Annotated in this window: 101 protein-coding genes and 1 tRNA gene (1 of these 102 only partly in view); 60 read left to right on the top strand and 42 right to left on the bottom strand. The window is 71.6% G+C overall.

Annotated elements, in window-relative coordinates; genetic code table 11:
• From ACLQ2R_RS02190 to fbaA, 4 genes are all read right to left on the bottom strand, one after another.
• A protein-coding gene (locus ACLQ2R_RS02190; protein ID WP_425957551.1) for a glycerophosphodiester phosphodiesterase family protein crosses the window boundary here: on the bottom strand, window positions 1-151 show its 5' end (the start). Its footprint begins 776 nt before the window's first position; the window shows 151 of its 927 coding nt (coding positions 1-151); its start codon is at window positions 149-151; its stop codon lies off the left edge, out of view.
• A gap of 85 nt (window positions 152-236) precedes the next feature.
• Entirely contained in the window at window positions 237-1,520 is a 1,284-nt protein-coding gene (locus ACLQ2R_RS02185) for an adenylosuccinate synthase (RefSeq protein ID WP_425957550.1), read from the bottom strand.
• Window positions 1,521-1,771: 251 nt separating this feature from the next.
• Complete coding sequence (locus ACLQ2R_RS02180) at window positions 1,772-2,191, bottom strand: DUF3151 domain-containing protein (protein ID WP_425957549.1); 420 nt, start codon at window positions 2,189-2,191, stop codon at window positions 1,772-1,774.
• Between the two features lie 192 nt (window positions 2,192-2,383).
• On the bottom strand, window positions 2,384-3,406 hold the full coding sequence (gene fbaA / locus ACLQ2R_RS02175; protein ID WP_425957548.1) for a class II fructose-bisphosphate aldolase: 1,023 nt from the start codon (window positions 3,404-3,406) through the stop codon (window positions 2,384-2,386).
• 282 nt (window positions 3,407-3,688) lie between these two features.
• On the opposite strand from fbaA, the gene ACLQ2R_RS02170 reads away from it, so the two are divergent.
• Complete coding sequence (locus ACLQ2R_RS02170; protein ID WP_425957547.1) at window positions 3,689-4,102, top strand: hypothetical protein; 414 nt, start codon at window positions 3,689-3,691, stop codon at window positions 4,100-4,102.
• Window positions 4,103-4,163: 61 nt separating this feature from the next.
• On the opposite strand, the gene pyrE is transcribed toward ACLQ2R_RS02170, so the two are convergent.
• Window positions 4,164-4,700, bottom strand: a complete 537-nt coding sequence (gene pyrE, locus ACLQ2R_RS02165; RefSeq protein ID WP_425957546.1) for an orotate phosphoribosyltransferase — start codon at window positions 4,698-4,700, stop codon at window positions 4,164-4,166.
• A gap of 215 nt (window positions 4,701-4,915) precedes the next feature.
• Here pyrE and ACLQ2R_RS02160 point away from each other — a divergent pair, with 215 nt between their 5' ends.
• Window positions 4,916-7,594 carry a sigma factor gene (locus ACLQ2R_RS02160; protein WP_425957545.1) on the top strand — a complete coding sequence of 893 codons (2,679 nt, stop codon included), beginning with the start codon at window positions 4,916-4,918 and terminating at the stop codon, window positions 7,592-7,594.
• 276 nt (window positions 7,595-7,870) lie between these two features.
• Entirely contained in the window at window positions 7,871-9,214 is a 1,344-nt protein-coding gene (locus ACLQ2R_RS02155) for an NYN domain-containing protein (RefSeq protein WP_425957544.1), read from the top strand.
• Window positions 9,215-9,397: 183 nt separating this feature from the next.
• On the opposite strand, the gene ACLQ2R_RS02150 is transcribed toward ACLQ2R_RS02155, so the two are convergent.
• A complete protein-coding gene (locus tag ACLQ2R_RS02150) occupies window positions 9,398-10,156 on the bottom strand; it encodes an SDR family NAD(P)-dependent oxidoreductase (RefSeq protein ID WP_425957543.1) in 759 nt (252 codons plus the stop codon).
• A 92-nt stretch (window positions 10,157-10,248) separates the two neighbouring features.
• On the opposite strand from ACLQ2R_RS02150, the gene ACLQ2R_RS02145 reads away from it, so the two are divergent.
• Window positions 10,249-10,710: a MarR family winged helix-turn-helix transcriptional regulator gene (locus ACLQ2R_RS02145; protein WP_425957542.1), complete on the top strand. Its 462-nt coding sequence runs from the start codon at window positions 10,249-10,251 to the stop codon at window positions 10,708-10,710.
• Window positions 10,711-10,844: 134 nt separating this feature from the next.
• Here ACLQ2R_RS02145 and ACLQ2R_RS02140 read toward each other — a convergent pair whose 3' ends face one another.
• On the bottom strand, window positions 10,845-11,477 hold the full coding sequence (locus ACLQ2R_RS02140; RefSeq protein ID WP_425957541.1) for a response regulator: 633 nt from the start codon (window positions 11,475-11,477) through the stop codon (window positions 10,845-10,847).
• Between the two features lies 1 nt (window position 11,478).
• Window positions 11,479-15,654 carry a HAMP domain-containing protein gene (locus ACLQ2R_RS02135; RefSeq protein WP_425957540.1) on the bottom strand — a complete coding sequence of 1,392 codons (4,176 nt, stop codon included), beginning with the start codon at window positions 15,652-15,654 and terminating at the stop codon, window positions 11,479-11,481.
• A gap of 122 nt (window positions 15,655-15,776) precedes the next feature.
• Between ACLQ2R_RS02135 and ACLQ2R_RS02130 the strand changes: the two genes are divergently transcribed.
• Window positions 15,777-17,315: a PP2C family protein-serine/threonine phosphatase gene (locus ACLQ2R_RS02130; protein WP_425957539.1), complete on the top strand. Its 1,539-nt coding sequence runs from the start codon at window positions 15,777-15,779 to the stop codon at window positions 17,313-17,315.
• 19 nt (window positions 17,316-17,334) lie between these two features.
• Here the strand turns inward: ACLQ2R_RS02130 and ACLQ2R_RS02125 are convergent, their stop codons facing one another.
• From ACLQ2R_RS02125 to ACLQ2R_RS02105, 5 genes are all read right to left on the bottom strand, one after another.
• Window positions 17,335-19,101 (bottom strand): S9 family peptidase, encoded by a 1,767-nt coding sequence (locus ACLQ2R_RS02125; RefSeq protein WP_425957538.1) that lies wholly within the window; start codon window positions 19,099-19,101, stop codon window positions 17,335-17,337.
• Between the two features lie 176 nt (window positions 19,102-19,277).
• On the bottom strand, window positions 19,278-20,108 hold the full coding sequence (locus ACLQ2R_RS02120; protein ID WP_425957537.1) for a putative RNA methyltransferase: 831 nt from the start codon (window positions 20,106-20,108) through the stop codon (window positions 19,278-19,280).
• 354 nt (window positions 20,109-20,462) lie between these two features.
• Window positions 20,463-21,761, bottom strand: coding sequence for a transcription termination factor Rho (gene rho, locus ACLQ2R_RS02115; protein ID WP_425957536.1), 1,299 nt, complete (start codon window positions 21,759-21,761; stop codon window positions 20,463-20,465).
• A 453-nt stretch (window positions 21,762-22,214) separates the two neighbouring features.
• Window positions 22,215-23,435, bottom strand: coding sequence for an MFS transporter (locus tag ACLQ2R_RS02110; protein ID WP_425957535.1), 1,221 nt, complete (start codon window positions 23,433-23,435; stop codon window positions 22,215-22,217).
• 123 nt (window positions 23,436-23,558) lie between these two features.
• Window positions 23,559-24,146 carry a helix-turn-helix domain-containing protein gene (locus ACLQ2R_RS02105; protein WP_425957534.1) on the bottom strand — a complete coding sequence of 196 codons (588 nt, stop codon included), beginning with the start codon at window positions 24,144-24,146 and terminating at the stop codon, window positions 23,559-23,561.
• Window positions 24,147-24,216: 70 nt separating this feature from the next.
• On the opposite strand from ACLQ2R_RS02105, the gene ACLQ2R_RS02100 reads away from it, so the two are divergent.
• A complete protein-coding gene (locus tag ACLQ2R_RS02100) occupies window positions 24,217-25,572 on the top strand; it encodes a benzoate/H(+) symporter BenE family transporter (protein WP_425957533.1) in 1,356 nt (451 codons plus the stop codon).
• Here the strand turns inward: ACLQ2R_RS02100 and ACLQ2R_RS02095 are convergent.
• A complete protein-coding gene (locus tag ACLQ2R_RS02095; RefSeq protein ID WP_425957532.1) occupies window positions 25,569-26,057 on the bottom strand; it encodes a hypothetical protein in 489 nt (162 codons plus the stop codon). The two genes, ACLQ2R_RS02100 and ACLQ2R_RS02095, sit on opposite strands and share 4 nt — an antisense overlap.
• 166 nt (window positions 26,058-26,223) lie before the next feature.
• Here ACLQ2R_RS02095 and ACLQ2R_RS02090 point away from each other — a divergent pair, with 166 nt between their 5' ends.
• From ACLQ2R_RS02090 to ACLQ2R_RS02080, 3 genes are all read left to right on the top strand, one after another.
• Complete coding sequence (locus ACLQ2R_RS02090) at window positions 26,224-27,192, top strand: magnesium transporter CorA family protein (protein WP_425957531.1); 969 nt, start codon at window positions 26,224-26,226, stop codon at window positions 27,190-27,192.
• Window positions 27,193-27,463: 271 nt separating this feature from the next.
• Window positions 27,464-28,186 (top strand): HNH endonuclease family protein, encoded by a 723-nt coding sequence (locus tag ACLQ2R_RS02085; protein WP_425957530.1) that lies wholly within the window; start codon window positions 27,464-27,466, stop codon window positions 28,184-28,186.
• Window positions 28,187-28,454: 268 nt separating this feature from the next.
• Complete coding sequence (locus ACLQ2R_RS02080; protein WP_425957529.1) at window positions 28,455-29,747, top strand: aminotransferase; 1,293 nt, start codon at window positions 28,455-28,457, stop codon at window positions 29,745-29,747.
• Window positions 29,748-29,905: 158 nt separating this feature from the next.
• On the opposite strand, the gene ACLQ2R_RS02075 is transcribed toward ACLQ2R_RS02080, so the two are convergent.
• Window positions 29,906-30,721, bottom strand: coding sequence for an ankyrin repeat domain-containing protein (locus ACLQ2R_RS02075; RefSeq protein WP_425957528.1), 816 nt, complete (start codon window positions 30,719-30,721; stop codon window positions 29,906-29,908).
• A 51-nt stretch (window positions 30,722-30,772) separates the two neighbouring features.
• On the bottom strand, window positions 30,773-31,723 hold the full coding sequence (locus ACLQ2R_RS02070; RefSeq protein ID WP_425957527.1) for a saccharopine dehydrogenase: 951 nt from the start codon (window positions 31,721-31,723) through the stop codon (window positions 30,773-30,775).
• A gap of 198 nt (window positions 31,724-31,921) precedes the next feature.
• Here ACLQ2R_RS02070 and ACLQ2R_RS02065 point away from each other — a divergent pair, with 198 nt between their 5' ends.
• Window positions 31,922-32,437, top strand: a complete 516-nt coding sequence (locus ACLQ2R_RS02065; protein WP_425957526.1) for a MarR family winged helix-turn-helix transcriptional regulator — start codon at window positions 31,922-31,924, stop codon at window positions 32,435-32,437.
• Here the strand turns inward: ACLQ2R_RS02065 and ACLQ2R_RS02060 are convergent.
• Complete coding sequence (locus ACLQ2R_RS02060; protein ID WP_425957525.1) at window positions 32,373-33,368, bottom strand: LacI family DNA-binding transcriptional regulator; 996 nt, start codon at window positions 33,366-33,368, stop codon at window positions 32,373-32,375. The two genes, ACLQ2R_RS02065 and ACLQ2R_RS02060, sit on opposite strands and share 65 nt — an antisense overlap.
• A gap of 417 nt (window positions 33,369-33,785) precedes the next feature.
• On the opposite strand from ACLQ2R_RS02060, the gene ACLQ2R_RS02055 reads away from it, so the two are divergent.
• From ACLQ2R_RS02055 to dhbC, 4 genes are all read left to right on the top strand, one after another.
• Entirely contained in the window at window positions 33,786-35,498 is a 1,713-nt protein-coding gene (locus ACLQ2R_RS02055; protein ID WP_425957524.1) for a discoidin domain-containing protein, read from the top strand.
• Between the two features lie 69 nt (window positions 35,499-35,567).
• Window positions 35,568-36,545, top strand: a complete 978-nt coding sequence (locus ACLQ2R_RS02050; protein WP_425957523.1) for a DUF1996 domain-containing protein — start codon at window positions 35,568-35,570, stop codon at window positions 36,543-36,545.
• Between the two features lie 293 nt (window positions 36,546-36,838).
• Window positions 36,839-37,618, top strand: a complete 780-nt coding sequence (locus ACLQ2R_RS02045; protein WP_425957522.1) for a 2,3-dihydro-2,3-dihydroxybenzoate dehydrogenase — start codon at window positions 36,839-36,841, stop codon at window positions 37,616-37,618.
• Window positions 37,619-37,689: 71 nt separating this feature from the next.
• Window positions 37,690-38,892, top strand: a complete 1,203-nt coding sequence (dhbC, locus tag ACLQ2R_RS02040; RefSeq protein ID WP_425957521.1) for an isochorismate synthase DhbC — start codon at window positions 37,690-37,692, stop codon at window positions 38,890-38,892.
• A gap of 102 nt (window positions 38,893-38,994) precedes the next feature.
• Here dhbC and ACLQ2R_RS02035 read toward each other — a convergent pair whose 3' ends face one another.
• From ACLQ2R_RS02035 to ACLQ2R_RS02025, 3 genes are all read right to left on the bottom strand, one after another.
• Entirely contained in the window at window positions 38,995-39,480 is a 486-nt protein-coding gene (locus ACLQ2R_RS02035) for a hypothetical protein (RefSeq protein ID WP_425957520.1), read from the bottom strand.
• A gap of 171 nt (window positions 39,481-39,651) precedes the next feature.
• A tRNA-Pro gene (locus tag ACLQ2R_RS02030) sits at window positions 39,652-39,725 on the bottom strand.
• A gap of 35 nt (window positions 39,726-39,760) precedes the next feature.
• Window positions 39,761-40,684: a metallophosphoesterase gene (locus ACLQ2R_RS02025; protein WP_386239985.1), complete on the bottom strand. Its 924-nt coding sequence runs from the start codon at window positions 40,682-40,684 to the stop codon at window positions 39,761-39,763.
• Between the two features lie 91 nt (window positions 40,685-40,775).
• On the opposite strand from ACLQ2R_RS02025, the gene ACLQ2R_RS02020 reads away from it, so the two are divergent.
• A complete protein-coding gene (locus ACLQ2R_RS02020; RefSeq protein ID WP_425957519.1) occupies window positions 40,776-41,234 on the top strand; it encodes a GatB/YqeY domain-containing protein in 459 nt (152 codons plus the stop codon).
• 162 nt (window positions 41,235-41,396) lie between these two features.
• On the opposite strand, the gene ACLQ2R_RS02015 is transcribed toward ACLQ2R_RS02020, so the two are convergent.
• A complete protein-coding gene (locus ACLQ2R_RS02015) occupies window positions 41,397-43,664 on the bottom strand; it encodes a transglycosylase domain-containing protein (protein WP_425957518.1) in 2,268 nt (755 codons plus the stop codon).
• Window positions 43,665-43,928: 264 nt separating this feature from the next.
• On the opposite strand from ACLQ2R_RS02015, the gene ACLQ2R_RS02010 reads away from it, so the two are divergent.
• Window positions 43,929-44,225: a WhiB family transcriptional regulator gene (locus tag ACLQ2R_RS02010; RefSeq protein WP_012887233.1), complete on the top strand. Its 297-nt coding sequence runs from the start codon at window positions 43,929-43,931 to the stop codon at window positions 44,223-44,225.
• A gap of 203 nt (window positions 44,226-44,428) precedes the next feature.
• Here ACLQ2R_RS02010 and ACLQ2R_RS02005 read toward each other — a convergent pair whose 3' ends face one another.
• Both ACLQ2R_RS02005 and ACLQ2R_RS02000 read right to left on the bottom strand, forming a co-directional pair.
• Entirely contained in the window at window positions 44,429-45,556 is a 1,128-nt protein-coding gene (locus tag ACLQ2R_RS02005; RefSeq protein WP_425957517.1) for an ArsA family ATPase, read from the bottom strand.
• Window positions 45,553-46,557 carry an ArsA-related P-loop ATPase gene (locus ACLQ2R_RS02000; protein ID WP_425957516.1) on the bottom strand — a complete coding sequence of 335 codons (1,005 nt, stop codon included), beginning with the start codon at window positions 46,555-46,557 and terminating at the stop codon, window positions 45,553-45,555. The genes ACLQ2R_RS02005 and ACLQ2R_RS02000 overlap by 4 nt, the downstream gene beginning before the upstream one ends.
• Window positions 46,558-46,966: 409 nt before the next feature.
• Here ACLQ2R_RS02000 and ACLQ2R_RS01995 point away from each other — a divergent pair, with 409 nt between their 5' ends.
• The 4 genes from ACLQ2R_RS01995 (at window position 46,967) to ACLQ2R_RS01980 (ending at window position 49,408) form a co-directional block, all read left to right on the top strand.
• Window positions 46,967-47,122, top strand: coding sequence for a DUF4177 domain-containing protein (locus tag ACLQ2R_RS01995; RefSeq protein WP_012887236.1), 156 nt, complete (start codon window positions 46,967-46,969; stop codon window positions 47,120-47,122).
• Window positions 47,119-47,577 carry a RidA family protein gene (locus tag ACLQ2R_RS01990; protein ID WP_386239980.1) on the top strand — a complete coding sequence of 153 codons (459 nt, stop codon included), beginning with the start codon at window positions 47,119-47,121 and terminating at the stop codon, window positions 47,575-47,577. The genes ACLQ2R_RS01995 and ACLQ2R_RS01990 overlap by 4 nt, the downstream gene beginning before the upstream one ends.
• Window positions 47,578-47,780: 203 nt before the next feature.
• Window positions 47,781-48,623, top strand: a complete 843-nt coding sequence (locus ACLQ2R_RS01985) for an NUDIX hydrolase (RefSeq protein ID WP_425957515.1) — start codon at window positions 47,781-47,783, stop codon at window positions 48,621-48,623.
• On the top strand, window positions 48,620-49,408 hold the full coding sequence (locus ACLQ2R_RS01980) for an MBL fold metallo-hydrolase (protein ID WP_425957514.1): 789 nt from the start codon (window positions 48,620-48,622) through the stop codon (window positions 49,406-49,408). The genes ACLQ2R_RS01985 and ACLQ2R_RS01980 overlap by 4 nt, the downstream gene beginning before the upstream one ends.
• Window positions 49,409-49,719: 311 nt before the next feature.
• On the opposite strand, the gene ACLQ2R_RS01975 is transcribed toward ACLQ2R_RS01980, so the two are convergent.
• Window positions 49,720-50,442 (bottom strand): Crp/Fnr family transcriptional regulator, encoded by a 723-nt coding sequence (locus tag ACLQ2R_RS01975; protein ID WP_362815613.1) that lies wholly within the window; start codon window positions 50,440-50,442, stop codon window positions 49,720-49,722.
• A gap of 45 nt (window positions 50,443-50,487) precedes the next feature.
• Here ACLQ2R_RS01975 and nth point away from each other — a divergent pair, with 45 nt between their 5' ends.
• The 3 genes from nth to ACLQ2R_RS01960 all read left to right on the top strand — a co-directional run bounded on the left by nth (window position 50,488) and on the right by ACLQ2R_RS01960 (window position 53,374).
• Window positions 50,488-51,207, top strand: coding sequence for an endonuclease III (nth, locus tag ACLQ2R_RS01970; protein ID WP_425957513.1), 720 nt, complete (start codon window positions 50,488-50,490; stop codon window positions 51,205-51,207).
• A gap of 229 nt (window positions 51,208-51,436) precedes the next feature.
• Window positions 51,437-52,030 carry an NUDIX hydrolase gene (locus ACLQ2R_RS01965; protein WP_425958153.1) on the top strand — a complete coding sequence of 198 codons (594 nt, stop codon included), beginning with the start codon at window positions 51,437-51,439 and terminating at the stop codon, window positions 52,028-52,030.
• Between the two features lie 144 nt (window positions 52,031-52,174).
• Window positions 52,175-53,374, top strand: a complete 1,200-nt coding sequence (locus ACLQ2R_RS01960) for a MarP family serine protease (RefSeq protein WP_425957512.1) — start codon at window positions 52,175-52,177, stop codon at window positions 53,372-53,374.
• A gap of 150 nt (window positions 53,375-53,524) precedes the next feature.
• Here the strand turns inward: ACLQ2R_RS01960 and ACLQ2R_RS01955 are convergent, their stop codons facing one another.
• The 4 genes from ACLQ2R_RS01955 to acs all read right to left on the bottom strand — a co-directional run bounded on the left by ACLQ2R_RS01955 (window position 53,525) and on the right by acs (window position 57,927).
• Window positions 53,525-53,965, bottom strand: coding sequence for a DUF309 domain-containing protein (locus ACLQ2R_RS01955; protein WP_425957511.1), 441 nt, complete (start codon window positions 53,963-53,965; stop codon window positions 53,525-53,527).
• On the bottom strand, window positions 53,962-54,885 hold the full coding sequence (locus ACLQ2R_RS01950) for an alpha/beta fold hydrolase (RefSeq protein WP_425957510.1): 924 nt from the start codon (window positions 54,883-54,885) through the stop codon (window positions 53,962-53,964). The genes ACLQ2R_RS01955 and ACLQ2R_RS01950 overlap by 4 nt, the downstream gene beginning before the upstream one ends.
• Window positions 54,882-55,355, bottom strand: coding sequence for a phage holin family protein (locus ACLQ2R_RS01945; RefSeq protein WP_425957509.1), 474 nt, complete (start codon window positions 55,353-55,355; stop codon window positions 54,882-54,884). Before ACLQ2R_RS01945 ends, ACLQ2R_RS01950 begins: the two co-directional genes overlap by 4 nt.
• Before the next feature lie 586 nt (window positions 55,356-55,941).
• Entirely contained in the window at window positions 55,942-57,927 is a 1,986-nt protein-coding gene (acs, locus tag ACLQ2R_RS01940) for an acetate--CoA ligase (RefSeq protein WP_425957508.1), read from the bottom strand.
• 471 nt (window positions 57,928-58,398) lie between these two features.
• Between acs and ACLQ2R_RS01935 the strand changes: the two genes are divergently transcribed.
• From ACLQ2R_RS01935 to ACLQ2R_RS01895, 9 genes are all read left to right on the top strand, one after another.
• Window positions 58,399-59,172 carry an oxidoreductase gene (locus ACLQ2R_RS01935; protein WP_425957507.1) on the top strand — a complete coding sequence of 258 codons (774 nt, stop codon included), beginning with the start codon at window positions 58,399-58,401 and terminating at the stop codon, window positions 59,170-59,172.
• A gap of 1,503 nt (window positions 59,173-60,675) precedes the next feature.
• Complete coding sequence (gene ssd / locus ACLQ2R_RS01930) at window positions 60,676-61,722, top strand: septum site-determining protein Ssd (RefSeq protein ID WP_386239970.1); 1,047 nt, start codon at window positions 60,676-60,678, stop codon at window positions 61,720-61,722.
• Between the two features lie 131 nt (window positions 61,723-61,853).
• Entirely contained in the window at window positions 61,854-63,173 is a 1,320-nt protein-coding gene (locus ACLQ2R_RS01925; protein WP_425958151.1) for a TadA family conjugal transfer-associated ATPase, read from the top strand.
• Entirely contained in the window at window positions 63,170-63,874 is a 705-nt protein-coding gene (locus ACLQ2R_RS01920; protein ID WP_425957506.1) for a type II secretion system F family protein, read from the top strand. The genes ACLQ2R_RS01925 and ACLQ2R_RS01920 overlap by 4 nt, the downstream gene beginning before the upstream one ends.
• A gap of 369 nt (window positions 63,875-64,243) precedes the next feature.
• The gene (locus ACLQ2R_RS01915) at window positions 64,244-64,810 is read left to right on the top strand and encodes a type II secretion system F family protein (RefSeq protein ID WP_425957505.1); all 567 of its coding nucleotides are present in this window, start codon (window positions 64,244-64,246) and stop codon (window positions 64,808-64,810) included.
• Window positions 64,811-65,435: 625 nt separating this feature from the next.
• Complete coding sequence (locus tag ACLQ2R_RS01910; protein ID WP_425957504.1) at window positions 65,436-65,981, top strand: GNAT family N-acetyltransferase; 546 nt, start codon at window positions 65,436-65,438, stop codon at window positions 65,979-65,981.
• A gap of 384 nt (window positions 65,982-66,365) precedes the next feature.
• Complete coding sequence (locus ACLQ2R_RS01905; protein WP_425957503.1) at window positions 66,366-66,602, top strand: DUF4244 domain-containing protein; 237 nt, start codon at window positions 66,366-66,368, stop codon at window positions 66,600-66,602.
• A 50-nt stretch (window positions 66,603-66,652) separates the two neighbouring features.
• Window positions 66,653-66,997 carry a TadE family type IV pilus minor pilin gene (locus tag ACLQ2R_RS01900; RefSeq protein ID WP_425957502.1) on the top strand — a complete coding sequence of 115 codons (345 nt, stop codon included), beginning with the start codon at window positions 66,653-66,655 and terminating at the stop codon, window positions 66,995-66,997.
• Window positions 66,998-67,059: 62 nt separating this feature from the next.
• A complete protein-coding gene (locus ACLQ2R_RS01895; RefSeq protein WP_425957501.1) occupies window positions 67,060-67,560 on the top strand; it encodes an Rv3654c family TadE-like protein in 501 nt (166 codons plus the stop codon).
• Between the two features lie 1,667 nt (window positions 67,561-69,227).
• Here the strand turns inward: ACLQ2R_RS01895 and ACLQ2R_RS01890 are convergent.
• Both ACLQ2R_RS01890 and ACLQ2R_RS01885 read right to left on the bottom strand, forming a co-directional pair.
• Window positions 69,228-69,599 (bottom strand): hypothetical protein, encoded by a 372-nt coding sequence (locus ACLQ2R_RS01890; protein WP_425957500.1) that lies wholly within the window; start codon window positions 69,597-69,599, stop codon window positions 69,228-69,230.
• 1,654 nt (window positions 69,600-71,253) lie between these two features.
• The gene (locus ACLQ2R_RS01885) at window positions 71,254-73,539 is read right to left on the bottom strand and encodes a DEAD/DEAH box helicase (RefSeq protein WP_425958150.1); all 2,286 of its coding nucleotides are present in this window, start codon (window positions 73,537-73,539) and stop codon (window positions 71,254-71,256) included.
• Between the two features lie 253 nt (window positions 73,540-73,792).
• On the opposite strand from ACLQ2R_RS01885, the gene ACLQ2R_RS01880 reads away from it, so the two are divergent.
• The 4 genes from ACLQ2R_RS01880 to ACLQ2R_RS01865 all read left to right on the top strand — a co-directional run bounded on the left by ACLQ2R_RS01880 (window position 73,793) and on the right by ACLQ2R_RS01865 (window position 78,178).
• Window positions 73,793-74,143, top strand: coding sequence for an STAS domain-containing protein (locus tag ACLQ2R_RS01880; protein ID WP_012887265.1), 351 nt, complete (start codon window positions 73,793-73,795; stop codon window positions 74,141-74,143).
• 2 nt (window positions 74,144-74,145) lie between these two features.
• The gene (locus tag ACLQ2R_RS01875; protein ID WP_362800247.1) at window positions 74,146-74,592 is read left to right on the top strand and encodes an ATP-binding protein; all 447 of its coding nucleotides are present in this window, start codon (window positions 74,146-74,148) and stop codon (window positions 74,590-74,592) included.
• 425 nt (window positions 74,593-75,017) lie between these two features.
• Entirely contained in the window at window positions 75,018-77,351 is a 2,334-nt protein-coding gene (locus ACLQ2R_RS01870) for a sodium-translocating pyrophosphatase (protein WP_425957499.1), read from the top strand.
• Between the two features lie 353 nt (window positions 77,352-77,704).
• Entirely contained in the window at window positions 77,705-78,178 is a 474-nt protein-coding gene (locus ACLQ2R_RS01865; RefSeq protein WP_425957498.1) for a SixA phosphatase family protein, read from the top strand.
• A gap of 206 nt (window positions 78,179-78,384) precedes the next feature.
• Here ACLQ2R_RS01865 and serB read toward each other — a convergent pair whose 3' ends face one another.
• From serB to ACLQ2R_RS01850, 3 genes are all read right to left on the bottom strand, one after another.
• Complete coding sequence (gene serB / locus ACLQ2R_RS01860) at window positions 78,385-79,608, bottom strand: phosphoserine phosphatase SerB (protein WP_425957497.1); 1,224 nt, start codon at window positions 79,606-79,608, stop codon at window positions 78,385-78,387.
• 77 nt (window positions 79,609-79,685) lie between these two features.
• Window positions 79,686-80,477: an IclR family transcriptional regulator gene (locus ACLQ2R_RS01855; RefSeq protein WP_425957496.1), complete on the bottom strand. Its 792-nt coding sequence runs from the start codon at window positions 80,475-80,477 to the stop codon at window positions 79,686-79,688.
• 107 nt (window positions 80,478-80,584) lie between these two features.
• On the bottom strand, window positions 80,585-81,865 hold the full coding sequence (locus ACLQ2R_RS01850) for a hypothetical protein (protein ID WP_425957495.1): 1,281 nt from the start codon (window positions 81,863-81,865) through the stop codon (window positions 80,585-80,587).
• Between the two features lie 98 nt (window positions 81,866-81,963).
• Here ACLQ2R_RS01850 and fdxA point away from each other — a divergent pair, with 98 nt between their 5' ends.
• The 7 genes from fdxA to ACLQ2R_RS01815 all read left to right on the top strand — a co-directional run bounded on the left by fdxA (window position 81,964) and on the right by ACLQ2R_RS01815 (window position 88,370).
• Entirely contained in the window at window positions 81,964-82,281 is a 318-nt protein-coding gene (gene fdxA / locus ACLQ2R_RS01845; RefSeq protein WP_386239957.1) for a ferredoxin, read from the top strand.
• Entirely contained in the window at window positions 82,278-83,291 is a 1,014-nt protein-coding gene (locus ACLQ2R_RS01840) for an NAD(P)/FAD-dependent oxidoreductase (protein WP_425957494.1), read from the top strand. The genes fdxA and ACLQ2R_RS01840 overlap by 4 nt, the downstream gene beginning before the upstream one ends.
• Before the next feature lie 54 nt (window positions 83,292-83,345).
• The gene (locus tag ACLQ2R_RS01835; protein WP_425957493.1) at window positions 83,346-84,257 is read left to right on the top strand and encodes an IclR family transcriptional regulator; all 912 of its coding nucleotides are present in this window, start codon (window positions 83,346-83,348) and stop codon (window positions 84,255-84,257) included.
• 679 nt (window positions 84,258-84,936) lie between these two features.
• Window positions 84,937-85,749: a fumarylacetoacetate hydrolase family protein gene (locus ACLQ2R_RS01830; protein WP_425957492.1), complete on the top strand. Its 813-nt coding sequence runs from the start codon at window positions 84,937-84,939 to the stop codon at window positions 85,747-85,749.
• Between the two features lie 217 nt (window positions 85,750-85,966).
• The gene (locus ACLQ2R_RS01825; RefSeq protein WP_425957491.1) at window positions 85,967-87,124 is read left to right on the top strand and encodes an amidohydrolase family protein; all 1,158 of its coding nucleotides are present in this window, start codon (window positions 85,967-85,969) and stop codon (window positions 87,122-87,124) included.
• The gene (locus ACLQ2R_RS01820; RefSeq protein ID WP_425957490.1) at window positions 87,121-87,996 is read left to right on the top strand and encodes an aldolase/citrate lyase family protein; all 876 of its coding nucleotides are present in this window, start codon (window positions 87,121-87,123) and stop codon (window positions 87,994-87,996) included. Before ACLQ2R_RS01825 ends, ACLQ2R_RS01820 begins: the two co-directional genes overlap by 4 nt.
• On the top strand, window positions 87,978-88,370 hold the full coding sequence (locus ACLQ2R_RS01815) for a cupin domain-containing protein (RefSeq protein WP_425957489.1): 393 nt from the start codon (window positions 87,978-87,980) through the stop codon (window positions 88,368-88,370). The genes ACLQ2R_RS01820 and ACLQ2R_RS01815 overlap by 19 nt, the downstream gene beginning before the upstream one ends.
• 69 nt (window positions 88,371-88,439) lie before the next feature.
• On the opposite strand, the gene ACLQ2R_RS01810 is transcribed toward ACLQ2R_RS01815, so the two are convergent.
• On the bottom strand, window positions 88,440-89,543 hold the full coding sequence (locus tag ACLQ2R_RS01810) for an acetamidase/formamidase family protein (protein ID WP_425957488.1): 1,104 nt from the start codon (window positions 89,541-89,543) through the stop codon (window positions 88,440-88,442).
• 197 nt (window positions 89,544-89,740) lie between these two features.
• Here ACLQ2R_RS01810 and ACLQ2R_RS01805 point away from each other — a divergent pair, with 197 nt between their 5' ends.
• From ACLQ2R_RS01805 to ACLQ2R_RS01790, 4 genes are all read left to right on the top strand, one after another.
• Window positions 89,741-91,036 (top strand): aromatic ring-hydroxylating oxygenase subunit alpha, encoded by a 1,296-nt coding sequence (locus ACLQ2R_RS01805; RefSeq protein WP_425957487.1) that lies wholly within the window; start codon window positions 89,741-89,743, stop codon window positions 91,034-91,036.
• 4 nt (window positions 91,037-91,040) lie between these two features.
• Entirely contained in the window at window positions 91,041-91,622 is a 582-nt protein-coding gene (locus ACLQ2R_RS01800; protein WP_425957486.1) for an aromatic-ring-hydroxylating dioxygenase subunit beta, read from the top strand.
• The gene (locus tag ACLQ2R_RS01795) at window positions 91,622-91,915 is read left to right on the top strand and encodes a Dabb family protein (RefSeq protein ID WP_425957485.1); all 294 of its coding nucleotides are present in this window, start codon (window positions 91,622-91,624) and stop codon (window positions 91,913-91,915) included. Before ACLQ2R_RS01800 ends, ACLQ2R_RS01795 begins: the two co-directional genes overlap by 1 nt.
• Window positions 91,916-92,043: 128 nt before the next feature.
• Window positions 92,044-92,931 (top strand): VOC family protein, encoded by an 888-nt coding sequence (locus tag ACLQ2R_RS01790; RefSeq protein ID WP_425957484.1) that lies wholly within the window; start codon window positions 92,044-92,046, stop codon window positions 92,929-92,931.
• A 200-nt stretch (window positions 92,932-93,131) separates the two neighbouring features.
• Here the strand turns inward: ACLQ2R_RS01790 and ACLQ2R_RS01785 are convergent, their stop codons facing one another.
• Together ACLQ2R_RS01785 and ACLQ2R_RS01780 are read right to left on the bottom strand one after the other, a co-directional pair.
• A complete protein-coding gene (locus ACLQ2R_RS01785; protein ID WP_425958149.1) occupies window positions 93,132-94,325 on the bottom strand; it encodes an S-adenosylmethionine:tRNA ribosyltransferase-isomerase in 1,194 nt (397 codons plus the stop codon).
• Between the two features lie 32 nt (window positions 94,326-94,357).
• On the bottom strand, window positions 94,358-95,023 hold the full coding sequence (locus ACLQ2R_RS01780; RefSeq protein WP_425957483.1) for an SDR family NAD(P)-dependent oxidoreductase: 666 nt from the start codon (window positions 95,021-95,023) through the stop codon (window positions 94,358-94,360).
• A 248-nt stretch (window positions 95,024-95,271) separates the two neighbouring features.
• Here ACLQ2R_RS01780 and ACLQ2R_RS01775 point away from each other — a divergent pair, with 248 nt between their 5' ends.
• Together ACLQ2R_RS01775 and ACLQ2R_RS01770 are read left to right on the top strand one after the other, a co-directional pair.
• The gene (locus tag ACLQ2R_RS01775; protein WP_425957482.1) at window positions 95,272-96,534 is read left to right on the top strand and encodes a GAF domain-containing sensor histidine kinase; all 1,263 of its coding nucleotides are present in this window, start codon (window positions 95,272-95,274) and stop codon (window positions 96,532-96,534) included.
• A gap of 94 nt (window positions 96,535-96,628) precedes the next feature.
• Window positions 96,629-97,297, top strand: a complete 669-nt coding sequence (locus tag ACLQ2R_RS01770; RefSeq protein ID WP_425957481.1) for a response regulator — start codon at window positions 96,629-96,631, stop codon at window positions 97,295-97,297.
• Between the two features lie 86 nt (window positions 97,298-97,383).
• Here ACLQ2R_RS01770 and ACLQ2R_RS01765 read toward each other — a convergent pair whose 3' ends face one another.
• The gene (locus ACLQ2R_RS01765) at window positions 97,384-98,103 is read right to left on the bottom strand and encodes a hypothetical protein (protein ID WP_425957480.1); all 720 of its coding nucleotides are present in this window, start codon (window positions 98,101-98,103) and stop codon (window positions 97,384-97,386) included.
• Window positions 98,104-98,169: 66 nt separating this feature from the next.
• Here ACLQ2R_RS01765 and ACLQ2R_RS01760 point away from each other — a divergent pair, with 66 nt between their 5' ends.
• The 4 genes from ACLQ2R_RS01760 (at window position 98,170) to ACLQ2R_RS01745 (ending at window position 101,125) form a co-directional block, all read left to right on the top strand.
• A complete protein-coding gene (locus ACLQ2R_RS01760; protein ID WP_425957479.1) occupies window positions 98,170-98,964 on the top strand; it encodes an ABC transporter ATP-binding protein in 795 nt (264 codons plus the stop codon).
• Window positions 98,965-99,054: 90 nt separating this feature from the next.
• On the top strand, window positions 99,055-99,963 hold the full coding sequence (locus ACLQ2R_RS01755; RefSeq protein WP_425957478.1) for an SPFH domain-containing protein: 909 nt from the start codon (window positions 99,055-99,057) through the stop codon (window positions 99,961-99,963).
• A 149-nt stretch (window positions 99,964-100,112) separates the two neighbouring features.
• Window positions 100,113-100,868 carry a sulfite exporter TauE/SafE family protein gene (locus ACLQ2R_RS01750; protein WP_425957477.1) on the top strand — a complete coding sequence of 252 codons (756 nt, stop codon included), beginning with the start codon at window positions 100,113-100,115 and terminating at the stop codon, window positions 100,866-100,868.
• A gap of 29 nt (window positions 100,869-100,897) precedes the next feature.
• The gene (locus ACLQ2R_RS01745; protein ID WP_329088968.1) at window positions 100,898-101,125 is read left to right on the top strand and encodes a hypothetical protein; all 228 of its coding nucleotides are present in this window, start codon (window positions 100,898-100,900) and stop codon (window positions 101,123-101,125) included.
• A 59-nt stretch (window positions 101,126-101,184) separates the two neighbouring features.
• Here ACLQ2R_RS01745 and ACLQ2R_RS01740 read toward each other — a convergent pair whose 3' ends face one another.
• The 4 genes from ACLQ2R_RS01740 to ACLQ2R_RS01725 form a co-directional block, all read right to left on the bottom strand.
• A complete protein-coding gene (locus ACLQ2R_RS01740; protein ID WP_425957476.1) occupies window positions 101,185-102,099 on the bottom strand; it encodes a Rieske 2Fe-2S domain-containing protein in 915 nt (304 codons plus the stop codon).
• 41 nt (window positions 102,100-102,140) lie between these two features.
• Window positions 102,141-102,695, bottom strand: coding sequence for an HD domain-containing protein (locus tag ACLQ2R_RS01735; RefSeq protein ID WP_386240179.1), 555 nt, complete (start codon window positions 102,693-102,695; stop codon window positions 102,141-102,143).
• A gap of 101 nt (window positions 102,696-102,796) precedes the next feature.
• Window positions 102,797-104,962 (bottom strand): molybdopterin-dependent oxidoreductase, encoded by a 2,166-nt coding sequence (locus tag ACLQ2R_RS01730; protein WP_425957475.1) that lies wholly within the window; start codon window positions 104,960-104,962, stop codon window positions 102,797-102,799.
• 313 nt (window positions 104,963-105,275) lie between these two features.
• Entirely contained in the window at window positions 105,276-105,539 is a 264-nt protein-coding gene (locus ACLQ2R_RS01725) for a hypothetical protein (protein WP_425957474.1), read from the bottom strand.
• 466 nt (window positions 105,540-106,005) lie between these two features.
• On the opposite strand from ACLQ2R_RS01725, the gene ACLQ2R_RS01720 reads away from it, so the two are divergent.
• The 6 genes from ACLQ2R_RS01720 (at window position 106,006) to ACLQ2R_RS01695 (ending at window position 111,524) form a co-directional block, all read left to right on the top strand.
• Window positions 106,006-106,866 carry a helix-turn-helix domain-containing protein gene (locus ACLQ2R_RS01720; RefSeq protein WP_425957473.1) on the top strand — a complete coding sequence of 287 codons (861 nt, stop codon included), beginning with the start codon at window positions 106,006-106,008 and terminating at the stop codon, window positions 106,864-106,866.
• Window positions 106,867-106,934: 68 nt separating this feature from the next.
• Complete coding sequence (locus tag ACLQ2R_RS01715) at window positions 106,935-107,117, top strand: DUF397 domain-containing protein (RefSeq protein WP_386239932.1); 183 nt, start codon at window positions 106,935-106,937, stop codon at window positions 107,115-107,117.
• Window positions 107,118-107,399: 282 nt separating this feature from the next.
• Window positions 107,400-107,582: a DUF397 domain-containing protein gene (locus tag ACLQ2R_RS01710; protein WP_425957472.1), complete on the top strand. Its 183-nt coding sequence runs from the start codon at window positions 107,400-107,402 to the stop codon at window positions 107,580-107,582.
• 232 nt (window positions 107,583-107,814) lie between these two features.
• Window positions 107,815-108,924, top strand: coding sequence for a CapA family protein (locus tag ACLQ2R_RS01705; protein WP_425957471.1), 1,110 nt, complete (start codon window positions 107,815-107,817; stop codon window positions 108,922-108,924).
• Window positions 108,925-109,090: 166 nt separating this feature from the next.
• Entirely contained in the window at window positions 109,091-110,845 is a 1,755-nt protein-coding gene (locus tag ACLQ2R_RS01700; protein WP_425957470.1) for an SDR family oxidoreductase, read from the top strand.
• 31 nt (window positions 110,846-110,876) lie between these two features.
• Window positions 110,877-111,524: a TetR/AcrR family transcriptional regulator gene (locus tag ACLQ2R_RS01695; protein WP_425957469.1), complete on the top strand. Its 648-nt coding sequence runs from the start codon at window positions 110,877-110,879 to the stop codon at window positions 111,522-111,524.
• Here the strand turns inward: ACLQ2R_RS01695 and ACLQ2R_RS01690 are convergent.
• The gene (locus ACLQ2R_RS01690; RefSeq protein ID WP_425957468.1) at window positions 111,512-111,946 is read right to left on the bottom strand and encodes a hypothetical protein; all 435 of its coding nucleotides are present in this window, start codon (window positions 111,944-111,946) and stop codon (window positions 111,512-111,514) included. The two genes, ACLQ2R_RS01695 and ACLQ2R_RS01690, sit on opposite strands and share 13 nt — an antisense overlap.
• 751 nt (window positions 111,947-112,697) lie before the next feature.
• Between ACLQ2R_RS01690 and ACLQ2R_RS01685 the strand changes: the two genes are divergently transcribed.
• Window positions 112,698-113,237, top strand: a complete 540-nt coding sequence (locus ACLQ2R_RS01685; RefSeq protein WP_425957467.1) for a tetratricopeptide repeat protein — start codon at window positions 112,698-112,700, stop codon at window positions 113,235-113,237.
• The last annotated feature ends 337 nt before the right edge of the window (window positions 113,238-113,574 follow it).

Genomic DNA, 113,574 nt, shown 5'->3' with positions numbered 1-113,574 from the left:
CGTGCGTGAGCACCGCCCGCCGGTCCGCCGTCAGCGCGACGTCGAGCTCCAGCGCGTCGACGCCCACCTCCAGCGCGTGGGCGAAGCCGGGCAGGGTGTTCTCGGGACGGAGCCCGCGGGCTCCTCGATGACCGTGGATCTCGGCATGCACACAGGGACCTTATCCAGCTCGCGCGCCGATTCCCCGGTACGGCTCGCGCCCGGACGGGACGGGACGCGAGCCGCGGGGGCCCAAATCAGATCATCGGGTGGATCTGGAGCGTCTCGGTGCGGCCGGGGCCGACGCCGATGGCGGAGATCCGCGAGCCGCTCATCTCCTCCAGCGCCTTGACGTACGCCCGCGCGTTGGCGGGCAGGTCGTCGAAGTCGCGGACGCCGGTGATGTCGTCCTTCCAGCCGGGGAACTCCTCGTAGACCGGCTTGGCGTGGTGGAAGTCGGTCTGCGTCATCGGGATCTCCTCGTGACGCACGCCGTCGACCTCGTACGCCACGCAGACCGGGATCTTCTCCAGGCCGGACAGCACGTCCAGCTTGGTGAGGAAGTAGTCGGTGACGCCGTTGATCCGGGTGGCGTAGCGGGCGATGACCGCGTCGAACCAGCCGCAGCGGCGGTCGCGCCCGGTGGTCACGCCGTACTCGCCGCCGGTGGTGCGCAGCCACTCGCCCATCTCGTCGTCGAGCTCGGTCGGGAACGGGCCCGAGCCCACCCGGGTGGTGTACGCCTTCAGGATGCCGATCACGCGGGTCAGCCGGGTCGGCGGGATGCCCGAGCCCGAGCAGGCGCCGCCGCTCGTCGGCGAGGAGGAGGTGACGAACGGGTAGGTGCCGTGGTCGATGTCGAGCAGGTTGCCCTGCCCGCCCTCCAGCAGCACGACCTTGCCCTCGTCCAGCGCCCGGTTGAGGACCAGCGAGGTGTCGGCGATGTGCGGGGTGAGGCGCTCGGCGTAGCCGAGGTACTCCTCCAGGACCTTCTCCGGCTCGATCGCCCGGCGGTTGTAGATCTTGGTGAGGATCTGGTTCTTCTCGCCCAGCGCGACCTCGATCTTCTTCCGCAGGATGCCCGGGTCCAGCAGGTCCTGCACCCGCACGCCCATCCGGTAGATCTTGTCGCCGTACGCGGGACCGATGCCCCGGCCGGTCGTGCCGATCTTGGCCTTGCCCAGGTAACGCTCGGTGACCTTGTCCAGGGCCTTGTGGTGGGGCATGATCAGGTGCGCGTCGGCGGAGATCAGCAGCCGTTCGGCGGAGACCCCCCGGGCCGCCAGGCCGTCGATCTCGCTCAGCAGCACGCCCGGGTCGATGACGACGCCGTTGCCGATCACCGGGACGACGTCGGGGGAGAGCACCCCCGTCGGCAGCAGGTGCAGCGCGTACTTCTGGTCGCCGATGACGACCGTGTGTCCCGCGTTGTTGCCTCCCTGGTATCTGACGACGTAGTCGACCTGGTCACCGAGCAGGTCGGTCGCCTTCCCCTTGCCCTCATCGCCCCACTGGGCACCAACGAGAACCACAGCCGGCATCGTGATCTCCAACCGCAAAACCGAAAACCCCTGGCGCAATCGCGACAGGGGCTCTTGCGAGGAGAGAATACCCGACGGCGTCCGATTTGGGGATCTCCCGTCCCTCGCCGGAGGGCGGGACGGGAGATCCAGGCGGTGGCACGGGCGTGGATCGGGCCAGTTCAGGGCCGGTTCAGGGCCGGTTCAGGGGGTGGGTCCGGCTCCGGCCCCGGGGCGGGGACGGGGGCCGCCCGGATCCGGAAGGTGCCGGGTCAGTGGCCGGTGAGCTCCTCGAACGCCGAGGCGCTGGAATCCTTGAGGAACTGGAAGCAGCGCTCGGCCTCGTCCTTCTCGCCGATGCTCTGGGCGGCACGGGCCAGCGCGTGCAGGCACCGCAGGAAACCCCGGTTGGCGGCGTGCTCCCAGGGGATGGGACCGTGCCCCTTCCAGCCCGCCCTGCGGAGCTGGTCCAGCCCGCGGTGGTAACCGGTGCGGGCGAACGCGTACGACGTCACGGCGTGCCCGGCCGCGAAGTACTCGTCCGCGAGCACCGCCCAGGCGGCCGGATGGGCCGGGAAACGCGCGGCTACGTCGGACGCCTTGGCGCCGGATTCCAGGGCCTCCCGTGCTTCTGGCACGTCGGGCAGGAGGGTGGGCTGCGGGCCCGCGAGGAGGTTCTCGTGCGATTCCATACCGACAGTCCTACCCGGTGTACCCGCACCAGGCCAAGATCGGCCCCCGGAGACTTTCCGGGAGCCGATCTCGTGACGCGATTCCGGCGGCCTCACCGCCTCCTCGCCGCGGGCCCTCGGCTCGCTCGTGGCTCGCCCGCGGCCGACTCGTGGCTCGCTCGTGGCTCGCTCGCGACTCGGGAGGGTGTGACCTCAGGAGAGCTTGGTCCCGGCGGACTTCAGGTGCTGGGCGGCCTCGACGATGCGCGCCGCCATCGCGGTCTCGGCGGACTTGCCGTACGAGCGCGGGTCGTAGGCCTTCTTGTTGCCGACGTCGCCGTCGACCTTGAGCACGCCGTCGTAGTTCTTGAACATGTGCTCGGCGATCGGGCGGGTGAAGGCGTACTGCGTGTCGGTGTCGATGTTCATCTTCACCACGCCGTAGGAGATGGCCTCGTGGATCTCCTCCAGCAGCGAGCCGGAGCCGCCGTGGAAGACCAGGTCGAACGGCGCGTCCTTGCCGTACTTGGCGCCGACCGCCTCCTGGATGTCCTTGAGCACGCTCGGGCGGAGCTTGACGTGGCCCGGCTTGTAGACGCCGTGCACGTTGCCGAAGGTCGCGGCGAGCATGAAGCGGCCCCGCTCGCCCAGGCCCAGGGCCTCGGCGGTCGCCAGGGCGTCGTCGGTGGTGGTGTAGAGCTTGTCGTTCATCTCGCCGACGACGCCGTCCTCCTCGCCGCCGACGACGCCGATCTCCACCTCCAGGACGATCCGCGCGCGGGCCGTCTTCTCCAGGAGCTCCTTGGCGATCTCCAGGTTCTCGTCCAGGGGAACGGCGGAACCGTCCCACATGTGCGACTGGAAGAGCGGGTCCTCGCCCCTGGCCACCCGCTCCAGGGAGATGTCCAGCAGCGGGCGGACGAAGCCGTCGAGCTTGTCCTTGGGGCAGTGGTCGGTGTGCAGCGCGACCGTCACGGGGTAGTTCGCCGCGACCACGCGGGCGTACTCCGCGAGCGCCACCGAACCGGTCACCATGTTCTTGACCGTGGTGCCGGAGAGGAAGTCGGCGCCACCGGTGGACACCTGGATGATGCCGTCGCTCTCGGCCTCGGCGAACCCTCTGAGCGCGGCGTTGAGGGTCTGTGAAGAGGTCACGTTGATGGCCGGGTAGGCGAAACCTCCCGCCTTGGCCCGGTCGAGCATCTCGGCGTAGACCTCTGGGGTCGCGATAGGCATCGTGTCATCTCCCTGGAGACGGCTGTGAACGGCAGGGAACAGCGGGGTGCGGGGCATGAGGACATGGCCCATAGGCCAGTATCCCGGGTTCCCTCGCGGAGCGGACAGCGCACCCCGACATTCCGGGCGGTACGGCCGTCCGCCGCGGGCTTTCGGTCCACGGTACCGGCCCAGACGATCATCCGCGTTCGGGGGTGTCCGTACCGATTTGCGAGGGTTGGTCGTGAAATCTCCTCACGAACCGCTAACCTCCACAGTGTGGGACGCCACAGGTCTGACCCCATGGGTATCGCGCGCCTGGTCCTTCTCGGACTGGCTGTGCTGGCCTTCGTCGTCCTGATCGCGTTCGGCGTCCTGTCGCTGATCGGCAGCCTCGGCTCGGACGCGGAGACGTCCCCGGCGTCCACCCGGGCCGCCGTCTCCTCCCCCGCCTCCCCGTCCACCGGCACCGGCCGGGCCCCCACGGTCCTCGTCGAGTGCCTGCGCGAGCACTGCCCCACGGTCTTCCTCAAGGCCACCGGGGGCGACGTGCTGTTCGACCGGGAGATGAGCCTCGGCGAGCGGTTCCAGTCCTCCGACCCCAAGGTCGACGTGGTCCTCGGGGACTCCGCCGCCGTCCGCGTCCAGGTGAACGGGGCCGTCCGTCCCCCCGCCGGGACGGGGGGACGCGAGGAGTTCACGGTCTCCCGCGACTGACGCGTCCCTTCACCGTCCGTACCCCTTCCGGCCGGTGGTCTTCGCGGAGAAGGGGGATCCCTCAGGCCAGGCCGAGGTCGGCCAGGGTGTAGGCGGTCCGGTACGGCAGCCCGGCCTCGGCGATCGCCGGTCCGGCTCCCCGGTCCACGATGGTGGCGACCGCCACGACCTCGGCGCCCGCCTCGCGCAGCGCCTCCACCGCGGTCAGGGGTGACCCGCCGGTCGTGGAGGTGTCCTCCACCGCCAGCACCCGCCGCCCCGCCACGTCCGGCCCCTCGATCCGGCGCTGCATGCCGTGGGCCTTCTGCGCCTTGCGGACCACGAACGCGTCCAGGGTCCTGCCCCGGGCCGCGGCCGCGTGCAGCATGGCGGCCGCCACGGGGTCGGCGCCCAGCGTCAGCCCGCCGACCGCGTCGTACTCCAGGTCCTCGGTCAGGTCGAGCATGACCCGGCCCACCAGCGGCGCGGCGCTTCCGTCGAGGGTCACCCGGCGCATGTCCACGTAGAAGTCGGCCTCCCGGCCCGAGGAGAGCACGACCTTGCCGTGCACCACTCCCTTGCCCTTGATCTCCGCCAGCAGGCTCTCACGATCGCTCATGGCACACAGGGTAGGGCGGCCCCGGCGTCACCCGATCGGGCCCACCCCCTCCCGGGTCCGGCGCCGCATCCGCGCCGGACCTACGGGCGGACCCGTGCCGGACCCACGACGGCCGCGGTTCCGGTCCGACGGTGGCAAAAGTGCGATCCGGGTTTACTCCCGGCACGGACTGCGGCATCATCCGGCAGGCAACCGTGGGTAATGGTGAGGTCACAATGAGTGGGAAAACATCTCAAGGCGATGCCGAACTGCTGGCCGCCACCAGGAACGGCGATCCGGCCGCGTACCGGTCGCTGCACCGGCGGCACGCTCCCGCGGCGCACGCCCTGGCCGGCCTGCTCCTGCCGGGCGAGATCGGGGCCGCGGACGTCGTGGAGGAGACGTTCGCCAGGATCCACCGCGTGATCGACCGGGGGGACGGCCCGGAGCAGGCGTTCCGCGTCTACCTGCTCACCGCGCTCCGCCGCGCGGTGAGAGACCGCGCGGCTGGAGGCGACACCCCGGCAGGCCGGGCCGGACGCGACGATGCCGGACGTGACGGCGTTGGACGTGACCGCGTCGGGAGTGACGGTGCCGACGGTGACGAGGGTGCCGGGGCCTCGGGGGGTGGTGCCGCCGGGGACGACGGGGAGCCCGCCGGGGACGAGCCGGTCGTCGCCGACCCGGGGGCGCCCCTCGCCGACCCGTCGTCGGCGGTCCTGGAACGCTCGCCGGTGGCCAGGGCCTTCCGCTCGCTGCCCGAGCGCTGGCAGCTCGTCCTGTGGCACACCGAGGTCGAGAGGACCGCGCCCGAGGACACCGCGCTCCTGCTGGGGCTGACGGTCGGCGGCACGGACGCGCTCGCCTACCGGGCGAGGGAGGGAATGCGCCAGGCGTGCCTGCGCGTCCACCTGGCCGAGACCCGCGTGCCCGAGTGCAGGCCCGTGCTGGCCAGGATGGGCCCCCACGTCCGCGGCAGCCTGGGCAAGGCGCAGGCCAGGGTGGTGAACGAGCACCTCGACGGGTGCTCCGGCTGCCGGGCGGTGCTCGCGGAGGCGACCGGCATCGGCCGGAGCATGCGTTCCGTCGTCGGCCCGCTCGTCGTCGGTCCCGCCTTCCCGGCCTACCTGGCGGCGCTCGGCAGGATGGGCGCGGCGGACGCGGGCGGGCTGCCCGGCCTCTGGCGCGGGGCCCCCCGCTCCACGCGGCGCGCCCTCGCCGCCGGAGCCGCGATCACCGCGATCGTGGTCGTGGTGGCGGCGGTCCTCGTCCTGGCGCCCGGCCGCCGGACGGAACCCACGCGGAGCGCGGCCTCCGAGCCGATCGTCGCCTTCCCGATCCCCGGCACCGACACGCCCCGTACCGCCACGTCTGGCCCCGGCATGTCCGGTACCGCCACTTCCGGCACCGACGCACCGGGCGTACCGGGCCGCTCCGACGCCGGACGGCCCGGTACGCCGGTCCCCGGCGCCCGCGACCCGCTGGTGCCGCCCCCGGACATCACCGGCGGACCGGGCAGACCAGGCGGGCCGGGCGGATCGGGCATCCCGGACACGCCGGCGCCGGGGGCGGCCGCCACCCCGGTGCCGGGACCGGCCGGGCCCCCCGGGGTCGAACCCGCGGGTCCCGGCGCGCCGGTGCCCCATCTGGTGACCACGATCGACGTGCTCGGCGCCCTGGTCAGGTCCAAGGCGGGCATCGTGGCCGTGCGGCTGCGCAACGCCGGGGGCGGGCCGAGCGGGGAGGTCGTCGCCGACGTCGTCCTGCCGCGCGGTGTGAGCCTGCCGCCCACCTCCCGCAGGGGACAGGCCGTCGGCGCCGTGACCCCCGTCGGCACGGTCGACGGCTGGTCCTGCCGGGCCAGGAGCAGGGGGGCCAGGTGCGTGCGCGGCTCGCTCCCCGCGGGCCGGATCACGGCGGTGTTCCTCAGGGTCCTCGTGTCGGACCAGGCGGTCTCGGGGGCGGTGCCCTCGGTCACGGTCACCGTCCCGGGGGCGCGGACCACGGCCGTGGCGCGCACCGGGGTGCGGGCGGAGGGCGCCCCGGCCAGGTTCGCCACCGACGGCCGGGTGGCGGTCTCCGCGATCGGCAACACCCTGCTGAGCTGCTCCCCCTCCCGTCCGGAGTGCGAGAGCGCCCGCGCGCGCAGGGGCGGCAGGCGCGACAACAACGGCTGGGAGATGCGCCCCCTGGACCGGGACGGCGATCCGTCGACGCGCGTCTCCAGCTCCGCCCGTCTCGTGCTGCCGCCGGACAGCGAGGTGGTCTGGGCGGGCCTCTACTGGTCGGCGAGCGCGACCCCGAGCGGGAACGTCAGGCTCAAGGTGCCGGGGGAGAGGGAGTACCGGCAGGTCAGGGCGGAACAGGTGGTCCACAGGGAACTGCCCGTGGGAAGGGGGTACCAGGCGTTCGCCGACGTGACGCGCCTGCTGGGCAGGGTCGACGGGACGTACTGGGTGGCCGACGCCTCGGTGCGGGCCGGGGTGTCGCGGCACGCGGGGTGGAGCCTGGTGGTCGTCGTGGCGGACCCGCGCCGGCCGTACAGCCAGGCCGTCGTCGTGGACGACGCGACCGTGCTGGGCGCGGGGCGGCGCTCCGTGCGCGTGCCGCTCGACGGGCTGGGACCCGCCAGGGTGGCCGCCAGGATGGCTCTGGTGACGTGGGAGGGCGACGCGGACGTCCCCGGCGACCGGGTGCGGATCGGCGGCCGGACCCTGCGGCCCGCCGGAGGGGAGCGCGACCCGCGCAACCCGTTCGACGGCTCCGCCACCGGGGCGCGGGGCGAGGCGACGTTCGGCACGGACGTGGACCGTTTCCGGGCGCCGCTGGGCCGTGACCCGGTGCTGGAACTCAGCACGCGCCAGGACGTCCTGCTGTTCGGCGCGGCGGCGGTGAGCGTCCGGACGACCCCGTGACGCCCGCGACACTCCCGGACTCCCGGGTACGGATGACAGGATGACGGGGAGCGGGTGCGCGCGCCTCACCGAGCCGGTCTGCGAACGGGACGAACTGGTACGGTCTCCGGTGAACACTCCAACGTTTGGTCGAGCGCGGGTGGAATCGTCGGGATTCACCCTCCTGGGGTCAGCCGCTTGATTACCCTGAGGAAGGGCCGCCTGTCCGGTCTCTCGGGGGTCGTTTCAGGCCTGTCTGAGCCGAAGGATCGGGCCACGTAGGAAGGGCGGTGTCGTGTGGATCGTTGCGCGCTGTTCGTGGACGCCGGCTACCTGCTGGCCGACGGCGCGATGGCGGTGCACGGGACCCGTCACCGCGAGTCGGTCGCCTGGGACTACCCGGGGTTGCTCCAGTTGCTCAACAAGCTGTCGAGGGAGCGCACCGGCCTGCCGCTGCTGCGCTGCTACTGGTACGAGGCGACCGTGGAGGGCCGCCGTACCCCCGAGCACGACACGCTGGCCGACATCCCCGGCCTGAAGCTCCGCCTGTCGCGCATCCGTCCCGGCCGCCGCGAGGGCGTCGACGCCCAGGTCCACCGGGACCTGATGACGCTGGCCCGCAACGGCGCGGTCTGCGACGCGGTCGTGGTCAGCGGTGACGAGGACCTGGCGCAGGTCGTGTGCGACGCCCAGGACCTCGGCGTCCGGGTGACGGTGGTGCACATCAACGCGGACGGGAACTGGGCGGTCTCCCGGACGCTGCGCCAGGAGTGCGACGACCTCATCGAGATCGGTGCCGGTCATCTGCGCCCGCACGTCGGCCTGGCCGGCGGCGAGACACCGGCCCCGGCGTCCAACGGTCACCGGCACGCCAACGGCCACGCGGTCGCCTCCCGCGCCAACGGCTCCGCGGGCGCCGGCCCGGCCACCGGTCCCGTCCCGGCGGTGCGCACCTCCCGCGCGGCCCACGCCCAGCCCGCGCTGCCGTCCCCTCCCGCCTACTCGGGCTACACCCAGGAGTCACCGCTCCCCCAGTCCGCGCCGACCCCGCCCGCCCCGGCGCCCCCGGGGTCCCCGCCGATGTCCTCGATGCCCCCGGCGTCCTCCGCGCCCTCCGCGCCTTCGGCGTCCTCGGCGTCCCCGGCGTCCTCCGGGCCGCCGGTGTCCTCGATGCCCCAGGCGTCCCCGCCGCCCTCCTCTGCGCCGTCCCACGCGGCCCCGGGCGGGCAGGCCGCGCCGCCCGCCCCGCAGTACTCGCTGGGCGGTCCCAACGTCGGTGGCGCCGCCGGCGGCAACACGGGCGGCATGGCGGCGTACCAGCCCTCGCAGATGGGTGCCTACACCGGTCCCCACGCCGCGCCGGTGCCGCAGCAGAGCACGGGCACGAGCGCGGCGACGACCCTCTCCGACGCGGTGCAGGCCGCGCACAAGGAAGGGCACGACTTCGGCGAGTCCGTCGCCAAGGACGCGCCCGCCCTGTGGCTGGAGGCCGTCCTGGCCCGCAAGCCCCGGATGCCCTCCGACCTGGAGGCGCGCCTGCTCCAGGGTTCGTCGCTGCCGATCGACTTCCTGCTGCACGACGAGGTCCGCCACGCGCTGCGCCGCGGCTTCTGGGACGCCCTGGAGCGCGCCCGGCGCTGAGGCGACGGGCCGTCCGCCCGGTACGGCGGCACCTGGTACGGCGGCCCTGGAGGCTCGCCCGCTCCAGGGTCTGTCACTGCCGATCGACTTCCTGCTGCACGACGAGGTCCGCCACGCGCCACCTGGTACGGCGGTGCCCGCCGGGGGGCACGGGCCCGCAGGGCGGGGACGCCGCGACGGTCGTCAGCGGGTCAGGTGCCGTCCGCCCGCCACGGAGAGGATCTCGCCGTTGACGTGCCCGTTCGCGGCGGAGCCGAGGTAGGCGACCGCGGAGGCGACGTCCCGTGGCGTGCAGATGCGGCCCGTCGGCGTCTGGGCGCCCTCGGCGTCGACGGCCGGTCGTCCGAGCCCGGGGGTGTTCAGCGCCCGCTCCGTCAGCGTGAAGCCCGGCCTCACGACGTTGGTGAGGACGCCGTGGCGGGCCTCCCGGACGGCGAGCACCCTCGCGGCCGCCTCCAGCGCGCTCTTGGCGGCGGCGTAGGCCACGGCCGCGGGTATGGGCTGGTCGACCACGTCCGACGAGATCAGCACCAGCCGTCCCCAGCCGGCGCTCCTCATGCCGGGCAGGACGGCGTCGATCACGGCCATCGTCCCCGTCACGTTCGCGGTGAGGCCGTCGGTCAGGCTGTCCCACGTCTCCGGCGCCCGCTCCGGCCAGGCGACCGCGTTCGCGACCAGGACCGCGACGTCGCCGAGCTCGCCCTCGATCCGGCGCACGGCCGCCGCCGCCGACTCGCGGTCACGCTGGTCGATCCGCACCGTCATCCCCTTCCCTCCGGCCCGGACGATCGGGTCGACGACGGCGCGGGCCCCCTCCTGGTTGCCGTGCCAGCCCGCGGCGACCACCGCCCCCTCCTCCGCGAACGCCCTGGCGATCGCGGAGCCGATGTCGCCGGACGCCCCGGTGACCAGCACGACCCGGCCGTCAAGTCCGAGATCCATCGTCCCTCCAATGGTTAGCCGAACACCTCTTAGCCGACCATATATTAGTCGGCTATCCATTAGCCGACTATGCAGCCGGTAGGATGGTGGTCGTGGATGCGAGCGAGGCGATGCGTGCCAACCGGGCGCTGAACAAGATGAGCAAGCTGTACCGCGCCGTGAAGGCGCGCAAGCTCGCGGAGCTCGGCCTGCACCCCGGTCAGGACGTGCTGCTCTGGCTCCTGGCCCAGCAGCGCGAGGGGATGACGGTCTCGGAGCTGGCGGCGCGGATCGGGATCGAGCCGCCGACCGCGACCCGCAGCCTGGCACGACTGGAGAGCGGCGGCTGGTTCCGGCGCGAGGCGGTCGCCACGGATCGCCGCCAGGTGCGCATCGTGGTCACGGACGCCGGTCACGCGCTGGTGCCCGGCATCGAGCGGGTGTGGGCGGAGCTCGCCGAACAGACGCTGGGCGGCACGAGCGGGGAGGAACGCGAGATCGTGCTCGCCGCGCTCGAACGGGCCAACGACCGGCTACGGCGGGACGCCGACGAGGCCGTCCTGACCGAGGAGTGACACCGGCCGGGTGACACGGCGGGGACGACACCGGGCGAGGGCCGGCGCGGGCTTCACGGGCACCCCCGCCCCGCGGCGCTCACGGAACTCGCGGCGCCCGTGGAGCCCGTGGCCCGTGACGCAGGAGGCGCCCGTCAGGTCAGGGCGTCGAAACCGGCGCGCAGGTGGTCGAGGCGGCCGGACAGGGAGGCGACCGGACCCGCCAGTCCGGGGTCGCCGCTCTTGCGGACCAGCTCGACGACCCGTACGAGCTCCTCCTCGGCCGCGGTCAGGCGGCGCGACAGCTCGGGCAGCACGGCCGCCTGGTCGGCCGGCTCACCGGCGGGCAGCTCGGCGCCGACGCGCTCGCGGAGCATGGCCGCCTGCTCGGCCAGCCTGCGGTTCATGTTGTAGAGCTCGACGAACACCGCGACCTTGGCCCTGAGCACCCACGGGTCGAAGGGCTTGGTGAGATAGTCCACCGCGCCCGCCGCGTAGCTGCGGAAGGCGTAGTCGGGAGCGCTGTCGACCACGGTCAGGAAGATGATCGGGATGTTGCGGGTGCGTTCGCGCCGCTTGATGTGGGCGGCCGTCTCGAACCCGTCCATGCCCGGCATGCGGACGTCCAGCAGGATCAGCGCGAACTCCGTGCCGAGCAGGGCCTTCAGCGCCTCCTCCCCGGACTTCGCGCGGACCGGTATCAGGTCGAGCGAGCTGAGAATGGCCTCGAGCGCGATGAGGTTCTCCTCGCGGTCGTCGACCAGGAGGATCTTGGCTCTGTCCGGCATCTCACACGCCTTCGTTCGGGTCGCCGGCCGGCTTGCCCCGGGTCAGCCAGCCGCGCAGCCGTTCGAGCAGGCGGTCGACGTCCACGGGCTTGGGCACGTAGTCGGAGGCGCCGGAAGCGATGCTCTTCTCCCGGTCGCCTCGCATGACCTTAGCGGTTAGCGCGATGATCGGCAGGTCCGCGAACTGGGGCATCCGGCGTATCGCGGAGGTGGTGGCCCAGCCGTCCATCTCCGGCATCATGATGTCCATGAGCACCAGCGCGACGTCCTCGTTGCGTTCGAGCTGCTCGATGCCCTCGCGGCCGTTCTCCGCGTAGATGACCGTGGAGCCGTAGCGCTCCAGCACGCTGGTCAGGGCGAACACGTTGCGGATGTCGTCGTCCACGATCAGGATCTTCGCGCCGGTCAGCGGGTCGTCGCCCTTCCACGGCCTGCCCTCACCCTGGGGGAAGAGCGGCAGCGGCATGTCGTCGCCGAGCGGCAGCGCCGGGAGCTCCTCGGGCTCCTCGGCCACGGCGAGGAGCTCCGGGTCGCGGGGGGAGGAGGTCAGGGCTCCGGCCCCGCCGTCGCGCGAGGCGAGCGGCCCGCCGTAGGAGGGCGGCAGGTAGAGGGTGAAGGTGCTGCCCTCGCCGGGCTCGCTGACCACGTGGATCTCGCCGCCGAGCAGGCGGGCGATCTCCCGGCAGATCGACAGGCCCAGGCCCGTGCCGCCGTACTTGCGGCTGGTGGTCCCGTCGGCCTGGCGGAACGCCTCGAAGATGACCTCCAGCTTGTCGGAGGCGATCCCGATGCCGGTGTCGACCACCTCGAAGGCGAGGATGCCGTCGGCGCCGCGCAGGGTGTCGTCCACGAAGGCGACGGCGCGCCTGGCGTGCATCACGCGCAGCTTCACCTCGCCCTTGGGGGTGAACTTGATCGCGTTGGAGAGCAGGTTGCGCAGCACCTGCTGCAGGCGCTGCTCGTCGGTGCGCAGCTCCTGCGGGATCGACGGGTCCACCTCGACGGTGAACGACAGGCCCTTGTCCTGCGCCAGCGGGGCGAAGGTGGACTCGAAGTAGTCGACGAGCTTGGGCAGCGAGATCTGCTGGGGGTGGATGTCCATCCGCCCGGCCTCGACCTTCGACAGGTCGAGGATGTCGTTGATGAGCTGCAGCAGGGCCGAGCCCGCGCCGTGGATGGTGCGGGCGAACTCCACCTGCTGGGCGGTGAGGTTGCCGTCGGCGTTCTCGGTGAGCAGCTTGGCCAGCACCAGCAGGCTGTTCAGCGGGGTGCGCAGCTCGTGGGACATGTTGGCGAGGAACTCGGACTTGTAGCGCGAGGAGACCGCGAGCTGCTCGGCGCGCTCCTCCAGCGTCCGGCGGGCCTGCTCGATCTGGAAGTTCTGGATCTCGATGGCCCGGTTCTGCTTGGCCAGCAGCGCGGCCTTGTCCTCCAGCTCGGCGTTGGAGCGGCGCAGCTCCTCCTGCTGGCGCTGCAGCTCGTCGGAGCGTTCCCTCAGCTCCGTGGTGAGGCGCTGCGACTCGGTCAGCAGGTCCTCGGTGCGGGAGTTGGCGATGATCGTGTTCATCGTGACGCCGATGGTCTCGACGAGCTGGTTGAGGAAGTCGTGGTGGATGTCGCTGAACTCGTTGAACGAGGCCAGCTCCAGCACGCCGAGCACCTGGGTCTCGAACAACACGGGCAGCACGACGATCTGCGCGGGCGTGGAGGTGCTCAGGCCGGTGTCGACGGTCAGGTAGCGGGCGGGCACGTTGCGGAGGATGATCCCCCTGCCCTCCAGTGCGGCCTGGCCCACGATGCCCTCGCCGGTCGCGAACCGCTGCCGGGGGCCGTCGCCGCGGCGGGCGCCGTACCCGGCGATGAGGTGCAGGTCGTGGTCACCGGCCGGTTCGGCGAGGTAGAAGGCGCCGTAGTGGGCCGAGACCAGCGGGGTCAGCTCGCTCATGATGAGCCTGGCGACCTCCATCAGGTCGCGGTGGCCCTGCATGAGGCGCGAGATCCTCGCCAGGTTGGACTTCAGCCAGTCCTGCTGCTGGTTGGCGGTGGTGGTGTCGCGCAGCACCGCCACCATCATGTTGATGTTGTCCTTCAGCTCGCCGATCTCGCCCTCGGCGTCGACGGTGATGGAGAGGGTCAGGTCGCCGGTGGCGACGGCGGTGGTGACCTCGGCGATGGCGCGCACCTGCGTGGTCAGGCGGGCGGCGAGCTCGTTGACGTTCTCGGTGAGGCCCCGCCAGATGCCCTCGGCGCCCTCGACGCGCGCCTGGCCGCCGAGCTTGCCCTCGGAGCCGACCTCGCGCGCCACCCGGCTGACCTCGGAGGCGAAGGAGGAGAGCTGGTCGACCATCGTGTTGATGGTGGTCTTCAGCGCCAGGATCTCGCCCTGCGCGTTCACGTCGATCTTGCGGTTGAGGTTTCCCGACGCGACGGCGGTGGTGACCTCGGCGATGTTGCGGACCTGGTAGGTGAGGTTGTTGGCCATCGAGTTGACGTTGTCGGTGAGGTCCTTCCAGACCCCGGACACGCCGCGTACGCGGGCCTGGCCGCCGAGCTGGCCCTCGGTGCCGACCTCGCGCGCCACCCGGGTGACCTCGTCGGCGAACATCGACAGCTGGTCCACCATCGTGTTGAGGGTGTCCTTGAGCTGCAGGATCTCACCCTGCGCGTCAGCGGTGATCTTCTTCGACAGGTTGCCCTGGGCCACGGCGGTGGAGACGGCGGCGATCTGGCGGACCTGGGTGGTCAGGTTGTTCGCCATGACGTTGACGTTGTCGGTGAGGTCCTTCCAGGTGCCGGACACCCCGGGCACCTGCGCCTGGCCGCCGAGCTGCCCCTCGGAGCCGACCTCGCGCGCCACCCGGCTGACCTCGGAGGCGAAGGAGGACAACTGGTCGACCATCGTGTTGATCGTCGTCTTCAGCGCCAGGATCTCGCCCTGCGCGTTCACGTCGATCTTGCGGGTCAGGTCGCCGTTGGCCACCGCGGTGGTGACCTCGGCGATGTTGCGGACCTGGTAGGTGAGGTTGTTGGCCATCGAGTTGACGTTGTCGGTGAGGTCCTTCCAGACCCCCGAGACGCCGCGTACGCGGGCCTGGCCGCCGAGCTGGCCCTCGGTGCCGACCTCGCGCGCCACCCGGGTGACCTCGTCGGCGAACATCGACAGCTGGTCCACCATCGTGTTGAGGGTGTCCTTGAGCTGCAGGATCTCACCCTGCGCGTCAGCGGTGATCTTCTTCGACAGGTCGCCCTGCGCGACCGCGGTGGAGACCGCGGCGATGGCGCGCACCTGCGTGGTCAGGTTGCCGGCCATGACGTTCACGTTGTCGGTCAGGTCCTTCCAGACCCCCGAGACGCCGCGCACCTGCGCCTGGCCGCCGAGCTGCCCCTCGGTGCCGACCTCGCGCGCGACGCGGGTGACCTCCTCGGCGAACGCCAGAAGCTGGTCGACCATCGTGTTGACGGTGTTCTTCAGCTCGAACATCTCGCCGACCGCGTCGACGGTGACCTTGCGGCTCAGGTCGCCCCGCGCCACCCCGGTGGTCACCGCGGCGATGTCGCGGACCTGGGCCGAGACGCGGCTGGACATGGTGTTGACGGCCTCGGTGAGGTCGCGCCAGCTCCCCGACATGCCGCGCACGTTCGCCCGGCCGCCCAGCCGTCCCTCGGTGCCGACCTCGCGGGCCACCCGCGTCACCTCGGAGGTGAAGAGCGAGAGCTGGTCGACCATGCCGTTGATCGCCTTGCCGAGGCGGCGCACCTCGCCCCGGGCACCGCGGTCGAGATCGATCCGGCGCGACAGGTCGCCCTTGGCCACCGCGTCGATCACGTCGGCGGCCCCGCTGACCGGGCCGACCAGCGCGTCGATCAGCGCGTTGACCGAGTCGACGCTCTCGGCCCACGAGCCCACGCCGGGGCCGGGGGCCAGCCGTTCGCCGAAGCGGCCCTCCTTGACCACCTCGCGGCGGACCCGGTGCAGCTCGTTGGCCAGGTGCTCGCGGCGGTCGGCCACCTCGTTGAGCAGCAGGCGGATCTCGCTGAGGATGCCGGGCGGGGCGTGCGGCACCCGGCGGCGGAAGTCACCGTCGCGCCAGGTGATGAGCGTCTGCAGAATCGGCTTCAGGTCCGATTCGCTGTAACGTCGCTCCTCGACGTCGGGCACGGTGTCGACCGTGGTCATGTACGACCTCCTTGACTCCCGGGGGCGCAGCCGTGAGTCATCCCAGTCTGTCACGGTGCGCAATGTGTAGTCCCACCTTCGATTCACCCCATGTCAACGGGAAGTGTGGTAGTCACGGAACAATGACCGGTGCTCCCCGTGCCGTCCTCGCGGCGACCTTCGCCCCGGGGGAGACGGCCGTCCCCGAAGCCAGGCGTTTCACCCGCGAGGTGATGACCGCCTGGGCCGTCGCGTCCGTCATGGCCCCCGCCGAGCGGCTGGCGATGGAGCTGTCGTCCCAGGTGAACGGCGCCCCGTTCGAGGTCGTCTGGAGTCATCTGGGCGACGGGCTGCAGATCGAGGTGCGCCAGAGGCGGGCTCCCGAGGGAAGCCCCGGAGCCCCGTCGGTGCCGGTGGAGGAGTGGGGCGTCACCTTCGCCGGCCAGCAGCGCACGCACTGGGCCAGACTCAGGCTCCCCGGCTCCTCGGGGCGGGCCTCCGGGGAGTGGGCGGTCGAGGAGCCCAGCCGCGGGCCGATCTGGATGGGGTTCCTCGCCGACGCCAGCGACCTGCTGGCGGGCACCCTCGACCCCGACATGGTGCCCGCGATCATCTCGCAGATCGTGGTGCCGAGGCTGGCCACCTGGTGCGCGGTCTACACGTGGAACAACGGCGGCGGCCCGCAGCGGCCCGCCTACCTCTGGCACACCGACGAGCAGCGCATCGACGAGCTGCGCGAGAAGCTCGACACCGTCCTGATCCCGCAGGCCGGCGGGTCCATGCAGCTCGCCGACTCGCAGGTGCTGGTCATCCCGCTGCTGGCGCGCGGGCGCACGCTGGGCGCGATGTGCCTGGGCCGGCCCGACCGGTTCGCCGAGGACGTGTTCCAGTACGCCGAGGACATCGGCCGCCGGGCCGCGCTCGCGCTGGACAACGCCCTGCTGTTCGCCACCCAGGCGGCGGCCAACCGGGCGCTCCAGCGCAGCCTGCTGCCCCCGGACGAGCCGGGCGAGATCCCCGGCCTGGACCCCGCCGTGGTCTACGAGCCGGCCGGGGAGACCAACGAGGTCGGAGGGGACTTCTACGACCTGTTCGCGGCCGGCGACTCCTCCTGGAGGTTCGCGGTCGGGGACGTCTGCGGGACGGGCCCCGAGGCCGCCGCGGTGACGGGCCTGGCCCGCCACACCCTGCGGCTGCTGGCCCGGGAGGGCTACGGCGTGGCCGCCGTCCTCGACCGGCTCAACCAGGCCATCCTGGACGAGGGCGACCGCGCGCGCTTCCTGACGCTGCTGCACGGGGAGATCACCCCGTCGGCGGGCGGGCTGGAGGTGTCGATGGTCTCCGCCGGGCACCCGGAGGCCCTGAGGCTGCGCTCCACCGGCGAGGTGGAGACCGTGGTGACCTCCCAGTCGCTGCTGGGCGTCTTCCCCGAGGCGACCTTCAAGGCCGAGGTCGTCCACCTCGCCCCCGGCGACGTGCTCCTGGCGGTGACCGACGGGGTCACCGAGCGCCGCAGGGACGGGCGGCTGCTCGACGACGAGGGGGGCCTGGGGAAGCTGCTCGCCGAGTGCGTGGGCCTGTCGGCCCGGGCGGTCGCCGAACGCATCCGCCGCGCCGTCCAGGACTTCGCCCCCGAGCCGAGCGCGGACGACATGGCGATCGTGGTGCTGCGCGCCCGCTGAGCGCGGGGGGCGTGCGGGGTCAGGCGTCGGTCTTGATGTGCCTGCGGGCGAAGTCCAGTTGCGCGGACATCTGCGCGATGCGCTCGGAGACGACCAGCGAGCCGTGGCCCGCGTCGTAGCGGTAGACCTCGTGCTCGTGGCCGCGCGAGGCGAGCCGCGTCACGTACGCCTCGATCTGCCCGATCGGGCACCTCGGGTCGTTCTCCCCGGCGAGGATCATCAGGGGTGCCTCGACCTGGTCGACGTAGGTGATCGGCGAGCTTCCCTCGTACCGCTCGGCCTGCTCCTCGGGGGGACCGCCGAACAGCGCGCGGTGGTAGGAGCGCAGTCCCTCCGCCTCCTCCCGGTAGGTGGCCAGGTGGTCGGCGATCGGCACCGTGGCGATGCCCGCCGCCCACATCTTGGGCTGGGTGCCCAGGCCGAGCAGGGTGAGGTAGCCGCCCCAGGAGACGCCGGAGAGCACCAGCCGGTCGGGGTCGCAGACGCCGCGGTCGACCATGGCCTCCCTGACCGCTGCGACGTCGGAGAGCTCGATGTGCCCGACGTCACCGTGCAGCGCGTCCCGCCAGGCCGAGCCGTAACCGGTCGATCCCCGGTAGTTGACCCGTACGACCGCGAAGCCCATGTCCACCCAGGCGGCCACCTGCGGCACGAACGAGTCGTCGTCCTGCGCGGTGGGCCCGCCGTGCAGCAGGAAGACGGTGGGGAAGGGTCCCGAGCCGCGTTCCGGGCGGGAGACCAGGGCGTGGATGCGGCCGCCGGGACCCTCCACGTCGACGTCCTCGACCGGGACCGACGGGGGCGAGGTGGGGCCGCCGTGGTTCATCACGACGTGGCCGCTGGTCGAGCGGATCAGCGGCGGGTGGGCCCCGCTGGACCAGGAGTACTCGACCGAGCCGTCGGGCCGGGGCGCGGCGGCGTCGATCACGCCGTGCTGCGTCTCGATCGGGAACAGGCCGCCGCCGGGCAGGTCGTAGCGGGTCAGGGAGGTACGGCCGCGGTTGCCGCGCACCACGAGCAGCGAGCGGCCGTCGTCGTACCAGTCGGCGGTGATCTCGCCGGGGTCGCGCAGCCAGATCTCGCGCTGGTCGCCGGTCTCGGGGTCCCAGACGAGGGGTTCGCGGCGGCCCCTGCGCTCGTGCAGGGTGAGCAGCCGGCGGTCCCCTGAGAGCGGGGCGAAGCGCAGGCCGATGACGCCCTTGCCGGGGCCGTCGCGCAGGTCGCCGACGACCTCGCCGTTCGGCCGGAGCACGCGCAGGGCGGGGTGGCGGGCGTCGCCGTGCTCGCTGTGGCTGATCGCGATCAGCGAGCCGTCCAGGGAGACCGCGGAGACGGAGGCCGCCTCGGGGTGCTCGTAGATCGTCCGGTCGGGCTCGCCGGGCCGGACGAGGTGGACGGTGAAGCCCTGGCCGGGTCTGGCCATGCCGACGACCGCGCCGCCGGTCGCCGAGAGCCCGAGGCCGGAGGGGAAGCCCGGGGCGAGGTCGATCGGCTCGTCGGGCCCGCCGCCGAAGGGCTGGCGCATCCACCGGCCCCACTCGTCGCCGTCGGTGTCGTCGAACCACCAGATCCACCGGCCGGTGGGGTCGAGCGCGCCGTGCGAGGTGCCCTTGGGGCGGGAGGTCACCTGGCGGGTGGACCCCGCCGCGCGGTCCCAGGCGTAGACCTCCCACGCGCCCGAGGCGTTGCTGCGGTAGACGGACCGGCTGGGAGCCTGGACCGCCCACACGGGCAGCGTCACGCGTGGCGCACGGAACCTGGCCTGCCAGCGCTCCTCCGCCTTCATATGGCGCTTCCCTCCGTCAAGGCTTCAGCTTCACGTGTCCAGGCGCGGGCTCGCCGGATTGCGGTCCAGTATGTCGCCTTCACCGGCTAATTGCTCAGGTAATGTCCGGGAATTTCGGACTAAATGTCACATCAGTAACACGGATCGCTACGGTAGCTGTCAAGCACGCGGCTTGCTCAAGGACGACGCTTAAAGATAGACATGCGGAAAGAAGCCTCCACGACACTCTTTTCAGGCAGATCAGCGATCTTTCTCCGCATAACCCCTGGATCGGTGTGCCAGGCGCTCGGACCCATCCCCACGACCGCCTCGATCGCGTCGTGTCCCAGGACGAGTTCGAAGGCGTGGCTGCTCCGGCCGGTCTCGACGAAGTGCTCGCTCAGGCTCCCGGCCATCCGCCGCTCCTTCGATTCGTCCACCGACAGGAGTCCCAGCCGCTCCACCAGTGGCACGAGATGCCGCGAGGTGGGCGTGACCACGACGAGCACACCATCACCTCTGAGCACCCGAGCGAACTCTGCCCCATTTCTGGGAGCGAACACATTCAGAAGCACATCTATCGTGCCGTCTCTCAAGGGGAGCGGTCTCCATACATCGGCCACCACCGCCCCCGATCGCGGGTGCGCACGCGCGGCCCGCCTGATCGCGTGCTTGGAGACGTCCAGCGCCACCCCGACCGCCCCCGGCAGCCCGTCCAGCGCCCGCGCCAGGTAGTGGCCCGTCCCGGCTCCGGCGTCCGCCAGGACCCCGGCGCCGGCGGGGCAGGCGCCGGCCACCGCGCGGGAGAGGGGCTCGTAGTACCCGGCGCCGAGGAAGGCGTCCCTGGCCGCCACCATCGCGGCGCTGTCGGCCGTGCCGGGCACCCTCGACCCGGTCAGCAGGCTGACGTACCCCTGCCTGGCGATGTCGAAGCCGTGCCCCAGGGCGCACCCGAGGGTCCGCTCGCGAAGGGTCAGCCCGCCCGCGCAGACCGGGCAGGCGAGGTGTTCGACGACATCGGCCAGCATCCCGCCATCATGCCGCCTGCCGCCGCGGCCACGGTCCGGCCGGGTCGCGGGAGGTCGCCGAGGAGGGCGTGAACAGACCCGTGAAAAGGCTGTGAACAGGCCCGGGAAGAGGGTGTGGGGAGGTCCGGAGGCCGTGAGAAGTCCGGGGAAGGGTTCCGTGAACAGGGCCGTGAACACGTTTCGGAGGGGCGTGAAGGGGGTTCGGGGACCGCGAGAGGGTCGCCGTGCACATGTCCCGGAGGGGGGTGGGGAGGTCCGGGGGCCGTGACGCGTCCGGGAGGAGGTGCGGGGAGGTTCGCGAGGAGCCGGGAGGGAGCGGGCCGGGAGGGAGCGGGCCGGACGGGAGCGCCGGGATCAGGTGGTCTGCTGGATCAACCGGAGGAAGTCCGCGTTGGTGGGGGTCTCGCCGAGCCGGTCGATCAGGAGTTCCAGGGCCTGCTGCCTGTCCAGGCCGCCCAGCGTGCGGCGCAGGCGCCAGGCGAGCTGCCGCTCCTGCGGGTCGAGAAGGATCTCCTCGCGCCGGGTGCCCGAGGCGTCGAGGTCCACGGCCGGGAAGAGACGCCTGTCGGCGAGGGCGCGGCTGAGGCGCAGTTCCATGTTGCCGGTGCCCTTGAACTCCTCGAAGAGGCTGTCGTCCATCCGCGAGCCGGTCTCGACCAGGACGGTGGCCAGGATGGTCAGCGAACCCCCGTCGCGCAGGTTGCGCGCGGCGCCGAAGAAGCGGCGCGGGGGCAGCAGGGCCGTGGTGTCGATGCCCCCCGCCAGGGTCCGTCCCCCGCCGGGGGCGAGGTTGTTGTACGCGCGGGCGAGCCGGGTGAGGGAGTCGAGCAGGAGCACGACGTCGCGCCCCTCCTCGGCCAGGCGCTTGGCGCGCTCGACGGCGAGCTCGGCGACGGCGGTGTGGTCGCGGTCGGGACGGTCGAAGGTGGACGCGGCGACCTCGCCGCGGATGGACTCGCGCATCTCGGTGACCTCCTCGGGGCGCTCGCCGACGAGCACCACCATGAGGTGGCAGTCCGGGTGCCCGGCGCTGATCGCGGCGGCCAGATCCTGCAGGACCATCGTCTTGCCCGCCTTGGGCGGGGCGACGACGAGGCCACGCTGGCCCTTGCCCACCGGTGCGAAGAGGTCGACGATCCGGCCGGTCAGCGACCCGTTCTCCAGGCGGAGCCGCTCGCGCGGGTGGATCGGGGTCATGTCCGCGAAGTGGGGTCGCTCCCGCCGGACGGCGGCGCCGTTGACGCTCTCCACCCCTTCCAGCCTCTCGTACGGGCTGCGCGCGGTGGCCACCACGAGATCGCCGGGACGCAGGTCGTACTCGGCGATCTGGGCGGGAGGCACGCGCACGTCGCCCGGCCCCGGCAGGTGGCCGCGGGTCCTGAGGCAGGCGGTCCTGCCCTGGACGTCGAGCAGGCCGGTCACGGTCTCGACCGGGGCGTGCCCGGCGGACGTCTTCGCGGTCCTGTTCCCCGGAGTTGACGAGGTCTCCGGAGCCCGCGAGGTCCGCGGGGTCCTCGCGGCGTCGCCGGTCGTGTCACTCCGGCGGGGGCGCGGAACCTTCCTGGCGGAGGTCTCCTGGGTGGCGGTGACGAGGACGGGGGGTGTGCGGACGGGGGGCGTGGGGGATTCCACGAGGGGGGTTCGGGGGGTCATGGGGACCTTTCAGGGGTTTCACTGGAGTTCGATGGATGTCGCCGCACGGCCCGCGAGAGGGCGGCGGAAGAGCGCACCCGGACCCTGTACGGGGTGGCCCCCGTCACGGGAGCCGACCTTCGCACGGGCCGCGCGGGTGGCGAGATCTGCGCGGGCGAAAGCCCTTCGCGCGGTGCCGGGGCGACGAGGCTCGACCTTCGCGCGGCGTCCGGCGTGGTGAGGGCGGGGCCGTCACACGGTGACGCGGAGCGGTCGGATCGGCGCGAAGCGCCGGATGAGGAGAGCGGATCGGCGCACCCGGCCTGGCCGACGGTGCGTCACACTCCCGGTAAAAGTAGCACTCTCACGCCGTTCCGGACAGGAGGGCGGGGCTACATCGGTCACAACAGTCGCAGGGAACGAGGTGTTCCCGGTGGACGGGACGACACCGCGTGCCGGGAGCGGCCGGGAGCGTCAGATGGTCGTCTCGGTGGCCAGGAGGAGGCGGCGGGCCTTGGCGCGGTAGCGGAGGACCTGGACGATGCCCAGGGCCCAGATCGGGTACTGCGTGGCGAACGCCCACCGGAAGGCGTCGAGGTTCTCGTTCCCGATCACGTCGAGGGTGACGCCGATCAGGGCGATCACCGCGACGGAGGCGACGAAACCGCCGCCGTTCACGATGCCCGTGGCGGCCCCGATCCGGTTGGCGGGATTGAAGGTCCTGGCGTAGTCGAAGCCGATCAGCGAGCCGGGGCCGTTGGTGCCGAGTGCCAGCACGAGGACCGTCAGGAGCCAGAGCGGTGCCCGCCCCGGCCAGAGGAGCACGGCGGTCCACGCCCCCGCGGTGCTGCCGACCACGAGGAACACCAGGCGGGAGCGGTGGAAGGGGAAGCGTCCGGCGAAGTAGCCGAGCAGCGGCCCGCAGACCATGCCGAAGAGGGTCAGCGTGGACAGCAGGACGCCCGCCGTCGCCGGGGACAGGCCCTGCCCCTGGACCAGGAACGGGTACCCCCACAGCAGCAGGAACGAGGCGGCCGAGCACTGGGTGGCCGCGTGGGTCCACATGCCCAGGCGGGTGCCGGGCTCGGTCCAGGCGGCCCTCAGGCCGGGCGGCCGTTCCGTCCGCTCGGGGCGGGAGTCGCGCAGCACGAGGAGCACGAGGAACGCGGAGACCACCCCGAGGACGGAGGCGCCCATGAAGGTGGGCGTCCAGCCGTAGGCGTGCAGGGAGTGGATGAGGGGGACCGCCGAGGCGACCGCGCCGAGCTGGCCCACCACGCCGGTGATCTGCACGATCAGCGGGTTGCGGCGCGCGGAGAAGGAGAGGCCGACCAGCCGGATCACGCTGATGAACGTCATCGCGTCGCCGCAGCCGATCAGTGCCCGGCCCGCGATCCCCGCCGCGGGTCCCGACGTCAGGGCGAAGACGAACTGCCCGCAGGCCATCACGGCGGCGCCCAGGACCAGCATGCGCCTGGACCCGAACCGGTCGAGCAGGATGCCGACCGGGACCTGCATGCCCGCGTAGACCAGGAGCTGGCACATGGCCAGCGCGGAGAGCCCCGCCGCGCCGACACCGAGCCGTGCGGTCGCCTCGATGCCCGCCACGCCCAGCGACTGCCGGTGGAAGACGGCGATCATGTACGCCAGCAGACCCGTGGCCCAGAAGAGGATCGCCATGGACCGTCGTGTCATGCCCAAATATTACTTTTGCCCATGTTTGGGGTTAAGAGGGGGGCGCCGGGGCGGCCGGTTCCGGGGGCATCGGGCGGACGGCCTCGGGAGCGTCGGGTGGATGCCCCGGGGCGCCGGCCGGTCTCAGGGGCGGGGGTAGCGGATGAGCAGGCCGGCGTGGACGTCCTGGTCGCCCAGGGCGGTGTAGGTGTGCGGCACGTCCGACCGCCAGGAGATGTGCTCGCCGGGACCCGCCGACAGCTCGGCCCCGGCCGGCCCGGCGCTGAGCGTCCCGGCGAACACGGTCAGGTGCTCGGTGACGCCCTCGTGGTGGGCGGGCGAGACCTGCGGCGTCCCCGCGCGGATCACCAGCCGGTAGAGCTCGTAGGTGACCGCCTCGTCCTCGAAGACCTGGAGCAGCGTCCCGGCCACGGCCGTCCCGTGGATGACCGGGGAGCGCTCGTCCCCCTCCGGGTCCGTACCCGCGGCGGGGGTGCCGATGGCCATGGCCAACGGGACGCCCAGCTCGGCGGTGACCGCCCAGAGGGTCTCCAGGGTCGGGTTGCGGGTGCCGTTCTCCAGCCCGGAGAGCGTGGCCTTGCCGACGCCCGCGGCGCGGGCGAGGGCGGACAGGGAGATGCCGCGTTCCTCGCGCAGCCCGCGTATCCGCCGCCCGATGTCCAGGGTGCCGTCGTCCACGGCGGGGCGGGGGTTTTGTGGTCCGGAGTCCATGAGGCTATGGTGCAGCACCAAAGCTGTTCCGTTTACGGAACGGCACACGCCCCCCCGCGTGAGGATCGAGATGACACGCCTTCTTCAACCCGTGGTGGCCGGGGTGGTCACCGCGGTCGTCGGTTTCGCCAGTTCCTTCGCGGTCGTCCTGGCCGGGCTCAGGGCGGTGGGCGCCGACCAGCGGCAGGCCGCGTCCGGGCTGCTCGCGCTCTGCGTGGCCAACGGCGTGGTGGCGCTGTGGCTGGGCCTGCGGCAGCGCGTCCCGATCACCATCGCCTGGTCCACCCCCGGCGCGGCGCTGCTGGTGGCGACCGGGGCCGTCGAGGGAGGGTTCCCCGCCGCGGTCGGCGCGTTCGTGGTCTCGGGGCTCCTGATCACCGCGGCGGGCCTGTTCCCGGCGCTGGGCCGCTGGATCGGCGCGATCCCCGCGCCGGTCGCCGGGGCCATGCTCGCCGGTGTCCTGCTCGACCTGTGCCTCGCGCCGGTGCGGGCGCTGGCCGAGATCCCGCTGCTGGCCGGGCCCGCCGTGCTCGTCTGGGTGCTGCTGGGCAGGTTCGCCCGCCGCTGGGCGACGCCGGTGGCGCTCCTCGTCGCGGTCGCGGCGATCGCGCTGACCGGGCAGGCGCCGGGCGCGGCGGACCTGTGGCCGATCGTGGAGGTCACCGCCCCTGCCTGGAGCGCCCAGGCGATGATCAGCGTCGCGCTCCCGCTGTTCCTGGTCACCATGGCCTCGCAGAACGTGCCGGGCATGGCGGTCCTCGCCGGGTACGGCTACCGTCCCCCGCTGCGGGGGATCCTCGTCTCCACCGGGCTGGCGAGCACGCTGGGCGCGCCGCTGGGCGGGCACGCGGTGAACCTGGCGGCGATCAGCGCCGCCCTGGCCGCCGGTCCCGACGCCGGTCCCGATCCGTCCCGCCGGTGGATCGCCTCGGTCACCGCCGGGGTCTCGATGATCGTCCTGGGGGTCGGCTCCGGGCTGGCCACCGCGCTCGTCGTGCTGTCCCCGCCGCTGCTGGTGGAGGCCGTCGCGGGCCTGGCCCTGCTGGGGGCGCTCGCCTCGGCGATCGCCTCCGCCGTCGCCGACCCCGAGGGCCGGGAGGCCGCGGTCGTCACCTTCGTGGTGACCGCGTCGGGGTTGTCGCTGCTGGGCATCGGCGCGGCCTTCTGGGGGCTCGTCGCCGGCGGGCTCATGACGCTCCTGCACCGCCGCCCGGCGCGCCCGGTGCCCCCGGAGGTCGTACCGGAGAAGGCCGCCGCGGTCACGGCGGCCGGACAGGAGACGGAGGTCGTACCGGAGAAGGCCGCCGTGGTCGCGGCGGCCGGGAGCGCGGGCCGGGTGGAGGCCCGGGGGCGTCCGGACATGCCGGCGCCGGTACGGCGGGTGCCGTACCGGCGCGGCCGGGAAGCGGACGGGACGGGCGGCTAGTGGTCGGCCCGCCCGTGACGACCGGCGACGAGCTGGTCGTCGGCGGTCTGGCGGGGAACGTCGACCCGGGGGTGGGGAGCGGTGTCCTCGATCCGGTCGTCGACGCCGTCACGGTCACGGTCGACCACGGGAGCGGTGGACGTGGTGGTGGTGGTCGTCGAGGCGGTCGCGGCCGGAGTCGCGGGGGTCTCCTCGAGCTTGCGCTCCAGCTCCCGCTTCTCCTCCTCCAGACGGGTGACGCGGTCGTGCTCCTCCGCCCGCGCGGTGCGGAGCTTGCGGCGGCGCGCGGCGGAACGCCTCATCCCGGCGAAGATGATGCCGAGACCGAGCAGGAAGACCGCTCCGGTGGCCACACCCGCGAAGAAGAGCTCCAGCTGGGTCAGCTGGTACGCGCGGTCGAACATGGTGAACGTCGCGGTGGTGGTCGATGCTGCGGTCTCGTCCCAGGAGACCGCGATCACGGTCGCACCCGCGAGTACGATCAAGAGAAGTCCCAGCACTATCATGTGACCTCACCTCAGGCTTCGTCTGTTGTGGTAGCCACTGCTGCCCGAGGCCGGCGAGGTTATTCCTCGGATCCCGAGGTTGCCGGGAATGTGTCCGTACGGTCACCTACGACGGCCTCGCCGGACAGGGCTAGGGTGAGCGCTCATGGACCGCACCCGCCTGTACCGCAACGGCGTCCTGGAGGCCGAGGGCTTCCCCATCGACGACATCTCCGACCACGTCGGGGACAGTTCCGCCGTCGTCTGGTTCGACCTCTGCTCGCCCACGCAGGCGGACCTGGCGAAGATCAGCGAAGAGCTGGGGCTCCACCCCCTGGCCGTCGAGGACGCGCTCCACAGCCACCAGCGGCCCAAGCTCGACACCTACGACAGCCACCTGTTCATCACCGCCTACGCCGCGATGCTCAAGGAGGAGACGGTCGAGTTCGTCGAGGTCTCCATCTTCGTGACGAAGAACGCGCTGGTGACCGTACGGGAGAACCCCACCTTCGACATCGACGAGGTGGTCAGGCGCTGGGACGCCAACTCCGAGCTGGTGAGGCTCGGGGTGCCGTACCTGCTGCACGGCGTGCTCGACTACGTCGTGGACGGCTACTTCGACGTGCTGCAGACGGTGGACGACCGGGTCGAGGAGCTGGAGAACGACCTGTTCCAGGAGAACCCCGGCGACATGCCGCACATCCAGCGCCGGACCTTCGACATGCACAAGAAGCTGGTGCGCTTCCGGCGGCTGGCCGTGCCCATGCGCGACGTGGTGGGCAGCCTGCTGCGCAGGGGGGACGAGGTCCTGGACGCCAAGCTCGTCCCGTACTACCAGGACATCTACGACCACACCCTGCGCACCTCGGAGTGGAGCGAGTCGCTGCAGGACCTGGTGACCAACGTCCGTGACACGCACATGAACCAGCAGGGCTTCCGGCTCAACGACATCATGAAGAAGATCACGAGCTGGGCCGCCATCATCGCGGTGCCCACGATGATCACCGGCTACTACGGGCAGAACGTGCCCTATCCCGGCTACGGCCACTCGATCGGGTTCTGGACGTCCACGATCCTGATCGTGGTGGGCACCGTCCTGCTCTACCGGGCCTTCCAGAAGCGCAACTGGCTCTGACCCGCGGCGTCCGGGGACGCCTTCCCGATCCAGGACGTCCCGATCCGCGGTGTCCCGGCCTGCGACGTCCCGATCCGTGCCGCCCCGGCCTGCGGTGTGACGACCGGAGAGGCCCCGGTCTGCGGTGTCACGACCCGGGATGTTCCGGCCTGTGGTGCCGCGGCTCGATATGTCCCGGCTCCCCGTCTCAACCCGCGGACGTATCGTGTCGGTCAACGGATTACCGGGAATCCTCCAGGTCCGGGCCCGTAGACCTTTCCTGGAGGCATGGGTGAGCACTCGGGGGGTGTTCACCGTGGTGCTCGGCGCCGCGGTGCTCTTCTCACTGGCGGCGCGCGACGACACTCCCGCCGGGGCCGCCCCGGCGAGGGTCGCGCCCCTCGACAATCCGTACGGTGTCCAGCCGGGCCTGGCGGCGGTCAGGTCGCAGGGTGACCGCAGGGCCGCGGCCAGGCTGATCGGCGGGCTCCGGGTGGCCGGGATGAGGTCGAAGGCGGGCTACAGCCGGACCCGGTACGGCGAGAACTGGGCCGACACCGCCCGGGGGGTGCCGTACGCGCGCAACGGCTGCCGCACCCGCGACGACCTGCTGGCCCGCGACGGCGAGCAGGTGCGCTACCGCCGGGGGTCCGAGTGCGTGGTGGTCTCCATGAGGCTGCGCGACCCCTACACCGGCCGGACCGTCCGCTGGAGCAAGAGCCGCTCCGACGAGGTCCAGGTCGACCACGTGGTCCCGCTCTCGTACGGGTGGCGGATGGGGGCGTCCCGCTGGCCGATGTCCAAGCGGACCCGCATCGCCAACGACCCGCTCAACCTCCTGCCGGTGTACGGCGACGCCAACGAGGCCAAGGGCGGGTCGGGGCCCGCGTCCTGGCTCCCCCCGAGGCGGGGGATCCGCTGCGCCTACGTCGTCCGCTTCGCCCAGGTGGCCCTGAAGTACGACCTGCCGGTCACCCGCGCGGACAAACGGGTCATGCTCGCCCAGTGCCGCTGACCGCCCCCGGTCCGGCCGTGAGCGGGACTAGGAGCCCGGACCGGTTTCGGGACAGGCGGGAACGAGAGCTCGGCCTCGTACCGCCGGACACGGGCACGGGACCGAACCCGGGGCGGTGCGCGCGGGTGCCGGTTTCCGGTCGCGTGGTGTGGTCTTCTATCCTTCGAGACCGACCCCGGTCAGCTCCGGGACCGTCACGCGCCGCACCCGCAGCCGTCGCCGGTCACCTCCGGAACCGGCACCGACCAGCAGGCGAAGGAACTCTCCCGTGACCTCTCCGGCCCTCTCGGCCCTGACCATCAACGAGCTGACCGCCCGGCGCGACGCGGCCCGGCAGGACCACGACGCGCTCGTACGGCGCGGGCTCTCGCTCGACCTCACGCGGGGCAAGCCCTCGGCGCGCCAGCTCGACCTCTCCGAGGGGCTGCTCGGCCTTCCCGGGGGCCACCTCGCCGCCGACGGGACCGACTGCCGCAACTACGGCGGCCTCCAGGGCCTGCCCGAGATCCGGGAGATCTTCAGCGGTCCCCTCCAGGTGCCCACCGCGCAGCTCGTCGCGGCCGACAACTCCAGCCTCTCCCTGATGCACGACACGGTGGTCCACGCGCTGCTCGGCACGGTGCCCGGCGCCACCCGCCGCTGGGCCGACGAGTCCAGGATCGCGTTCCTGTGCCCGGTGCCCGGGTACGACCGCCACTTCGCCCTGTGCGAGCGGTTCGGCATCGAGCTGATCCCGGTGCCGATGGACGCCGACGGCCCGGACATGGACGTCGTCGAGCGCCTCGTGGCCGAGGACGCGCAGATCAAGGGCATCTGGTGCGTGCCCAAGTACAGCAACCCCAGCGGCGTCAGCTACGGCGACGAGACCGCGCGGCGCCTGGCCGCGATGCCGGCCCTCGCCCCGGACTTCCGGATCTTCTGGGACAACGCCTACGCGGTGCACCACCTGACGGACACCCCCGTGGAGATCGCCGACATCCTGGCGCTCTGCGCCGAGAACGGGAACCCGGACCGGGCCCTCGTCTTCGGCTCCACCTCCAAGATCACCTTTGCCGGTTCGGGGGTCTCCTTCTTCGGTGCGTCCCCGGACAACGTGGCCTGGCTGCTCGGGCACACGGGCAAGCGGACCATCGGCCCCGACAAGATCAACCACCTGCGCCACGTGGAGTTCCTGCGCGACGAGGCCGGGCTGGCCGAGCACATGCGCCGCCACCGCGAGCTGCTGCGGCCGAAGTTCGACGCGGTCGAGACGATCCTGACCAAGGAACTGGGCGGCACCGGCCTGGCGACCTGGTCCACCCCCGCGGGCGGCTACTTCGTCAGCCTCGACGTGCTGGAGGGCTGCGCCCGCGACGTGGTCATGCGGGCGGGGGAGGCGGGCATCGCCCTGACCCCGGCGGGTGCCACCCACCCGTACGGGACCGACCCGCGCGACAGCACCATCCGCATCGCCCCGACCTACCCCGACCAGGCGGAGCTGGAGGCGGCCATCACCGGCCTGGCGGTCTGCGTGCGCCTCGTCGCGACCGAGAGGCTGCTGAGGCAGGCGGGCCAGGCCTGATCCGGCCCTGATCCTGCCCCGGCGGCCCGGCACCTAGCCGGCACCACCCGGCACCACCCGACCCCGAACCGGCCCCGAGCCGGGTCCGGGCGCACGGGTGCGGGCCGGCCGCGGAGGAGGCACGGGTCGCCCGAGGGCCGCGGAGCCTCACCGCCCGGTCACGCGCGGGCGGCCTCGCGGGCCTCCAGCAGGCGGACGATCTCGGCGTGGCCGGTGCCGAGCCAGGACTCCGAGCGGAGATGGCCCGCGTCGTCGCGCACCTCGGCGACGATCCGCACCTCGCCTCCCTCGGCCTCCTCGCGGCGGACGGTGATCCGTGCCCCTCGCGGGGCGCGTTCCGAGGCCTGGGCGAGCAGCTCCGCCTCGACGTCACCCCGGGCGTACCGGCGGGCGAGATCGGCGGGCCGCCTGCCCTGCCGGTCGGCGGCCGCGGGGTCCGCCCCGTGATCGAGGAGCGCCCCGACCACGGCCGCGCTCCCGCGTTCGGCGGCGTGGGAGAGGGCGGTGCGGCCGACGGGATCGGCCGTCCCGGTGTCGGCGCCGGCCGCCAGCAGCTCCCTGACCACGGCCAGGTGGCCGTTCGAGACCGCCCAGTGCAGGGCGGTCGTCGCGGTCCTGCCGACGTCCTCGCGCCGGTCGGGGTCCGCGCCCGCGCCGAGCAGGGCGGCGACCACCTCGAGGTGCCCCCAGGCGGCGGCGGCGCACAGCGGCAGCCCCTCGGAATCGCCCCCGCTCTCCAGGTCGGGGTCCGCGCCGGACGCCAGAAGCCTCCGCACCGTGACCGCGTCCCCTCGTACGGCGGCCCGGTAGAGGGCGGTGCTCCCGCCGGGTCCCCCGGAGGACGCGTCGTCCTCCGGGGGGACGCCGCCTTCCGGGGAGGCATCGCCCGGGGGGACGTCGCCCTCCGGGGAGGCGCCGTCGCCGGATGCCGGGCCGGGCCGCTCGGCCCCCGGGGGCGGGTCGTCTCGTGTCACGGGGTCAGTATGCGCGGTGGCGGGTCGCGCGTTCCATGGGTTTTCTCCGTGTCACGAGGCGCGCAGGAGGTGGCGGCCCGAGGAACCGAACCGGATGCCGCCGTCGTCGGGAAGGTCGCCGAGGGACGACACGCGGTGCAGATGGTGGACACCGGGCGGCAGGGCCACGGCCGACCGCGCGGCGGACACCGCCACGGTGGCGGTGGCCCGGACCTCGCCGTGACCGGCGGCCCAGATCGCCGTGCCGTTCCCGGATCGCGCGAGCGCCAGCCATCGGTCGGTGCCGGGGAAGCGGAGCCCCCGGGGCGCCTTCGACGCGCCCGGAACCCGGGTCAGCATCGCCAGGCAGGCGGTCGCCGCTCGTGAGTCCAGGCCGAAGCGGGTCCGTACCGGCACGCCGAGGTCCCGGGTGAGGACGTGCTGGTCGGAGTAGTCGGCCCGGTACACCCGTCGCCTGCCGTAGCCGGGCAGGTCGAAACGGCGGCCACGGGTGTAGTTGCGCACCTCCGCCCCGGTCCAGGGGTCGCCGAAGCCGCGGCCGAGCAGGCCGTAGGCCCACGCGCAGGACGCCTCGCCGTGGTGCTCGCCGACTCCCAGCATCAGGATCACGTCGATCGGCGCCGGCGCGGCCGGGTCGTGCGCCGCCGCGGCGAGCAGGTTCGTCAGACCGGGGGCGAGCCCCACGCTCAGCAGCACCGGCCGGGACGGTGCGAGCCCTTCCAGTGCGGCGACGTAGGCGGTGGTGGCGGTGACGTCGACGAACGCCGCGCCGTGCCGGGTGACCACATCCGCAAGCGCCGGGTCCTCGACGCCGGCCGCGTTGACGACGACGTCGATCCCGGGCAGCGCCGCCCGTACAGAGGCGGGGACGTTCAGGTCGACCCGCACGTCGGCCCGTGCGACGTCGCGGCCCGCGGCGAGCGCCACGTCCCCGCCGGCGCGCAGGCCGTCCACGATCCGGGCGCCGACCGCGCCGTACCCGCCGAGCACCAGGGCTCTCATCGGCGGCACCGCCGACCGGCCGGCCCGCCGGCGCGGCCGTCCTGGACGGGCCGGTCGTCCTCGCCGGGCCGGTCGAGCGCGCTCACGCGGGCCCCGGGGGTTCTGTGGCGGTGCGCATGGCGTCTCCTATAGTTGTGTGAAACAACTCTCTGGCGTCGAGCATAGGACCAACAGTTGTACGAAACAACTCATGAGGGAGTGTTCCCCGACGACGAGTTGCGCCGCCTGCTCCGGCTGCTCGCCAAGGCCGGAGGGCTGCTCGAACCGCAGGGCCCCGGTGAGCTGCGGCTCTCCCTGTCGGAGGTGTTCGCCCTGGGGGAGCTCTCCGAGGGCGAGACGCTCTCCCAGCGCGAGCTGGCCACCCGCCTTGGGCTGGAGAAGAGCACCGTGAGCCGCCTGGCGGCGGGCATGGAGCGGCGGGGGTGGCTGTCGCGTGAGCGCGATCCGGCGAACCGGCGCTTCTACCGCCTCCGCCTCACCGAGCCGGGACGGGCCGTGGCGGGGGAGGTCGGTTCGGGGCTGCGCGCCAGGCACGACGTCCTGTTCGGCGAGCTCACCGACGAGGAGCGCGCCGGTCTCGCGCTCGGGCTGGCCGGCCTCGCCCGCGCCCTGCGGGGCGGGGCCCACGGCGAGTCGCGGGCGCGGGACGCTAGCTCGACTCCCTCACCACGAGACGGGTCGGCAGGACCACCGGCTCCGCGGGCTCACCCCTGAGCAGGCCGAGCAGCAGCCGGGCCGAGGCGGCGGCCTGCTCGCCCATGGGACTGCGCACCGTGCTGAGCGGCGGATCGGTGTAGAGGGCCGCCTCGATGTCGTCGTACCCCACCACCGCCACGTCGTCGGGCACCCGCCGGCCCGCCCGGCGCAGCGCCCGCAGCGCGCCGATCGCCATCAGGTCGTTGGCCGCGAACACCGCGTCCAGCGCCGGGTCGTCCTCCAGCAACTGCTCCATGGCCAAGGTCCCGGAGGCGCGGGTGAACTCCCCGATGGCCACGATCGAACGCCGCCCGGTCTCGCTCAGCACCTCGCGGTAGGCGCCGAGCCTGTCCTGGGCGGCGGACATGTCCAGCGGCCCGCAGATCGTGGCGATCCGGCGCCGCCCGCCCTCCAGCAGGTGCCGGATCGCCTGGCCGGTCCCGCCGACGTTGTCGTTGTCCACCCACGGCATGGGGACCCGGGAGGCGGGCCTGCCGTGCGAGACGAGCGGGATGCCGGTGGCGACGAGCGCGGCGGGCAGCGGGTCGGCCCCGTGCATCGAGACCAGCATGACCGCGTCCACGTGGCGGGCGGCCACGAACTGCCTGGCCCGCAGCCGCGCGTCGTCGGAACCGGCGAGCATGAGCACGACCTGCTTGCCAGCGGCCTCGAACTCCCGGCTGGCCGCGCGCACGACCGTGGAGAACATCGGGTCGTCCGAGACGAGCCCGGTCGACGGGTCGGAGACGATCACCGCGATCGAGTCGGTACGCCGGGTCACCAGGCTGCGCGCCGCCGGGTTGGGGACGTACCCGAGCTCGTTCACCGCCCGCATCACCACGTCGCGGAGGTCGGCGGCCACCGTCGGCTCGCCGTTCACCACCCTGGAGACCGTCGACTTGGACACGCCGGCCCTGGTGGCGACGGCGTCCAGCGTGGGACGTCTCATGTGGTCTCTCCCGCAGTGCGTACCGCCGCGTGGTCAAGGGTTGCCGGGGTGTGCGGTCCCACCCTCCCCGAAGCCTATCCACTGATCATGGAGAGAACGTTCCCTGGGTGGGAGCGGTCCACCGACGGGATTCTCGCCGTGTCCCCGCGAGCCGACCCGGCCACCCGGTGACGCGAACGCGAGAGAACGCTCCCTGTGTGCATGTCGTCGAGCTCCAGCTCAAGGGCCCCGAAAGGCTCCAGGAAGGAGGCTCCGGGAGCGCTCCCTGAACCGTATGGTTGGTTACCGGCACGTGTCAGGCTCGTTTCCCGCTGGTTGAACGGGTACTTGACAGTCTCGGTCAGACAAGAGCAATCTCCTCTCAGAGAGCGCTCCCCGAACCGATATCGGTTGCACCCCCCACCCCGAGGAGACGCGATGCCCTCGCCTCGACATCCCGCCCGCACACCGGCCCTGCTGATCGCCCTTGCCCTTGCCCTCGCCCTTGTCATGTCCTGCCTCGCGGTCCTGCCCGCGTCGGCGGCCGACGCCCTGCTCTCCCAGGGCAGGCCGGTGACGGCCTCCTCCTCCGAGGGGGTGGCCTTCCCCGCGTCCGCCGCCGTCGACGGCGACCCCGGCACCCGCTGGTCCAGCGCGTTCGCCGACCCGCAGTGGCTCCGGGTCGACCTCGGTGCCACCGCCACCATCACCCAGGTCACGCTGAGGTGGGAGGCCGCTCACGGGCGCGCCTTCCAGATCCAGACCTCGCCCGACGGCACCACCTGGACGAAGATCCACTCCACGACCACCGGCACCGGCGGCGACCAGACGCTGGCCGTCGGCGGATCCGGCCGCTACGTGCGCCTGTACGGCACCCAGCGGGCCACCGCCTACGGCTACTCGCTGTGGGAGTTCCAGGTCTACGGCACGACCGGCTCCACCGACCCGGGCGAGCTCAGGCTGCTCTCCTACGGCAGGCCCGGCGCGGCCTCCACCTCCCAGCACGACGGCAACTGCTGGGAGTGCACCCCCGCCAGGGCGTTCGACCGCGACCCGGCCTCGCGCTGGGCGACCAGCCCCACCGGCGGCTGGGTCGACCCGGCCTGGATCTCCGTCGACCTCGGCGCGACCGCGCGGGTCAGGAGGGTCGTGCTGCAGTGGGACCCGGCCTACGCCACGGCCTTCCAGATCCAGGTCTCCTCCGACAACGCCACCTGGACCCCGATCTACTCCACCACCACCGGCACCGGCTTCAAGCAGACGCTGACCGTCGACGGAACCGGCCGCTACGTGCGCCTGTACGGCACCCGGCGGGCCACCCCGTACGGCTACTCGCTGTGGGAGTTCCAGGTCTGGGGCACCGGCGGCGCGCCGATCACGCCCCCGCCGATCCCGGCCGACCCGGCGAACCCGCCGGCGCTCGTCTGGAGCGACGAGTTCAACGGCGCCTCCGGCACCAGGCCCGACGCGGCCAAGTGGACCCAGGACCCGGGGACCGGCCCGAACAACGAGCTGGAGTACTACACGCCCCAGAACACCGCCATGGACGGCAACGGCAACCTCGTCATCACCGCGCGCGAGGAGACCACCGCCGGGTCGTCGTGTCCCGGAGGCCCCTGCCGGTACACCTCGGGACGGATCAACACCGGAGGCAAGTTCACCTTCACCTACGGCCGGGTCGAGGCACGCGTCAAGGTTCCCAAGGGCAACGGCCTGTGGCCCGCGTTCTGGATGATGGGCGCCGACTTCCTCACCGGCAGGCCGTGGCCGTACAACGGTGAGATCGACATCCTGGAAGTGCTCGGCAAGGACGTCAAGACGGCCTACTCCACCGTCCACGCGCCCGCCTACAACGGCGGCGGCGGCATCGGCGGCTCGTACACGCTGCCGAACGGGGCCGACCTCTCCGACGACTTCCACGTCTGGGCGGCCACCTGGGACAGCAGGGGCATCGTCTACACGCTGGACGGCCGCACGGTCGTCACGATCAGCAAGGAGCAGGTCGAGGCGACCCGGGGCCCGTGGGTCTTCGACCACCCCTTCTACATCATCCTCAACCTCGCGGTCGGCGGCGACTGGCCGGGCCCGCCGGACGCGAGCACCGGTTTCCCCAAGCAGATGCTCGTCGACTACGTGCGCGTCTACCGGTAACCCCCACCCCTCCCGCTCCGGTACGGCCCCCGCCGGGCCGTGCCGGAGCCCCAGCAAAGGAGTCACCCCATGCGTCCGCTCCTGTCCCCCGGCGCGCTCCGGCGCCGGTCACGCCCGCTGGCCCTCGCCCTCGCGCTGGGGGCGCTGCTCGGCACGTCGCTGACGGTCCTGCCCGCCCAGGCCGGTACGGCGTCCCGGTCACAGTCCGCCACCGCGTCCGCTGCCTCGTCCTCCGCGTCCGCTGCGTCCGCTGCGTCCTCCGTGGCCTCCGGTTCGTCCGCCGCCGTCGTGCGGGTGGCGGAGTTCCTCGCCGACTGCCCGTTCAGCCACCGGCTGCCCGACGACCCGATCATCTTCCCCGGCCTGCCCGGCGCCTCCCACATGCACAGCTTCTTCGGCAGCACCACCACCAACGCCCACACGACGCTGGCGAGCCTGCAGAGCTCTCCCAGCAACTGCAACCCGCGCGTCGACCTGTCGTCGTACTGGGTGCCGACCCTCTACAACGGCAACACCCCGGTCGAGCCGACCGGGACCACGTTCTACTACCTGGGCGAGGGCGTGCGCGACGACGTGATCGCGCGGACCCAGCCGCTCCCGCTCGGCCTGCGGATCGTCGCGGGCAACGCCAAGGCGACCGGGCCCGACGACAACACGATCGCGCGCTGGTCGTGCCTGCACGCCGGGCACGTGGGTGCCTCGAAGAACTTCGTGAACTGCCCGGCCGGCACGATGCTGGAGTCCTACCTGGACTTCCCGCAGTGCTGGAACGGCAGGGACCTCGACTCCGCCGACCACAAGAGCCACATGTCCTACCCGGTGGGAGGGACCTGCCCGGCCTCGCACCCGGTGCCGGTGCCCAAGCTCCGCCAGGTGCTGCGCTACCCGGTCAGCGGTGACCCGGCGCGGTTCCGCCTGGCCTCCGGCCCGGGGTACACCATGCACGGCGACTTCTTCAACGCCTGGCCCACCGCCGAGATGGAACGCCGGGTGCGCAACTGCATCCGCCCGATCATCAAGTGCGGCGCGGACGGCAACCCGTCCTGACGTGGACCCCAGCATGGACGGAAACCCGTCCTGACCATCACGTACGGCAAGGACGGAAATTCGTCCTGACCCCGGCGGTGCGGGCCTCGGCCCGCACCGCCCTTTTCTTCGCCCGGCCGGTACGGCCGTCCGCTCCGTCCGGCGATCCGCCCGTTCCTCCCAAGCGTCGGCATGTCCCGCTGATCTGTGAAAAGTAACTATACGTTTTTGCTGCGCAACTCAAAGTGATGGCACTAGCCTTCCTACCGGCACAGGCGGACACGGACGGAAACGGTCGGGAGCAGGGCGGGAGCATGGCGGGGGACGGCGCGGTGACGGACGGCGTGGTGGCCGTGGTCACCGGTGCGGCACAGGGCATCGGTGAGGCGGTGGCGCGCGCCCTGACGGGGGCGGGTGCGCGCGTCGCCGCGCTCGACATCGACACCGAGCGGGTCGAGCGGGTCGCCGCCGGCCTCGGCACCGCGATCGCCTACACCTGCCAGGTCGCCGACAGCGCGGCCGTCGACGACGTGATCGCGCGTGTCGAGACCGGCCTCGGCCCGATCGGGCTGCTCGTCAACGTGGCCGGGGTGCCCTGCTCGGGACCGGCCGTCACCATCGGCGACGACGAGTGGGCGCACACCTTCGCGGTCAACGCCGGCGGCGTCTTCCACCTCTGCCGCGCGGTCGCCCGCCGGATGATCCCCCGCAGATCCGGGGCGATCGTCACCGTGAGCTCCAACGCGGCGGGCGTGCCCCGGGTGAACATGGCGGCCTACGCCGCCTCCAAGGCCGCCGCCGCGCAGTTCACCAAGTGCCTCGGCCTGGAGCTGGCGCCGTACGGCATCCGGTGCAACGTGGTGTCACCCGGCTCGACCGACACCCCCATGCAGCGTGCCCTGTGGACCGGCGAGCACGGCGCCCGGGCGGTCATCGACGGCTCGCCGGCCGCCTTCCGGGTGGGAATCCCCCTGGGCAGGCTGGCCGCTCCCGAGGACATCGCGGACGCCGTCCTCTTCCTGGCCTCCGACCACGCCAGGCACATCACCATGCAGGACCTGTACGTCGACGGAGGCGCCACGCTCCGGTCCTAGCGCGACGTCACCCCCTCTTTTTTCGGATCTTCCCCCTTCCTGGATCCCCTCCCTACAGGAGCACCCTCACCATGCCGTCGAACGACACCCTGACCATGCCCAGAACGCCCGACCTGCTGGGCGACTACGAGCCCGGGGCCTTCTTCTTCGCCTCACCGGCCCGTACCCTGCTCGCCCGCGGGGTGTGCCGGGAGGTTCCCCACTCCACCACCGCCGACCTGCGAGGGCGCGTTGCCACCGCCCTGCGCGAGGCCGAGGAGGCCGGCCATCCCGCGCCGATGGTGGTGGGCGCGGTGCCCTTCCGCGAGGACCGCCCCGCCCGCCTGCTGGTGCCCGCCGCCGTCCGCTGGACGGGCCCGGTCGCACGGCGTACGGACGCCTCCGCGGCCTGCCCCGAGCCGGTCGCCGGCACGTTCACCGCGTTCGGCCCGGTCCCGGCCCCCGGCGACTACGTACGCGGCGTGGAGAGGGCGCTGACCAAGCTCACCGCCGGGGAGCTGAAGAAGATCGTGCTGGCCCGCGCCCTGGACGTCACGCTCGGCGCGCCCGTCGACGTCGGCGGCGTCCTGGGCAACCTGGTACGCCGCGACCCGCAGGCCTACGGCTACGCGGTCGACCTGCCCGTCGGCGGACGGCCCGGCACGGGACCCCGCACGCTGCTGGGCGCCAGCCCGGAGCTGCTCGTCGCCCGCTCAGGACGCGCGATCACCACGAACCCGCTGGCCGGGTCCGCGCCCCGCCACCCCGATCCCGTCGTGGACTCCGCACGGGCCCGCGCCCTGCTCACCTCGGACAAGGACCTGCGCGAGCACGCCCTGGTGATCGAGAACATCGTGGAGGCCCTGCGGCCCTACTGCCGCGACCTGAACGTCCCGGCCGGGCCGTCGCTGCTGTCCACCGCCTCCATGTGGCACCTGTCGACCCGGATCACCGGCGTGCTCGACGACCCGTCGGTCACCTCGCTGGAGCTGGCCACCCTGCTGCACCCCACCCCCGCCGTCTGCGGCACACCCGCCCGCGCCGCGCGCCAGGCCATCGAGGAGATCGAACCGTTCGACCGCGGCCTGTACGCCGGCCTGGTCGGCTGGGGTGACATCCACGGCGACGGCGAGTGGGTGGTGACCATCCGCTGCGCCGAGGTGGCCGACCGGACCATGCGCCTGTTCGCCGGCGCGGGCATCGTCGCCGGGTCGGTCCCGGAGAGCGAGCTCGCCGAGACCACCGCCAAGTTCCAGACGATGCTCCACGCGGCCGGCCTGGGACAGGGCCACTGACCCACCGCCGCCGGGAGCACGCCGCGAACGCCTCGGCCGCCGGAAGAGAGCGCTAAGAACGCCTCCGCCGACCCTCGCCCGCCGAAGGGCGGCTCCCGTCGCTCAGGGAACGTCCAGGGTGGCGCGCAGGCGTGCGAGGACCCGGAGGACCTCCTCGCGGTGCCTAGCGCCGGTGATCCAGCCGGGCAGGGACTCCACCAGCGTTCGCGGCCTGCCGTGATTCCCGCCTCCCGTGGCGGGAGGCAGCCGGCGTTCCCGCCGGAGGGCGGCCACGTGATCCTCCAGCAGATCGAGATGCCGCCGCCCGTACGCCCAGAGCGTGTGCCCGCAGCACGGCGCGCTCAGCCACAGGGGGAGACGGAAATAGGGGTCGGCCGGTTCGTCGTACCAGCCGACCCGGTCGCCCGCCCAGCCACGGACGTACCCGCAGGCCGGGCAGAGCAGCCTGCGCGGCGCGAAGAGCCCGGATTCCCCGCCCGGCAGGGGCCGGACCGCGGCGCGGCCGTCGCAGCGGGGGCAGCGCACCAGGATCTCGTCGGCCGGCAGGTCGTACCAGGACGTACCGGGATCACGGAACCGTTCGCTCATCCCCAGACGCTAACCGGCTCCCCTCCCGCGCCGTGGAGGGAGGGGAAATCCACGAAGATCATCCCCGGCGTCTTCCGGGAACAGGAGATCATTTCCCGAGAATCCTCCGGGAACAGCGAAAGGGCCCGATCCGCCAGGCGGATCAGGCCCCTCACTTCGGGACATTCAACGTCGGGGTGACAGGATTTGAACCTGCGGCCTCTTCGTCCCGAACGAAGCGCGCTACCAAGCTGCGCCACACCCCGTTCGCACGTCTGGTCTTGCTCGTGCTTGGGAAAGTCTAGCGGACTTCGCGGGTACTTGCGTCGCCACGGCGACGGGGCATGAGGGTCAGCAGGCTGGCCTCGGGGTAGCAGGAGAAGCGGGCCGGGGCGTAGGGGCTGGTGCCCAGGCCGGCGGAGACGTGGAGGTAGGCGGAGTCGTGGCGGCTCATGCCCTTGACGCGTGCCCGGTCGATCCCGCAGTTGGTCACGAGGGCGCCGTAGAAGGGGATGCAGAGCTGTCCGCCGTGGGTGTGGCCGGCCAGCAGCAGCTGGTAGCCGTCGGCGGCGAAGCGGGTCAGGTTGCGGGGTTCTGGCGAGTGCATCACGCCCAGGCGCAGGTCGGCCTCGGCCGGGGCGGGGCCGGCGATCAGGTCGTAACGATCGAGGTTGATGTGGGAGTCGTGGATGCCCCCCACGGCCACGTCGAGATCACCGGCCTTGACCCGGGCGGTGGTGTTGTTCATGTCCAGCCAGCCCTCACCGGCCATGGCGGCGCCCAGCTCCTCCCAGGGGAGGGTGGGGATCTTCTGCCCGTAGTCGGCCTTGGAGGTGCGCCAGAGGTAGCGGACCGGGTTCTTCGGCCGGGGCTCGTACATGTCGTTGGAGCCGTAGACGAACAGGCCGGGCCGCGCGAGCAGGGGCTCCAGGGCGTACATGAGGGGCGCGATCGCGTCGGGGTGGGAGATGGAGTCGCCGGTGTTGACGACCAGGTCGGGGTTGAGGTCGCCCAGCGAGCGCACCCAGTCGATCAGCATCCGCCTGCCGGGGGTGAGGTGCAGGTCGGAAAGGTGCAGGATGCGCACCGGCCGCTGTCCGGGCTCCAGGACGGGCACGTCGAAGCGGCGCAGCCGGAACGCGTTGCGCTCGACGATCGAGGCGTACGCCAGGCCGGCCACGCCGGCGCCGAGCAGGGACAGGGGCACCGCGGCTGCTTTCCTCACGTCCTCATCATGCCCGAGTCGTGCCCAGGATCCGGCCTCCGGAAGGAAACTCGGGATACAGCGGGGCTGGTGAGGCGGCAAGATGGACCGCATGAGCGCATTGAAGGACAAGCTGAAGGCCGATCTCACGGTCTCCATGAAGAGCAGGGACGAGATCCGCACCCGCACGATCCGCATGGCCCTGGCGGCCGTGAACGTCGAGGAGGTCGCGGGCAAGACGGCCCGCGAGCTCAGCGACGACGAGGTCGTCAAGGTGCTGGCCAAGGAGGCGAAGAAGCGCCGGGAGGCGGCCGAGGCGTTCAGCGGCGCCGGGCGGACGGAGCAGGCGCAGGCGGAGGTCGACGAGCAGGCCGTACTGGAGGCGTACCTGCCCGCGCAGCTCTCCGACGAGGAGCTCGCCGCGCTGGTGGAGGAGGCCGTCGCCGAGAGCGGTGCCACCGGTCCGCAGGCCATGGGCCAGGTGATGAAGGTCGTGAACCCGAAGGTCGCCGGACGCGCCGAGGGCGGCCGGGTCGCGCAGGCCGTGCGGGCCCGCCTGGCGTCCTCCTGACGCCCGTCCGGAACCGTCCGAGCTGACGCCGGCCGGTTCCGGCCGAACTGACGACCGGCCGGTTCCGGGCGTGAAAGGGCCCTCCCGCCGTGCTCCTCGCGGGGCCGGGCGGGAGGGCCCTTTCACGTGTCCGGGGGAACGGTGCCCGGAAGGGCCTCGCCCCTACCAGTTGCCCCAGTCGTCGGGGCCGCCGGCCGCGCCGTCGTTGACGTCCTGGCCGACCTGGCCGCCGTCGTCGTCGTCGCCCCAGCCACCGCGGTCACCGTCGCGGTCGCCGCCTCTGTCGTCACCGCCGCCGTCGCGGTCGGGCTTCGGCGGGGGCTTGGGCGCGCACCGGCCGGCGGAGCAGCCGCCGAAGCGCTCCATGTTCACCGGTGTGAACGAGCTCGCCTCGACGCCCTTGAGCGCGCCGAGCATCGCGTCCTTCCAGATCCGCCCGGAGATCGAGGCGCCGTAGACGTAGCTGTAGTAGCGGCCGCCGATGGTCACGCCGGTCAGGTCGTACTTGAAGGCGCCGCGGGGGTCGCCGAGGCTGACCGCGGAGGCGAGCTCCGGGGTGAAACCGGCGAACCAGGCGGCGGTGTAGGCGTCGGTGGTGCCGGTCTTGCCCGCCGCCGGGCGGCCGATGCCGCCGACCTCGGTCATCGTGCCCTTGGTGAACACCCCGGACATGATGTGGGCGGCCGCGTCGGCGACCTCCTCGTCCAGGGCCTGCTTGCACTTGGGCTTGTAGGAGGTCTTCTTGCCGTCGCGGTCGAGGCTCTCGGTGATGACCATCGGCGCGCAGTAGGTGCCGCGGGCGGCGATCGCCGCGTAGGCGGCGGAGACCGTCACCGGGTCCATCTCGTTGGTGCCGAGCGTGAAGGTCTCGACCTCCTCCAGCTTCCCGCCGTCGGCGCGCTTGATGCCGAGGCTCTTGGCCGTCTTGACCGTCTCGCAGAGGCCGACCTCCTGCTCCAGGCGGAGGAAGAAGGTGTTCACCGAGCCCAGGGTGCCGGTGGTGAGGGTCTTGAAGCCGCCGCTGCTCTCGCTGGAGTTGTGGACGTCGTGTTTGGGATCGCCGCGCGAGGCGCCCTTGCAGTCGCGGAACGCGCTGTAGCTCGGGGCGGTGTAGACGTCCCCGGTGGAGAAGCCGTCGCCGAGCTTCATGCCCTGGCTCAGGGCGGTGAGCAGGGTGAAGGGCTTGAACGTGGAGCCGGCCTGGAAGCCCGCGCCGCCCGCGTGGTCCCTGTCGCCGACCAGGTTGTAGCTGATCTCGTTCTTCTTCTTGCTGTTGCCGTACTTGCGGCTGGCGGCCATCGCCTTGACGGCTCCGGTGCCGGGGACGACCATCGCCTGCGCGGCGACCGGCTTGTCGCTGCGCTTGACGTACTTCTTGATCGCCTTTTCCGCGGCCTTCTGCGCCTTGGTGTCGAGCGTGGTGGTGATCGTCAGACCACCTCGCTGGAGCAGCCTCTCGCGCTCCTTGGGGGTCTTGCCGAAGTCCTCGTTGAGCGCGATCTCGTGCTGCACGTACAGGCAGAAGTAGGGGTACTTGCTCTCCTGGCAGCCGCCGGGGGCCTCGACGTCCTTGAAGCCGAGCTTCTTCTTCTTGGCCTCCTCGGCCTCCGGCTTGGTGATCTTGCCGAGCTCGGCCATCCGGTTCAGCACGGTGTTGCGCCGCTCGAGGAGCCGGTCGCGGGCGGCCTTGCCGGCGTCGGGGTCGGTGACGCTCGGGTTCTGCACGGACCCGGCGAGGGTGGCCGACTCCCAGAGGTTGAGCTTGGAGGCGGGCTTGCCGAAGAAGCGCTTGGCCGCGGCCTGGATGCCGTAGGCGCCCGCGCCGTAGTAGGAGATGTTCAGGTACTTCTCGAGGATCTCCGCCTTGGTGTACTTCTCCTCGGCGTACAGCGCGTAGCGCAGCTCGTTGAGCTTGCGGGAGATGGTCTGCGCCTGCGCGGCGTCCCGCTTCTCCTTGGTCTCCGCGGCGTTGACCAGCACGAGCTTGACGTACTGCTGGGTGATGGAGGAGCCGCCCTGGACGACCCCGCCGCCCGAGACGTTCCTCGCCGCGGCCCGGAAGGTGCCCTCCAGGTCGATCGCGCCGTGGTCGTAGAACCGGTCGTCCTCGATCGCCACGATCGCGGTCTTCATGATGTCGGAGACCTCGTCGATCTTCACCGACTCACGGTTCTGGAAGTAGAACTGGGCGAATTGCTTGCCGTCCGCGTCCAGCAGGGTGGTCTTCTCCGCCAGCGGGGGTTCCTTGAGCGGTTCGGGGAGAAGCCGCAGCTCGTTGGTGGCCGCGTTCACCGTCATCCCCGCGCCGCCGACCACCGGAACCGCCACGGCGGCGGCCAGCACGCCGGTGACGGTCGCCGCCACGGCGAGTTTCAGCACACCGCCGATCGCGCGGAGAACCGATCCCTTGGCTTTGCCTTCAGCTTGCACGGGTCAAGAGTACGTCGGGCTGATGCTCCAAACGGTAACGGAACACCCTTTTGAGATGACTTCTCCCGGTATCGCAGGCGGGTGACTAGTCATTCCCGGCCAGATGGCCGTGGATGACCATGTGAGAATTTGGTCCCGCCGGGGTCTGTCGGCCCGAACGTCTGGTTGCGTACGTTCTCTTTCTGCAGCAATTGAATACCGAGGCTCGACGCCCGCGCCCGTCGGCCCAAGTCACGACTGACCACCTAAGGGGAGTGGGGTCGAATGTGGATCACGGATTGGACCTCCCGTGCGGCCTGTAAGGGTGCGGATCCTGACGCTTTGTTCGTTCAGGGTGCTGCCCAGAACCGAGCAAAGCTGATCTGCCGAGGATGCCCGGTCCGGACCGAGTGCCTCGCCGATGCGTTGGACAACCGCATCGAGTTCGGGGTGTGGGGCGGGATGACCGAGCGCGAACGTCGAGCGCTGCTGCGCCGACGACCGGATGTCGACTCCTGGCGTGACCTGCTGGAGTTGGCCAAAGAGGAGTACGAGCGAACGAACGAGCTGATCGCCGGCTGAGTTCGCGCCGATCCCGTACGGCTGGCGCCGGGCGCCAGCCGTACACGCGTGTCCCGGGACGGTTGAACGCGTCGGGCGGCCGGGACCTCCGGCCGCCCGCCGAACCACGTGGGTGAGTCCTCCTGACCCGCCGGACCGCACAGATGAGCACGCCGGACCGGATCGCCGGGAGGCGTCGGGTTCCTACCGGGAGGTGCCCCGGGTCACTGGGCGGCCAGCAGGCGGCCCACCTCGCGCAGGCCATCCAGGTCGTGCACGTCCTGCGCCATGGCGGGGACCCGTGCGACCGGCACCGTGGGATGGGCGGAGATGAAGTGCTCCTGCTCGCGCTGCTCGCGCGCGGCCAGCTGCATCCGCCCGGCGTGCAGCCGCAGGACGGCTGAGGTGAGCTCGTGCTCGCCGCGCGCCTCCAGGTCCTCGGCGGCGGCGGTGCTGCGCGCCCCGGAGAGCACGGAGGCGGGTGAGAGGTGGACCCGGTTGACCACGAGTCCCGCCAGCGGCATGCGCTCGGCCGCCAGCCTCTCCACGAAGTAGGACGCCTCGCGCATCGCGTCGCGTTCCGGCGAGGCCACGACGACGAACGCCGTCCCCGGGGCCTGCAGCAGCCGGTAGGTCTGCTCGGCCCGTGCCCGGAACCCGCCGAAGACGGCGTCCAGCGCGGACACGAACGTCTGCAGGTCCTTGAGCACCTGCGCGCCCAGCAGCTTGGTCAGTGCCCCGGCGACGATGCCGAAACCCGCGTTGAGCAGCTTGAACGCGCTGCGCCCCCCGGCCTTGGCCGGGACCATGAGCAGCCGGATGAGCCGTCCGTCGAGGAAGCGGCCGAGCCGCTCGGGGGCGTCCAGGAAGTCGAGCGCCGAACGGGACGGCGGGGTGTCGACGATGATCAGATCCCACTCGCCGGAACGGCGGAGCTGGCCCAGCTTCTCCATCGCCATGTACTCCTGGGTGCCGGCGAAGCTTGAGGACAGGGACTGGTAGAAGGGGTTCGTCAGGATCTGCCGGGCCCGCTCGGGATCGGCGTGCGCCTCGATGATCTCGTCGAAGGTCCGCTTCATGTCGAGCATCATGGCGTGCAGCCGGCCTTCGCCTTGCACGTCCGCGACCGGCCTGGGGGTGTTGTCGAGCTCGGTGAGGCCCATCGACTGCGCCAGCCGCCGCGCGGGGTCGACCGTGAGCACCACGGCCGAACGGCCGCGCTCGGCCGCGCGCAGCCCCAGGGCGGCGGCGGTGGTGGTCTTGCCGACGCCGCCGGAACCGCAGCAGACGACGATCCGGGTGTCGGGGTCGTCGACGATCGCGTCGAGGTCGAGAACCGGTGGCTTCTTCACGCTGCTCCCTGGGTGCGCATCGATTCCGCCAGCTCGTAGAGGCCGGACAGGTCCACCCCGTCGGACAGCAGCGTCAGCTCGTAGCGGGGGCGGGCGGACTTCACCAGCGAGAGTCTCTCCTGCCGTTCCAGCTCGGTGCGGCGGGCGTGCTCGGCGATCTCCTCGGTGAGCGCCTCGGCCACCGCGACCGCGGCGGGACCGCCGTCGGTGAGCCCGGCCGCCTTCAGCCCGAGCACCAGCTCGGCCGGGTCGAACCTGTCCTCGGCCGCGGCGTCCAGCACGGCCTCGGGCAGCAGCGACTCGCGGACCATGTTGATGAAGATCCCCCCGGCGGGGAGGTCGGCCTCGCGGAGCTCGCGCAGGCCGTCCAGGGTCTCCTGGACCGGCATCTCCTCCAGGAGCGTGACGAAGTGCACCGCGGTCTCGGGGGAGGACACGACCCCGTTCACCAGGTCGGCGTGGTTCTTGATCGGGCCGACCCTGGCCAGCCCGGCGACCTCGTTGGTGACGTTCAGGAAGCGGGCGATCCGGCCGGTGGGCGGCGCGTCGAGCACGACCGCGTCGTAGACCCTGCGGCCGTTCCTGTCCTTGCGGCGGACGGCCTCGCTGGTCTTGCCGGTGACCAGCACGTCGCGGAAACCGGGGGCGATGGTGGTCGCGAAGTCGACGACGCCCATCTTGGTGAGCGCCTTCCCGGCCCTGCGCATGCCGTAGAACATCTCGAGGTACTCGAGCATGGCCTCCTCGGGATCGATGGCCAGGGCGTAGACGTCCCCGCCGCCCGGCGCGACGGCGATCTTGCGTTCCTCGTACGGCAGCGGAGGCAGGTCGAAGACCCGGGAGATCCCCTGGCGGCCCTCGACCTCGACCAGCAGGACCTTCCGTCCGCCCGCCGCGAGGGCGAGCGCGAGCGCGGCGGCCACCGTGGTCTTCCCGGTGCCGCCCTTGCCGGTGACGACGTGGAGGCGTACGCCGTCCCAATCGGTGTCGCGAGCTCTCACCTTTCGAAGGCTACCCAACGCCCCCTTGACAACTCCCCGCGGCCTTCCTGCGGAAGTTCCCCTGGAGGGCGTCGTCCAGGCGGGGGAGGGCGGACCCGGAGGTCATCCGGTGAGGGTGACGGGACCTCCGCGTGGTCGCCTTCCCTGGTCAGCGCGGCCCTGCGCGCCGTTCGCGCCGGGACGCGAGCCGTTCGGCGGGCGGTCGGCGGCCCGGGAGGCCGGATGTGGACATACGGCTAATCGATCGGGTGGAGAAAGTAAATATGCGGATTCTCACAGCGCCGGACCACGGCCGGTCACGGCCCTGAGGACGCCGCGGGGTCGTGAGGGACGGATCGGCGGGCCGGTGGGCCGGCGGGCGGCCGGGGACGGGCCTCCGGAGGGGGGCGGTCTCGCTAATGTGTCCCGCATGACGAAATGGGAGTACTCGACGGTGCCGCTGCTGGTCCACGCGACGAAGCAGATTCTCGACAACTGGGGCCAGGACGGCTGGGAGCTGGTGCAGGTCGTGCCGGGCCCCAACCCGGAGCAGCTGGTCGCCTACCTGAAGCGGCCCAAGCAGTGACGCCGGAGGAGAGACTGGCGGAACTCGGCCTGACCCTGCCCGAGGTGGTCCCGCCGCTGGCGGCGTACGTCCCGGCGACGCGGTCGGGTGATCACGTCTACACCTCGGGACAGCTGCCGATGGTGAACGGCGAGTTGAAGGCGACCGGGAAGGTCGGCGCCGAGGTCGAGGCCGAGGCCGCCCACGACCTCGCGAGGATCTGCGCGCTCAACGCCCTCGCCGCGATCGCGTCGGCGGCCGGGGGGTTGTCGAACGTCGTACGGATCGTCAAGGTGACCGGTTTCGTGGCCAGTGCCCCGGACTTCACCGGGCAGCCCAAGGTCGTCAACGGCGCCAGCGAGCTGTTCGGCGAGGTGTTCGGCGACGCGGGCAGGCACGCCCGCAGCGCGGTGGGGGTCGCGGTGCTCCCGCTGGACGCGCCGGTGGAGGTCGAGGTGATCGCCGAGGTCCGCTGAGGACACCCGGGGCCCGGCCCCTCCACCCGGGACCCAGCCCCTCCACCCGGAGCCCGGTCCTTCCGTCCGGAGCCCGGCCCTTCCATCCGAGGCCCGGTCCTTCCGGGGGCCGGGGAGGGCCGGGCGGGCCCGTGATTGTCCGGAGCGGTGCCGTACCACATGATGGACCCTGAAACCGAGCAGTGTTCTGGTGGAGGGTCTCAATGGGCGGTATCCCGCTTCCTGGTGAGTTCGGCGAGCGCGCGCGCGACATCCTGGCCGGACGGGTCGCCCCCGCCCCCGCGAGGGACGCCGCCACCGTGGTCGTCCTCCGCGAGGACGAGGACGCCGGTGGGGTGGAGGTCTACCTGCTGCGGCGCAAGGCGAGCATGGCCTTCGCCGCGGGGGCCTACGTCTTCCCCGGAGGGTCGGTCGACCCGCGCGACACCGATCACGCGATCGCCTGGTCCGGCCCCTCCCCCGAGGACTGGGGGGAGATCTTCCGCGCGGACGGGCGGACCGCCCGGGGGCTGGTGTGCGCCGCCGTGCGGGAGACGTTCGAGGAGTCGGGGGTGCTGCTCGCGGGCCCGTCCGCGGAGTCGGTGGTGGCCGACACCACCGGTGAGGACTGGGAGGCCGACCGGCTGGCCCTGATCGGCAAGAGCCTGTCCTTCGCCGAGTTCCTGGACAGGCGCGCGCTGGTCCTCCGTTCCGACCTGCTCCGCCCCTGGGCCCACTGGATCACCCCGGAGGTCGAGACCAGGCGCTTCGACACCCGCTTCTTCGTGGCGGCGCTCCCGCCCGGCCAGCGCACCCGCGACGTGGGCGGGGAGGCCGACCAGGTCGCCTGGCTCAGGCCCGCCGACGCGCTCGGCCGGGCGGGGACGGGCGAGATCTTCCTGATGCCCCCGACCCACCGCACGCTCACCGAGCTGTGCGCCTACGACAAGGTGCCCGAGGTGCTCGCGACCGACCGTGAGATCGTGACCATCATGCCCAGGATCGCCCAGGTGGACGGGGAGATGCGCATCGTGCTTGACGACGACTACCGGTTCGGTGCCCCGTGAGCGGGCTCAGGATCCCCCTGCACGGGCCTGACGGGGCCGGTACGGCCCACGCCCTCAACCTTCTCGCCCCGAACCCGTCCGAGATGACGCTGGACGGCACCAACACCTGGGTGGTCGGCCTCGGCGAGGAGGTGCTGGTCGTCGATCCCGGCCCGGACGACGAGGGGCACCTCGCGCGGGTCGCCGGTCACCTGGACGGCCGCCGGGTGGTCGCGATCCTGCTCAGCCACGGGCACCACGACCACAGCGGCGGCGCGGCGGCGTTCGCCCGGCTGGTCGGCGCGCCCGTCAGGGCCCTCGACCCGGCGCACCGGCTGGGGGAGGAGGGGCTCGGCGACGGCGACGTGATCACGGCAGGGGACGTGGAACTGCGCGTGCTGGGGACGCCCGGCCACTCGTTCGACTCGCTGTGCTTCTGGCTGCCCCAGGACCGGGCGATCCTCACCGGCGACACCGTGCTGGGCCGGGGTACCACGGTGATCGCCCCCGACGGTGACCTGGCCGACTACCTGCGTTCCCTCGACCTGCTCCGCGCCACGGCCGAGCGGGTGGGGGCACAGGCGCTGCTGCCCGGCCACGGGCCGGTGCTCCCCGATCCGATCGGCGCGCTCGACGGCTACGTGGCGCACCGGCGCCGGAGGCTGGACCAGATCCGGGAGGCCAGGCGGCAGGGAGCGGCGACACCGCGGGAGATCGTCGAGATCGTCTACGCGGACGTGGACAGGTCGCTCTGGCCCGCCGCCGAGATGTCGGTCCGCGCCCAGATGACCTACCTGGACGGATAGGACCGGTTTCCGAGGACTCCGTGTCCCCGGTTCTGCCGGAGGGATCTCCATGCTGCCAAAGCCTCCGCGTTGCCGGGACCTCCGTGCTGCCAAAGCCTCCGCGTTGCCGGGGCCTGCGCGCTCCGTGTCGCCCGGTCCGGGGTTCGGGGGGCCGGGGGTCACCGGAGGGCCTGTACGCCTCCCGGAGGCCGTTCACGGGCGCGAGGGCCGCGGGAACGGTCCTTTTCCCGGTCGCTCGTCTCCCGCCGCGTATTTCTCGCCTGCCCTCTCCTTGGCCGTCCGTCCTCCCGGGCACCCGATGGCGGCATCGGTCAGCGCGAGCGGTTGTGCAGCCGCTCCAGATCCATGATCACCACGGCCTTGGCCTCGATGCGCAGCCAGCCGCGCTGGGCGAAGTCGGCCAGCGCCTTGTTCACGGTCTCCCGGGAGGCGCCGACCAGCTGGGCCAGCTCCTCCTGGGTGAGGTCGTGGTGGACCCGCACGCCGTCGTCGATCCGCTGGCCGAAGCGCTCGGCCAGGTCGAGCAGGGCCTTGGCCACCCGGCCGGGCACGTCGGTGAAGACGAGGTCGGCCAGCACGTCGTTGGTGCGGCGCAGGCGCTGGGCCAGGGCGCGCAGCAGGTGCAGGGCCACCTCGGGGCGGCCGGTCAGCCAGGGTCGCAGGTCGTCGTGCCCGAGCCCGGCCAGCCGCACGTCGGTCAGCGCGGTGGCGGACGCCGTACGGGGGCGGGGGTCGAACAGGGACAGCTCGCCGAACATCTCGCTCGGACCGAGCACGCTGAGCAGGTTCTCCCTGCCGTCGGGCGCGGTACGGGAAAGCTTGATCTTCCCTTCGAGCACCACGTAGAGGCGGTCACCGGTCTGGTTCTCGCTGAAGAGGGTCTGCCCCTTGGAAAGTTCGACCTCGGTGATGCTCGTGCGCAGCGCCGCGGCGCTCTCACGGTCGAGCGCGGCGAACAGAGGGGCCTTGCCCAGCACTTCGTCGGAGTTCACGGTGCCTCCTGTTTCACGGCTCACGCAGTCATTGTGACCCATCCCACCGTGCGCTCCTTCAGGGGGCCTGGAGCGTAGGCTGACGGGGTGCTCCGCGACGTCAGCCCCATAGAGGAATCCCGGCTCGCCCTGGTGCGCCGAGCTCGGCGAATGGACCGGATTCTGGGTGAGACCTACCCGGATGCCCATTGCGAGCTTGACTTCACCACCCCTCTCGAACTCCTGGTCGCGACGATCCTGTCCGCGCAGTGCACGGACAAAAGAGTTAATACGGTTACTCCTACCCTTTTTGCGAAATATCCCACCGCTGAGGCGTACGCGGGTGCCGACCGGGCCGAGATGGAAGAGATCATCCGTTCCACCGGCTTCTTCCGGGCCAAGACCAACAGCATCATCGGCATGGCCCAGGCCGTCTGCGGGCGTTTCGGCGGCGAGGTGCCGGGGCGGCTCAAGGACCTGGTCACCCTGCCGGGAGTCGGGCGCAAGACGGCCAACGTGGTGCTGGGCAACGCCTTCGGGGTGCCCGGCATCACCGTCGACACCCACTTCCAGCGGCTCACGCACCGGTTCCGGTGGACCGCGGAGACCGACCCGGTGAAGATCGAGCACGTGGTCGCCGGGCTGATCCCCAAGCGGGACTGGACGATGATGTCCCACCGGCTGATCTGGCACGGCCGCCGTGTCTGCCACTCCCGCACCCCCGCCTGCGGCGTCTGCCCGCTCGCCGCCCTCTGCCCCTCGTACGGTCTGGGGCCGATCGATCCGGTCCCGGCCGCCAAACTGCTCCGTCCCGGCCCCTTCTCGTGATCGCCGCCGGCCCTCCGGTCCCGTACGGGGAGTTCGTCCGGGGAAGCGGTGAGCGGGAACGGCGAGCGGAAGGCCAAGATCGGGAGACGGCGAACGAACGGTGAAGGGCGGGAAGCGACGGGCGGGACGCCGTGTTGCACACGGTTGCGGAGATCGGAGCACGACGGTCGGAGGTGTGCCGGTGGAGGTTCCCGGATGGTTGGAGACGCTGGCCGGGCGGGCAGCGGCGATGCCGGTTCCCCCGCTGATGGGCCCGCCGGCGACGGGCGGACGGTCGGCGGCGGTGCTGCTGCTCTTCGGTGAGGGGCCGTTCGGCCCGGACGTGCTGCTCATCCAGCGCAGCTCGCTCGGGCGCAGGCACGCCGGTCAGCCCGCGTTCCCCGGCGGCGGGGTCGATCCCGCCGACGACGGCCCGATCGCCGCCGCGCTCCGCGAGGCCCGCGAGGAGACCGGTCTCGACCCCGGCGGCGTCCACGTGCTCGGCACCATGGCCGAGCTCTACCTGGCGCGCAGCGACAACCGGGTGACCCCGGTGCTGGCCTGGTGGCACACCCCCTGCGTGGTGCACGCCGCCTCGCCGCAGGAGGTCGAGTCGGTGGAGCGGGTCCCGCTCCGCGAGCTCGCCGACCCGGCCAACCGGCTGGGACTGCGTCACCCGGGCGGCTACGCGGGCCCCGCGTTCAGGGTGCGCGGGCTGCTGGTCTGGGGGTTCACCGCCGGAGTGCTCGACGGGGTGCTCAGCGGTTCGGACTTCGAGGTCCCCTGGGACCGTTCGCGCGTGGAGGACATCCCGCCCGAGGTGCTGAGTCTCGCCCTGCGCTGACGGGGCGTTCCTGTGGATACGTTCCCGCGGATGACGGTCCCGCGGATGGTCGCGTTCCTGTGGATACGTTCCCGCGGACACGATGTCGCGGAGACCTCGCCCAAGGTGTGCACGCGTGGCGCATGGGCTGGATAACGTAAAGGGGTGAGCGGTGGTCTGTTAGATCTCATCCTGATCGCCTTGATGGTGGCCTTCGCGGTGTCGGGATACCGCCAGGGATTCATCATCGGCGCCCTCAGCTTCGTCGGTTTCGTCGGCGGCGCGCTGCTGGGAATGTTCGTCGCGCCGCTTCTCGCCGGAGCCGTGGTCGAAGGGGCGACGGAGCGGGCACTGCTGGCGATCGTCATCGTCTTCCTCGCCGCCACGATCGGGCAGTTCGCGTCGTCCACCATCGGCGCGGTGGTCCGCAGCCACGTCACCTGGGAGCCCGCCAAGGCCGTCGACGCGGTCGGGGGCACCTTCTCCAGCGCCTTCTCGGTCCTGATCATCGCGTGGCTGATCGGCTCGCTGCTCGTCTCGTCCCAGTTCACCATGCTCAGCGAGCAGGTCCACGGGTCACTCCTGCTGTCCACGGTCGACCAGACGCTGCCCCGCGCGGCCAAGGACCTGCAGAAACCGATCAAGAACTTCCTCGACACCTCCGGCTTCCCCAAGGTGTTCGACGCCATCGGGAGCGGCCAGCTCGTCCAGATCCCGCCGCCCGACCGGAGCGTGGCCAAGGACAACAAGCAGCTCGCGCGGGCCCGCCGGGGCATCGTCAAGGTGCAGGGCATCGCCTCGACCTGTCGCAAGCACATCGAGGGCACCGGTTTCGTCTACGCCCAGAACAAGATCATGACGAACGCGCACGTGGTCGCCGGCGTCGACCAGGACCTCCAGGTCACCGACTACCTCAACAAGGTCCACCAGGCCAGGGTCGTGCTCTACAACCCCGACCGGGACATCGCGATCCTGCACGTCACCGGGCTCAACATGCCGATCCTGCGTTTCGACGGCACCGCGAAGAAGGGTGACGACGCGATCGTCGCGGGCTTCCCGCACGGTCAGGGCTACACCCTGGACCCGGCGCGCATCCGGGTGCGGCAGAAGGCCGGGGGGCTCAACATCTACGAGAGCAAGGACGTCGTCCGCGACGTGTACTCCATCCGCGGCCTGGTCAGGCAGGGCAACTCCGGAGGGCCGCTGCTCACCCCGCAGGGGCGGGTCTACGGCGTGGTCTTCGCCGCCGCCCTCAACCAGCGGGAGACCGGCTTCGCGCTCACCGCCGCCGAGGTCGCGCCGGACGCCGAGGACGGCTCCAAGCTCTTCAACGAGGTCGACACCCAGCAGTGCGACCAGAACTAGAACGAGGCCGGCACCCGGTGGTGTGACCGGAGCCGGAACGAGGCCGACACCCGGTGGTGTGCCGGAACCGGCCCGGGATCGGCGGAGCGCCGCCGTCATCGGCCGGTGACACCTGGGCGGGCGGCGGTCCGGGCCGGCGCGAGGCCCGCGTCAGAGCAGTTCCCTGACCCTGGCGATGGCCTCCCCGGCCTCCATCTCGTCGAGTCCGTGCGCGACCCGCGCGATCCGCTCGTACGGCATGCCGTACCCGCTGATCCGGTCGGCGCCCCGGGTGAACAGCGTCGCCGCCCCGCGCGGGTTGCCCCGTTGCAGGTGGGTGAGGCCGACGCAGATCTGGGCGAGTCCCTGCCACAGTTCGCGTTCGGGGCCGGGGCAGTTCTTCCACCGGCCCTCCAGTACCTCGTGGGCGTGGAAGGGCCGTTCCTCGGCGAGGAGCCTGCGCGCCTCGGAGAGGGCCTCCTCGGCGCCCGGCGCGTAGTCCTCCGGAACGCGTTCCACCCCCTCGGCGTCGTGCGGCAGCGGCCGTCCGAACGCGTCGCGGGGACGCCGGTTGCGCGGCCTGCCGTCGGGATCCCGGTCCCGCCCGTTCACCGGTCCGGCTCCGGGTCGGACAGCCAGGCGACGAGTTCGGCGTCGAACTCGCCGGGACGCTCCTCGTGCGGGAAGTGCCCGGCGCCCTCGATCAGCCTCCACCGGTACGGGGCGGCCACGTACCGTCCGGAACCCTGGGCGGTGCGCGGCAGGATGTGCGTGTCGAGCGCGCCGTGCAGTTGCAGCGTCGGCGCGTTGATCTGGGCGCGCATGGTCCTCGCGTAGCGCCACCCGTCCGGGCGAAGCTGCGAGCGGCCGAACCAGCGGTGGTACTCCAGCGCGCAGTGCGAGACGTTGCGGATGCGGAACGCGTCGCGGTAGGTCCTCGACACCTCCTCCTCCGGCCAGCCCGGCCCCGACCACTGCTGGAGCAGGCGTCCCACCCTGGCTCCGGAGTCGGCGGTCAGGCGCCGTTCCGGGATCAGCGGCATCTGGAAGCCCATCGCGTAGCGGGCCGCCCTGAACTGGCCGGACGGTTCGGTGAACAGGGCGGTGCGGAGCCTGCGGGGGTGCGGCGCCGAGACCGGGACCAGCCGCAGGACGGCCTTCGGGTCCAGTACGGCCATCGTCCAGCCGAGCAACCCGCCCCAGTCGTGCCCGACGACGACCGCGCCGGTCTCGCCCAGCGCCCGGACCAGCCCGGCCGCGTCGGCGGCCAGCGTACGGAGGTCGTAGCCGCGGGGCGGTTTGTCGCTGGCGCCGTAGCCTCGCAGGTCCACGGCGACGGTGCGGTAACCGGCCGCCGGAAGCGAGACGAGCTGGTGGCGCCAGGTCCACCAGAACTGCGGGAACCCGTGCAGCAGCAGGACCAGGGGGCCGGTACCGGCCTCCACCACGTGAAAACGGGTACCACCGGCGTGGACGGATCGGTGGGTCCAGGGACCCTCGATCCTGACGACGGACTCGTCGGGTCTGCTCACCGGCCCGGTCTCACCGGGTCGTGACGCCCGTCGGTCCCGGCGGCGGCGACCGGAGCCGGGCTCGAACCGAGATCGGTCTCGCGCTCACCGCTCTTGATCGTCTTGAGCGAGCGCAGGGTGCGCTTCATCCCGGTCAGCCCCTTGAGCCGGCGGATGCCGATGAAGACCAGCCCTCCGGCCACGAGCAGGTAGAGCACGGTGACGATCAGGAAGGCGAGCCAGGTCCACACACCCGCCGCCACCAGGCCGTAGGCGAGCGCGAACGAGGCGAGGATCAGGCACAGGTGGGCCATGAACGCGGCCGCGCCGAACAGGCCCGCCGCCATGCCGACGCGCTTGGCGTCGAACCGGAACTCGGCCTTGGCCAGTTCGATCTCGGCGCGGACCAGGGTGGATATCTGGTCGCTGGCGGCGGCGACCAGCGCTCCCAGGGACTCCTCCTGCGGCTCCACCGGTGGGATATGTGTCATGGATGATCTCCTATCGAGGGCCTTTGTCGAACATCATGCTGCGCGCCGAGGGGATCGCGCACGCACACCCGCGACGGGATCGTCGCCGGAACCGGCGCCGTGAGCACGCCGGCGGTCGTCGCGTACCTGGTCATCAGGGCGAGAGCTACCCCGGTGAGGGTCGGGCGAACACCACCGATTCGGACGGGACGGGGTGGGCGGGCGGTGGGAGCACCGTACCGGAGGGGCGTGCCGGGGCGTCGTACCGGCCGGGGTGACCCGAGGTGGCACGATCCCGGGACGGTGTGATCCTGGGTCGGTGCGGTCCGAGGCGGGACGATTCCAGGACGGCGTGCTCCGGGGACGGTGTGATCCGGGATCGGTGTGATTCCGTGACGCTGTGATCCGGGGACGGCGTGATCCGGGATCGTGGTTCCGGGAGGAGAAGGACCCGCGGGAGAAGGGCATGCGGGCAGGGCCGTGTGCGCGAGGTGAGGGCGTCACGACGGGCGTCGGGAGGAGACGCGCTGCCGGGAGGGGGCAGGGCGGCGACGCGCGGCCGTAGAGGGGGGCCGGCCACCTGCCCGGCCGCGCGTCGCCGGTGCGCTCAGTCCTCGCTCTTGGCGCTGGGCAGCTTCTCCGAGATGAGGTTCATGACCGTGCTGTCGGCGAGGGTGGTGACGTCGCCGACACTGCGGTTCTCCGCCACGTCCCGCAGGAGACGCCGCATGATCTTCCCGGAGCGGGTCTTCGGCAGCTCGGGCACCACCAGGATCTGGCGCGGCTTGGCGATCGGCCCCAGGGCCTTGGCGACGTGGGCGCGAAGCTCGGCGGCGATGTCCGCGCCCTCCTCGGCGTTGCCGCGCAGGATCACGAACGACACGATGGCCTGACCGGTCACCGGGTCGGTCGCGCCGACCACGGCGGCCTCGGCGACCTTCGGGTGGGAGACCAGCGCCGACTCCACCTCGGTGGTGGAGATGTTGTGCCCGGAGACGAGCATGACGTCGTCCACCCGGCCGAGCAGCCAGATGTCGCCGTCCTGGTCCCTCTTGGCGCCGTCGCCCGCGAAGTACATGCCCTCGAAGCGGGACCAGTAGGTGTCGATGTAGCGCTGGTCGTCGCCCCAGATCGTGCGGAGCATCGACGGCCACGGGTCGCGGATCGCCAGGTAGCCGCCACCGCCGTTGCCGACGCTCCGCCCCTGGTCGTCGACCACGTCGGCGGTGATGCCGGGCAGCGGGCGCATCGCCGCGCCGGGCTTGCCCTCGGTGACGCCGGGCAGCGGGCTGATCATGACGGCGCCGGTCTCGGTCTGCCACCAGGTGTCCACGACCGGGGTACGGTTGCCGCCGATGTGCTCGCGGTACCAGACGTAGGCCTCGGGGTTGATCGGCTCACCGACGCTGCCCAGGATCCGCAGGGACGACATGTCGTACTTGGCGGGGATGTCGTCGCCCCACTTCATGAACGTGCGGATGGCCGTCGGGGCGGTGTAGAGCAGCGTGACCCCGTACTTCTGCACGATCTCCCAGAAGCGGCCGCGGTGCGGGGTGTCCGGGGTGCCCTCGTAGATGACGCTGGTGGCGCCGTTGGCCAGCGGGCCGTACACGATGTAGGAGTGGCCGGTCACCCAGCCGATGTCGGCGGTGCACCAGTAGACGTCGGTCTCGGGCTTGAGGTCGAAGACCGCGTGGTGGGTGTAGGCGGTCTGGGTGAGGTAACCGCCGGTGGTGTGCAGGATGCCCTTGGGCTTGCCGGTCGTCCCGCTGGTGTAGAGGATGTAGAGCGGGTCCTCGGCGCCGTTCGGCGCGGCCTCGTGGACGTCCGGCTGCCGGTCCACGACATCGTGCCACCACACGTCCTTGTCGGTCCGGGCGACGTCCTGACCGGTCCGCCGGACCACCAGGACGTGCTCGATGCCCGGGCACTCGGCGACGGCCTCGTCCACGGTCGGCTTGAGCGCGCTGGGCGCGCCCCGCCGGTAGCCGCCGTCGGCGGTCACCACGAGCTTGGCGTCCGCGTCCTTGATCCGGCCGCTGAGCGCGGTCGCGGAGAAGCCGCCGAACACCACCGAGTGGACCGCCCCGATGCGGGCGCAGGCCAGCATCGTGATCGGAAGCTCGGGGATCATGGGCATGTAGATCGCGACCCGGTCGCCCTTGCCGACGCCCAGCTCCTGGAGCGCGTTGGCGGCCTTGGAGACCTCGCGCAGCAGGTCGGCGTAGGTGAGCGTACGGGTGTCGCCCTCGGGCTCGCCCTCCCAGTGGTAGGCGACCTTGTCGCCACGACCCGCCTCGACGTGACGGTCCACGCAGTTGTAGGCGATGTTGAGCTCGCCGCCGACGAACCACTTGGCGAAGGGCGGGTTCCAGTCCAGGACGGTGTCCCAGCGCTTCGACCAGTGCAGGCGGTCGGCCTGCTTCTCCCAGAAGGCGAGACGGTCCCGCTCGGCCTCCGCGTAGGCGTCGGCGGTCACGTTCGCGGCCGCGGCCAGGTCCGCGGGAGGGGTGAACCGCCGGGTCTCCCGCAGCAGGTTCGACAGCGTCTCCTGAGTCTCACGCGACTCGGAACCAGGGGTCTCCGGGGCCACTACGCACTCCTCACGTACTGCTATCGACTGTTCGTGTCCCACTTCACCAGCCCACCCGTACCCGCCACAAGAGGTCTAGACAGGTCTGTACCAATCGGTGATGACAGAGCATATGACGCGAAAGGAATCGGGTCGGTGGGGGTGGCCGTACGGGAAACGATGCGTTTTCGCCACCGTAGGAACGTGGGCGGCGTTGTTCAACGCGCGTCGTCGCGCCGATGCGCCGGGTGGTGTCATGCGGTCGCCGAACGGTTCCGCCGGTGGGCGGGACGGTGCTGCCGGCCGGTGGGACGGTTTCGCGGGTCGTTCGCGGGTCGTTCGCGGGTCGTTTACGGGTCGTTCGCGGGTCGGGGAGGTGGGCGTTCGCCGGCGGACCGGACCGGCCGTGCCGTTCGAGCCGGATCGGGCCGGATCGGGACGTACGCCGCCTGGCCGGAGCCCGCCGTGACGGTCCCGGTAGGGTCGGGCAGCGTGAGCGACCCATTGGCTGTCATCGCAGGAATGCCCGGCGTGTCCGAGGCGGTCGCCGAGGCGCGCGTGACCGTCGACCGGCTGTACGGGCACCGTGTCCTGCGGCGCAAGAGCGCGGAGGTGTCGGCCCGATCCGCCCTGCGCGGTGCCCGCGCGTCCGCCGCCCTGGAGGGGGTGGACGTCCCCCTCGAGACCATCCCCGAGGTCACCGACCCGGTGGTGCAGGGGGCGCTGCGCGTCTCGGCCGAACTGGGGCGGCTCGGCCCGACCTGGCGCACGACGCCCCGCCAGGTGCTCGCCAGGCTGCACACCCTGGCCGCGGCCGGCCTGGCCGAGGACCTCGGACGTCCCAGGGCCGTCGCCCAGGCGTCCGATCCGCTCGGTCTGGGAGCCGCTCCCGGCCCGCAGGAGGCGGTGGCCCGGGTGGACGGGCTGGTCCGGCTGGTGACGACCTCCTCCAAGGCGCCCGCCCTGGTGCTCGCCGCCATCGTGCACGCGGAGCTGGCCGTGCTGCGTCCCTTCGGGTCGGCGGACGGGGTGGTCGCGCGCGCGGCCGAGCGGCTGACGCTGGTGGAGTTCGGCCTGGACCCGAAATCGCTGGTGGCGATCGAGGTGGGGCATCTCGAACTCGGCCCGGCCTACGCGGAGGGGCTGCGGTCGTACCTGAGCGGCACCCCGGAGGGGGTCGCCACGTGGGTGCGTCACTGCGCGTCCGCGGTCACGCTGGGCGTTCGCGAGGCCACGGCGATCTGTGAGGCCATGCAGCGCGGCTGACCACGCCGCCCGCTTCGACGCCGTGTGCCCTGTCCCATGTCGTGTCCGACGGGATGTGCCCGTACCTGGGCCGTACCTGATGGTCGTGCTCGCTCGCTCGGCCTTCGCACGGGTCCGGCCCACCGCTCCTCGGACGGGGACTTCCTCGTAGGCGGCACGTCCGGTCACGGGTGGCTACACAGTGTTGCCTATTACGGACATTTGCGCGGCGGGTTTCCGTACAAACCGACGGCGCCCCTGGTGGGGGGCGCCGTCGTCGACACGTTCGTGCCGGGTTACCAAGCGTGCACCTGATAATCGTCGATACGGGACAAGCCCGCTTCGACGCGCCTCCCGCGGCCGGCGGCACGTGGGTACCCGGAGACCGTGCCCGGACACATGGTCCGTGCAACCTTTGTACGTCCGATCGGCGCTGATGGGAACCCCTGAAAGCAAGACCTTTACGGATCGGGGAATGTCGCGGGTCTCCCTTGTGGCCGGGCCGTCCCGCGACGCGGCGGGCCGGGTCGTGAAGATCACGGGAGAGCGCCGGCGCCCTCGGCGGTGCGACTCCCGCCGTCTCGGCGATCACCGAACGTCACCGGCGTTCCGTCCGGATATCGCGGTCTGTCCATGGCGAACGATGAAATGAGCCTGGATCGTTACATTAAAAAAACTAGTAGAAATCGCCGATTTCTCCTCGACGGAACTTGAGTCGGTCGGGCAGCATAAGGAGGTATCTCCCCGAACCGGGATAACCGCTCATGCGATGGCGTCGCAATCCCGCGTGTTCCGGTCGGCTGGTGAAGGCTTTCTTCTGAAACGGGGCCGGCTCTACCCCCCCAGAGCCGGACCGGTCGGCGACCCCCGCTCCCCCCCGGCGGGGGTCGCCTTTTTCATGGCCCGCTCGCCTTCCAGCGGTCCGTTCGCCTTCCAGCGGTCCGTTCGCCTTCCAGCGGTCCGTTCGCCTTTCACGGTCCGCTCGCCTTTCACGGTCCGCTCACCGCGACCGCCCTGCGCGCACGACGGGCGGCCGGTGCTCGTCCCGTCCTGAGGGATCGCTCTCGCGTGGCACCCGTCCCTGCCCGCGTCCGACGCCTCACCGGGCCCTCGTCCGCACTCTGTCCGATGTCATCGTCCGCGTTGTGCCCGATTCGGCAGGTCCCGGCGCTCCGCGTGTCTGATATAGGCATATTTAGATCTCTCACATCATTTATGTCCGGTGCCTGTGTCGCATCCGATTCTCACGCATGCCCGATATCGGCATGTCCCGACATCCCATATGTCCGATATTTTTATGTTCATGTATTCCCCATGTCCAATGTCCGGTGTCCGCGTCGTGTCCGATTCTCGTACACGCCCGATGTCCACCCATGCCGGAAGCGGATCCCAAGGTCGTCGCGAGCCAATGGTTTATCCACAGCCGAACCGTCCCCGGTCCGGTTATCCACAGTGCGGCGTTCGGTACCGCGCGTACGAGAGGCGGTCGCCGAAAGTGGTCTTCTCGAAATCAGGGAGGCACCCGTGGATCGCCCATTGGTCATCACCGAAGACCACGAACTGCTCGACGATCTGCTCCGGGTCGCCGCTGCGGCCGGAGCCGAGCTCGACGTCGCCCACGCTCCCGCGCACGCCCGGCCCTACTGGAACCGCGCTCCCCTGATCGTCGTCGGTGGTGACATGGCCGACGCCCTGGCCGCGACCGGGCCACCACCCCGGCACCGTGTCTTCCTGGTCACCCAGGAACGCGACGACCCTGACACATGGCGCAAATGCGTCGCGGTCGGTGCGCAGGCCGTGCTGGAGCTGCCCGCGGCGGAACGACGCCTGGTCGACGAGTTCGCCGACGTCGTGGAGCCTCCCGCGGGCCCGGCCGCCGTGGTGTGCGTCACGGGCGGGCGCGGAGGAGCGGGGGCGAGTGTTCTGGCGGGGTCGCTGGCGCTGTCCGCGTCCCGGCGTCGCCTCCGCACCCTCCTCGTCGACGCCGATCCGCTGGGTGGGGGGCTGGATCTCCTCCTCGGTCAGGAGGAGGCCGACGGCGCGCGCTGGTCCGATCTGGTCGCCCGAGAGGGCAGGGTCAGTTGCACCGCGCTCCAGGCCGCGCTTCCGACCCTCGCCGGGCTGACACTGCTCTCCTTCCACCGGGGCGAGGTCCGGCCGATCCCGGCCGAGGCGATGCGTTCCGTCCTGGAGGCGGGACGAAGAGGCTTCGACCTGGTGGTCGTCGATCTGCCGCGCCACCTCGACCAGGCCGCGGCGGAAGCCCTCGGCCGGGCCACCACCACTCTCCTGGTCGTCCCCGCCGACGTGCGCGGCGTGCTCGCCGCCGCTCAGGTGCTCGTCGGGTTGCAGGCGCACACCGGTGACGTCCGGGCCGTGGTGCGCAGCGGGGTGCTGAAAGACGAGGTGGTGACGGGCTCGCTCGGCCTCCCCCTCGGGGGAAGCGTCCCCGACCAGCCCCGCCTCGCCGCCGCGCTCGACCGTGGAGACGTTCCACCGCTGGGCCGCCGCAGCTCGCTCGGCCGTTTCTGCTCCGTGTTCCTTCACGAGCTGCTCGAGGCGGACACGTGATGCGCGCCGAATTCCCGCCGTCGTCCTCGTCCTCGTCGCCGTCGTTTCCGTCGGCCCGGCCGAGTTCACGGTCCCGGACGACTTCGCCGTCCCCGGTGTCCCCTCCGTCTCCGGCGAAGGTCTCGCCGGAGCTGGTGGAGGCCGTTCGTGTACGGCTTGCCCGTACGGGGGTCGAGCCGAGTGCCGCGCACGTCGCGGTCGCACTGCGGGCCGAGCGGGCGGTGCTCGGTGACGCCGAGATCCTGGCGGTGGCCCGGGTTCTGTGCGCCGACCTCATCGGCGCGGGCCCGCTGGAGCCGTTGCTGGCCGAACCCGATGTGACCGACGTCCTGGTCAACGGTCCACGAGAGGTGTGGGTCGACGACGGCGGCGGCCTGCGCCGGACCTCGGTCGCCTTCTCCGGCGAGGACGCTCTCCGCAGGCTGGCACAGCGTCTCGCCTCGGCCGCGGGCAGGCGCCTCGACGACGCGTGCCCCTATGTCGACGCCCGGCTCGCCGGAGGCGTCCGTCTCCACGCGGTCCTTCCCCCGGTAGCCGCCAACGGCACCTGTCTCTCGTTGCGTCTCCCGCCCCGGCGGACCTTCACCCTCGCTGACCTGGTCGGGGCGAGGGCGATCCGAGCCGACAGCGTCGCCGTTCTCACCGCGGTGATCGAGTCGAGACTCGCCTTCCTGATCACCGGAGGCACCGGCACGGGAAAGACGACCATGCTCTCGGCCCTGCTTTCCCTGGCGGACCCCGGTGAGAGATTGCTCCTGGTCGAGGACTCCGCCGAGCTGAGACCGCTGCATCCTCACGTGGTCCGGCTGGAGGCGCGTCCACCCAACCTCGAAGGCGCCGGCGGAGTCGGTCTGCGTGACCTCGTCCGGCAGGCGCTGAGAATGCGTCCCGACCGGCTCGTCGTGGGGGAGGTGAGGGGGGCCGAGGTCGTCGATCTTCTGGCTGCTCTCAACACCGGGCATGAGGGAGGGTGCGGCACTTTGCACGCCAACACCGCGACCGATGTGCCTCCACGGCTGGAGGCGCTGGCGTGCGCGGCTGGTCTCAGCCGGGAGGCGGTCCACAGCCAGATCGCCGCCGCTCTCGACGTCGTCATCCATCTCGCCCGTGATCACACCGACGGCCGCCGCCGGATCGCCGAGGTCTGCATGATGGTCCGCCGCCCCTCGGGGCTGGTCGAGGCGGAACCTGCCCTCACCTTCGCTCCGGACGGACAGGTGCGGCCCGGCCCAGGACTTCCCGCCCTCATGGCACGGGCGCCCGGGATACCGCCCCTCACGGCCAGGACACCCCCCACCATCACCTGTACGCCTTCTCCGAGCGGCGCCACCTCCACGTGGACACCGGACGTTCCCACACCCCGGACTCCGCGACGCAGGCCGTATCTCCCCGCTTCCCAGCCGTCCGGTGAGCCGCGCGGGGAAGAGCTCCCGTCACGGTCGGCGTCGTGACGGGAGCCGCCCTCGCCCTCACCGCCCTGGCGGCATGGTTGTGGACGGGAGCCGACCCCTGCACCGCCCGCCTGCGTCGGATCCGGCGTCGCCGGGCGATCCGATCCACCTCCCTCCGCGACAGGTTCGCCGCCCGATCACGGCCCGCCGGCCGTGAGGCCGCCTGGCGGGTCGCGTCGATCGAGCTGTGCCAGGGGCTCGCCGCCGAGCTGTCCGCAGGTCGCACGGCCGGTGAGGCGCTGGTACGGGCTGTGCAGGCGGTGGATTTCCCCGATCCCCTGGTTCTGCGTCCGGTGGTCGCGGCCGCGAGAGACGGAGGTGACGTCCCCGCCGCGCTGCTCGCCGTGGAGCCGGGGCAGGGTGGCGACGCCTTCCGCAGGCTGGCCGCCTGCTGGAAGGTGAGTGTCACCACGGGGGCGGTTCTCGCCACCCTCGTCGATCGTGTCGCCGCTTCCCTGCGGGAGGCCCAGGCTCATCGTCGCGACGTCGTCGCCCAGCTCGCGGGCCCGCGTGCCACGGCCCGCCTGCTGGCAGGTCTCCCCCTCCTCGGGCTGCTGATGGCGACCGGCCTCGGCATGCGGCCGCTGCACTTCCTGTTCGGCGGTCCGGCCGGAATGGGCTGCCTGGTCATCGGACTCGCTCTCGACGGGGGCGGCCTGTGGTGGACCCGTCGTCTGGTCGCCCGTGCCCAGCGGGCCTGACGTTCCCATGCTTCGGACACGAGGAGGAGAGTTGTGATCGCTTTACTGGCCGTGGTGCTCGCCGGTCTGGCCGGGCGGCTGTGGACGGCCCGTAGAGAGCCGGCCGATCGGCTTCGTCACGTTCACCCCGTGTCATCGCCGGCCGGCCCGCAGGGGAGGGGAGGCCACGGCCCGGCCTCCCGAGGCTTTCCGATCTCTCCGGCCCTCTCGGCGTCCCCGCACGTGATCGTCGGTTCCCAGGCAGCGTTCTCGACGGTCAGGAAGACGGTTTCGCCGACGGGGGAGACGGCTCCGCCGGTCACGGGAACGGTCGACGGCTCTCCGGCGGGACGGCGACCGGGGCGAGGAGAGATCGCGGTCTCTCTCCTCGTGGGGTTGGCGACGCTCCTGGCCGTAGGCGGGCCCCTGGGTGTCGGCGCGGGGCTGGCGAGCGCGGGTGCCGCGCTGATGATCCTGCGAAGGAGGGAGTCCCCGGAACTGCGCCGGGAGCGCGAGCAGGTGACGGCGGATCTGCCACTGGCGGCCGATCTCCTGGTCGCCTCACTGCGCGCGGGTCAGCCGATCACCGGAGCCCTCGATGTCACGGTGGAGGCGATCGGCGGTCCCCTGGGTGAGCGGCTGGCCTGGGTGAGCGGCCAACTGAGATGGGGAGCCGCCCCGGAGAACGCCTGGGGAGCACTGGCCTCCGACCGTTCCCTCGCTCCCCTGGCGCGGGTCATGAGCCGGGCCGCCTTGGGGGGTGCCCCGGTGGGGGACGTTCTCACCCGCTTGTCCGACGACTCGCGCCACGCGGCCCGTGCCGCGTCGGCGGCGGCGGCCCAGCGGGTCGGGGTTCAGGTCGTGGCTCCCCTGGGGCTCTGCTTCCTCCCGGCGTTCGTCTTCCTGGGGATCATCCCTGTGATAGCCGGCCTTGCAGGTGAGGTGCTTCTTCCCTGAGTTATCCACAGGCTTTTCCCTGTCTGGCCAAGGTTATCCACAGAAAAACGTCGAAGCCTGTGGACAAAGCCCTCACAAATCTCCCGTTACCCGTCAAAATATATTTTTCAACACAAATGGGGACATACATCCACTGTTCTTCCGGTCTTTTCCCGCTTGCCGTCATCCAGCCTGCTACTTCCGTACTGCTCCGAGTTCGTCGACGGGAAGACTCACTTCGTTGACGTCCCCCCGTCCCCCCGTCCCCCGTCTTCCTGTCCGCCGGATCGAGACTCCTCGCGGCAGGCGGACACGGCGATACGTACAGTCGGCCGGATGGGGACCGAAGGAAAGCGAGTGAGATCCCGAGTCGATGTCGCGAGCCGATGTCGGTATCGGATCATGAAGTCTTGGCCGGGGCAGTGCACCATGGTCGCTTTCTCCCGCCTTGAGGCGAACTACTTCGCCAGAACCGTGGCGCGAGTCGACCAGGGGAGACGCCACTCATGCCATCCATGCCGCCCGAGCCTCGATGCAGGGCGGGCCCGCGGCCGGATGGGATCATGAACCACCGATCAAATGTTGCATTGGAGCACGTGAGCATAATTCGGTCGCGCAGGCGGTCGATGGCGGAAAAACTCGAACCATGCCGGAGACCTCAAGGCTTTCCGACGGTACGGTCACGCTGACCCCCTTGTGCCTCGATGACGTCGAGGCCCATCTGGCCGGAGAAGACGACCAGCTGGTGCGCTGGCTCAACGGTGGTCCAGGGACCCGCGCCGGCGTCGAGGCACACATACGACGGTGCATGGAACAGTGGTCGACCGGCGGACCGGTGTACGCGTTCGGGGTGCGCGTGGGCATGCCAGAGACCCTCGCCGGGACGGTCGAGGTGCAATCCGAGCGGCCTGACCTGCTGCCCGGACAGGTCAACATCTCCTACGGGCTCTATCCGGCCTGGCGAGGCCGGGGCATCGCCACGCGTGCCGTAGGGCTGGCTTGCCTGCATGCGGCGACCATCGGAGCGAGCGAAGCGGTCATCAAGGTGGATCCGGAGAACACCGCTTCGACGGCCGTAGCCGGAAGAGCGGGTTTCACCTACCTCAAGCAGGCCAGGGACAGCGGTGGCGACCGATTCAACTGGTACGTGCGAACCCTCGCCGCCTATTCGGAATCGGCTGAGCCACGATGAATTGACGAAGCGGGCGGCAGATCAGATCTCCATTCATCCGCCTCGCTCTCCCCTTCTCCCCGTCCTCCGTTCCCTCTGCGCCGTTCGCGCCACGCTCGGCCCTCCCCGGGGAACGACCACCGAGGTGCTGAGGTGTTCGAGACGCTTAGGCGTCGAGCCGTCGCGGCCGACCCGCCGGACCGCGACGGAGCCGACTCAAGCAGGGTGAGGCCCCTCCCGCGAACAAGGACCTCACGCGGAGAAACGCGTGCGGACACCTGCTGCGTATCCACAACCCGGCACTTATCCACAGAACGCCGTTCTGGGCATCCGACTCGTGGACGGATGAAGAAACCTGGTCTCACATCGGACGCCGGGTCCGGGCAAGAGCTTCAGGAGGAATCAATGGCTGCAATGAGCGCCGGTCGTGTGCGGCGCGGTCGATCCCGGTGGCTGCGTGCGCGATGGTCGCTGTTGGTGTCCGCTTCCCACCGTGACCGTGGCATGTCCACCGCGGAGTACGCGGTCGGAACGATCGCCGCCTGTGCGTTCGCCGCGCTTCTCTTCAAGGTGGTGACAAGTTCCGACGTTCAGCAGATGGTCACGGCTCTGATCAACCGAGCGCTGACCACCGCCGGATGAGCACTCACGGGTCACCGGTCTCCTCTCGCCGCCGCTGGTCCAGAGGATCGGTGACCGCGGAGACGGCCGCGGTGCTTCCCGCCTTCATGGTCGTGCTGGGAGCGGGCCTGTGGGCCGTGGCGGCGGTCGAGACGCAGTTGGAATGCGTGGACGCGGTTCGGGCCGGAGCTCGTGCCGCCTCGCGCGGTGAGCCGACGGAGCAGGTCCACAGCAGTGTCCTGTCGATGGTCCCGGCCGGGGCCCGGGTGACGATCACCCGAGGGGCGGAGATCACTCGCGTGGAGGTCGCCGTCGATGTCAGACCCGACTGGGGCGCTTTTCTGCCGGGCGTCACCGTTCGCGCGACCGCCGTCTCGGCCACCGAGCCGGGATTGCCGGGGTTACCGGAGCAGTGAACGCGATGAAGCAAGGAAAGACGAGATGCGGAGAGACGGGCCACGGAGAGGTGCGGAACTCGATGGGGCGTGAAGAAACGAAGAGGCCCGGCGAGTCGTACGCCGATCCTGATTCCGGGGGCACGGGCGAAGTGGTCCTCGCGGCAGAGCGAAAGCCGGGGCCGGACGTGAGCGTCAACGTGACGAACGTGGCAGGGAAGGGGGGTGAGCGGGGGTCGGCGACGATCTGGACGGTGGCGCTCATGGCGTTGGTGCTCACCGTCGCCATGGCGATCGCGTTCGCGGGTATGGCACGCGTCGCGCGCCATCGTGTGCAGGGTGCCGCCGATCTGAGTGCGCTCGCCGCCGCGAGGCTGGCCTTCGCCAATCCCGATCAGAGTTGCGTGAAGGCCGGCTCTGTCGCAGTGGAGAACGGAGGCGCCGTCACCCGCTGTTCCGTCACCGATGACGGCATAGCGGAGATCGAGGTGGAGATGAACGCCGCACTGCCGTTGAAGGGCAGAGTGACGGTGGTTGCCAGGTCACGTGCCGGGCCGGTTCACGTGATCGATCCCGGCGGATGAAAGCGGACCACGAAGGTAGGTCGATGAGTGCGACTCCTTCGGGACTCCACTTCTCCTGGTCGAGCGGAGAGAACGAGAACATGATCCCGAGTCTTCATTCAAGACGCGGATAACCGCAGGTGAAGCCTGCTTTCCCAAGGTCATCAAACCGAATGTGACGGGGAACGAGAGACGCTGGTCGGGCAAAGATGACCACGGTACACGCGGTCAGAAAGATCATTTATCGGAGTCGTCGCGTTCCTGTCCTGATGGGGACGATTCAACGGGTGCGAAATGCCTTACGTGTTCCCGCGGGTGAATCTGGCGCGGACGATCATCCGCGCGTGAGTCCTGGTCGCGAGGGCGGTGGCGAAACAGCCACGATCCGGAAGAGTGACGGTGATCGGTGAGACAAGGTCGCAATAAAATCACGAACTCTTGGACGCCGTGTCCAAAAACTCTCGGCCTCACGTAAGGTTCCACTTACCTTTGATCCGTGCCCTTTCCGGCTGGTCTTGAGGGGGTGAGCTGCGCGTCACCAGGCAGGTGGAACGGCGGAATGGCCTGTGGCCACGCCGGCCAGGTCGGAGAGCCACACCAAGAAGCCCACACCAAGAAGCCCAGATCCAGAAGCTCTGATCCAGGAGCCCGGACCACGGAGCCTGGACCGAAGCCCGGACCGAAGACGTCGCCCCGAAGACACGGCGTCGTTCGGACGCCTCCTGAACGTGCGTACACGGGTGACCGGGCAGCACGTGACCCCTGGGCGGCAGGGCAAGGCTCTCGATGAAGGGAGACGTCGTGACGACGGTTCGCAGACTGGTCGCCGCAGCGGTGATCGCGCCGATCGTGTCCGTGTTCACGGTGTTCACCGTCGCGATTCCCGCACAGGCGGTGGCACGGCTGGACACCCCGTCCCGGGTGACCTCCGACCGGACGGTGACCCTCTCCGGCACGGTGGACCGTCTGTTCGACGCGGTGCTTTTCGTCGATGGCAGACAGGTGGCGAAAGGCGATCGCAAGGTCTCCTACACCTGGAGACCCAGCGATCACCGCAACGGGAGCCACAGGATCACGCTTGAGCAGAAAGGCAAGCTCCTCGGAGCCGAATGGCACCGAACCAGCGAGACGCTGATGCAGGTCGCTCCCCCCGGGACACCGGGTAGGCCGACCGTCCGGCTGCGGGGCAGGCAGGTGACCCTCACCTGGAGGCGGGGGCCAGAGCCCGATCTGCGGAGATACGAGATCACGGTGAGCAGGACCGGCAAGGTCGGTTCCGTAGAGGTGAAGAGCGCGTGTTCCAGCAGGGGGTGCGGCGCGACCATCGCCGTCCCGGCGAATGCGGACGGCCGTCGGATCGGGTTCACGGTGAGGGCACTACGCGGTGACGGCGCCGGTGGCACGGTGGCCTCCGGTGAGTCGGCCACCACGTCGGTGACCGTCCCCCCGCCCGGGACGGTTCGGCATGGGCGGAAGGCCGGTGACCCACAGGGCTCAGGTGCTCGGAGGGGAACGGTCAGGCAGGAGACCGGTGATCGCAACAGCGCCCAGAGCGGTGGAGGGCAGAACGCGAAGGACGAGGACGAGGACATGGGCGGACAGTCGCCGGTTCGCGACCTACCGCGATTACCGGCACGGGAAGCGGTGCCGACCGTGTCCGGACCGCCGGAAGCGACGCCCGGATCTCATCAGCCGTCCGAGACCTCGGCTGCGGGGGACGGCCGCGCCACCGCACCGACCGGCCGGGAAACCAGCGATGACGGTACGAGCCAGGAGAGCGAAGGAGGGGCGATCGCGTCCTCCGGTCCAAGAGCAAACGGCACGACCGGCACAGGCGATCCCGTCGCCGGCGACCGTACGGACGCCACGACCCGATCGTCGGCCTCGTCGGCCTCGTCGGCCTCGCCGGACGGTGGGATGAGCCTGTACGGCGTCATCATCGCCGGAGCCATGATCCTGCTCCTCGCCGGAGCGCACGGCGGCGCCTGGTTCCGCCGCAGGTCACTCATCACGGGCAAGAGGGCCGCCGACGTGAAAGACGTGGCGACGAGTTCGGTCACCGGATCTCTCGCGGGTGATGGGGTCGACGGTGAGCATGGGAGCGGGCACTCCATGGCCGTGGCGACCGGCCATACGGCCGAAACGAGTGTGGCGGGCCGCACCAGGGACGTGGACAGGACCGTCCTGGCGGGCGCAAAGGGCGAAAGTAGAGGAGAGGCCGGCGTCACGATCGTTCCCGAACATCCGGCGGTCATTCTCGCGGTGGTCAAGACCCGTTCGATCGCGAAGGGGCCGTCTTCCGTCGCCCCCGGACAGGTTCGTCCCGTCTCGCCCGACCAGATCGCGCCTGCCTGGCATGTCTGTGACCCATCTCCCCATGGACAGCCTGTCCCCGACCCATCTCCCCCCGCCCGCCATGCCTCTGACCCACTTCCCCCTGGCCGGACTGCCCCTGGTCGGGCTGCCCGTGACCCATCTCTTCCCGTCCTGAACCCCTGTGACCCAGTTCCCCGTGGCGGGACTGCCTCAGGCCCGTCTTCCCCTGACCGGTGGGCCTCAGAGCCGTCTCCCTTTGGCGGATGGGTCTCAGACCCGTCTCCCTCTCACCCTTCTTCCTCTGGCCGGGCCGCCTTGGACCGGGGGGGCATTGCCGCGTCTCCCCGTGATCCGGCACTGCCTGACCGGGCTCCGATCGGGCGGGGTTCGTTTGATCCCCCGACTCGGCCGATCTCGGTCCGGCCCGCCTCCCTCCGTCTGACAGCGGTACGGGGAGCAACTTCCCCACCGGTGGGCACCGCGGCGGGCACCGACCGGCGCCAAGACGTGACGCGACAGACGAATACGGAGCAGCAGGGAAAAGCCAAACCAAAGCCTGACGCGGAACAGCACGAAGAGGTGAGACGACGAGAAGAGCCAGGGTGGCAAGCGGAGAGGGAACGGTCTGAGGGGCGGCAGGCCGACCTTCCACGGGTGCCGGTCCAGCCCACGAGAACCGAACGAGCGCAGGACGCACAGGCGCAGGCTCGGTTCGCGAAAGCTGGCCAGGCGCGGGATGAACAGGCCGGCCAGGCACGGGATGAACAGGCCGGCCAGGCACGGGATGAACAGGCGCAGGTTGAACAGGTGCGGAATCCCTTGATACGGATCAGAGCGACACGGACCGGGTTGACCCGCGATGAGGTGATGCGGGTCGAGACGGTACGACCTCGGTGGGGGGAGACCGAACGGGGGAAAGGTGAGGAGCCGAAGGGCCGGACCTCGCGAAACGCGTCGGCCTCTCCACCGGGGACGAGCCCGGAAGCGGTCTCACCGCCGGAGGCGAACTCGACTGTCCCCGCGACGGTCCGGTTGGCCGGTCGTTGGGACGACTACCTCCCTCCCGCGCCCCGTTCCATGGAGGACAGCGGATTCTGGGGGCGTCCGCAACCGGGGGCGACCGACTTCTGGGGCGACGACCGGCATACCCGCGACGAGTGACGGCCGCCATGAGGTTCGAGCCCGCCTCCGGGCTGGCCCGTCCGAGCTTCATGTCCGGGCTGTTCCGTCGACCCTCCCATCAGCCTGACGTTCAGGCCGTCCGATCCGGGCTCCACGTTCGGACCGTCTCGTCCGAATCGTCTCGTCCGAATCGTCTTGTTCAGGCCGTCTTGTTTGGGCCGTCTCGTTCGAACTGCCTCGTTCGAACCGTCTCGTCCGGATCGTCTCATCCGGGCCTCACGTCCGAGCCGTCATGTCCGTGGTGTGTTCCGGAAGAGGTGACCCGTCCGGGGAGAGCAGGACCGCCAGAAGGCGAAGGGCTCCGGCCTTGTCCAGGGGTTCGTTGCCGTTGCCGCACTTGGGCGACTGGATGCACGACGGGCAGCCGCGTTCGCACTCGCAGGAGACGATGGCCTCGCGGGTGGCCGTGAGCCAGTCGCGGGCGCGGGCGTACCCGCGTTCGGCGAAGCCCGCGCCGCCCTCGTGGCCGTCGTAGACGAACACGGTGAGCAGCCCGGTGTCGGCGTGAAGCTCGGTGGAGACGCCCCCGATGTCCCAGCGGTCGCAGGTCGCGAAGAGCGGCAGCAGGCCGATGGCGGCGTGTTCGGCCGCGTGCGCGGCTCCGCCGAGGTCCAGCCCCTCCCCGGCCAGCGCGGCGACCGCCGAGGCGGGCAGCGTCCACCAGACGGCCCGGGTCCGCAACGTGCGCGGGGGCAGGTCGAGAGGCTCCTCCCCCATGAGCTCGCCGCTCTGGGCGCGGCGCTTGAGATAGCCGACGACCTGGTTGGTGACCTCCACCGAGCCGAGGTGGAGCTCCCCGGGTCCGAGGGCGTGCGAGGCGAGGGACTCGATGATCGAGATGTCGGTGACGTCCCTGGCGAAGGTGGTGTAGTCCGGTGTCCCGGCCTCGACGAGGGCGACCCCCGCCTCCAGGTCCAGCTCGACCACCAGGAACGTCTCTCCCCGGTGCACGTGGACGGCGCCGGTGTGCACGGCCGTGTGGGCCGAGGCCTCGTCCGCGGTGCCGAGCAGCCGTCCGGTGGACATCTCCACGACCTGGACCGGCGCGCCACCCGCCCCCCGGATGTCGGCCAGGTCGGTGGCCCGTCCACGACTGGTCCAGAACCAGCCCGTGGCGCGTTCCCGCAGCAGCCCGTCGGCCACCAGGTCGGCGAGCACCTCCTTGGCGGCCGGGCCGAAGACGTCCAGGTCGTCGTGGGTCAGCGGGAGCTCGGCCGCGGCGGCGCACAGGTGGGGACCCAGCACGTACGGGTTGGCGGGGTCGAGCACGATCGTCTCCATGGGCCTTCCGAACAGGGCCTCGGGGTGGTGGACGAGATAGGTGTCCAGGGGGTCGTCCCTGGCGATCAGCACCGCCAGCGCGTCCTGCCCGTCGCGTCCGGCCCGGCCGGCCTGCTGCCAGAGCGACGCGCGGGTGCCCGGCCACCCCGCGATGAGCACGGCGTCCAGGCCGGAGACGTCGACGCCGAGTTCCAGCGCGTTGGTCGTCGCCAGGCCAAGCAGTTCGCCCGAGCGCAGTGCCCTCTCCAGGGCCCTGCGGTCCTCGGCCAGGTAGCCGGCCCGGTAGGCGTCCACCTTGCCGGGCAGGTCGGCGGGCGCGCCGGCGCCGACGACGAGGTCCTGGAGCCTGGCGCGAGTGGTGAGGGCCACGGACTCGGCGGCCCTGCGCGACCGGACGAAGGCGAGGGTCCGCACCTCGGAGGCGACGAGGTCGGCCAGCAGGTCGGCGCTCTCGGCGGTCGCGGGGCGGCGGATCGGGGCCCCGCCCTCGCCGCGTAGATCGGTCAGGGGCGGCTCCCACAGCGCGAAGGTCGTGGCACCCCGGGGTGAGGCGTCCGTGGTCACCGCGGCCATCTGGAGGCCCGTCAGGCGCATCGCGAAGACCTCGGGCTCGCTGGCCGTCGCCGAGGAGAGCATGAAGGTGGGGCTGGAGCCGTGGCGCGCGCAGATCCGGCGCAGGCGGCGCAGGATCTGGGCGACGTGGGAGCCGAACACGCCCCGGTACCCGTGGCACTCGTCCACGACGACCATCCGGAGCCGCCGCCAGAAGGACGACCACTGGGAGTGACGGGGCAGCAGACCGCGGTGGAGCATGTCCGGGTTGGTCAGGACGTAGTTGGCGTACCTGCGCGTCCAGGCCCGTTCCTCGAAGGGGGTGTCGCCGTCGTACACGGCGGCGCGCAGTTCGGGCGGGTCCAGCTCCCGCAGCGAGCGGAGCTGGTCGGCCGCCAGCGCCTTGGTGGGCGACAGGTACAGGACCGTGCCGCCGTCGAGCACCGCGGAGAGCGCCGGGACCAGGTACGACAGGGATTTCCCCGACGCCGTCCCTGTGGCGATGATCACGTTTTGGCCACGGTGGAGCGACTCGGCCGCTTCGGCCTGATGGGGCCACAGACCGGAAATACCGTGGTTCGCCCAGCGCGTAACCAGCCGCTGATCGACCCACTCCGGCCACCGGACGTCGCCCGCCTGACGTGCGGGAACGTGCTCCACATGGGTCACACGCTCGCGACGTGCGGGAACGTCGAGCAGGCGGCGGAGTGCGGCGCCCGCCCGCAGGGGCGAGGATGATGGCGGGGTCACTGGTTTCCAGTCTCACATCTGTGGGCAGAGTCGCCGGGAATCGTGATTTCGTATAGACACTGAGCGTACGCATGGTTGAATGCCGCGCGTCGGGGCTTGTCGCCCAGGGACCGTCCGGTCCCCGGAGGCAGGCTCGAATCGGTACTTTCGCAGGCAAGGCGCTGGAGGATCTGTGGATCTGAAGTTGGACCACCATTCCGAGGACCGTCTCACCATCGTTGAGGTCGAGGGTGAGATCGATGTCTACACCGCGCCCAGATTGCGTGAGCTCCTGATCGACCTGGTCAACAAGGGGAATTTCCACCTGCTCGTCAACATGGAGAAGGTCGACTTCCTTGACTCCACGGGCCTTGGTGTCCTGGTCGGCGGGCTCAAGCGAGTTAGGGCGCACGATGGCTCACTGGAGCTTGTCTGCACCCAGGAGCGCATCCTGAAGATTTTCCGGATCACCGGGCTTACCAAGGTCTTCGGGATCTACGCCTCTGTGGAGGAGGCCAAGGAAGCTCACGGTCGAGACAAGTAGTCGTGGCTACCGTCGAGCTGACGTTCAGCGCTCTCCCCGCGCATGTGCGGACGGCACGCCTGGTCGCCACGGCGATCGCCCGGCGTACCGGTGTGCAGGAGTCGTTGCTGGACGAGGTACGGCTCGCTGTCGGTGAGGCATGCTCGCGGGCCGTGGAGGCACACCGTCTCCACTGTCCGGGAGAGCCGATCCGTATCGAGCTGCGCGATGACCTGGGACGCTTCGAGGTGACCGTCACCGACTCCGCCCCCAGTGACGAACTGGAGCACGATCGCGCCCTTCTGGGGTTCGACGATCCGTTCGGGCAGCTCCCCGACGACCTGATGGCCGGTTTCGGCATCGCGGTCATCGCGGGGCTGGCCGACGACGTCCAGGTCTACCCGAGCCAGAAGGGCATGCGCATCCGCATGAGCTGGCCGGCGGCGACCAACGGGCTGTCTCCGGTCTGACAGACGACTTCGACGGCCGGGCGTGTCCTCAAGGACACGCCCGGCCGTTCGTCTGCGGTCCTCCGGTTTTCGGTCAGGGGCTAACTTCCATACATGGTGACCGAAATCAGGAGGAAACAGAGACGGGTGAGACGGGTGTGACAGCCGAAATGGCGTTATAAGCAGGCCGGTCGACGATTGATGCTGAACCCGTCGTCAATTGGCGGACCGCAGAGGCTTCATATCCGCGTCATCGCTGCGTAGACTCCCGGAACCGGCCAAGGTTTATCCTTCGGAGCGGCCCGCACGCGAGCCGTTATCCGTGGGGGTCTGCAACTGGAAGCGGCACTGCCAACCACCCCGGATGTGCGCCGCTTCGTTCCTCGTCACCCCTATGGCTGCGCACTCCGGGCAGGACGTGTTCCCGTCTTGCCAAGGAGAGTCGGATGTCTGTGCTCCATCTCGCCGCTGTCGAAGAACCAGCGGTATCCCTCAGCGGTCACCACTTCACCATCGTGATCGTGGTGGCCGCGGTCGCCCTGCTCGCGCTCGCCGTCGCCGGCGCCCTGGTGCGGGAGGTGCTGGCCGCCGGCCAGGGCACCGAACGCATGCAGAACATCGCGCGGGCCGTACAGGAAGGTGCTTCCGCGTATTTGACGCGGCAGTTCCGGACGCTCGCTCTGTTCGTCATTCTGATCCCTTTCCTGCTGTTTCTCCTTCCGGCCGAGACGACCGGTGTGAGAATCGGCAGATCGGTTTTCTTCGTCGTGGGCGCGGTTTTCTCGGCGCTCACCGGATTCATCGGTATGTGGCTGGCGGTGCGCGGTAATGTCCGCGTCGCCGCGGCCGCCCGTGAATCCGGTGAGAAGGTCGCCATGCGGATCGCGTTCCGCACCGGCGGCGTGGCCGGAATGATCACCGTCGGTCTCGGCCTCCTCGGCGCGGCCGTGGTGGTGATCTTCTACGAGGGGTACGCCCCGGCCGTGCTGGAGGGCTTCGGCTTCGGCGCCGCGCTCCTCGCCATGTTCATGAGGGTCGGCGGCGGTATCTTCACCAAGGCCGCCGACGTCGGTGCCGACCTGGTCGGCAAGGTCGAGCAGGGCATCCCCGAGGACGACCCGCGCAACGCCGCCACCATCGCCGACAACGTGGGCGACAACGTGGGCGACTGCGCGGGCATGGCCGCCGACCTGTTCGAGTCCTACGCGGTCATGCTGGTCGCCAGCCTGATCCTGGGCAGGGTGGCCTTCGGCGTCGAGGGCCTGGTGTTCCCGCTGATCGTGCCGATGATCGGTGTGATCACCGCGATCATCGGCATCTTCGTCACCGCCCCGCGCGCCGGTGACCGCAACGCGATGGCCGCGATCAACCGTGGCTTCTTCATCTCGGCGGCCATCTCGGCGATCCTGGTCGCCGTCGCGGCCTACCTCTACCTGCCCTCCACCTTCGCGGGCCTGACCGGGGAGAGCCCGGCGGTCTCCGGGATCACCTCCGACCCGCGCCTGATCGCCATCGCGGCGGTGCTCATCGGCCTGGTGCTGGCGAGCGCCATCCAGGTCCTCACCGGCTACTTCACCGAGACGAACCGCCGCCCGGTGCGGGACATCGGCGAGAGCTCCCGGACCGGCCCCGCCACGGTCATCCTGGCCGGCATCAGCGTCGGCCTGGAGTCGGCGGTCTACTCGGCGCTGATCATCGGTGCCGCCGTCTACGGCGCCTTCCTGCTCGGCTTCGGCAACGTCACCGTGGCGCTGTTCGCGGTGGCACTCGCCGGCACCGGTCTGCTCACCACGGTCGGCGTGATCGTGTCCATGGACACCTTCGGGCCGGTCTCCGACAACGCCCAGGGCATCGCGGAGATGTCCGGCGACGTCGAGGGCGAGGGGGCCGCGGTCCTCACCTCCCTGGACGCCGTCGGCAACACCACCAAGGCCATCACCAAGGGCATCGCGATCGCCACCGCCGTGCTCGCCGCCACCGCGCTGTTCGGCGCGTTCCGTACGGCGGTGGAGACCCAGCTCGTCCTGGCGTCCGACTCGGTCAAGGCGGCGCTGGGCTCGTTCAGCGCGTTCAGCCTGAGCGTCGACTCCCCGAACGTGCTGGTCGGCCTGATCATCGGCGCCGCGGTGGTGTTCATGTTCTCCGGCCTGGCGATCACGGCGGTCGGCCGCGCGGCCGGCCGGGTGGTCTTCGAGGTGCGCGAGCAGTTCCGCACCCGGCCGGGCATCATGGCCGGGACCGAGCTGCCCGACTACGGCAGGGTCGTGGACATCTGCACCCGCGACTCGCTGCGTGAGCTGGCCACGCCCGGCCTGCTGGCCGTGCTGACCCCGATCGCCGTCGGTTTCGCCCTCGGGTACGCGCCGCTCGGCGCGTTCCTGGCCGGGGCCATCGCGTGCGGCACGCTCATGGCGGTCTTCCTGGCCAACTCCGGTGGTGCCTGGGACAACGCCAAGAAGCTGGTCGAGGACGGCCACCACGGAGGCAAGGGCTCGCCGGCGCACGAGGCCACCATCATCGGTGACACCGTCGGCGACCCGTTCAAGGACACCGCCGGTCCGGCGATCAACCCGCTGCTGAAGGTGATGAACCTGGTGGCGCTGCTGATCGCTCCGGCCGTGGTGACCTACGCCGACAACGTGGTGCTGCGCGTCGTCGTCACGCTTCTGGCGGTCGGCGTCGTCGTCGGCGCGGTCGTCGTCTCCAAGCGGCGGTCGTCGAGCATCGCCCCGACGGAGGAGAACAACACCGACCGGAAGCCGGAGCCCGTCTCCAGCTGAGCCGTGTTCCGCGCGGGATCCGGCCGGAATCCCCGGCCGGATCCCGTCACACCGGGGAACCGGGCCGGTCCCCGACCGGGCCACGCCCCGCCGGGGAACCGGATCACGCCCCGCCGGGGAACCGGATCACGCTCCGCGGGGAACCGGATCACCTCCATCGAGGGGCCGGGTCATGTCCATCGTCGAAGGGGTACGCGGGCCACGCGTACCCCTTCCGCGTGTGCGGACCCCCTCGGTGGGAAACTGACCGCCATGGAAGAGCAGCCCTCCGGCGGCAAGTCACTCGTTCTCATTCTGCTGGCGATGGTCGCGGTGTTCGCGGTGATCGTGGGTCTCGCCGTCTGGGCGTCGAGATGACGGCCCGCACGCTCGTCGTCCTGCGGCACGCCAAGGCGGCCCACACCCCCGGCGTCGTCGACTGGGAGCGTCCCCTCACCGAGAGCGGTGAGCGCGACGCCCGCAGGGTCGGCGAGGCCCTGACCGAGCTCGGCCTGCGACCGGACCTGGTGCTCTGCTCACCGTCGGTGCGGACCCGACGGACCGCCGCGCTGGCCCTGCCGGACGCGGACGTGTCGTTCGAGACGGGCGTCTACGAGGCCTTCGCCGACGAGTTGCTGACGCTCCTGCGGCGGAGCGGGGCCGAGGCGCGCACCGTGGTCCTGGTCGGTCACAATCCGGGGGTGCATGATCTGGTGCGGATGCTGGCCCCCGACGACGGCGACCCCGGCTTCCCGCCCGGCGCGTTCACCGTCGTCGAGACCGACGACGAGTGGGCCGGGCTCGACACCGGCCGCGTGACCGCCCGATGGAGCCCCAAGGAACGCTGAGCGGCGGCGAGAGGGCGACGGCGACCCCGGAGAGGCGCCACGGAGGCGTCCGGGGTCGGACACGGGTTCGGCGTCCGGCAGCAATTCGGCGTCCGGCCCCACAGGTCCGGGGGGCCGGCACGGGTTCGGCGCCCGGCACGGTGAGAGCGCCCGGGGAGCCGGTGTCCGGCGGTGAGGGCGCGCCCGGGGCGTCAGCGTTCGGCGGCTCAGCGTTCGGTGGCGGGGACGCCGTCCTCGGCGTCGGCGTCCTCCACCTCGGCCCGGGGGATTCCGAGCAGGTAGAGGATCGAGTCGAGGTAGGGGACGTTGACCGCGGTGTCGGCGGCGCGGCGGACCACGGGCTTGGCGTTGAAGGCGATGCCCAGCCCGGCGGCGGCGATCATGTCCAGGTCGTTGGCGCCGTCGCCGATGGCCACGGTCTGGCTGATCGGGATGCCCGCCTGCCTGGCGAACCGCTCCAGGGCCCGCGCCTTGCCCGGCCGGTCCACGATCTCGCCGACGACCTTCCCGGTGAGGACGCCGTCGACGACCTCCAGGGTGTTGGCCGCGGAGTAGTCGATCCCGAGGTCGTCCACCAGGGCGTCGGTGAGCTGCGTGAACCCGCCGCTGACGATCGCGAACCGGTAGTCGAGCCGCTTGAGGGTCCGTACCAGCGTGCGGGCGCCGGGGGTCAGCACGAGCTCCTTGCGCACCTTCTCGAAGACCTCCTCGGACAGGCCCTCCAGCAGCGCGACCCGGCGGCGCAGGGACTCGGCGAACTCGAGCTCGCCGCGCATCGCCTCCTCGGTGACCCTGGCGACCTCCTCCAGGCATCCGGCGTGCGCCGCGAGCAGTTCGATGACCTCGGCCTTGATGAGCGTCGAGTCGACGTCCATCACGATCAGCCGCTTGGCCCTGCGGTACAGGCCGGTGCGCTGTACGGCCACGTCGACCTGCTGGGTGTGCGCCTCGACGGCGAGCTCGGCCCGCAGGGTGTCGGGGTCGGCGCCGGAGACGGAGAGCTCGATGCAGGTCACCGGGTAGCTGGACAGCCGTTCGATCCGGTCGATGTTGGCGCCGGCCGCGGCGATGCGTCCCGCGATGCCCGCCATGGCGGCGGGCTGCAGGGGAGAGCCGAGCACGGTGACGGTGAGCCGCCCCCTGCGCCGCTTCTCCTTGGGGTCGGAGCCGGTGGACAGCTCCACGTGCAGGCCGAGGTCCTCGGCGGTCCGCTCGACGGCGGTCCAGAGGGCGCCCAGGGTGCCTCCGGTGCCGGTCGGCGGGACGCCCGCGTAGGAGACGAGGACGCCGAGGGTGAGACGGCCGCGGATGACGACCTGCTCCACATCTGCGACGACGACGGGGAAGCCTGCCAGGACCGAGAAGAGGCGTGAGGTCACGCCGGGGCGGTCGGGGCCGGTCAACGTGATCAGAAGCGTGCGCTGGTTCATTGGTTCCTACGCTACTTGGCTCCGAATCGGGCCGTGAATGTGGTTCACCATCCGGACGTCCGCTCCCCGCCGGGCGGTCACCCGTCCGGAAGCGTCCGTTCCCGGCCCAGTTCCGCGGTCACCTCGGCGGCGGTCCGCTTGAGGGCCTCGGCGAGCGGGGAGTGGGTGCCCCCCGGCACCGAGGAGGTGGTGCCGACGATCGCCATGGCGGCCAGCAGGACCGAGCCGCGGAAGACCGGTGAGGCGATGCTGCGCACGCCGTTGACGGACGGGGTGTTGGCCGAGATGTCGTCCTGGCGGATCTTCACCAGCTCGTGGTGGAGCTCGGGGGAGGCGTCGAGCTGCTCCTGGAGGCCGGGCACCTCGTCGGAGGGCAGGAACGCGCAGAAGACGCGGCCCTGGGCCGACTCGGTCCGCGACAGGCGCGAGCCCATCCGCACGCTGACCCGTATGGTGCGGTCGGTGTTGTCGTCGACGCGCACCACCACGGCGGTGTCGCCGTCCCAGACGCTCAGGACCACGGTCTCGTCGATCTCCCTGACCAGCCGCTGCATGTACGGGCCGGCGATGCCGATGACCGGCATGCCGACGCGGGCGGCGGCGGAGAGGGTGAGGATCTGGGGGCCCAGGGAGTACAGCGCCTCGCGCTCGTCGTAGCGCAGCAGGTTGCTCTCCCGCAGGGCCTTGGTGTATCGATGTGCGGTGGCCTTGCTGGTGCCCAGGCTCGCGGTGAGCTGGTTGAGGGTCAGGTGGGGCCGGCTCACCGTGAACGCGCTGAGGATCATCGCGGCCCGCTGGACGGTCTGGATCGCCGGGGTTCTGTTCTCGCCCGCGGCGCCCTGCCGGCCAGGCGCGCTGTCGTCACCCATGTCGTTCCCTCGGTTCAGGTCTGCAGGCCCGGCGCCGGGCAAACATTTTGCATTGCGAGACAGCATCCTGTCATCCAAAACGTCTGATGTCGATGCCCTGGCGGGGCTCACCTCCCGGCGACGCCGATGGCGTGCCTGAGGGCGATTCCGGCGTACAGGCGGGCGAAGCGCGCCAGCACCTGCGGGTCGAAGACGTCCCGCCGGGGGTCGGCCGGGTCGGGCGCGGAGGCCGGGCCCACCCGGGCGGTCGGGGTCCCGTGACCGCGCAGCACCACCCCGTCCGTCGAGCCCTTCCAGCCGGTGATCGCCCGCGGAGGGTCGCCGTGCTCGTCCTGCCAGGCGGCGGTCGCGTGGCGGATCACCGGGGCGTCCGGGGCGGTGCTCCCTGCCGGGTGGGCCATCCACGCGTCCACGCTCACCCGGGGGCCGGACGGCCCGCCGGGGACACCGGCCCGCAAGCGGGCCAGTACGGTCCGGGCGATCTCGCCGGGATCGTCGCCCGGGACGGTGGTCAGGTAGAGGTGGAGCTCCACCACGCCCGGCAGCAGGTCGGGCTTCTCCGGCAGGCCGCCCCGGATCGCGCCGATGCCCGCCTCGGCGGCGAGCTGGCGCCCGGGGACGTCCCTGGCCGCCAGGTGCTCGACGCGCCAGGACTCCAGGATCGCCACGACGGTCCCCAGGCCGGCCAGGAGGCCGCCGTCGGCGTCCCTGGCCAGCACCGGCCGGTAGGCGGCGCCCAGCCGCACCCGGAGGAAGATCGCCCCGGGTTCCTCGTGCAGGACGCCGGGCGGGCCGCACTTGGCGACGACGGCGGCCGCGGGCAGCGGGTGCGACCGCAGGTACTCCTCGATGCCCGTCGCCCTCACGGGGCCGGGCGCGAAGGGCGAGGAGTGCGTACCGGCCGAGGCCAGGAGCAGGCAGAGGCGGTGCGGCAGGCCCTCGCGCCGCAGGGCTGAGGCGGCGGCCGCGTACCCCACCAACGCGGCGGCGGCCGGTGCCCGGGCGACGCCGAGCCCGAAACCGGACAGCAGGCCCGAGGCCGGGTCGAGGGCGAGCGGGGCGACCGGCCCGTCCAGGCCGGTCGCCCACCGGTCGTGCCCGGCCTCGCCGGAGAGCGAGGTGTCCAGGTGGGAGTAGACGAGCAGCTCGGGCCCGGAGCCGCCCGCGGTGGAGGTGAGGTTCGTCCCCTCGGGGCCGACCGCCTCCATGTTCCAGGGGAGCCGGGGCCAGCGGTCCCGCGCCCACACGGCCAGCCGGGCCGCGGTCGCGCGCTCGGCGCCTCGCGGGCTGGGGCCGGCGGACATCACCTGGATCGCCTCGACGACCGCCTCGCTGGAGATCGCCGAGGCGGTGGCCTGCCGGAGGCGTCGCAGGGCATCGCTCGTCATGCCCCCATGTTAACTCCATGCAAGACGCCATCTCGCATATTGACAATGCGCGTGACAGGCTCCTACTGTTCCCCCACGTTGACGACGAGGGAGGACTGATGGTCTACGTCGTGACAGACGCGTGTGTGGACGTGCAGGACAGGTCGTGTGTCGAGGAGTGCCCGGTCGACTGCATCTACGAGGGCGACCGGATGATGTACATCCAGCCCGACGAGTGCGTCGACTGCGGCCGGTGCGAGCCGGTCTGCCCGGTGACGTCCATCTTCCACGAGGACGATCTCCCGCCCGAGGCGGCCAGGTTCGCCGGCATCAACGCCGAGTTCTTCGCCGACCTGGGCTCGCCCGGAGGCGCCAGGAAGGTGGGCCGCACCGGGAGCGACCATCCCGCCGCCGTGCCGCCCGGTGGCGGGTCATGACGGCGTACGACGTCGATCTGGTGATCGTCGGTGCGGGCCCGTCGGGCCTGTACGGCGCCTACTACGCGGGCTTCCGCGGCATGTCCGTGGCCGTGATCGACTCGCTGCCCGAGCCCGGCGGGCAGATCTCGGCGCTCTACCCGGAGAAGGAGATCTTCGACGTCGCCGGGTTCCCCGCGGTCAAAGGCCAGCGCCTGGTGGACGACCTGGTGGCCCAGGCCGCGCAGGCGAACCCGGTCCTGCTGCTGGGAGAGGGCGCCGTCGAACTGCGGCACCACGAGGACTCCGTGGAGGTCGTCACCGACGCGGGCACCGAGGTGCGGGCCAAGGCCATGCTGCTCACCGGCGGCATCGGCACCTTCACCCCGCGCGAGCTTCCCGTGGGCGAGGACTACCTTGGCCGGGGGCTGCGCTACTTCGTCCGCAGGCTCGACGACGTGGCCGGCCACGACGTGGTGGTGGTCGGCGGCGGCGACTCGGCGGTGGACTGGGCCCTGGCCCTGGAACCGCTGGCGCGCTCGGTGACGCTCGTGCACCGCAGGCCCGCCTTCCGGGCGCACGAGCGCAGCGTCGCCACGCTGCGCTCGTCGTCGGTGCGGGTGCTGACGCCGTACGAGGTCACGGGGATCGGCGGCGAGCACCTGGTCGACGAGGTCGTCGTGGACAGGGTCGGTGTCGCGGGCGGGGCTGCCCAGGGGGATCAGGGCGACCGGGACGGCCGCCTCACCCTCCCCGCACAGACGGTGGTCGCGGCGCTCGGCTTCATCGCCGACCTCGGGCCGGTCCAGAAGTGGGGGCTGGAGCTGCGCAGGAGACACGTGCTGGTCGACCGGTCGATGCGGACGAACCTGCCCCGGGTGTTCGCCGCCGGGGACATCAGCGACTACGACGGCAAGGTCAGGTTGATCTCCGTGGGGTTCGGCGAGGCCGCCGCCGCGGTCAACAATCTCGCGCCGCTGGTGAATCCGGCCCTCGGCACCGCACCCGGTCATTCCTCTGACGCGGCCTGAGTTCCCGAGTCGGTAGAGTCCGATCCAACGGACGGTTCGTGCGGAGGAGTCGGCATGGCGGAGCAGGCACGGCTCGGCGACACGGGCGTGGCCGACAGGATGCCCGCCGGCGCGCCCGCGAGCGGTGCCGCGGCGGTGCCGGGGGTCGTCCCCGCCGACGGCTCCGGGAACGTCGTCCCCGAGGAGATTCCCGGGAACGTCCCCGAAGGCGTTCCCGAAGGCGTTCCCGACGATGTGCCCGCCATCCAGACGGTGCGGCGCGCCGCGCTGATCCTGAGCGGTTTCACCGTCGAGCGTCCCCGGCTGAGCCTCAACGAGATCACCGCGCGGCTGGGGGTCAGCAAGCCCACCGCCCACCGGTACGCCAGGGCGCTGCGGGCGGCCAACCTGCTGCGCTACGACGCGCGCAGCGCGACCTACTCGCTCGGCCCCCAGCTTCTCGGGCTGGAGGCCGCGGCCAGGGCGGGGCTGCCGATCGCCGCCGCCGCCGAGCCCTACCTCGAACTGCTGATGCGCGAGATCAACCAGACGGTCGTGCTCAGCGTCTGGAACGGCGAGTGCCCGGTGGTGGTCGGCTGCGTGGACAACACGATCGGCGACGTCCGGCTGAGCGTCCGCACCGGCTCGCAGCTCGACGTGGTGCGCTCGGCCCAGGGCAGGGTGTTCAGCGCCTACCTGCCCGCCGGCGAGGTCCCGGGGCTCGCCCGGCGGCTGCGGGCCTCCGCCGAGCTGCGCGAGCTCCTGAAAGAGGTCCGGCGGAGCGGGGTGGCGGTCAACTCGCCGGTGGACCACGGGGTGCACGTGCTCGCGTCGCCGATCTTCGAGGGTGACCAGGTGGTCGCCGCGATGGCGGTCGTCGGCACGGTGGCCTCCCTCGCGGGCGACCGGGAGCCGCAGGCCGCCGCCGCGCTGCTGAGGGTGGCACGAGACCTCTCGCGCGACCTGGGCGGCACACGACCGGACTGAACGGCACGGGGCCGGTTCGCGGGCCCGGGGGCGCCGCGTGTCCCGGTGGCATGCCCCTCGCCGGCCCGTGGAGGTCCCGCCTCGGGCGTCCCGTCTCGGGCTCGCGTCGCCGGGGCCCGTCCGGGCTTCTGTTCGCGCCCGTGATCTTCTGGTTGGGCCGCACCTCTCGCTTCAGGTCCTCCCGGGACCGTCCCGCCTCCCGGGCCGCCCTGTGCTTCTGTGCGGTCCGGCCCGTTCCCGGGTGTGCTGCCGGCCGCCCGGAAGTGGACTCTTCCAGCAGGGCCGTTCCGGGGCTCCGGAGTCGCCGTGGGGCGTTCTCACTGGTCGCGGCCCTGCCGTCATGAGAACGCCGGACGTGCGCCGGATGGAAACACGGCCGTACCATGACGCAATGCGAGATGTGATTCCGCATCTTGACACGCGGTGAACCTTCCTCGTACGTTCGTGACGCCTGAACGACCTGGTACGGCGGCGGGAGATCCCGCCACCGGTGAGACGCCGGCGTCTCGACGAGAGCGCCCCCTGAGAACCCCGTCGCCCCTCCGCGCCGGGTCGGCGCGGGAGTAGGAGCAGACATGGGTATGCGACGTACGGGAACCGGCCGGGCCCGCCCGGCGGTCCTCCCTGTCATGGCCGGTGGCCGCCGGGAGCGGCGGGACCGGTCGCCGGAGGCCGGCGCGTGAACCTGCTGGCGACCCCCGGGGGCCTGGCCCGCCTGGCCGACGACGGCGACGACGCGATCCTGCTCGACCTGCCCTTCGGCGACGTGTCGGCCATGCTCGCCGCGGGCGAGGGCTTCGCGCCGGCGCGGGCCGCGCGGGAGGTGGGCAGGGTCTCCCTCGAAGGGCTCCTGCCCCCGCTGCGCGGTTCCCGCGCGATCTGGGGCGTGGGACTCAACTACCGCTGCAAGGCCCGGCTCACCGGCCGGCCGATCCCGGCCACCCCCATCCTCTTCCTGAGATCGCCGTCGGCCGTGTCGGCGCCGGGGGCGGAGGTGGAGCTGCCGAGCGACCGTTCCAGCCAGGTGGACTACGAGGGCGAGGTGGCCTTCGTGGTGGGGCGGCGGATGTGCCGGGTCGCCCCCGACCAGGTGTGGGAGCACCTCGCCGGGGTCACCGCGGCCAACGACATGACCGCGCGCGACGTCATGGTCGCCACGGCGACGCCCACCCTGGCCAAGAGCTTTCCCGGTTTCGGGGCGCTCGGCGCCTCCGTGCTGGACCTGTCCACGGTCGAGGACCCCACGGACATCGCCGTACGGACCAGCGTGAACGGGACCGTACGGCAGGACGCGAGCACCGAGGCGCTGATCTTCGCGGTGCCCGAGCTGCTGGCCACGATCTCCCGCTTCGCCGTCCTGGAGCCCGGGGACGTGGTGCTGACCGGCACCCCCGCCGGCACGGGGCAGGACCGCGAGGTCTTCCTGTGCCCCGGCGACGAGGTCGAGGTGTCCGTCGCGGGGGTGCTGCCGCTGCGCACCCGGTTCCGCTGAAACCCCGCCCCCGCCTGACGCCCCCGTCCCGGGAACCCGCTTCCGGGGCCCCCGGAATCTCCGTCCGGAGCCCCGCGGAATCCACCTCCGGGGTCCGTCCCCCGGAACCCGCCCACAGCCGGTGCCGCCCCACCCGCGCCGCCCCCCGCACGTCCTCCAGAGCCCTCGGGCCCCAGAATCCGGCCCCCAGGGCCCCTCAGAACCGAAAGAGCAAGAGATGACCGAGACTGCATACGACCTGGTCCTGTCCGGTGGCACCGTCTTCGACCCCGTGGCGGGCACCCACTCGGTCACCGACGTGGCCGTGACCGGGGACAAGGTGACACGCATCGCGCCCTCGCTGGCCGCCCAGGGCGCCGAGGTCGTCGACTGCGCGGGCAAGTGGGTCCTGCCGGGCCTGGTCGAGGGGCACACCCACGTCTTCGAGAACGTCTCGAAGGTCGGCGCCCCGCCGGACGAGGCCCACCTGCGCCGGGGAGTGGTCGCCGCCGCCGACGCCGGTACGGTCGGCGCCTCGACCTTCGCCGCCTTCGACCGGTACGTCGTCCAGCCCGCCGAGATGCGGCTCGTCAACTTCCTCAACGTCTCGGTGCTCGGGCTCATCGACTTCCGCTTCGGCGAGCTGCTCAACCCCGCCACGCTGGTCCCCGAGGACGCGCTGGCCGTCGCGGCGGAGAACCCGGGCGTGGTCCGAGGCTTCAAGATCCGTCTCTCCGAGGATGTCGTCGGCTCCGCCTGGCGTTCGCTGCTCAAGACCTCCCTCGCGCTCGCGGCCGACGCGGGGCTGCCGCTGATGGTCCACATCGGCGAGACCGAGGAGCCCCTGCCCGAGGTGCTCGGGCTGCTCCGCGCCGGGGACGTCGTCGCCCACTGCTACACCGGCAAGCCGCACGGCATCCTCGACGGCGAGAGGGTCATCGCCGAGGTGCGGGAGGCGCGGGCCCGCGGGGTGCTCTTCGACAGCGCCCACGGCAGGAGCAACCTCAGCTTCGAGGTCGCCAGGAAGGCGATCGCCGACGGGTTCCTGCCCGACCTGCTCACCTCCGACACCAGCGCGCGCAACTGGCGCGGGCCGGTCTTCGACCTGGTCACCAGCGCGGCCAAGCTGCGCGCGCTGGGCATGACCATGGACGAGATCGTGCCGCGGATGACCATCGCCCCCGCCCGGCTGCTCGGCCTGGACGCGGAAGGGTACGGCACCCTGGCCGAGGGCGGCCCCGCGCACGTCACGGTGCTGGAGGACACCCCCGAGACGACCCTGCCCGACGCCTCCGGCAACTCGATCACGGCCACCAGGCTGGAGCCCGCGCTCGTCCTGCACCACGGGCGGCGCGTGGAGACGACGCCGTGGCGTGGCCTGGACCAGGACCGGTGACCGGCGCCCCCGGACCGGCCGCGCCGTCCTCGGAAGCCCCGTTCCCGGAGCCGGCCGCCCCGGGACCGGCGCCCCGGTCGCCGGTCGCCCCGGCGACGGGGGCCGCCGCGCTGCGGCGGAGGCTGCGGGACGCGCTGGCCGGCGGGGACCGGGTGGTCGGCACGTTCGTCAAGCTGCCGACCGTCGACTGCGTGGACCTCGCCCGGCAGGCCGGGTTCGACTTCGTCGTCGTGGACCTGGAGCACTCCTCGCTGCCGGAGGCGACCGCGCTCGGGCTCGTCCGGCACGCCGCCGCGACGGGCCTCCCGGCCCTGGTGCGGGTGCCCTCCGTGGACCCGGCGCTGATCAACAGGGTGCTGGAGGCGGGCGCGGCCGGGCTCCAGCTCTCCACGCTGACCGCCGTCGCCGAGGCCGCGGCCCTGGCCGACGCGGCCCGCTACGCCCCCCACGGGCGGCGGAGCGTGAGCCTGTCGCATCCCGCCGCGGGTTTCGGCGCGATGGACCTGGCGGCCTACCTGGCGGCCGAGGCGGAGGACCCCCCGCTGCTCGTGGGGCAGATCGAGACCGCCACCACCCGCGACCCGGTGGAGGAACTGGTGGGCGGCCTGGACGTGGCCTTCGTCGGCACCACCGACCTGGCGGTCGGCATGGGGCTTCCCGGTCCCGGGGCGCTGCGCGCGAGGGTCGAGGAGATCGTCGCCGCGGCCCTGTCCGCCGGGGTGGCGCCGGGCGGCTGGATCGCCCGCGCCGACGAGGCGCTGCTCACCGGCAGCGGCCTGGGCGCCGCTCGCTACCTCGTCGTCGGCTCCGACGTGCAACTCCTCGGCTCGGCCCTGCGCGAGACGATCCATCGATGGAAGGAAACGCAATGACCGGCTTCAGCCCGCTGCTCCACGGCATCGCGGTCAACTGGGACGACATCCCCGCGACCGTGATCCGGCCCGGGGTCTCCCGCAAGGTGTACTCCACCGACGAGGTCATGCTGGCCTGGCACGAGCTGGCCGTCGGCATGACGCTCAACCCGCACCACCACGACGACTTCGACCAGCTCGTACTGATCCTTCGGGGCAGGTGCGACTACTACGTCGACGGCGTGCCGCACGCGATGTCGGCCGGGTCGATGCTGCTGGTCCCCCGGGGCGCCGAGCACTACGTCGAGCCCACCGAGGGCCCGTGCGTCAACGTCGACGTGTTCAGCCCGCCGCGCGCGGACTTCCAGGACGCGGTCTGGCTGCCCGGGAGCTGACGGCACGACGGGAGTCACACCCGAAGCCGGTGCGGCGGGGGTCACGGCCGGAAGACGGCGCAGCGGGGGTCACAGTCCGAAGTCGGCCTTCCTGATCATGCAGTGCACTCCCTTGACCTGGTCGACGACCTGGCTGACCTCGAAGTCGGCCGCCGCGCTGAGGTAGGCCAGGGCCCTCGGCCGCTCCATCCCCTGGGTGCGCTCCAGGAAGCCCACGGCGGCCCGTACGGCGCGGCGCACGGCCTCGTCGAGGTCGGCGTGCAGGCCGAGCGGGAGCCAGTGGGTGGCGGTCTCGGCGAAGGGCTCCTCCAGCGCGCCCAGGAGCGTCCTGGCCTGGGCGGCGGGGATCACCGACAGGCGCAGCGTGGCGCGCAGCGGCGCCTCCAGCGCGGTCAGCGCGACCTCGCCGTCCCCTTGCGCGTAGTGCGGGTCCCCGGCGTAGAAACCGGCGCCGGGGACCTGGACCGGCAGGTACAGGCTCGATCCGACCTGGAGCTCGTTGATGTCGAGGTTGCCGCCGAAGGCGCCGGGCGGCACCGAGTGGACCGGCTCGGAGGTGTCGGAGGCCACCCCCATCAGGCCCAGGAACGGCGCGAGCGGGAAACGCGCCGACCGTCCCCGGCCGAACGGGATGACGCCGTGCAGGCGCCCGGCCTCCTCGACGACCTCGGTGAAGACGCAGACGCTGTTGTACTCGCGGGTCCCGTCCGGGCGCGGGCCGGTGTCGGCCGGGGTCTCGGGGAACTCCCCGGGCAGCGCGCCGTAACCGTGCCGGCTGCTGACGAACCCGTACGGCGCCCGGATCAGCAGGCTCAGCACGTCCACCCGGAGCACGTCGCCGGGTTCGGCGCCGGCGACCGAGATCGGCCCGGTCACCACGTGGGGGCCGTCGTTGTCGTAGTCGTGGGGGATTCCGGAGGCGGCGAGCTCGCGCGCGTCGGCGAGAATCCGGTCCGCGCCGACGCCGAACCCGGCGAGGTAGGCGTCCGGGTCGCGGCCCTGGTCCTCCAGGATGCCCTCGTGACTCAGCGTGTCGATCGTCACGGTCTCGCCGGAGGCGACGCGGAGCACGGGCAGGTGGTCGCGGTTGGGCAGCAGACCCCAGAGGCTAGTGTCTGAGCTGGTGGGGAGGTAGTGCGAACCATCGATGCGGCCGATCTTCGGCTGGAGCATTGTCCCTCCACGGGGGATACGACGCTGTCACCGGCTGAGAGAACCCCACGGGTGTTGCGTCGCCGTTAACGGGGAGTAACCGAACATTTCGGCCTGCCGGCTCGCACTTGACACCGGGAAGGCGCGGTAGCAGCATCACATAGCGAGATGCCATCTCGAATTCTCGTTCAAGATCCGCAGGAAGGCTGGGCGCCGCGATGACGGAGCTGACACAGGGACATCCGATCGCCTCTCTCGTGGAGGAGAACGGGGAGGAGCTCTCGTTCCGGGTGCACCGGTCCGCCTACCGCTCCCCGGAGGTCTTCCAGGCCGAGACGTCCCGCATCTGGGGGCACACCTGGCTCTACCTGGGCCACGAGACGGAGATCCCCAAGCCGGGCGACTTCAGGACCAGGACCCTCGGCGGGCGTCCGCTGATCTTCTGCCGTGACTCCTCCGGCGAGATCCAGGTCTTCCTCAACGCCTGCACCCACCGGGGCACGGTGCTGTGCCGCTTCAGCGAGGGCAACACCAAGTTCTTCCAGTGCTTCTACCACGCCTGGGCGTTCAGCAACTCCGGCGACCTGGCGGCCCTGCCCGGCGACGACGCCTACGCCGACGTGGACGGCTTCCGCGAGCGCATGAGGCTCCGCTCGGTGCCCAGGATCGCGAGCCACGAGGGCTTCGTCTTCATCGCCTTCGACCCCGGCGTGCCCGACCTGCTGACCCACCTCGGCAAGGCCGCCCACTACATGTCGCTGACCGCCAGGATCGGCCCGGCGGGCATGGAGACCGTGCCCGGCGTGCAGCTGTACTCGGTCAAGGGCAACTGGAAGCTCGCCGTCGAGAACGCGATGGACGGCTACCACTTCGCCCCGACCCACAACACCTTCGTGGGCTACCTGCGCGAGACCGGCTTCGCCGTCACCGACGACGACCAGTACGCCTACGACCTGGGCGGCGGCCACGGCCTGCTCATCCTGACCGGCCACAACGGGCGGATCGGGATGGTCTGGGAGCCGAGGTTCGGCGAGACCGAGCGGGAGCGGACGGTCGCCAAGCGCGAGGAGATGGTGGACCGGCTGGGCTCCGAGCTCGCCGCCGAGATCGCCGACGCCAGCCGGATCCTCTTCGTCTTCCCCAACCTGCTGTTGTTCGACCTGGAGGCGCTGACCATCCGCCAGCTCGAACCGGTCGCCCCGGACCGGACCGACGTGCGGGCCTGGCAGTTCGTCGAGGCGGACGAGCCGGCCGAGGTACGGGCGCTGCGGATCAAGACGATGGTCAGCTTCGTCGGTCCCGGCGGACTGGCCACCCCGGACGACATCGAGGCGTACGAGGCGGTGCAGCGCGGGATCGAGGCGACCGCGGACTCGGCCGACCCCCGCTTCGACTGGAGCGACATGTCGCGCGGCATGGCCAACGAGCGCGAGGGCAACCAGGGCCGCTCCATCGACGAGGGCGCGATGCGCAGCTTCTGGCGGCACTGGGCCTCGGTCGCGGGCAGGGACTGAACCGGTGAGCACGGAGCGGACGGAGCGGATGGAACGCTCCGAGGGGCCGGAGCGGACGGGGCAGTCGTCGGAACCGTCGGAATCGAAGGAGAACGTCGTGGGCGGCAGGATCATCACCCGGCCCGAGGTGGAGGACTTCCTCTACCGGGAGGCCCAGCTGCTCGACGAGTGGCGCATGGACGAGTGGTTCACCCTCTTCGAGGAGGGCGGGCGGCTGGAGGTGGCCACCACCGACTGGAAGGGCTGGGACAGCTCCTCGGGCGGCTCCTTCATGTGCGACGACTACGACCTCATCAGGGCCAGGGTCAAGCGCCTCAAGAGCCGCAAGGCGCACGCGGAGAACCCGCACTCCAGGACGCACCGCATGATCTCCAACGTGATCATCCTGGAGCGGGGCGAGAACACGGTCTGGGTGGCGGCGAACTTCATCGTGCACCGCTACCGGGACGGCGGGACGTACACCTACGTGGGCCGCTACGAGCACGTCCTGCTCGTCGAGGAGCAGGGACTGCGCTTCCGGCTCCGCAGGGCGATCCCGGCCATGGAGGCCATGGACGCGGGCGCACGGCTGAGCTTCATCCTCTGATGATCAAACACGTGCTGCTCTTCCGCTTCCGGTCCGACGTGCCCGCCGAGGCGGCCGAGGCCGTCCTGGCGGAGCTGGAGACGTTCCCCGGCAGGTACCCGGCCATGCGCGGCTGGGCCTGCGGCCCCAACATCAGCACCCGCGACACGAGCATGACGCACGGCTTCGTCGTCGAGTTCGACTCCGAGGCCGACCTCCTGGGCTACCTGAACAGCTCCTCGCACGAGGAGTTCGTGCGGCTGCGCTGGCGCCCGGTGATCGAACGGCAGGCCATCGTCAGCTTCCCCTTCTGACCGGGACCGCACGACCCGCACCGAAAAACCCGCACGACCCGCACCGAACGACCCGCACGACCCGAACGACCCGAACCGGACGCGTACGAGAGACACGGAAACGACAAGGAAAAGGAAGAGGTAGCACCATGACAACCGCCACCCGCCGCCGGGCGCCGTTCGGGATGGAGTACGCCCGGATCGCGGTGCCCGACATGGCCGCGACCGTCGAGTTCCTGCAGTACCACGTGGGTCTCCAGCTCGAACAGCACGACGACGAGCACGCCTACCTGCGCGCCGACATCGAGCACCACTGCGTGGAGCTGCTCAGCGAGCCCGGCAGGGAGGTGTCGCAGACGGTCGCGATCGGCTTCAGCGTGGAGTCCGGCGAGGTCCTCGACGACCTGCGGGAACGGGTCACCGCGGCGGGCCTGGAGGTGCTCCCGCTACAGGACCGGATGAAGGCGCTCTGCGAGCGCGGCTTCGGCGTGCGCGACCCGAACGGGCTGATCGTCGAGCTGTTCACCGAGTTCCACGAGTACGCCGAGCCGCCGCTCATCGAGCTGCGCCCACTCGACCTGGTGCACCCCTTCATCGCCACCGACAAGTACGACGAGTGCCTGGCCTTCTACACCGGGGTGCTCGGCTTCCAGTCCTCCGACCATGTCGGGGACGTCACCGTCTTCCTGAGGGCCGAGGACCGCTACCACCACAGCCTCGCCCTCCAGCGCAACGAGGAGTACTACGTCGCGCACCTGTGCTTCATGATGAAGAGCTTCGACCACGTGATGCGCGGCAGGGCGCGTGCCCTGTACAAGAACGTCCCGATCGCCTCGGACATGGTCAACCACTCCGCCTCCACCTCGATCGCGTTCTACCTGTTCGACCCCAAACACGGGCCCAGGTTCGAGCTGTGCGACGGCCACCGTGTCCTCACCCCCGAGGAGCACGAGACGCACCGGCCGCGCAGGATGACCGTGGACCCGCGCAACATCGACGTCTGGCGCGCCGCCTCCGACGACTGGGGCCGCTTCTAGGACCGGCCCCGGGTCACCCCCCTCAGGGACCCCGGGGCCGGTCGAACGTGGGGCCGGACGACGAGCCGGCCGGGAGAGGCGGGCGCACCGGGAAGCGCTCCCGGGGGGAGCGGTATGCCTCCGGCCAGGGCGAGGCCGGCGGACGCCGGCGCATCTCCCTACTCCGGCCGGGATCCGGTGATTCCCGTGGGGTGCAGGCCTCAGCCTTGCGCTCCCCACTTGGAAACCCCTTGTGACTGACTGGCCGGACCGCCGGCGATGAGGTGGACGTCGCCGAACTCGTGCCAGAGGTACCCCTCGGCGAGCGCCGCCGCGTACGACCGTGAGAGCAGGTCGCGGCCGGCGATCGCCGAGAGCATCAGCAGGTGGCTGGAGCGAGGCTCGTGCAGGCCGGTGAGCAGGCCGTCGACCGCCCTTACCCCGGTCTGGGGGGTCACCAGGTGCGAGGTCCGGCCGCTCGACGCCCGGAGGCGGCCGTCCGGCGCCACGGCCGACTCCAGCGCCCTGACCACGGTCGTGCCGACCGCGATCACCCGGCCGCCGGACGCGCGCGTGAGCTCCACCTGGCGGGCGGTGGGGCCGGGCACCTCGAACCACTCGGGGAAGGGCGGCTCGTCGCGCTCGGGGGAGGCCACCCCGGTGTGCAGGGTGATCGGCGCGATCCCGACCCCGCGCGACACCAGCGAGGTCACCAGGGCGGTGGTGAACGGCCGCCCCGCGCTGGGCATCTCCGCGCTGCCGGGCCGTACCCCGAACACGGTCTGGTAGTCGTCCAGGGGCCAGTCCCGGTCCACGTAGGAGTAGCGGATCGGCACGCCGTGACGGCGCAGGTAACCGGTGACCTCCCGGTCCAGGCTCGCCCGCCACAACCGGGGCGTCTCGCGCCCCAGCAGCCGCAGCGTCGCCCCGCCGGGCAGCGGCAGCCACTCCCCGGCCGCCCCGCCCCGGTAGGGCTCACCGGCCCACCCAGGGCCACCGGGGTCACCAAAGCCGCCAGAGCCACCGGGCGTGCTGGACATGTGGGACTTGTTTGACCTATTGGACTTATTGGACGCAGTAGGTGTGCCGGAGGCGCTGAGAAGTCCCCCCGCTCCGGAACCGTCCGGCTCCCGGCGCCGGCGGAGCTCGACCAGCCAGGTCCCGTCCTCGCGTTCGGTGGAGAAGTGCACCGCCAGGCGGTCGAGCCGGACCGCGGCCGGGAGCGTACCGGAGTTGTTGACCACCAGCAGGTCGCCGGGGCCGAGCAGGTCCGGCAGGTCGGTGAACGTGTGGTGGGCGACCCGGCCCGTGTCACGGTCGGAGACCAGCAGGCGCACCCCGTCGCGGGCCAGCCCCCGGGCCTCCGGCGGTTCGTGCGCCTCCAGCTCGGGCGGGAGCGTGAAGCCCGCCGCCATGGCGTCCGTCACGGGCGTGCCCGTCGTCCCGCTCACGCGTGCCTCACCCGCCCGCTCTCCGGGCGCTCGGCGATCAGCCGCAGCAGGGTGGGCACCACGGTCTCGGGGGCGGGCGCCGCCGCGGCCTCGCCGGGACCGACCGCGTCGGCCAGCATGGCCGTGGACATCTCGCCAGGATCGACCCACCAGACCGCGACGCCCGGCTCCTCCACGGCCAGCACGTGCGAGAGCCGCTCCAGGGCGGCCTTGGTCGCGCCGTACCCGCCCCATCCCTCGTACGCCTCCACCGCCGCGTCGGAGGAGACGTTCACGACCGCGCCGCGCCGGTCCCTGAGACCGCGCAGGGTCGCCTGGATCAGCGCCAGCGGGGCCAGCACGTTCACCGCGAACAGGTCGCCGAGCGCGCCGACCGGGTAGGAGGCCAGCGGCGGCAGCGGTACGGGGCCCAGCCCCGAGGCGTTGTTGACCAGCAGGTCCAGCCCGCCGCCCTCCGCCGCGGCCCGTGCCAGCCGGTCCCGGTGGGCGGGGTCGGCGACGTCCCCCGCCAGGACGAGGGCGTCCAGGCCGCCGGTGGCCGAGCGCAGCGCGTCCTCGCCGCGCGCGGTGAGGATGAGCCGCCAGCCGTCGGCGGCCAGGGAACGGGCCAGGGCCAGGCCGAGACCGCGGGAGGCTCCGGTGATGAGTGCCGTCTTCGTCATACCCCGACGCTAGGAGCGGGCCGCCCGCCGCACATCGGCCCTCGGACCCGGTACGGCCCGGGCCGATGGTCGCAGGCGGACCCGTCCACGGCCTGGGTCGATGGTCGCAGGCGGACCCGTCCACGGCCTGGGTCGACGGTCGCAGGCGGACCCGTCCACGGCCTGGGCCGACGGTCGCAGACGGGTCCGGAAGGACCTAGGACCGGCGGCGCACGCGGCGGGCACCCGCCGCGGCCTAGAGTCGTCTCGTGGCTTCCGAAAGTTCCGCGAGTTCTGAGGGCTCCGCGAGCTCCGAAGGCTCCGGGAGCGAGGACCCGGGTGCCGTGCTGGAGGCGGTGAGCTCGGCCGTCCTCGCGGTGACCAGGCACCTGTCGGTCCGGGAGGTGCTCCAGGTCATCGTGCGGTCGGCGCGGCGGCTGCTGGACGCCCGCTACGCCGCGCTCGGCGTGCCCGACGAGGCCGGGGCGTTCGCCGAGTTCGTCGCCGAGGGCATCTCGGACGAGCAGTGGGAGGCCATCGGGCCCATGCCCCGCCAGCACGGCATGCTCGGCGCCATGCTGCGCGAGGGCGTGCCGGTCCGGCTGCCCGACATCCGCAAGGACCCCCGCTTCGAGTACTGGCCGCGTGCCCACCCGGTGCTCAAGGACTTCCTCGGCGTGCCCATCCTGGACGGGGACCAGGTGCTCGGCATCATCTTCCTGTCCGACAAGCGGACCCCGGGCGGCTTCACCGAGGCCGACCAGCGGCTGCTCACCATGTTCGCCGCGCACGCCGCGATCGCCCTCACCAACGCCCGCCTGTACGAGCGGAGCCGGGAGCTCACGCTGGCGGAGGAGCGCACCCGGATGGCCAGGGACCTGCACGACGCGGTGACCCAGAAGCTGTTCTCGCTGCGCCTCACCGCGCAGGCCGCCGCCTCGCTGGTGCCCGGCGACCCGGCGCGGGCGCTGCGGGAGCTCGACCGGGTGGAGCGGCTGGCCGGGGAGGCGCTGGCCGAGCTCCGCGCGGTGATCGTGGAGCTCCGGCCGGCCGAACTCGGCCGGCACGGCCTGGCCGAGACGCTCCGCAAGCACGTCCGGCTGCTCGACCGGCTCCACCCGGCCTCGTTCTCGTTCGAGGAGACGTCCGAGATCGCGGGGGAGCCGGCCGGGGAGAGAACGGCGCGCCCGCTCGGCCCTCTCGGCCCGCTCGGCCCTCTCGGCCCCCTCGGCCCGCTCGGTCCGCTGGATCCCGAGGTCGAGGTGGCCGTCCTGCGGGTGGCCCAGGAGGCGCTGCACAACGCCTCCCGGCACTCGGCGGCCCGGACCGTCACCGTACGGCTGGGGCGTGAGGGCGGGCGGGTGGTGCTGGAGGTCGGCGACGACGGGACGGGGTTCGACGTGGCCGCCGCGGCGGGGCGGGGTCTGGGCGTCGCCTCGATGGCCGACCGCGCCGAGGCGGCCGGCGGGAACGTGCTGGTGAGATCGGAGCCTGGCGCCGGCACGGTCGTCCGGATGGAGGTGCCCGCGTGATGCGTGTCCCGATCGCCGACGGCGATCCGATGGTCCGGGTGACGTGTGTCCCGGTCGCCGACGACCACCCGGTGGTCCCGATGGAGGTGCCCGCGTGATCCGTGTCCTGATCGCCGACGACCACCCGGTGGTCCGCCAGGGGCTCCGTACCTTCCTGGACCTCCAGGACGACCTGGAGGTGGTCGGCGAGGCCGCCGACGGCGCCGAGGCGGTCGCGCTGGTGGAGTCCCTCGCCCCGGACGTGCTGCTGCTGGACCTGAAGATGCCGGTCCTGGACGGGCTCGGCGCGCTGCTCTCGCTGGCGGCGCGAGGGCTCTCGCCCAGGGTGCTGGTGCTGACCTCGGTCGGCGACCCCGGCGGGGTGGCCCCGGCGATCCGGGCGGGCGCGGCGGGCTTCCTCTACAAGGACGTCGAACCGGCCGCGCTGGTACAGGCGATCCGGGCGGTGCACGGCGGCCAGGTGCTGCTCGCGCCCGAGGCCGCGGAGGCGATGCTGTCCGGCGCGGGGCCGCTCCCCGCGCCGGGGGCGGGCAGGACGGGCGAGCGGCGGGACGAGCGGGACGGGCCGGTGGCGCCGCTGACCGACCGGGAGCGCGAGGTGCTCGCGCTGATCGCCTCGGGCCACTCCAACCGGGAGATCGCGAGAAGGCTCACGGTGGCGGAGAAGACGGTGAAGACCCACGTCTCCAACGTGCTGATGAAACTGGGCGTGCAGGACCGGACGCAGGCCGCCCTGTACGCGGTGCGCAACGGCCTCGCCTGACGTCCTCGCCCGGCGGACCCCGGCGGACCCCGGCGGACCCCGGCGGACCCCGGTCGTGCCCGGTGGACCCCGGTGGTCCTCGGTGCTCAGACCAGTTCGGTCATGGCGTGGTGGGCGACCACCCGCGCGCGGCGTACCGCCCGGTCCAGCTCGCGCAGCGCCTGGCCGCGCACGACGATCTGGCCCGAGGTGATCCCCCGGTCGTCGGCGACCCGGAGCACCGCGGCCAGCCGGGCGGCCAGCGCGGCGATCCGGTGGGCGCGGGCGGGGTAGCCGGGGGCCAGGCCCTCGTCCATGACCTCCACCCGCCGCCTGCCCTGGGCCGGGCCCTCGACGCCGATCAGGGCGTCGGTGGCCACCCGCATCGCGCGGGTCAGCTCGTGCTCGGCCTCGGCCAGGGAGGGCAGGTCAGGGGCCGCGGTACGGGCCTGCAGCACGCTCCAGCGAACCCCGGCGTACGATGACCCGCGGCGGTCCTTTACCGGGACCAGGCCGAGGCATCTGTCGGGAAGCACGGCTATCGCCGCCTGCCCGGCCTCGATGGCCGCGGAGTTGAAGGGGGGCGGTCCGGTGAGACCGAGCGGGTCACCCGCGACCGGCAGGGCCAGCCGCAGCGACTTCATGCCCTCGATCCGCAGGTCGGCGAGGAATCCGCGCAGAGGGACGTCGCCGGCGTCGCCGGCGACGAGTTGGGGGCCTGCCTGCCGCTCGACGCGGTCGGCGGCCTCGTCGAGGCCCACCTGTCCGGCGAGCCAGGCGTTGCCCCAGCAGACGAGAGTGGCCGAGATCGGTGAATCAGGGTGCACCGATCCACGATATGCGCTTGTCCTGCAATAGGTTTTGTTCCAGCGATTCACAAGGAGGCTTCAGGGATGGGCGGTCAGGTGCTTCGGCTACAGGACGTCACCGTCCGCAGAGACGGGGCTGCCCTGCTGCGGGAGATCGACTGGACCGTTCACGAGGACGAGCGGTGGGTCGTCATCGGTCCCAACGGCGCGGGCAAGACGACGTTGCTGCAGGTGGTCGGGGCTCTGCTCTTCCCCACCGAGGGCATCGTGGAGATCCTGGGCGAGCGGCTCGGCCAGAGTGACGTCTTCGAACTGCGGCCCCGCATCGGGCTGGCGAGCGCCGCGCTGGCGGAGAAGGTCCCGCCGGACGAGAAGGTCATCGACCTCGTGCTCACGGCCTCGTACGCCATTCTCGGCCGCTGGACGGAGGAGTACGACTCCAACGACGTCACGCGGGCCGTCGAGCTGATCGACCAGCTCGGTTGCGCCCACCTGATCCGGCGCCGCTTCAACACGCTGTCGGAGGGGGAGCGCAAGCGGGTCCAGATCGCCCGCGCGCTCATGCCGGACCCGGAGCTGCTGCTGCTGGACGAGCCCGCCGCCGGCCTGGACCTGGGCGGGCGCGAGGACCTGGTCCACCGCCTGTCCACGTTCGCGCACGACCCCAAGGCGCCGACCATGGTGCTGGTCACCCACCACGTCGAGGAGATCCCCGGAGGGTTCACCCACGCGCTGCTGCTGCGGCACGGCTCGGTGGTGGCCCAGGGGCCGATCGAGCAGGTGATGACCGCGGAGAACCTCTCGCGCACCTTCAGCGTCCCGCTCACCCTGGACCGGGGACGCGACGGCCGCTGGTACGCGCGGGCGCACCAGCTCTGAGACCGTTCTCGGCCGTTCAAAGGCCGGTGAACGGAAAAGCAAATATCCTGCGGTCAGGGGTCCACGTGAACCGACCGCCGGGGATTGCTCATGGAGTCGCTCGTCGTCACGCTCGCCGTCGTCGCCGTGGCGGCGTTCGCCGTGTACCGGACGGTCCATGTGGTGCCGCAGGCCACCGCGGGGGTCGTGGAGCGGTTCGGGCGCTACCACCGCACCCTCGGCCCGGGGCCGAACCTGGTGGTGCCGTTCATCGACCGGGTCAGGGACGTCGTCGACCTGCGCGAGCGGGCCGTGTCCTTCCCGCCGCGGCCGGTCGTCACCCGCGACCACCTGGTGGTCTCGGTCGACGTGGCCGTGTGGTTCCGCGTGGTCGACGCCCGCGCGGCCACCTACGAGATCGCCAACTTCCTGCTCGCCGTCGAGCAGCTCACCGTCACCGCGCTGCGCGACGCGATCGGCGCCAGGGACCTGGAGGACGCGCTGGCCTCGTACGGGGAGATCGGCGCCGAACTGTGCGACGCGCTCGGGCCGGCCGCCGGGGCGTGGGGCGTGCGGATCGGCCGGGCCGAGCTCAAGGCGATCGACCCGCCGGCCTCCGTCCAGGAGTCGATCGAGCGGCACGCGTGCGCCGAGCGGGACGGGCGGGTGGCGGTCCTGGCCGCCCAGGGGCACCGCGAGGCCGCCGTCCTGGCCGCCGAGGGGGTACGGGAGGCGGCCGTGCTCAGGGCGCGGGGCGAGGCCGAGGCGGCGGTGCTCGCGGCACGGGCCGAGGCCGACGCCAGGAGGGAGCGGGCGGTGGGGGAGGCGGAGGCGGCCGAGATGCTCCTGAAGGCCGTCCGCGAGGGCGGGCCCGGCCCCGAGGTCCTCACCTACGCGTACCTGCGGGCGCTCCTGGAGATCTCCGAGGGAGACCCCGGGCTCGGGACGGGAGCCCTGCCGGCCCGCGCACCCGTCGCGGGACCCGGGGCGGAACCCCGGCGGTCCCCGCCCACCGGCTGACGGTTCCCGGCCTCCTGCCCGCCGATCGGCGGTCCCCGCACACCCCCTGACAAGGGCCCCGGCCTTAAGAGGTTGTCGATCTCCTCCTAGCATCCCTGGAGGGCCGCGCACCCGTGACGGGCGCGAGCCGTACACGTGAGGGAGAGCGCATGACACCGTGGGAGGCGGTCGCGATCTTCGTGGCCGGCATCGGGGCCGGGGGCATCAACGCGGTCGTCGGCTCCGGATCGCTGATCACGTTTCCGACGATGGTCGCGCTGGGGATGCCGCCGATCGTCGCCAACGTCTGCAACAGCATCGGCCTGGTCCCCGGGTCGCTGACCGGCGCGCTCGGCTACCGGGCGGAGCTGAAGGGGCAGCGCCGGCGGCTGATCCGGCTGGGCCTGCCCACGATCGTCAGCGCGGTGATCGGCGGGGTACTCCTGCTCTACCTGCCCGCCGAGACGTTCGACATCGTCGTCCCGGTGCTGATCGGCCTGGCGTGCGTGCTGGTGGTCGTCCAGCCCCGCCTGAACAGGTGGCTGAGCGCCCGCCGCGAGCACGCCCGCCCGCACGGCGGCCCCTGGCTGTGGGCGGGCGTCTTCGCGTCCGGCATCTACGGCGGATACTTCGGCGCCGCCCAGGGCGTGCTCCTCATCGGCCTGCTGGGCAGCTTCCTCGACGACGACCTGCAGCGGATCAACGGGGCCAAGAACGTGCTCTCGCTGCTGATCAACACGGCCGCCGCGACGCTGTTCATCCTGATCGCGGAGATCGACTGGACGGCGGTGCTGATGGTGGCGCTGGGCGCGGCCATCGGGGGCTTCCTGGGAGCGAAGATCGGCAGGAGGCTGCCCGCGCCGGTGCTGCGCTGGTTCGTCGTCTGCGTCGGCGTGATCGCGATAATCAAACTGGTGTACGGGTGAACCTGCCCGGCATTGGGTACTTATCAGGTATGAAAGGTGACAAGGTCGAGGTTGTCATCGACGCAGGAGACAGTTCACGAACCTACGAGGTCAGCGCCACCAGAGCCGGACGCCGTGTGGAGGTCGCCAACGCGCGCGGCGGCGTGGTGGAGGTGAGCGAGGTCACCCGGAGCGGTACGGCCGTGCGCACCGCCCGTTTCATGTCCAGCCGTATCCTCGCTCTGGTCGAACACCCCGCCGACGGCAAGCCCGCCTAGGCTCCGCGTCACCCCGCCCCGGACCGGGCGGGGTGACGCACCTGCCGGTCCAGGGCGGATCACACCTGGGCCGGGCGGACCTGGAGCACGCCGTCGCGGCGGACGCGGGTCTCGAAGGCCGGTTGCGGCGCGGTGGCCGGGCCGTGCACGACGGCCCCGTCGGAGAGCCGGAAGGTGCTCCCGTGCCACGGGCAGACCACGCAGGCCGTCCCCTCCTCCGAGACCAGGCGCCCCTGGTGGAGCGGGCCGGCCAGGTGGGCGCAGTGGTCGGCGAGCACGGTGACGCCGCCGCCGACGCGGAGCACGAACAGGTCGATGTAGCCGAGCCGCCGGGTGACCGGGCGCCCGTCCGGCAGGTCGGCGATCTCGCACAGGTCGTGCCAGCCCAGCGGGACCAGGTGGGCGACCGACTCGGCGTGGTTGGCCCCGGCCGCCTGCCGGTAGGCCAGGTGGCCGCCGAGGTAGCCGCCCGCGCTCGCGGCGCCCAGGCCGGCGAACGAGAGCATCCGCCCGGTCCGGTCCCGGCCGGTCAGCCTGAAGGCCAGGGATCCGGTGTAGAGCCCCAGGGCGGTCAGGTTGGCGATCGCGTGCACGAAGCCCACCCGTTGCTGCTCGCGGTGCAGCGCGGACCAGTCGGTCACGCCCGCCGCCATCGCCGGTATCGCGGCGGCGAGCCCTCCGGCGACCAGTACGCGCGACGCGCGCGGGTCGGAACGGGTCACGTCCAGCACCGCCGCGGCGGACCAGAGCCCCAGGACGAGGTTCGCCACCGGCGGATGGAGCGGTTTGCCGGTCGGAACCCCGTGCAGCAGGTCCCGGAGCGGCCCCGGGCCTATCCTCCGGCGTACGGCCTTGGCGAGCACGCGGATCGGCCTGTCGGCTCTGGGCGACCGCTCGATCCGGTCGGTGAGCTCTACCCCGGGCACCAGACGCTTGAAGGTTCTGCGTCCTGTTTTGACGGTTTCCTTCACCATCGCCCCTTTCTTAGCCCTTAGGGACCTACCCGGGAAAGGCGTTATGCACGCGCCAAATGCCCCCGGCTGACGGAGAGGGCGATGATCTCGGTGGCGTAGGCGCCCAGTGTCGGCGACCCCTCCTCGATGATCCTCACCTTCTCCAGCACCTGCTCGGCCGTCACCTTGTACAGCGACCAGGTGCCGCCCTCGTTGTGGTGGTTGGCCATGATCGGCGCGATGCGGTCCAGGGCCTTGGCGAACCGGGCCTCGGGCGTCGCGCGCTCCTCGAACTCGTCCCAGAGCGCGCGCAGCCGGCACGCCTGGTCGTCGGGGAGGAGCCCGAAGATCCGGTCGGCGGCCTTGCGTTCGATGCCGAGCTGGGCCTCGACCGCCTGGCTGTCGTAGATGAAGGTGTCTCCGGCGTCGATCTCGACGATGTCGTGGACGAGCAGCATCGCGACGACCCTGTCGAGATCGGTGCCCGGTGGTGCGTGCTCGGCCAGGACCATCGCCAGCATGCCCACGTACCACGAATGCTCGGCGTCGTTCTCCCGCCGCGACCCGTCCATGAGGGTGTTGCGGCGGACGATGCGCCTGAGCTTGTCGATCTCCATGGCGAAGCTGAGCTGAGCGTGCAGGCGGTCCTGTGCTGGAGGGGTGGTCACGCGCGCAAGCCTAATGCGCGCCGATCCCCCTTTTCCGAGCGATCATGGGATCACACACGACCGAGCGTGACCGGAACCCCGTTGAACACGGCGTTTCCCGAGGGAACGTCCACGACGGAATCGTCGGTGAGCGTGTTGGCGTTCACCCCGGCGTGCTCGGCGGCGATCGGCTGCGAGCTGCCGGCGTGCCCCCACCCGTGCGGCAGGCTCACCACTCCCGGCATGATCGTGTCGGTCGGCTCCAGCGGTACGACCAGCTCGCCGGCGGCCGACCGGACCACGGCCCGCCCGTCCAGCCCGAGCCTGCTCACGTCGTCGGGGTTGATCTGCAGGGTGCACCGGTTGGTCCCGCCGACCAGCGGGCCCACGTTGTGCAGCCAGCTGTTGTTGGACCGCAGGTGGCGCCGTCCGATCAGCACCATCTCCGCGGGCGGCACGGCCAGCCGGTCGCGCAGTCGCGCGACGTCCTCGACGATCTGAGGCGGGGCCAGCTCCACCCGCCCGGAGGCGGTGCGCAGGATCTCCTTCAGCCGCGGTTCCAGCGCGCCCAGGTCGATGCCGTGCGGGTTGTCCAGGAGCGTGGCGAGCGAGAGCCCGTACGGGCCGAGCCTGAGCATGGCGTCCAGCCGCCTCTCCGGGCCGCTGCCGCCGTCCAGCGAGGCGCGCAGCTCGGCCACGTCCCGGCCCTCCATCGGCGAGCCGGGCGTCCGGGCGGCCCTGTCGAGGATCCGGTCGAGGATCAGCTCGTCCAGCGCGGCCGGGTCCGCGTCCGCGCCCTGTCCCGAGGCGATCATGGTCAGCCGCGCCATGATCTCGGCCTCCGACGGCCGTCCCGGCTCCAGCGGCAGGACCGGCGGGGAGAACCGCGCGTAGTTGCGGACCGCGAAGGACAGCAGCGACAGGTCGTAGTGGGGTGACTGCGTGATCCGCGGCGGCGGCAGGATGACGTTCGCGTGCCGGGTGGTCTCGTTCAGGTAGGGGTCGACGCAGACCATGAACTCCAGGTCGCGGAAGGCGCGGTCCAGCCGGGGGCCGCCGGGCGCCGACAGCACCGGGTTGCCGGCCACCATCACCACCCCCCTGACCTGCCCCTCGCCGGGGGTCTCGATCTCGTCGGCGAGGGTGGCCACCGGCAGCTCGCCGTTCGCCTCCGGCAGGTTCCGGACGCGGCTGTGCCAGCGGCCCGTGGTGTACGGCTTGGTGCGGCGGCCGCTCTCCACGGCGGCCTTGGCGAACATGACCCCGCCGGGACGGTCGAAGTTGCCGGTCAGGACGTTGACGACGTCGACCAGCCACTGCGCGAGCGTGCCGAACTCGGCGGTGCAGGTGCCGATGCGCGCGTAGACGGCGGACGTCGGGGCCGCGGCCAGCTCGCGCGCCAGCCCCGCGATCCGGCCGGTGGGCACGCCGCAGATCGGGGCCACCGCCTCGGGGGCGAAGTCCCGCGCCAGCCGCCGGACCTCCTCCAGCCCCTCGACCTCGACGTCGATCGCGGTGAGATCCTCGGCCAGCAGCGTGTGCACGATGCCGAACAGCAGGTAGGCGTCGGTGCCCGGCCGGATGAACAGGTGCTCGTCGCCGAGGGCGGCGGTGCGGGTACGGCGCGGGTCGACGACCACGAGCCTGCCGCCCCGCGCGCGCAGCGCCTTGAGACGGCCGGGGAAGTCGGGGGCGGTGCAGAGCGAGCCGTTGGACTCCAGCGGGTTGGCGCCGAGCATCAGCAGGTAGTCGGTGCGGTCCAGGTCGGGCACGGGGATGGCCATCGGGTCGCCGAGCATCAGGCCGCAGGAGACGTGCTTGGGCATCTGGTCGGCGCTGCTCGCGGAGAAGACGTTGCGGGTGCCCAGGGCCCGGATCAGCGATCCGCCGTACAGGGCGCCGGCCATGGAGTGGGCGTTCGGGTTGCCGACGTAGACGGCCAGCGCGGAGCGGCCGTGGGCGTCGATCACCGAGGTCAGGCCCTCCTCGACCGCGCGGAACGCCTCCTGCCAGGAGACCTCGCGCCACTCGTCGCCCGTCCGGATCATCGGGACGCGCAACCGGTCGGGGTCCTCGTCCAGGCGGCCCAGGCTGGCGCCCTTGGGGCAGATGAACCCCTTGGAGAACGGGTCGTCCGGGTCGCCCTTGACCGAGGTGATGTGCCCGGCGTCGTCGAGGGTGAGCCGGAGGCCGCAGACGGCCTCGCAGAGGGGGCAGGTCCGGTGCGCTGTTCTCATCGGCACTCCTGAGTTCGACGAATGAACTCATCATGGCCGCCGGGTGCGGCGAGGGGAAGCCCCGGACCCCGGCGTGCGCTTCGGAGCCCGGGGCCTTTCCCGGGCGTGCGCCTCGAAGTCCGGGGTTCTTCCCGGACCCCGGCGTGCGCTTCGGGGTCCGGGACTTTCCCGGACCCGGACACCTATGCCGGCGTCCGGGGCTTTCCTGGATCCGGGCACGTGCGCCGGAGTTCGAAGTTCTTCTCGGACCCGGACGTGGTCACCGCCTCCGGGCGGAGGCGCGGTCACCACCCCGGGGCACGGGGCGGGGCCGTCAGGCGGTGGCGACGTCGCCGCCCGCGACCTTGTCCGGGACGGGGGAGAGGGCCAGGGCGGGGGCGGAGATCCGCTCGGCCCGGAGCAGGTCGAAGCGGGGCTCGCGGTAGTGCCTGGCCCCGAACCCCGTCCTGGTCACGGTCCATCCGAGGCGGTGGGCCCACTCGTCCTGGTCCATGCAGAGCTCTCGGTCGCTCACGTAGATCAGGTCGAGGGCGAAGGTCTTGATTCCACGGAATCTGTTGGTACGGTGAAAGGACAAAGGAGACTCCCTTCGTGGCTTTGACGCGGAGTTCTCGTACCAACCGGGTCGGTGGCCGCCGGCCCGGTTTTTTCGCGCCCGGCAGGGCGCCTTCTTGTGACGCGTGCGACTCTGGGCCGTCGCCGGCCGTCCCCTCGGGTTTCCCGCTGGCCTCCCGTGTCCCCTCCGTCGTGACGGAGCGGCGCCGTCGCCGATCGGCCGCGCGCTCGCGACGCCCCGCGCGCACGGCTCTCGAAGGCCCCCCGGACGCGCCACCGGATGATCGTCGGCGGCCCCCCAGGCCTTCCGGGAACCTTTCTGTTCTGATAGTCGCTCAGCGGAGATTTACCTGCAAGGCTTGCCGTAAGGAAAAAAGCAACGAACTTTCGCGTATGCACTGCAATAATCCCTGTAATTTGCACTAGCATTCGTGAGGTTCCTGTCGAGGCCATGACATCCGTCCGCCCGTCATGGTGAGGAGGTCGTGATGCCGGAACGTGGCAGTCCAGCGCTCCGTCGGCGACGGCTGGGTGTGGAGCTGCGACGCCTCCGCGAGCACCTCCACATGACGGGCGACGAGGCGTCCGAACGCCTCGGATGGTCGACCGCCAAGATCAGTCGTATCGAGAACGCCAAGACGCTGGCCTCACAGGCCGACGTCGAGGCGCTCGCGTCGCTCTACCGGGCCGAGGAGACCCTCCTGCGGCACCTGGTGGGGCTGCGGCACGACGCCGCCCGGAAGGGGTGGTGGGAGAGATACCGAAGTTCCGTCCCCGATGACTACATCGCGCTCATCGGGATGGAGGCGGAGGCCACCGTGATACGAAACTGGGAACCCCAGGTCGTTCCCGGTCTTCTCCAGACAGAGGAATACGTCCGGTCCGTGGCGTGGGCGAACCAGCATGCCAGCCAGGTTCCGCCCAGCTGGCTCCAGGACCGGGTCGAGATACGGATGGCGCGGCAGCGCACCCTGCTGCTCGCGTCCGACCCGCTGACCCATGTGAGCGTGCTGCACGAATCCGTGCTGAGGAATCAGTACGGTGACGCCTCTGTCATGAGGGAACAGCTCGCGTACCTGATCGAGGTCTCGCGACTGGAGCACGTGGAGATGAGAATCCTTCCCCAGCGCGTTCCGCCGCCGGTGTCGACCGGCGCGTTTCTGCACCTGGCCTTTCCCGACTTCCAGGACGTCGTCTACGTGGAGACCCTCCTCGGCGGACAGTTCGTCGAGGACCCGGAAAAGGCCTACGTGTACGAACGTGCCTTCGGCTACCTGGTGGAACGGGCACTCGACGAGACGGCGTCACAGGAGCTGATCGAAAAAACAATCGACTACTGGAGCGAGTAGAGGTGGATTCCACCGTCACTCGCCCATCGTTTCCGGAAAGAATGATGAACGCGAACAATCACAATGATGTGATCTGGAAGAAGAGCGTGCGCAGCGGCACCAACGGCAACTGTGTCGAGGTCGCGGCACTGAACGGCGGGCACGTGGGGGTCCGCGACAGCAAGGACAGGTCGGGCCCCGTTCTCACCTTCACTCCCGGTGAGTGGAGCGCATTCGTCGCGGGTGTCCGCGACGGGGAGTTCGACCTGTAGCCGGAACCGTGAGAGAAGCGGCCCCGGCACTCACCGAAGAGCGCAGGAGCCGCCCCACCGGGATCGCGCGAATCCCTGTTTCCTCGCCCGCCGGATGGATTGCGGCCGGTCGGCGGGCCCGAGGAATCATCGCACGACGTGCCCGTTCGGCGGACACCGTCCCCGCTGTCCTGGTCACTCTTTAATGCCTTGTCAGTTGCTCTTTACGCGTTCATCCTTAAAGTGCCTTGCGTGGCCTCGTAGGCGAAAGGTGACGCTATGACTGATATATGGCCGTCTACGATGACATGGCATAAGAGCCGATGCAGCGCCGCGAGCGGGAACTGCGTCGAGGTGGCCCGTCTCCCCGGGCGGGGGGTCGCGGTCAGGGACAGCAAGGACAGGAACGGGGCGTCGCTGGTCTTCGACGCCCGCGGGTGGGCCGCGTTCGTCGCCGAGGTGAAGGTCGGGCGCTTCGACCGGTGAGATGCCCGATCACCGTCGGCCCGTCCGAGGTGTCGGCGGCCCGTCCGAGGTGTCGGCGGCCCGTCCGAGGTGTCGGCGGCCCGTCCGAGGCGCTCGACGCGACCGGGCCTACCTCGACGATCCCGCCACCCGGTGTCGTCCCGCGGCGGTACGCGCTCCGGGTCCGGGGAATCGGATCCGCTAGGGCGAGTTGTGTCGCTCGGCAGGGGTGAGATGGCATCCTCGGATACCGATGGACACGTACACAGCACGCCGCCGCGCCCTGATCGCCGCGATCACCGTCTCGGCCGCGCTTCTCGCGGCCTGCTCCGCGGCCGAGTCGGCCGCCCCCGCGGCGTCCGACGTCGTGGAGAAGCCCACCGGGCAGGCCGAGCCCGACCCCACCCCCACGCCGGAGCGCAGACCGTTCACCATCTCCTTCGGTGGCGACGTGCACTTCGAGGGCGTGCTGCGGAACCGGCTGAACGCCGACCCCAGGACCGCGCTCGGTCCCATCGCCAAGGTGCTCAGGCGCTCGGACCTGGCGATGGTGAACCTGGAGACCGCGATCACCACCGCCGGTACCCCGGCTCCCGGCAAGCAGTTCACCTTCCGTGCCCCCGCCACCGCGCTGACCGCGCTGAAGGCCGCCGGGGTGGACGTCGCGTCCCTGGCCAACAACCACGGCATGGACTACATGCAGTCCGGCCTGACCGACTCCCTCGCCGCCATCAAGCGCTCCAGATTCCCCGTCGTGGGCGTGGGCAGGAACGAGAACGAGGCGTACAAGCCCTGGCGGACGACGGTGAACGGCAACCGCGTCGCCATCATCGGCGCCACCCAGGTGCTGGACGCGGAGTTCGTCCAGGCCTGGACGGCGACCGACGACCAGGGCGGTCTGGCCTCGGCCAAGAACGAGGCGCGGCTGATCCAGGAGGTGCGCAGGGCCCGCAGGAACTCCGACACCGTCATCGTCCACCTGCACTGGGGCACCGAGCTGCAGAAGTGCCCGAACGAGGCGCAGCGCGGCCTGGCCCCCCGGCTGGTCGCGGCCGGTGCCGACGTCGTGGTGGGCGGCCACGCGCACATCCTGCTGGGCGGCGGCTACCTGAAGAACAGCTACGTCAACTACGGGCTGGGCAACTTCGTCTTCTACAACTGGGGCCCGGACACCGGCAGGACCGGCGTGCTCACCCTGACGATCAACGGTCGCAAGGTGCTCAAGGACCAGTGGACCCCGGCCGGGATCCAGGGCGGGGTGCCGATCCCGATCACCGGGCTCGGGCGGCAGCAGGCCGTCGCGGGCTGGAAGGCGCTGCGCGCCTGCACGGGCCTGGCCGCCAGGCCCGCGGGATCCGGCTGACGCGCCCGGCCGCAGCGCCGCGATCCCTCGAGTGCCCGGCCTCGGCACGTCTGGCGTGGGCGTCGGCCGGGAGGGAGCGATGCGGGACCGCCAACGGGGTATGGGGTGGCAGAAGCAGATTCTGTTCCATTACTGTATTGGACAGTCCGTCCAACAGGAGGCCGTGATGCGGTGGGTCGAGTCCGATGACGTACGGCTGGCACTGTTCGAGCAGGGCGACCCCGCCGCGCCCACCGTCCTGCTGATACACGGCTACCCCGACACCCACCGGGTCTGGGACGAGGTGGCCGGGCTGCTGGAGGACCGTTTCCACGTGGTCCGCTACGACGTGCGCGGCGCCGGGCTGTCCGGCGCCCCGGCCGAGACCGCCGGCTACGACTACGACCACCTGGCGGCCGACCTGACCGCGGTCCTGGACGCGGTGGGCAAGCCGGGCGTGCATCTCGTCGGGCACGACTGGGGGTCCATCCAGGGCTGGCGGCTGATCGGCAGGCCGGGCATCGAGGAGCGGATCCTCTCGTTCACCTCCCTGGGCGGCCCGCACCCGGGCCAGGCGGCCCACTTCCTGCGGAACGGCAGGAGGAGCAAGGTCGCAGGCCAGCTCATGCGTTCCTGGTACATCGGCGCCTTCCAGATCCCGGCACTCCCCGAGACCGTCCTGCGCGCGACGCTGCCGCGCCTGGCGAGGCGGTTCGGCGCTCCCGCACGCCCGGGACACCCCGCGGACACGCTCGTCAAGGACGGCGTGAACGGCCTCGGCCTCTACCGCGCCAACCTGTCGCCCTCCACCGGGGCGAGCGACGGCTCGTCCGAGGTCGCGCCCGGCGGCTCGTCCGGTGACGGTCCCGTGTCGCGGATTCCCGTCCAGCTCGTCGAGAGCACGAAGGACCCGTTCGTCTCCCCGGCGCTGTTCGACTCCACGGACCTGTGGGCGTCCCGGCTCTGGCACCGCCGCGTCCACGCGGGCCACTGGCCGCAGCGCAGCCATCCCCGCGTGCTCGCCCGCATGATCGCCGAGTTCGCCGAGCACGTGGAGGGGGCGGAGCCGTCCAGGGAGCTGCGCAGGGACGGACCCGGCGAGCGCGGCCCCTTCGACGACCGGCTGGTGGTGGTCACGGGCGCGGGCAGCGGGATCGGACGGGCCACCGCCCGCGCCTTCGCCGCGCACGGCGCCGAGGTGATCTGCTCGGACATCGACCTCGACGCGGCCCGGCGCACCGCCGAGGGCATCGCCGAGCGCGGGGGAACGGCGCACGCCCTCCGGGTGGACGTCGGGGACACCACCGCCATGGAGGAGTTCGCCCGTCTGGTGAAGGAGCGTCACGGCGTCCCCGACATCGTGGTCAACAACGCGGGCGTCGTGGTCGCCGGCGCCTTTCTGGACCACTCGGTCGAGGACTGGCGGCACACCCTGGACGTCAACCTGTGGGGCGTCATCCACGGCTGCCGCCTGTTCGCCGCGCAGATGGTCGAACGCGGCGAGGGCGGGCACATCGTGAACATCGCCTCGGTCGCCTCCTTCCTGCCCACCCGGCTGCTGCCCGCGTACTCCGTCTCCAAGTCGGCGGTGAAGTCGCTCAGCGACTGCCTGCGCGCCGAGCTCGCCGGGCGGGGGATCGGGGTCACCGCGATCTGCCCGGGGTTCGTCTCCACCCCGATCGCGCGCAACACCGTCTACGTCGGCGAGCTCGCCAAGGAGACCGAGGAACCGGCCGGCAAGGCGCTGGCAGCGCGCGGGTACCCGCCCGAGCGGGTGGCTGCGCACATCCTGCGGGCCGTCCACCGCAACCTCCCGGTCGTCCCCGTGAACGCCGAGGGCAAGCTCGGTTACGCGCTCTCGCGGATCTCCCCGGCGGCCGTCCGGGGCATGGCACGGCTCACCGGGGCCGGAGAAATCTCGCGATTGACGAATAAGCACTGACCCGGCGGTGTCAGAAGGGCAAGATGGTGGGGTGTCCATCGTGCCCGCCGAGGAGTCATGTCAGGCGCCCCTGCGGCGCCGCCCCACCCAGCGCCGGAGCGCGCGACGCGTCGAGCGGATGCTCGACGCGTGTGCCGACCTGCTCGACGAGATCGGCTACGACGCGCTCTCCACCACCCGGATCGCCGAGCGCGCCGGAGTCGCGATCGGCTCGGTCTACCAGTTCTTCCCCGACAAACGGGCCATCGCCCAGGCGGTGACCCGGCGCCACGTCGAGAGCTTCGTCTCCCGGGTCGGCAACCGCTTCCTGTCGGAGGACTACGCGGGCTGGTGGGACGCGATCGACGCGATCATCGACGAGTACGTGGAGATGCACAGGACCGTGCCCGGCTTCCGGTCCCTGCACTTCGGCGACGTGGTCGACCTGAACCTGCTCGATCCCGAGTCCGACAACAACACGGTGATCGCCGGACGGCTCCGGGGTCTCCTGCTGCAGGAGTACGGGCTGGCCGACAGCGAGGAGTTCGACCTGGCCATCCTGGTCGCGGTCGAGGCCGGGGACGCGGTGCTCAAGCTGGCGTTCAGGCGTGACCCGAACGGCGCCCCGGAGCTCGTGACCGAGGCCAAACGCCTGATCCGCGGCTATCTGAGCCGTCAGTTCGGGCGCTATTCGGACTGAGGGACGTCCGGGGGAAGCCTTTTCGTAAGGGGTTCTCCACCCTGTCCCGGCAGGCTCTCGTCATCGGTCACCACCGGTGGCGGTGCGAGGGATCCCGGGTGCCGCCACATCCGGTGACGGGTTTCCCCGTCGTCCTCCCGACCGATCCTCCCGTCGTCCTTCCAGCCGGTCCTCCTGTCTTCCTCCCACCCGATTCTCCCGCTGTCCTCTCGTCGGCTCTTCTCGTCGTCCCCGTCGTCCCCGTCGTCCCCGTCGTCCCCGTCGTCCCCGTCGTCATCCCGGCCGGTCTCCAGGCTGGTTTCCCGGCTGGGGGAACGGCCGGTCTCCCAGTCGCCGATGAGCTTCTCCTCCTGCCTGCCAACCCTGCCCCGGCGTTCGAGTCGCGCCTCGTGCGGATCCCGCACGGTGGCCTCATCACCCATCCCGGTGATCCCGCCGGTCCCGTACGTCCCGCCGGGTCGCCCGGGTCCGGCCGCTCCGGCCGCGTCCGTCACGCCAAGCGCCGGACGAGGTCGCGCCGCCAGGTCGTACTCCTGAAGATCGCGGGCCTGCCATCGGGTCCACCGGTCCTCGGCCTGTCGCCGCTGCTCGTCCAGCCGGCGCGCTTCCTGCCACCGGCTGTGGAACCACCGCCGACGGATCCAGCCGTCGTGCGGCCGGTTCGCGCCCGGTCCCGCCCGCGCGGGCAGGACCGAAGGGGGCGAAGGCGGCCGGTGCCCGGCCGTCCCGGTCCCGTCCCGCCGGTCTCCGGAGCCGCGGGCGGACGTGCAGGGCTCGCGATCGGCCGAGGCGACCTGCTGCGATCGCCGCTGCCGCTGGATCCGTTCCACCCTCTTGATGCGCGCCGCGAGCCGTTCCCGATGAATCCGGTTCTCCAGGCTGAGCAGATCCCGATGAGCCTTCCCGATGGCCTCCATCTTGACCGACAGGTAGCCCGCGGACCCCGGAACGATCACCGAGAAGGCCAGGAGGAGCATCAGAACGAAGGCCGTCTGCCTGGACACGCCCATCACGGCTCCTCCCCGGGAGGCCCTCCCCCAGCAGGAGTCGCCGCTCATATGCCCGTCATGCTGGGAGGACACGCTTACCGTGACAGTTCGTTTACCCAAGGTCACATGGACAATACCTGCCGTTGGGCGTACGCGATCGAGCGTCGCTCGGTACTCTCGCGATGTGGCGCATGTGACACGTGAGCAGCTTGATCGACTGCTTGAACAGGCACTTCTGGCCGACGATCACGAAGACCTGGCCCGGCGGCTCGAAACCCTGGTCGAGACGTACGCGTCCGGTGACATATCACGGGCGGCGATCCTCGTGCTCGCCGCCGAGGAGTGGCGGCAGGCCGGACAGCCCGCCCGGGCTCTCGACTGCTTCCAGCGAGCGGTGGACGACGGCGGTGAGGTGAGCGTCGATCCCCGAGCCGGGATCGCCGACACCCTCTTCGAGCTCGAACAGCCCGGTGAGGCGAGGGAGGTGATCGAGGTGATCCGCGCCGCCGGTGACGTCACCGCGGCCACCGCTCTCACGATCGCCGAGACCCTCGTCGCCTACGGCGACCTCGAAGGGGCCCACCGGTGGGCCACCGAGGGGGCACATCGAGCAGTGGAGGGCAGTGGTGAGCACATCGCCCTGTTGCGGACCCGCTACCGGATTCGGGTCGACCTCGGTCTCCCCGAGGACGAGCTCGACGCCCTCCTGGACGTCTCGCACTGACCATTTTCGGGCCGGTCCGGCATCCGACCGGCCCGCCGTCATCCTCGCGGTCCTGATGCGCGATGCCGACGCGCGGTCCCGGTGCGCGTTCCCGCCCTCCCGGGCGACGCTCGTGAGCGGTCGTCCGGGAGGGCGTTCGCTCACGGGACGACGGCCCGCGGAACGACGGCTCAAAGGACGACGGCTCAAAGGACGACGGCCTACGGGGCGACGGTTTACAGAATGACGGTGCCCATAACGGCGGGGAGGGGCGCGGCCCCACGCGGGGCCCCCCCCCCCCGGGTTGCTGTCACCCGCCCTGCCCACGGGCCGCGGTGCTGGCGCCTGGCCTCCCCCG

Origin of the sequence: Streptosporangium sp. DT93, from assembly GCF_049844535.1 — a bacterium.
Classification (GTDB): domain Bacteria; phylum Actinomycetota; class Actinomycetes; order Streptosporangiales; family Streptosporangiaceae; genus Streptosporangium.
Note: the sequence above shows the minus strand (reverse complement) of the source record. Positions and strands in the feature narration are given on the sequence as shown.

Coding starts and splice junctions, on each gene's coding strand:
- ACLQ2R_RS01835 (WP_425957493.1), top strand. CDS start 83,346: ATGGCGGAGCAGGCACGGCTCGGCGACACGGGCGTGGCCGACAGGATG.
- ACLQ2R_RS01975 (WP_362815613.1), bottom strand. CDS start 50,442: ATGGGTCACAATGACTGCGTGAGCCGTGAAACAGGAGGCACCGTGAAC.
- ACLQ2R_RS02045 (WP_425957522.1), top strand. CDS start 36,839: ATGGCGGGGGACGGCGCGGTGACGGACGGCGTGGTGGCCGTGGTCACC.
- ACLQ2R_RS01805 (WP_425957487.1), top strand. CDS start 89,741: ATGACGGAGCTGACACAGGGACATCCGATCGCCTCTCTCGTGGAGGAG.
- ACLQ2R_RS01710 (WP_425957472.1), top strand. CDS start 107,400: ATGACATGGCATAAGAGCCGATGCAGCGCCGCGAGCGGGAACTGCGTC.
- ACLQ2R_RS01870 (WP_425957499.1), top strand. CDS start 75,018: ATGTCTGTGCTCCATCTCGCCGCTGTCGAAGAACCAGCGGTATCCCTC.
- ACLQ2R_RS01840 (WP_425957494.1), top strand. CDS start 82,278: ATGACGGCGTACGACGTCGATCTGGTGATCGTCGGTGCGGGCCCGTCG.
- ACLQ2R_RS01750 (WP_425957477.1), top strand. CDS start 100,113: ATGACACCGTGGGAGGCGGTCGCGATCTTCGTGGCCGGCATCGGGGCC.
- ACLQ2R_RS01760 (WP_425957479.1), top strand. CDS start 98,170: ATGGGCGGTCAGGTGCTTCGGCTACAGGACGTCACCGTCCGCAGAGAC.
- ACLQ2R_RS01790 (WP_425957484.1), top strand. CDS start 92,044: ATGACAACCGCCACCCGCCGCCGGGCGCCGTTCGGGATGGAGTACGCC.
- ACLQ2R_RS01795 (WP_425957485.1), top strand. CDS start 91,622: ATGATCAAACACGTGCTGCTCTTCCGCTTCCGGTCCGACGTGCCCGCC.
- fbaA (WP_425957548.1), bottom strand. CDS start 3,406: ATGCCTATCGCGACCCCAGAGGTCTACGCCGAGATGCTCGACCGGGCC.
- ACLQ2R_RS02105 (WP_425957534.1), bottom strand. CDS start 24,146: ATGGACTCCGGACCACAAAACCCCCGCCCCGCCGTGGACGACGGCACC.
- ACLQ2R_RS01735 (WP_386240179.1), bottom strand. CDS start 102,695: ATGGAGATCGACAAGCTCAGGCGCATCGTCCGCCGCAACACCCTCATG.
- ACLQ2R_RS01780 (WP_425957483.1), bottom strand. CDS start 95,023: ATGACGAAGACGGCACTCATCACCGGAGCCTCCCGCGGTCTCGGCCTG.
- ACLQ2R_RS02100 (WP_425957533.1), top strand. CDS start 24,217: ATGACACGCCTTCTTCAACCCGTGGTGGCCGGGGTGGTCACCGCGGTC.
- ACLQ2R_RS01985 (WP_425957515.1), top strand. CDS start 47,781: ATGGGCGGTATCCCGCTTCCTGGTGAGTTCGGCGAGCGCGCGCGCGAC.
- ACLQ2R_RS02090 (WP_425957531.1), top strand. CDS start 26,224: ATGGACCGCACCCGCCTGTACCGCAACGGCGTCCTGGAGGCCGAGGGC.
- ACLQ2R_RS01910 (WP_425957504.1), top strand. CDS start 65,436: ATGCCGGAGACCTCAAGGCTTTCCGACGGTACGGTCACGCTGACCCCC.
- ACLQ2R_RS02185 (WP_425957550.1), bottom strand. CDS start 1,520: ATGCCGGCTGTGGTTCTCGTTGGTGCCCAGTGGGGCGATGAGGGCAAG.
- ACLQ2R_RS02125 (WP_425957538.1), bottom strand. CDS start 19,101: ATGAAGGCGGAGGAGCGCTGGCAGGCCAGGTTCCGTGCGCCACGCGTG.
- ACLQ2R_RS01740 (WP_425957476.1), bottom strand. CDS start 102,099: ATGGTGAAGGAAACCGTCAAAACAGGACGCAGAACCTTCAAGCGTCTG.
- ACLQ2R_RS02150 (WP_425957543.1), bottom strand. CDS start 10,156: ATGGATCTCGGACTTGACGGCCGGGTCGTGCTGGTCACCGGGGCGTCC.
- ACLQ2R_RS02060 (WP_425957525.1), bottom strand. CDS start 33,368: ATGAGACGTCCCACGCTGGACGCCGTCGCCACCAGGGCCGGCGTGTCC.
- ACLQ2R_RS02035 (WP_425957520.1), bottom strand. CDS start 39,480: ATGAGCGAACGGTTCCGTGATCCCGGTACGTCCTGGTACGACCTGCCG.
- ACLQ2R_RS01700 (WP_425957470.1), top strand. CDS start 109,091: ATGCGGTGGGTCGAGTCCGATGACGTACGGCTGGCACTGTTCGAGCAG.
- ACLQ2R_RS02120 (WP_425957537.1), bottom strand. CDS start 20,108: ATGCTGGCCGATGTCGTCGAACACCTCGCCTGCCCGGTCTGCGCGGGC.
- ACLQ2R_RS01965 (WP_425958153.1), top strand. CDS start 51,437: ATGCCGGTTCCCCCGCTGATGGGCCCGCCGGCGACGGGCGGACGGTCG.
- ACLQ2R_RS02050 (WP_425957523.1), top strand. CDS start 35,568: ATGCGTCCGCTCCTGTCCCCCGGCGCGCTCCGGCGCCGGTCACGCCCG.
- ACLQ2R_RS02055 (WP_425957524.1), top strand. CDS start 33,786: ATGCCCTCGCCTCGACATCCCGCCCGCACACCGGCCCTGCTGATCGCC.
- ACLQ2R_RS01895 (WP_425957501.1), top strand. CDS start 67,060: ATGGGGCGTGAAGAAACGAAGAGGCCCGGCGAGTCGTACGCCGATCCT.
- pyrE (WP_425957546.1), bottom strand. CDS start 4,700: ATGAGCGATCGTGAGAGCCTGCTGGCGGAGATCAAGGGCAAGGGAGTG.
- ACLQ2R_RS02140 (WP_425957541.1), bottom strand. CDS start 11,477: ATGCCGGACAGAGCCAAGATCCTCCTGGTCGACGACCGCGAGGAGAAC.
- ACLQ2R_RS01720 (WP_425957473.1), top strand. CDS start 106,006: ATGCCGGAACGTGGCAGTCCAGCGCTCCGTCGGCGACGGCTGGGTGTG.
- ACLQ2R_RS02010 (WP_012887233.1), top strand. CDS start 43,929: ATGTGGATCACGGATTGGACCTCCCGTGCGGCCTGTAAGGGTGCGGAT.
- ACLQ2R_RS01905 (WP_425957503.1), top strand. CDS start 66,366: ATGGCTGCAATGAGCGCCGGTCGTGTGCGGCGCGGTCGATCCCGGTGG.
- ACLQ2R_RS02020 (WP_425957519.1), top strand. CDS start 40,776: ATGAGCGCATTGAAGGACAAGCTGAAGGCCGATCTCACGGTCTCCATG.
- ACLQ2R_RS02110 (WP_425957535.1), bottom strand. CDS start 23,435: ATGACACGACGGTCCATGGCGATCCTCTTCTGGGCCACGGGTCTGCTG.
- ACLQ2R_RS01785 (WP_425958149.1), bottom strand. CDS start 94,325: ATGGCGGCGGGCTTCACGCTCCCGCCCGAGCTGGAGGCGCACGAACCG.
- ACLQ2R_RS01810 (WP_425957488.1), bottom strand. CDS start 89,543: ATGCTCCAGCCGAAGATCGGCCGCATCGATGGTTCGCACTACCTCCCC.
- ACLQ2R_RS01815 (WP_425957489.1), top strand. CDS start 87,978: ATGGAAGGAAACGCAATGACCGGCTTCAGCCCGCTGCTCCACGGCATC.
- ACLQ2R_RS02170 (WP_425957547.1), top strand. CDS start 3,689: ATGGGTATCGCGCGCCTGGTCCTTCTCGGACTGGCTGTGCTGGCCTTC.
- ACLQ2R_RS02130 (WP_425957539.1), top strand. CDS start 15,777: ATGACCGGTGCTCCCCGTGCCGTCCTCGCGGCGACCTTCGCCCCGGGG.
- ACLQ2R_RS02070 (WP_425957527.1), bottom strand. CDS start 31,723: ATGAGAGCCCTGGTGCTCGGCGGGTACGGCGCGGTCGGCGCCCGGATC.
- ACLQ2R_RS02160 (WP_425957545.1), top strand. CDS start 4,916: ATGAGTGGGAAAACATCTCAAGGCGATGCCGAACTGCTGGCCGCCACC.
- dhbC (WP_425957521.1), top strand. CDS start 37,690: ATGCCGTCGAACGACACCCTGACCATGCCCAGAACGCCCGACCTGCTG.
- ACLQ2R_RS01945 (WP_425957509.1), bottom strand. CDS start 55,355: ATGACACATATCCCACCGGTGGAGCCGCAGGAGGAGTCCCTGGGAGCG.
- rho (WP_425957536.1), bottom strand. CDS start 21,761: ATGACCCCCCGAACCCCCCTCGTGGAATCCCCCACGCCCCCCGTCCGC.
- ACLQ2R_RS01690 (WP_425957468.1), bottom strand. CDS start 111,946: ATGGGTGATGAGGCCACCGTGCGGGATCCGCACGAGGCGCGACTCGAA.
- ACLQ2R_RS01730 (WP_425957475.1), bottom strand. CDS start 104,962: ATGAGAACAGCGCACCGGACCTGCCCCCTCTGCGAGGCCGTCTGCGGC.
- fdxA (WP_386239957.1), top strand. CDS start 81,964: ATGGTCTACGTCGTGACAGACGCGTGTGTGGACGTGCAGGACAGGTCG.
- ACLQ2R_RS02180 (WP_425957549.1), bottom strand. CDS start 2,191: ATGGAATCGCACGAGAACCTCCTCGCGGGCCCGCAGCCCACCCTCCTG.
- ACLQ2R_RS01825 (WP_425957491.1), top strand. CDS start 85,967: ATGACCGAGACTGCATACGACCTGGTCCTGTCCGGTGGCACCGTCTTC.
- ACLQ2R_RS01865 (WP_425957498.1), top strand. CDS start 77,705: ATGACGGCCCGCACGCTCGTCGTCCTGCGGCACGCCAAGGCGGCCCAC.
- ACLQ2R_RS01855 (WP_425957496.1), bottom strand. CDS start 80,477: ATGGGTGACGACAGCGCGCCTGGCCGGCAGGGCGCCGCGGGCGAGAAC.
- ACLQ2R_RS02135 (WP_425957540.1), bottom strand. CDS start 15,654: ATGACCACGGTCGACACCGTGCCCGACGTCGAGGAGCGACGTTACAGC.
- ACLQ2R_RS01995 (WP_012887236.1), top strand. CDS start 46,967: ATGACGAAATGGGAGTACTCGACGGTGCCGCTGCTGGTCCACGCGACG.
- ACLQ2R_RS01745 (WP_329088968.1), top strand. CDS start 100,898: ATGAAAGGTGACAAGGTCGAGGTTGTCATCGACGCAGGAGACAGTTCA.
- serB (WP_425957497.1), bottom strand. CDS start 79,608: ATGAACCAGCGCACGCTTCTGATCACGTTGACCGGCCCCGACCGCCCC.
- ACLQ2R_RS01705 (WP_425957471.1), top strand. CDS start 107,815: ATGGACACGTACACAGCACGCCGCCGCGCCCTGATCGCCGCGATCACC.
- ACLQ2R_RS01755 (WP_425957478.1), top strand. CDS start 99,055: ATGGAGTCGCTCGTCGTCACGCTCGCCGTCGTCGCCGTGGCGGCGTTC.
- ACLQ2R_RS01850 (WP_425957495.1), bottom strand. CDS start 81,865: ATGACGAGCGATGCCCTGCGACGCCTCCGGCAGGCCACCGCCTCGGCG.